This is a genomic window from Plantibacter flavus, from assembly GCF_900177615.1.
Classification (GTDB): Bacteria; Actinomycetota; Actinomycetes; order Actinomycetales; family Microbacteriaceae; genus Plantibacter; species Plantibacter flavus.
Genome location: NZ_FXAP01000001.1, coordinates 183,207 through 296,450, shown reverse-complemented (window position 1 = coordinate 296,450; position 113,244 = coordinate 183,207). Strand labels below are relative to the sequence as shown.

107 protein-coding genes, 1 tRNA gene and 1 riboswitch (2 of these 109 running past the window's edge) are annotated in these 113,244 nt (G+C 69.1%); of the genes, 41 read left to right on the top strand and 67 right to left on the bottom strand.

Translation table 11 applies throughout. The features are described 5' to 3' along the window. Positions 1–402, bottom strand: the 5' end (the start) of a protein-coding gene (gene rlmB / locus B9Y95_RS01395) for a 23S rRNA (guanosine(2251)-2'-O)-methyltransferase RlmB (RefSeq protein WP_085510329.1). Its footprint begins 609 nt before the window's first position; only the first 402 of its 1,011 coding nucleotides appear in the window; the start codon lies at positions 400–402; its stop codon lies off the left edge, out of view. After that, entirely contained in the window at positions 392–1,846 is a 1,455-nt protein-coding gene (gene cysS / locus B9Y95_RS01390) for a cysteine--tRNA ligase (RefSeq protein WP_085510328.1), read from the bottom strand. Before cysS ends, rlmB begins: the two co-directional genes overlap by 11 nt. A gap of 40 nt (positions 1,847–1,886) precedes the next feature. Between cysS and B9Y95_RS01385 the strand changes: the two genes are divergently transcribed. Continuing rightward, positions 1,887–2,999 (top strand): winged helix DNA-binding domain-containing protein, encoded by a 1,113-nt coding sequence (locus tag B9Y95_RS01385; RefSeq protein ID WP_085510327.1) that lies wholly within the window; start codon positions 1,887–1,889, stop codon positions 2,997–2,999. Positions 3,000–3,010: 11 nt separating this feature from the next. On the opposite strand, the gene ispD is transcribed toward B9Y95_RS01385, so the two are convergent. Both ispD and B9Y95_RS01375 read right to left on the bottom strand, forming a co-directional pair. Beyond that, a complete protein-coding gene (gene ispD, locus B9Y95_RS01380; protein WP_085510326.1) occupies positions 3,011–4,255 on the bottom strand; it encodes a 2-C-methyl-D-erythritol 4-phosphate cytidylyltransferase in 1,245 nt (414 codons plus the stop codon). Between the two features lie 46 nt (positions 4,256–4,301). Continuing rightward, entirely contained in the window at positions 4,302–4,784 is a 483-nt protein-coding gene (locus tag B9Y95_RS01375; protein WP_085510325.1) for a CarD family transcriptional regulator, read from the bottom strand. A 211-nt stretch (positions 4,785–4,995) separates the two neighbouring features. Between B9Y95_RS01375 and B9Y95_RS01370 the strand changes: the two genes are divergently transcribed. Next, the gene (locus B9Y95_RS01370; protein WP_200811338.1) at positions 4,996–5,529 is read left to right on the top strand and encodes a hypothetical protein; all 534 of its coding nucleotides are present in this window, start codon (positions 4,996–4,998) and stop codon (positions 5,527–5,529) included. A 76-nt stretch (positions 5,530–5,605) separates the two neighbouring features. Here the strand turns inward: B9Y95_RS01370 and B9Y95_RS01365 are convergent, their stop codons facing one another. Both B9Y95_RS01365 and B9Y95_RS01360 read right to left on the bottom strand, forming a co-directional pair. After that, positions 5,606–6,289 carry a response regulator transcription factor gene (locus B9Y95_RS01365; protein ID WP_064296370.1) on the bottom strand — a complete coding sequence of 228 codons (684 nt, stop codon included), beginning with the start codon at positions 6,287–6,289 and terminating at the stop codon, positions 5,606–5,608. Next, the gene (locus B9Y95_RS01360) at positions 6,286–7,452 is read right to left on the bottom strand and encodes a sensor histidine kinase (protein WP_085510324.1); all 1,167 of its coding nucleotides are present in this window, start codon (positions 7,450–7,452) and stop codon (positions 6,286–6,288) included. The genes B9Y95_RS01365 and B9Y95_RS01360 overlap by 4 nt, the downstream gene beginning before the upstream one ends. Before the next feature lie 166 nt (positions 7,453–7,618). On the opposite strand from B9Y95_RS01360, the gene phoU reads away from it, so the two are divergent. Next, a complete protein-coding gene (gene phoU / locus B9Y95_RS01355; protein ID WP_064296372.1) occupies positions 7,619–8,287 on the top strand; it encodes a phosphate signaling complex protein PhoU in 669 nt (222 codons plus the stop codon). Between the two features lie 76 nt (positions 8,288–8,363). Here phoU and B9Y95_RS20820 read toward each other — a convergent pair whose 3' ends face one another. The 3 genes from B9Y95_RS20820 to B9Y95_RS01335 all read right to left on the bottom strand — a co-directional run bounded on the left by B9Y95_RS20820 (position 8,364) and on the right by B9Y95_RS01335 (position 11,667). After that, entirely contained in the window at positions 8,364–9,779 is a 1,416-nt protein-coding gene (locus B9Y95_RS20820; protein ID WP_170169554.1) for a chaplin family protein, read from the bottom strand. A gap of 110 nt (positions 9,780–9,889) precedes the next feature. Further along, entirely contained in the window at positions 9,890–10,756 is an 867-nt protein-coding gene (locus B9Y95_RS01340) for a hypothetical protein (RefSeq protein ID WP_085510321.1), read from the bottom strand. Positions 10,757–10,917: 161 nt separating this feature from the next. Then, positions 10,918–11,667, bottom strand: a complete 750-nt coding sequence (locus tag B9Y95_RS01335; RefSeq protein WP_079705352.1) for a phosphoglyceromutase — start codon at positions 11,665–11,667, stop codon at positions 10,918–10,920. Between the two features lie 71 nt (positions 11,668–11,738). On the opposite strand from B9Y95_RS01335, the gene B9Y95_RS01330 reads away from it, so the two are divergent. After that, on the top strand, positions 11,739–12,563 hold the full coding sequence (locus B9Y95_RS01330) for a class I SAM-dependent methyltransferase (RefSeq protein WP_085510320.1): 825 nt from the start codon (positions 11,739–11,741) through the stop codon (positions 12,561–12,563). A gap of 19 nt (positions 12,564–12,582) precedes the next feature. On the opposite strand, the gene B9Y95_RS01325 is transcribed toward B9Y95_RS01330, so the two are convergent. The 4 genes from B9Y95_RS01325 to B9Y95_RS01310 all read right to left on the bottom strand — a co-directional run bounded on the left by B9Y95_RS01325 (position 12,583) and on the right by B9Y95_RS01310 (position 16,003). Then, the gene (locus B9Y95_RS01325; RefSeq protein ID WP_234993929.1) at positions 12,583–13,590 is read right to left on the bottom strand and encodes an FUSC family protein; all 1,008 of its coding nucleotides are present in this window, start codon (positions 13,588–13,590) and stop codon (positions 12,583–12,585) included. 122 nt (positions 13,591–13,712) lie between these two features. Further along, positions 13,713–14,873 carry a CAF17-like 4Fe-4S cluster assembly/insertion protein YgfZ gene (gene ygfZ / locus B9Y95_RS01320; RefSeq protein ID WP_412458810.1) on the bottom strand — a complete coding sequence of 387 codons (1,161 nt, stop codon included), beginning with the start codon at positions 14,871–14,873 and terminating at the stop codon, positions 13,713–13,715. A 1-nt stretch (position 14,874) separates the two neighbouring features. After that, a complete protein-coding gene (locus B9Y95_RS01315; protein WP_085510318.1) occupies positions 14,875–15,579 on the bottom strand; it encodes a heme-binding beta-barrel domain-containing protein in 705 nt (234 codons plus the stop codon). Positions 15,580–15,712: 133 nt separating this feature from the next. Further along, entirely contained in the window at positions 15,713–16,003 is a 291-nt protein-coding gene (locus tag B9Y95_RS01310) for a hypothetical protein (protein ID WP_064296602.1), read from the bottom strand. A 110-nt stretch (positions 16,004–16,113) separates the two neighbouring features. On the opposite strand from B9Y95_RS01310, the gene B9Y95_RS01305 reads away from it, so the two are divergent. The 8 genes from B9Y95_RS01305 (at position 16,114) to pstB (ending at position 25,215) form a co-directional block, all read left to right on the top strand. Next, positions 16,114–16,803, top strand: a complete 690-nt coding sequence (locus B9Y95_RS01305; RefSeq protein ID WP_175116223.1) for a response regulator transcription factor — start codon at positions 16,114–16,116, stop codon at positions 16,801–16,803. After that, positions 16,775–17,680 carry a mycothiol synthase gene (gene mshD, locus B9Y95_RS01300; protein WP_085510316.1) on the top strand — a complete coding sequence of 302 codons (906 nt, stop codon included), beginning with the start codon at positions 16,775–16,777 and terminating at the stop codon, positions 17,678–17,680. Before B9Y95_RS01305 ends, mshD begins: the two co-directional genes overlap by 29 nt. A gap of 90 nt (positions 17,681–17,770) precedes the next feature. Continuing rightward, positions 17,771–19,966, top strand: coding sequence for an RNA degradosome polyphosphate kinase (locus B9Y95_RS01295; RefSeq protein ID WP_079705346.1), 2,196 nt, complete (start codon positions 17,771–17,773; stop codon positions 19,964–19,966). 52 nt (positions 19,967–20,018) lie between these two features. Further along, a complete protein-coding gene (locus tag B9Y95_RS01290) occupies positions 20,019–20,957 on the top strand; it encodes an NUDIX hydrolase (protein WP_085510315.1) in 939 nt (312 codons plus the stop codon). Between the two features lie 193 nt (positions 20,958–21,150). Then, a complete protein-coding gene (pstS, locus tag B9Y95_RS01285; RefSeq protein ID WP_085511019.1) occupies positions 21,151–22,242 on the top strand; it encodes a phosphate ABC transporter substrate-binding protein PstS in 1,092 nt (363 codons plus the stop codon). Positions 22,243–22,370: 128 nt separating this feature from the next. After that, complete coding sequence (gene pstC / locus B9Y95_RS01280; RefSeq protein ID WP_079705344.1) at positions 22,371–23,315, top strand: phosphate ABC transporter permease subunit PstC; 945 nt, start codon at positions 22,371–22,373, stop codon at positions 23,313–23,315. Beyond that, on the top strand, positions 23,315–24,415 hold the full coding sequence (gene pstA, locus B9Y95_RS01275) for a phosphate ABC transporter permease PstA (RefSeq protein WP_085510314.1): 1,101 nt from the start codon (positions 23,315–23,317) through the stop codon (positions 24,413–24,415). The genes pstC and pstA overlap by 1 nt, the downstream gene beginning before the upstream one ends. Before the next feature lie 20 nt (positions 24,416–24,435). Beyond that, complete coding sequence (gene pstB / locus B9Y95_RS01270) at positions 24,436–25,215, top strand: phosphate ABC transporter ATP-binding protein PstB (protein ID WP_056007815.1); 780 nt, start codon at positions 24,436–24,438, stop codon at positions 25,213–25,215. 109 nt (positions 25,216–25,324) lie between these two features. On the opposite strand, the gene B9Y95_RS01265 is transcribed toward pstB, so the two are convergent. From B9Y95_RS01265 to B9Y95_RS01255, 3 genes are all read right to left on the bottom strand, one after another. Next, the gene (locus B9Y95_RS01265; RefSeq protein ID WP_085510313.1) at positions 25,325–26,182 is read right to left on the bottom strand and encodes an anti-sigma factor; all 858 of its coding nucleotides are present in this window, start codon (positions 26,180–26,182) and stop codon (positions 25,325–25,327) included. Further along, a complete protein-coding gene (gene sigK, locus B9Y95_RS01260; protein WP_234993928.1) occupies positions 26,179–26,769 on the bottom strand; it encodes an ECF RNA polymerase sigma factor SigK in 591 nt (196 codons plus the stop codon). The genes B9Y95_RS01265 and sigK overlap by 4 nt, the downstream gene beginning before the upstream one ends. 349 nt (positions 26,770–27,118) lie before the next feature. After that, positions 27,119–27,748: a DNA-directed RNA polymerase subunit beta gene (locus B9Y95_RS01255; RefSeq protein ID WP_085510311.1), complete on the bottom strand. Its 630-nt coding sequence runs from the start codon at positions 27,746–27,748 to the stop codon at positions 27,119–27,121. A gap of 129 nt (positions 27,749–27,877) precedes the next feature. On the opposite strand from B9Y95_RS01255, the gene B9Y95_RS01250 reads away from it, so the two are divergent. Then, positions 27,878–27,953, top strand: a tRNA-Lys gene (locus tag B9Y95_RS01250). A 70-nt stretch (positions 27,954–28,023) separates the two neighbouring features. Here the strand turns inward: B9Y95_RS01250 and B9Y95_RS01245 are convergent. From B9Y95_RS01245 to B9Y95_RS01235, 3 genes are all read right to left on the bottom strand, one after another. Continuing rightward, entirely contained in the window at positions 28,024–28,716 is a 693-nt protein-coding gene (locus B9Y95_RS01245; protein WP_085510310.1) for a ScbR family autoregulator-binding transcription factor, read from the bottom strand. Between the two features lie 303 nt (positions 28,717–29,019). Continuing rightward, positions 29,020–29,823 (bottom strand): ParB N-terminal domain-containing protein, encoded by an 804-nt coding sequence (locus tag B9Y95_RS01240; protein WP_085510309.1) that lies wholly within the window; start codon positions 29,821–29,823, stop codon positions 29,020–29,022. A gap of 4 nt (positions 29,824–29,827) precedes the next feature. Continuing rightward, entirely contained in the window at positions 29,828–30,439 is a 612-nt protein-coding gene (locus B9Y95_RS01235) for a TetR/AcrR family transcriptional regulator (RefSeq protein WP_085510308.1), read from the bottom strand. Between the two features lie 106 nt (positions 30,440–30,545). Here B9Y95_RS01235 and B9Y95_RS01230 point away from each other — a divergent pair, with 106 nt between their 5' ends. Beyond that, positions 30,546–32,042 carry an MFS transporter gene (locus B9Y95_RS01230; protein ID WP_085510307.1) on the top strand — a complete coding sequence of 499 codons (1,497 nt, stop codon included), beginning with the start codon at positions 30,546–30,548 and terminating at the stop codon, positions 32,040–32,042. 81 nt (positions 32,043–32,123) lie between these two features. Here B9Y95_RS01230 and B9Y95_RS01225 read toward each other — a convergent pair whose 3' ends face one another. Continuing rightward, a complete protein-coding gene (locus B9Y95_RS01225) occupies positions 32,124–32,480 on the bottom strand; it encodes a DUF2200 domain-containing protein (protein WP_085511018.1) in 357 nt (118 codons plus the stop codon). Positions 32,481–32,597: 117 nt separating this feature from the next. On the opposite strand from B9Y95_RS01225, the gene B9Y95_RS01220 reads away from it, so the two are divergent. Beyond that, positions 32,598–33,701, top strand: coding sequence for a CPBP family intramembrane glutamic endopeptidase (locus B9Y95_RS01220; protein WP_159453311.1), 1,104 nt, complete (start codon positions 32,598–32,600; stop codon positions 33,699–33,701). Here the strand turns inward: B9Y95_RS01220 and B9Y95_RS01215 are convergent. Beyond that, positions 33,643–34,158 (bottom strand): YbaK/EbsC family protein, encoded by a 516-nt coding sequence (locus tag B9Y95_RS01215; RefSeq protein WP_085510305.1) that lies wholly within the window; start codon positions 34,156–34,158, stop codon positions 33,643–33,645. The genes B9Y95_RS01220 and B9Y95_RS01215 overlap by 59 nt on opposite strands. Before the next feature lie 95 nt (positions 34,159–34,253). Continuing rightward, a complete protein-coding gene (locus B9Y95_RS01210; RefSeq protein ID WP_085510304.1) occupies positions 34,254–35,066 on the bottom strand; it encodes a DeoR/GlpR family DNA-binding transcription regulator in 813 nt (270 codons plus the stop codon). Positions 35,067–35,149: 83 nt separating this feature from the next. On the opposite strand from B9Y95_RS01210, the gene galT reads away from it, so the two are divergent. The 3 genes from galT (at position 35,150) to B9Y95_RS01195 (ending at position 38,509) form a co-directional block, all read left to right on the top strand. Next, positions 35,150–36,301 (top strand): galactose-1-phosphate uridylyltransferase, encoded by a 1,152-nt coding sequence (galT, locus tag B9Y95_RS01205; protein ID WP_085510303.1) that lies wholly within the window; start codon positions 35,150–35,152, stop codon positions 36,299–36,301. Beyond that, positions 36,298–37,458: a galactokinase gene (gene galK / locus B9Y95_RS01200; protein WP_085510302.1), complete on the top strand. Its 1,161-nt coding sequence runs from the start codon at positions 36,298–36,300 to the stop codon at positions 37,456–37,458. Before galT ends, galK begins: the two co-directional genes overlap by 4 nt. Positions 37,459–37,591: 133 nt before the next feature. Further along, positions 37,592–38,509, top strand: a complete 918-nt coding sequence (locus B9Y95_RS01195) for a hypothetical protein (protein ID WP_085510301.1) — start codon at positions 37,592–37,594, stop codon at positions 38,507–38,509. A gap of 26 nt (positions 38,510–38,535) precedes the next feature. Here the strand turns inward: B9Y95_RS01195 and B9Y95_RS01190 are convergent, their stop codons facing one another. Beyond that, positions 38,536–39,408: a bifunctional methylenetetrahydrofolate dehydrogenase/methenyltetrahydrofolate cyclohydrolase gene (locus B9Y95_RS01190; RefSeq protein ID WP_085510300.1), complete on the bottom strand. Its 873-nt coding sequence runs from the start codon at positions 39,406–39,408 to the stop codon at positions 38,536–38,538. Between the two features lie 11 nt (positions 39,409–39,419). After that, the gene (gene glyA, locus B9Y95_RS01185) at positions 39,420–40,691 is read right to left on the bottom strand and encodes a serine hydroxymethyltransferase (protein WP_064296623.1); all 1,272 of its coding nucleotides are present in this window, start codon (positions 40,689–40,691) and stop codon (positions 39,420–39,422) included. A 42-nt stretch (positions 40,692–40,733) separates the two neighbouring features. Next, a riboswitch (ZMP/ZTP riboswitch) is annotated at positions 40,734–40,852 on the bottom strand. A gap of 158 nt (positions 40,853–41,010) precedes the next feature. On the opposite strand from glyA, the gene B9Y95_RS01180 reads away from it, so the two are divergent. Together B9Y95_RS01180 and B9Y95_RS01175 are read left to right on the top strand one after the other, a co-directional pair. Then, positions 41,011–42,513 carry a beta-N-acetylhexosaminidase gene (locus B9Y95_RS01180; RefSeq protein ID WP_085510299.1) on the top strand — a complete coding sequence of 501 codons (1,503 nt, stop codon included), beginning with the start codon at positions 41,011–41,013 and terminating at the stop codon, positions 42,511–42,513. A 404-nt stretch (positions 42,514–42,917) separates the two neighbouring features. After that, positions 42,918–45,131 carry a sigma-70 family RNA polymerase sigma factor gene (locus B9Y95_RS01175; protein ID WP_085510298.1) on the top strand — a complete coding sequence of 738 codons (2,214 nt, stop codon included), beginning with the start codon at positions 42,918–42,920 and terminating at the stop codon, positions 45,129–45,131. A 40-nt stretch (positions 45,132–45,171) separates the two neighbouring features. Here B9Y95_RS01175 and B9Y95_RS01170 read toward each other — a convergent pair whose 3' ends face one another. Continuing rightward, positions 45,172–46,401: an MFS transporter gene (locus tag B9Y95_RS01170; protein ID WP_085510297.1), complete on the bottom strand. Its 1,230-nt coding sequence runs from the start codon at positions 46,399–46,401 to the stop codon at positions 45,172–45,174. A 184-nt stretch (positions 46,402–46,585) separates the two neighbouring features. On the opposite strand from B9Y95_RS01170, the gene B9Y95_RS01165 reads away from it, so the two are divergent. Genes B9Y95_RS01165 through B9Y95_RS01145 form a run of 5 tightly spaced genes read left to right on the top strand, consistent with a single transcriptional unit; the run spans position 46,586 to position 50,808 of the window. Beyond that, the gene (locus B9Y95_RS01165) at positions 46,586–46,978 is read left to right on the top strand and encodes a MerR family transcriptional regulator (protein ID WP_159453310.1); all 393 of its coding nucleotides are present in this window, start codon (positions 46,586–46,588) and stop codon (positions 46,976–46,978) included. A gap of 27 nt (positions 46,979–47,005) precedes the next feature. Continuing rightward, positions 47,006–47,902: a formyltetrahydrofolate deformylase gene (gene purU, locus B9Y95_RS01160; RefSeq protein WP_412458809.1), complete on the top strand. Its 897-nt coding sequence runs from the start codon at positions 47,006–47,008 to the stop codon at positions 47,900–47,902. A gap of 40 nt (positions 47,903–47,942) precedes the next feature. Continuing rightward, positions 47,943–48,299 carry a YrdB family protein gene (locus B9Y95_RS01155; protein WP_234993927.1) on the top strand — a complete coding sequence of 119 codons (357 nt, stop codon included), beginning with the start codon at positions 47,943–47,945 and terminating at the stop codon, positions 48,297–48,299. Next, positions 48,296–49,450, top strand: a complete 1,155-nt coding sequence (gene nagA / locus B9Y95_RS01150) for an N-acetylglucosamine-6-phosphate deacetylase (protein WP_085510294.1) — start codon at positions 48,296–48,298, stop codon at positions 49,448–49,450. The genes B9Y95_RS01155 and nagA overlap by 4 nt, the downstream gene beginning before the upstream one ends. Continuing rightward, positions 49,447–50,808 (top strand): FAD-binding oxidoreductase, encoded by a 1,362-nt coding sequence (locus B9Y95_RS01145; protein WP_085510293.1) that lies wholly within the window; start codon positions 49,447–49,449, stop codon positions 50,806–50,808. Before nagA ends, B9Y95_RS01145 begins: the two co-directional genes overlap by 4 nt. 241 nt (positions 50,809–51,049) lie before the next feature. Here B9Y95_RS01145 and B9Y95_RS01140 read toward each other — a convergent pair whose 3' ends face one another. The 6 genes from B9Y95_RS01140 to B9Y95_RS01115 form a co-directional block, all read right to left on the bottom strand. Further along, the gene (locus tag B9Y95_RS01140) at positions 51,050–52,204 is read right to left on the bottom strand and encodes a mannitol-1-phosphate 5-dehydrogenase (RefSeq protein ID WP_079705308.1); all 1,155 of its coding nucleotides are present in this window, start codon (positions 52,202–52,204) and stop codon (positions 51,050–51,052) included. Next, on the bottom strand, positions 52,204–52,638 hold the full coding sequence (locus tag B9Y95_RS01135) for a PTS mannitol transporter subunit IIA (protein WP_064296632.1): 435 nt from the start codon (positions 52,636–52,638) through the stop codon (positions 52,204–52,206). The genes B9Y95_RS01140 and B9Y95_RS01135 overlap by 1 nt, the downstream gene beginning before the upstream one ends. 118 nt (positions 52,639–52,756) lie before the next feature. After that, on the bottom strand, positions 52,757–54,343 hold the full coding sequence (locus tag B9Y95_RS01130; protein WP_085510292.1) for a PTS mannitol transporter subunit IIBC: 1,587 nt from the start codon (positions 54,341–54,343) through the stop codon (positions 52,757–52,759). Then, positions 54,340–56,019: a phosphoenolpyruvate--protein phosphotransferase gene (gene ptsP / locus B9Y95_RS01125; RefSeq protein ID WP_085510291.1), complete on the bottom strand. Its 1,680-nt coding sequence runs from the start codon at positions 56,017–56,019 to the stop codon at positions 54,340–54,342. The genes B9Y95_RS01130 and ptsP overlap by 4 nt, the downstream gene beginning before the upstream one ends. A gap of 4 nt (positions 56,020–56,023) precedes the next feature. After that, positions 56,024–56,299, bottom strand: coding sequence for an HPr family phosphocarrier protein (locus tag B9Y95_RS01120; RefSeq protein WP_064296634.1), 276 nt, complete (start codon positions 56,297–56,299; stop codon positions 56,024–56,026). Positions 56,300–56,302: 3 nt separating this feature from the next. Beyond that, a complete protein-coding gene (locus tag B9Y95_RS01115) occupies positions 56,303–56,626 on the bottom strand; it encodes a PTS sugar transporter subunit IIB (protein WP_085510290.1) in 324 nt (107 codons plus the stop codon). Between the two features lie 187 nt (positions 56,627–56,813). On the opposite strand from B9Y95_RS01115, the gene B9Y95_RS01110 reads away from it, so the two are divergent. Continuing rightward, positions 56,814–58,736, top strand: coding sequence for a BglG family transcription antiterminator (locus tag B9Y95_RS01110; RefSeq protein WP_327083079.1), 1,923 nt, complete (start codon positions 56,814–56,816; stop codon positions 58,734–58,736). 76 nt (positions 58,737–58,812) lie between these two features. On the opposite strand, the gene B9Y95_RS01105 is transcribed toward B9Y95_RS01110, so the two are convergent. Further along, a complete protein-coding gene (locus B9Y95_RS01105) occupies positions 58,813–59,385 on the bottom strand; it encodes a helix-turn-helix domain-containing protein (RefSeq protein ID WP_085511016.1) in 573 nt (190 codons plus the stop codon). Positions 59,386–59,451: 66 nt separating this feature from the next. Here B9Y95_RS01105 and B9Y95_RS01100 point away from each other — a divergent pair, with 66 nt between their 5' ends. Together B9Y95_RS01100 and B9Y95_RS01095 are read left to right on the top strand one after the other, a co-directional pair. Then, positions 59,452–60,141 (top strand): AzlC family ABC transporter permease, encoded by a 690-nt coding sequence (locus B9Y95_RS01100; RefSeq protein WP_200811337.1) that lies wholly within the window; start codon positions 59,452–59,454, stop codon positions 60,139–60,141. Further along, the gene (locus tag B9Y95_RS01095) at positions 60,138–60,461 is read left to right on the top strand and encodes an AzlD domain-containing protein (RefSeq protein ID WP_085510288.1); all 324 of its coding nucleotides are present in this window, start codon (positions 60,138–60,140) and stop codon (positions 60,459–60,461) included. Before B9Y95_RS01100 ends, B9Y95_RS01095 begins: the two co-directional genes overlap by 4 nt. A gap of 4 nt (positions 60,462–60,465) precedes the next feature. Here the strand turns inward: B9Y95_RS01095 and B9Y95_RS01090 are convergent, their stop codons facing one another. Both B9Y95_RS01090 and B9Y95_RS01085 read right to left on the bottom strand, forming a co-directional pair. Beyond that, positions 60,466–61,245: a glucosamine-6-phosphate deaminase gene (locus B9Y95_RS01090; RefSeq protein WP_085510287.1), complete on the bottom strand. Its 780-nt coding sequence runs from the start codon at positions 61,243–61,245 to the stop codon at positions 60,466–60,468. Then, a complete protein-coding gene (locus tag B9Y95_RS01085; RefSeq protein ID WP_085510286.1) occupies positions 61,238–62,149 on the bottom strand; it encodes an ROK family protein in 912 nt (303 codons plus the stop codon). Before B9Y95_RS01085 ends, B9Y95_RS01090 begins: the two co-directional genes overlap by 8 nt. A 260-nt stretch (positions 62,150–62,409) precedes the next feature. Here B9Y95_RS01085 and B9Y95_RS01080 point away from each other — a divergent pair, with 260 nt between their 5' ends. Next, positions 62,410–62,823, top strand: coding sequence for a hypothetical protein (locus tag B9Y95_RS01080; RefSeq protein ID WP_064296639.1), 414 nt, complete (start codon positions 62,410–62,412; stop codon positions 62,821–62,823). A gap of 68 nt (positions 62,824–62,891) precedes the next feature. Here B9Y95_RS01080 and B9Y95_RS01075 read toward each other — a convergent pair whose 3' ends face one another. The 4 genes from B9Y95_RS01075 to B9Y95_RS01060 all read right to left on the bottom strand — a co-directional run bounded on the left by B9Y95_RS01075 (position 62,892) and on the right by B9Y95_RS01060 (position 67,457). Then, complete coding sequence (locus B9Y95_RS01075) at positions 62,892–63,809, bottom strand: carbohydrate ABC transporter permease (RefSeq protein ID WP_085510285.1); 918 nt, start codon at positions 63,807–63,809, stop codon at positions 62,892–62,894. Beyond that, positions 63,806–64,759, bottom strand: a complete 954-nt coding sequence (locus tag B9Y95_RS01070) for a carbohydrate ABC transporter permease (RefSeq protein ID WP_085510284.1) — start codon at positions 64,757–64,759, stop codon at positions 63,806–63,808. Before B9Y95_RS01070 ends, B9Y95_RS01075 begins: the two co-directional genes overlap by 4 nt. Next, entirely contained in the window at positions 64,756–66,093 is a 1,338-nt protein-coding gene (locus B9Y95_RS01065) for an ABC transporter substrate-binding protein (RefSeq protein ID WP_085510283.1), read from the bottom strand. The genes B9Y95_RS01070 and B9Y95_RS01065 overlap by 4 nt, the downstream gene beginning before the upstream one ends. Positions 66,094–66,242: 149 nt before the next feature. Then, a complete protein-coding gene (locus tag B9Y95_RS01060) occupies positions 66,243–67,457 on the bottom strand; it encodes an NADP-dependent isocitrate dehydrogenase (protein ID WP_079705296.1) in 1,215 nt (404 codons plus the stop codon). Positions 67,458–67,738: 281 nt separating this feature from the next. Here B9Y95_RS01060 and B9Y95_RS01055 point away from each other — a divergent pair, with 281 nt between their 5' ends. Both B9Y95_RS01055 and B9Y95_RS01050 read left to right on the top strand, forming a co-directional pair. Further along, on the top strand, positions 67,739–68,191 hold the full coding sequence (locus tag B9Y95_RS01055; RefSeq protein ID WP_085510282.1) for a GNAT family N-acetyltransferase: 453 nt from the start codon (positions 67,739–67,741) through the stop codon (positions 68,189–68,191). Positions 68,192–68,195: 4 nt separating this feature from the next. Then, the gene (locus B9Y95_RS01050) at positions 68,196–68,516 is read left to right on the top strand and encodes an MGMT family protein (RefSeq protein ID WP_234993926.1); all 321 of its coding nucleotides are present in this window, start codon (positions 68,196–68,198) and stop codon (positions 68,514–68,516) included. A 16-nt stretch (positions 68,517–68,532) separates the two neighbouring features. On the opposite strand, the gene B9Y95_RS01045 is transcribed toward B9Y95_RS01050, so the two are convergent. The 13 genes from B9Y95_RS01045 to sucC all read right to left on the bottom strand — a co-directional run bounded on the left by B9Y95_RS01045 (position 68,533) and on the right by sucC (position 82,626). Beyond that, positions 68,533–69,522, bottom strand: a complete 990-nt coding sequence (locus B9Y95_RS01045) for a sensor histidine kinase (RefSeq protein WP_159453309.1) — start codon at positions 69,520–69,522, stop codon at positions 68,533–68,535. Between the two features lie 40 nt (positions 69,523–69,562). After that, on the bottom strand, positions 69,563–70,312 hold the full coding sequence (locus B9Y95_RS20600) for a hypothetical protein (RefSeq protein WP_159453308.1): 750 nt from the start codon (positions 70,310–70,312) through the stop codon (positions 69,563–69,565). Continuing rightward, the gene (locus B9Y95_RS01040; RefSeq protein ID WP_123539688.1) at positions 70,305–70,982 is read right to left on the bottom strand and encodes a LuxR C-terminal-related transcriptional regulator; all 678 of its coding nucleotides are present in this window, start codon (positions 70,980–70,982) and stop codon (positions 70,305–70,307) included. Before B9Y95_RS01040 ends, B9Y95_RS20600 begins: the two co-directional genes overlap by 8 nt. Positions 70,983–71,076: 94 nt before the next feature. Beyond that, complete coding sequence (locus B9Y95_RS01035; RefSeq protein WP_085510279.1) at positions 71,077–72,897, bottom strand: ABC transporter ATP-binding protein; 1,821 nt, start codon at positions 72,895–72,897, stop codon at positions 71,077–71,079. Then, positions 72,894–74,726, bottom strand: a complete 1,833-nt coding sequence (locus tag B9Y95_RS01030) for an ABC transporter ATP-binding protein (protein ID WP_085510278.1) — start codon at positions 74,724–74,726, stop codon at positions 72,894–72,896. The genes B9Y95_RS01035 and B9Y95_RS01030 overlap by 4 nt, the downstream gene beginning before the upstream one ends. A gap of 153 nt (positions 74,727–74,879) precedes the next feature. After that, positions 74,880–75,011 carry a hypothetical protein gene (locus B9Y95_RS21070; protein ID WP_268808491.1) on the bottom strand — a complete coding sequence of 44 codons (132 nt, stop codon included), beginning with the start codon at positions 75,009–75,011 and terminating at the stop codon, positions 74,880–74,882. A 179-nt stretch (positions 75,012–75,190) separates the two neighbouring features. Further along, complete coding sequence (locus B9Y95_RS01025) at positions 75,191–75,505, bottom strand: hypothetical protein (protein ID WP_085511014.1); 315 nt, start codon at positions 75,503–75,505, stop codon at positions 75,191–75,193. A gap of 88 nt (positions 75,506–75,593) precedes the next feature. Next, positions 75,594–76,805, bottom strand: coding sequence for a dimethylargininase (gene ddaH / locus B9Y95_RS01020; protein WP_085510277.1), 1,212 nt, complete (start codon positions 76,803–76,805; stop codon positions 75,594–75,596). A gap of 109 nt (positions 76,806–76,914) precedes the next feature. Next, complete coding sequence (gene purH, locus B9Y95_RS01015) at positions 76,915–78,522, bottom strand: bifunctional phosphoribosylaminoimidazolecarboxamide formyltransferase/IMP cyclohydrolase (protein ID WP_085510276.1); 1,608 nt, start codon at positions 78,520–78,522, stop codon at positions 76,915–76,917. Beyond that, a complete protein-coding gene (gene purN / locus B9Y95_RS01010) occupies positions 78,519–79,145 on the bottom strand; it encodes a phosphoribosylglycinamide formyltransferase (RefSeq protein WP_085510275.1) in 627 nt (208 codons plus the stop codon). Before purN ends, purH begins: the two co-directional genes overlap by 4 nt. Positions 79,146–79,154: 9 nt before the next feature. Further along, the gene (locus B9Y95_RS01005; protein WP_085510274.1) at positions 79,155–80,432 is read right to left on the bottom strand and encodes a cell division protein PerM; all 1,278 of its coding nucleotides are present in this window, start codon (positions 80,430–80,432) and stop codon (positions 79,155–79,157) included. Between the two features lie 125 nt (positions 80,433–80,557). Continuing rightward, complete coding sequence (gene sucD, locus B9Y95_RS01000; RefSeq protein ID WP_064296653.1) at positions 80,558–81,448, bottom strand: succinate--CoA ligase subunit alpha; 891 nt, start codon at positions 81,446–81,448, stop codon at positions 80,558–80,560. 14 nt (positions 81,449–81,462) lie between these two features. Further along, complete coding sequence (gene sucC, locus B9Y95_RS00995; protein ID WP_064296654.1) at positions 81,463–82,626, bottom strand: ADP-forming succinate--CoA ligase subunit beta; 1,164 nt, start codon at positions 82,624–82,626, stop codon at positions 81,463–81,465. Positions 82,627–82,786: 160 nt separating this feature from the next. On the opposite strand from sucC, the gene B9Y95_RS00990 reads away from it, so the two are divergent. Further along, positions 82,787–83,587, top strand: a complete 801-nt coding sequence (locus B9Y95_RS00990; protein WP_085510273.1) for an oxygenase MpaB family protein — start codon at positions 82,787–82,789, stop codon at positions 83,585–83,587. A 104-nt stretch (positions 83,588–83,691) separates the two neighbouring features. Beyond that, positions 83,692–85,266, top strand: a complete 1,575-nt coding sequence (locus tag B9Y95_RS00985; protein ID WP_085510272.1) for a thioester domain-containing protein — start codon at positions 83,692–83,694, stop codon at positions 85,264–85,266. Here B9Y95_RS00985 and B9Y95_RS00980 read toward each other — a convergent pair. From B9Y95_RS00980 to B9Y95_RS00970, 3 genes are all read right to left on the bottom strand, one after another. Continuing rightward, positions 85,193–86,188, bottom strand: coding sequence for an SseB family protein (locus B9Y95_RS00980; RefSeq protein ID WP_085510271.1), 996 nt, complete (start codon positions 86,186–86,188; stop codon positions 85,193–85,195). The genes B9Y95_RS00985 and B9Y95_RS00980 overlap by 74 nt on opposite strands. 70 nt (positions 86,189–86,258) lie before the next feature. Continuing rightward, complete coding sequence (locus B9Y95_RS00975) at positions 86,259–88,727, bottom strand: ATP-dependent helicase (protein ID WP_079705283.1); 2,469 nt, start codon at positions 88,725–88,727, stop codon at positions 86,259–86,261. A 13-nt stretch (positions 88,728–88,740) separates the two neighbouring features. Next, positions 88,741–89,820 carry a glycerophosphodiester phosphodiesterase family protein gene (locus B9Y95_RS00970; RefSeq protein ID WP_123539789.1) on the bottom strand — a complete coding sequence of 360 codons (1,080 nt, stop codon included), beginning with the start codon at positions 89,818–89,820 and terminating at the stop codon, positions 88,741–88,743. Between the two features lie 194 nt (positions 89,821–90,014). Here B9Y95_RS00970 and B9Y95_RS00965 point away from each other — a divergent pair, with 194 nt between their 5' ends. After that, positions 90,015–90,872 carry a Bax inhibitor-1/YccA family protein gene (locus tag B9Y95_RS00965; RefSeq protein WP_064296659.1) on the top strand — a complete coding sequence of 286 codons (858 nt, stop codon included), beginning with the start codon at positions 90,015–90,017 and terminating at the stop codon, positions 90,870–90,872. A gap of 230 nt (positions 90,873–91,102) precedes the next feature. Here the strand turns inward: B9Y95_RS00965 and guaA are convergent, their stop codons facing one another. The 7 genes from guaA to B9Y95_RS00930 form a co-directional block, all read right to left on the bottom strand. Then, positions 91,103–92,707 (bottom strand): glutamine-hydrolyzing GMP synthase, encoded by a 1,605-nt coding sequence (gene guaA, locus B9Y95_RS00960; protein WP_085510270.1) that lies wholly within the window; start codon positions 92,705–92,707, stop codon positions 91,103–91,105. Then, on the bottom strand, positions 92,704–93,147 hold the full coding sequence (locus tag B9Y95_RS00955) for a DUF3817 domain-containing protein (protein WP_056778703.1): 444 nt from the start codon (positions 93,145–93,147) through the stop codon (positions 92,704–92,706). Before B9Y95_RS00955 ends, guaA begins: the two co-directional genes overlap by 4 nt. A gap of 37 nt (positions 93,148–93,184) precedes the next feature. Beyond that, entirely contained in the window at positions 93,185–93,961 is a 777-nt protein-coding gene (locus tag B9Y95_RS00950) for an SURF1 family protein (protein WP_085510269.1), read from the bottom strand. Positions 93,962–94,025: 64 nt separating this feature from the next. After that, positions 94,026–95,402 (bottom strand): cation:proton antiporter, encoded by a 1,377-nt coding sequence (locus tag B9Y95_RS00945; RefSeq protein WP_085510268.1) that lies wholly within the window; start codon positions 95,400–95,402, stop codon positions 94,026–94,028. 2 nt (positions 95,403–95,404) lie between these two features. Further along, complete coding sequence (locus tag B9Y95_RS00940) at positions 95,405–95,932, bottom strand: cation:proton antiporter regulatory subunit (protein ID WP_056008027.1); 528 nt, start codon at positions 95,930–95,932, stop codon at positions 95,405–95,407. Between the two features lie 109 nt (positions 95,933–96,041). Beyond that, the gene (locus B9Y95_RS00935; protein WP_085510267.1) at positions 96,042–97,775 is read right to left on the bottom strand and encodes a glycerol-3-phosphate dehydrogenase/oxidase; all 1,734 of its coding nucleotides are present in this window, start codon (positions 97,773–97,775) and stop codon (positions 96,042–96,044) included. 140 nt (positions 97,776–97,915) lie between these two features. Then, the gene (locus B9Y95_RS00930) at positions 97,916–99,034 is read right to left on the bottom strand and encodes a GuaB3 family IMP dehydrogenase-related protein (protein ID WP_085510266.1); all 1,119 of its coding nucleotides are present in this window, start codon (positions 99,032–99,034) and stop codon (positions 97,916–97,918) included. Between the two features lie 140 nt (positions 99,035–99,174). Here B9Y95_RS00930 and B9Y95_RS00925 point away from each other — a divergent pair, with 140 nt between their 5' ends. Beyond that, complete coding sequence (locus tag B9Y95_RS00925) at positions 99,175–99,720, top strand: hypothetical protein (protein ID WP_133059996.1); 546 nt, start codon at positions 99,175–99,177, stop codon at positions 99,718–99,720. Positions 99,721–99,999: 279 nt separating this feature from the next. Here B9Y95_RS00925 and guaB read toward each other — a convergent pair whose 3' ends face one another. Further along, a complete protein-coding gene (gene guaB / locus B9Y95_RS00920) occupies positions 100,000–101,502 on the bottom strand; it encodes an IMP dehydrogenase (protein WP_085510265.1) in 1,503 nt (500 codons plus the stop codon). Positions 101,503–101,817: 315 nt separating this feature from the next. Between guaB and B9Y95_RS00915 the strand changes: the two genes are divergently transcribed. The 5 genes from B9Y95_RS00915 to B9Y95_RS00895 all read left to right on the top strand — a co-directional run bounded on the left by B9Y95_RS00915 (position 101,818) and on the right by B9Y95_RS00895 (position 107,183). Beyond that, entirely contained in the window at positions 101,818–103,035 is a 1,218-nt protein-coding gene (locus B9Y95_RS00915; protein WP_064296746.1) for a branched-chain amino acid ABC transporter permease, read from the top strand. 10 nt (positions 103,036–103,045) lie between these two features. Continuing rightward, positions 103,046–104,026, top strand: a complete 981-nt coding sequence (locus B9Y95_RS00910) for a branched-chain amino acid ABC transporter permease (protein WP_079705278.1) — start codon at positions 103,046–103,048, stop codon at positions 104,024–104,026. Next, positions 104,016–104,987, top strand: coding sequence for an ABC transporter ATP-binding protein (locus B9Y95_RS00905; RefSeq protein ID WP_064296668.1), 972 nt, complete (start codon positions 104,016–104,018; stop codon positions 104,985–104,987). Before B9Y95_RS00910 ends, B9Y95_RS00905 begins: the two co-directional genes overlap by 11 nt. Beyond that, on the top strand, positions 104,984–105,760 hold the full coding sequence (locus B9Y95_RS00900) for an ABC transporter ATP-binding protein (protein WP_085510264.1): 777 nt from the start codon (positions 104,984–104,986) through the stop codon (positions 105,758–105,760). The genes B9Y95_RS00905 and B9Y95_RS00900 overlap by 4 nt, the downstream gene beginning before the upstream one ends. Before the next feature lie 478 nt (positions 105,761–106,238). Further along, complete coding sequence (locus B9Y95_RS00895) at positions 106,239–107,183, top strand: hypothetical protein (RefSeq protein WP_143736289.1); 945 nt, start codon at positions 106,239–106,241, stop codon at positions 107,181–107,183. 340 nt (positions 107,184–107,523) lie between these two features. Here the strand turns inward: B9Y95_RS00895 and B9Y95_RS00890 are convergent, their stop codons facing one another. The 3 genes from B9Y95_RS00890 to groES all read right to left on the bottom strand — a co-directional run bounded on the left by B9Y95_RS00890 (position 107,524) and on the right by groES (position 110,419). Further along, a complete protein-coding gene (locus B9Y95_RS00890; RefSeq protein WP_079001731.1) occupies positions 107,524–108,801 on the bottom strand; it encodes an ABC transporter substrate-binding protein in 1,278 nt (425 codons plus the stop codon). A gap of 187 nt (positions 108,802–108,988) precedes the next feature. Then, positions 108,989–109,927 (bottom strand): EamA family transporter RarD, encoded by a 939-nt coding sequence (rarD, locus tag B9Y95_RS00885; RefSeq protein WP_085511012.1) that lies wholly within the window; start codon positions 109,925–109,927, stop codon positions 108,989–108,991. Between the two features lie 195 nt (positions 109,928–110,122). Beyond that, positions 110,123–110,419, bottom strand: coding sequence for a co-chaperone GroES (groES, locus tag B9Y95_RS00880; RefSeq protein ID WP_056008047.1), 297 nt, complete (start codon positions 110,417–110,419; stop codon positions 110,123–110,125). A 158-nt stretch (positions 110,420–110,577) separates the two neighbouring features. On the opposite strand from groES, the gene B9Y95_RS00875 reads away from it, so the two are divergent. Further along, positions 110,578–111,783, top strand: coding sequence for a class I SAM-dependent methyltransferase (locus tag B9Y95_RS00875; protein WP_085510262.1), 1,206 nt, complete (start codon positions 110,578–110,580; stop codon positions 111,781–111,783). 38 nt (positions 111,784–111,821) lie between these two features. Here the strand turns inward: B9Y95_RS00875 and B9Y95_RS20210 are convergent, their stop codons facing one another. Both B9Y95_RS20210 and tsaD read right to left on the bottom strand, forming a co-directional pair. Then, positions 111,822–112,697, bottom strand: coding sequence for a DUF4190 domain-containing protein (locus tag B9Y95_RS20210; protein ID WP_123539687.1), 876 nt, complete (start codon positions 112,695–112,697; stop codon positions 111,822–111,824). Between the two features lie 93 nt (positions 112,698–112,790). Next, a protein-coding gene (gene tsaD, locus B9Y95_RS00860) for a tRNA (adenosine(37)-N6)-threonylcarbamoyltransferase complex transferase subunit TsaD (RefSeq protein WP_085510259.1) crosses the window boundary here: on the bottom strand, positions 112,791–113,244 show its end. It continues 605 nt past the right edge of the window; 454 of the gene's 1,059 nt are visible here — the last part of the coding sequence; the start codon falls outside the window, past its right edge; the stop codon is at positions 112,791–112,793.

Below are 113,244 nucleotides of genomic sequence, written 5' to 3'. Positions count from 1 at the left end.
GCGTCGGGTGGCGATGCTGAGCGCCTCCTTCACCCGGTCGTCCATCTCGATGCGGGTCGCGACGTACAGCGTGGTGGCCGGGATCTTCGCGCGGAGCGCTTCGAGGACGGAGTTGCGGCCCGTGACGACCTCGGACTCGTCGCTCGACTTCTGCTTGGTCCGGCCGTTCGTGGACGGGCGTCCGTTCTGGCCGGCCGCCTGCTTCGGCTTGCCGGTGCCGCCGGAGGCCGCGTAGCGCTCCTGCGCGGCCTTCCGCTTGCCGGCCGGGTGCCAGGCGCGGTCCTCGGCCTTGGGGGTCGGTCCACGACCCTCGAGCGCCTTGCGGCCGAGGCCACCGGTGCCCTTGGTGGGACCCTTCTTCGCTTTCTTCGGCCCGGTCGGGCGGGAAGGCTTACTTGCCACTGATACTCCAATGTGCTCCGGACGGGGTGTCTTCGATGGTGATCCCAGCCGCTGTGAGTTCGTCGCGGATCCGGTCGGCCGCTGCGAAATCCTTGGCGACCCTGGCGTCCGCGCGATCGACGAGCAGACGCTCGACGAGTGCGGACAGGGATCGGTGAGTGACGGGGTCGGTGCCCGACGACCACGAGGGGTCGGTCGGGTCGATGCCGAGCACCCGGGTCATGTCGAGGACGGCGACCGCACGCTCGCGGGCTGTCGCCAGGTCGTCGCCGCCATCGAGGGCGGCGTTGCCGACGCGCACGGCGTCATGCAACACGGCGAGCGCGCGGGGGATGTTCAGGTCGTCGTCCATGGCCTCGACGAAGGCGGCCGGGAGCGTCGCTCGACTGGCGGCGGTGGTCGTCTCGGTGAGCAGGTCGGCGCGGGCGGCGCGATCGAGGAAGCCCTCGATGCGTCCGAGTGCGGCTTCGGCCTCGGCGAGTGCGCCCGGATGGAACTCGAGTGTCGATCGGTACTGCGCTGCACCGAGGTAGTAGCGGACGACGAGCGGACGGGCTGCTGCCAGGAGGTCGGCGGCGTAGACGGAGTTGCCGAGGGACTTCGACATCTTCTGCCCGCCCGTGACGGCGACCAGCCCGTTGTGCAACCAGTACCGGGCGAAGGGGTCGCCGGCTGCGCTCGACTGGGCGAGCTCGTTCTCGTGGTGAGGGAACCGGAGGTCGAGTCCGCCGCCGTGGATGTCGAACTCCTCGCCGAGGTACTTGGTCGACATCGCCGAGCACTCGATGTGCCAGCCGGGCCGTCCCTCGCCCCAGGGCGACATCCAGCTCGCCGAGCGAGGCTCCCCAGGCTTGGTGCCCTTCCACAGCGCGAAGTCGCGGGGATCCCGTTTGCCGCGTGGGTCGGCGTCGGTCGCGGCCTCCATGTGCTCGGCGCTCTGCCGGGTGAGTTCGCCGTAGCGGCTCCATGAGGCGGTGTCGAAGTAGACGTCGCCGGAGTCATCGGGAGCCGGGTACGCGTGCCCGGCGTCGATGAGCCGCTCGATGAGCTCCTGCATCTCGGGGATGCTCGCCGTCGCGCGTGGCTCGTAGCTCGGGGGAAGGATGCCCAGGGCACGGTAGGCGGCCGTGAACTCGAGTTCGTACCGGTAGGCGAGCGCCCACCACTCCTCGCCTGGCTCGGCGAACCCGCCCTCGACGCCGGCGGCGGCGTTCGCGAGGATCTTGTCATCGATGTCGGTGACGTTGCGGACGAGCGTGACGCGGACCCCTGAGGCCGTCAACCAGCGTCGCAACTGGTCGTAGACGAGCGCGCTGCGCAGGTGTCCGATGTGCGGAGAGGACTGCACGGTCGGTCCGCAGACGTACAGCCCCGCCTCGGCTTCGCGGAGCGGCACGAAGTCCCGGAGGGACTGCGTTTTCGAATCGTAGAGTCGGAGGGCCACGAGACCAGACTAGCCGCCGCCGTCCGGGCATGATGGTCCCATGACCACGGGACGCGACGACCAGCAGGTTCTCCACGCGCGACTCGCGGCCCAGCTCCTCGCTGGAGCCGATCACCACTCCCCCTCGGGTGTCGTCTCGCGGCTGCTCGCGGTCCAGGCCCAAGACCTGGCTTCGTCGCTGTGGGCGGTCGGCGTCAGGTCGACCGGCACCACGATGGACGAGGTGCTCGCGGCGCTCGAGGACGGCTCGATCGTCCGGTCCTGGCCGATGCGCGGCACCCTGCATCTCGTCGCCGCAGAGGACCTCGGGTGGCTGCTCGGACTCGGTGTCCCGCGGGTCCGCTCGACGATCGCCGCCAGACACCGTCAGCTCGAGCTCGACGCCGAGACCTTCTCGCGCTCCCGTGCGCTCACCGAGGGATTGCTCAGCGGGCATCGGCGCGTGACGAGGGAGGAGTTGTTGACGGCCCACACCGATGCCGGGATCCCGATCGACGGACAACGAGGCTCCCACCTCATCATGGAACTCGCGATGTCGGGCGTGGTCTGCTGGGGACCTCCCGCAGGGAGACAGCAGGCACTCGTCCTGACTGAGGAGTGGATCCGTGCACCGCGGGTCCTCGAGGCGGACGAGGCGCTCGGCGAGTTCGTCGTCCGATATCTCACCGGCCACGGCCCGTCGACGATCGCCGACCTCACCTGGTGGTCGAAGCTCACCGTCGCCCAGGCGAAACGCGGCGTCGAGGTGGCCGCCGGACGGCTGTTCTCCGAATCGCGCGACGGGGCCACCCGCTGGTCGACGGCCGAGGGCATCGAGCCGCCATCTGCTCCACGACCACCGCGGGTGCTCGCGCTTCCCGGATTCGACGAGCTGCTCCTCGGCTACCGCGACCGCGAGTTGACGCTCCCTGCGGCGTTCGCAGACCGCATCGTGCCCGGCGCGAACGGCATCTTCCTCCCGATGATCGCCGTCGACGGGCGCGTCGTCGGCACTTGGCGCCGACGGACGAGCGCGACCGGCGTCATCGTCACCCCGACGCCGTTCCAACCGCTGTCGCAGCGGGTGCAGGCGGGGTTCCGACGGGCCGCTGGCGAATACGGCCGGTTCCTCGGGCTCAGTGCGTCGGTCGACGAGGGCACGTCCGCCGTCTGAGGGTCGACCCGTCAGCGGCGCTCGATGAGGGCTGTGGCGATGGCCGTGACACCCTCGCCACGGCCGGTGAACCCGAGCGCATCCGTAGTCGTCGCCGCGATGCTGACCGGCCCGTGGACCAACCCGCTCAGCACGCCCTCCGCCTCCGTCCGACGCGGCGCGAACCGCGGGCGGTTGCCGACGAGCTGCACCGCGACGTTGACGACGACGAAGCCTGCGGCGTGCAGCCGTTCGACAGCTGCCCGCAGGAAGACCGCGCCACTCGCCCCGGCGAAGCGGGGGTCGTCGGTGCCGAACATGGAGCCGATGTCACCGAGGCCGGCAGCGGACAACACGGCGTCGACGATGGCGTGGGCGACCGCATCCCCGTCGCTGTGTCCGGCCAGCGGGCGTTCCCCCGGCCAGCTGAGGCCGGCGAGGCTCAGCTCGCCGTCGTCGGTGAAGGCGTGGACGTCGATGCCGATGCCGGTCCTGATCGAGGTGGTCGGCCGTGCGCCCACCTCGCGCTCCCGGTCCCGGTCCACCAGGAGTCGCTCCGCACGCTGGGCGTCCCACGGGGTCGTGATCTTGAACGCCGCCTCCGATCCCGCGACCGTGAGGACGGGGTGTCCGGCGTCCGCGTAGAGCGCCGCATCGTCGGTGGCCGCCGCGAGGCGGTCCTCGGCGACGCGGAAGGCCGCGACGAGGCCATCACGCGGGAACGCCTGCGGTGTCTGGACGGCTCTGAGGGCGGCCCGATCAACGGTCTGCTCGACGAGATCGCCCGCGTCGACCCGCTTGATCGTGTCGGTCACCGGGAGACCCGGCACGACCCCCCACCCCGTTCGCGCGGCGGCGTCGATCACCCGTTCGAACTGCTCGGTCGGGGTGAGCGCCCGTGCGGCGTCGTGGACGAGCACCGTGCGGACTCCCGGCCACAGGGCGGCGAGTCCGGCGAGGACGGAGGACTGTCTCGTGTCGCCTCCGACGGCGACACGGAGGTGGTCGGCCGCCTTCCCCGCCGCGCGACGTCCGATCGCCTCCGCCTCACCGACGCGATCCGCTGGGACCACGACGACGACCTGGACCGCGTCGCGCAGGCGGAAGACCGGAGCGAGCGCGTGTTCGAGCACGGTGCTGCCGGCGAGCGACACGAACGCCTTGGGGATCCCGGCACCGAGGCGCGTCCCACTGCCCGCCGCCACGACGATCACGCCGACAGCCGGGCCGTCCAGGGAGGGGTCGGCGGCGGCACCCGGTTCGTCGATCGCAGTCATGCCACGAGCCTACTTCTCGGGCGCCCCGCCTGAACGGACGGTCGACTCAGGAAGCGAGGACCTCGTCGAGGACCGACGACGCCTGTTCCTCGTCGGTCTGCTCCGCCAACGCTAGTTCGGAGACCAGGATCTGGCGGGCCTTCGCGAGCATCCGCTTCTCTCCCGCGGAGAGGCCTCGGTCCTGGTCGCGACGCCACAGGTCGCGGACCACCTCGGAGACCTTGATGACGTCGCCCGAGGCCAGCTTCTCGACGTTCGCCTTGTAGCGGCGGGACCAGTTCGTCGGCTCCTCGGTGAACGGCGCACGGAGCACGTCGAACACGCGGTCGACGCCCTCGCGTCCGATGACGTCGCGCACCCCGACCAGGTCGACGTTCTCGGCCGGGACCTCGATCATGAGGTCGCCCTGGGTGACGCGGAGCTTCAGGTAGAGCTTCTCCTGGCCCTTGATGATCCGGGTCTTCACCTCGGTGATGGTCGCGGCGCCATGGTGCGGGTAGACGACGGTCTCGCCAACTTCGAAGATCATGGGTCTCGGTCCCTTCAGCGTCTCCCAGAATACCACGGGACCCCTGATCAGAGCCGGGTACCGGGTGGCCCGCGGACCGGGTGGTGCACCGGTCGATCACCGGCCGACGACCCGGCCACACCCCTTCGCAGGCGTGGGCTAGACTCGAATCCGGATCCCGGGACACCTGTCACTCGTCTGCGCCCGGGGCCACCACATCTTGGAGGGTTCTGTGAAGGCGCGTCTCATCGCTTCCATCGTCGTCGCGGGTGCTGTCGCACTCGGCATGAGCGGTTGCAACCTCATCGCGCCGCAGGCGACCCTGAAGCAGTACGACGCCTCGGACGGCGTCGGTGTCACCGTCGGCTCGGTGGCCGTCCGCAACGCCATCGTCGTCTCCGACGACGGCGAGACCGGCAACCTCGTCTTCAGCGTCGCGAACCGCGACGACCGCGCCCACACGGTGCTGATCGAGATCGAGGGCAAGGAGGAGCAGTTCCAGGTCCTCGCGGAGCCCGGCCTGACGACGTTCGACGGCTCGGGAGCCAACGACCCGCTGCGCATCGAGTCCCTCGGTGTTCAGCCTGGAGCCGTCCTGGACGTCTTCTTCCAGTACGGCGACGAGACGGGCGCCACGGCGAGCGTTCCGGTCCTCACCGGCCAGCTGCTCGAGTACTCCACGCTCGTCCCGACGCCGCTGCCGACGGATGAGCCCACCGAGATGCCGACGCCGCTCGCGACGCCCACCACGGAGCCGACCGAATAACGCTCCGTCGCCCTACACGACCAAACGCCCCACACCTCTTCAGAGTTGCGGGGCGTTCGTCCGTCCTGGACCTGCGTCAGGCCTCGAAGCGGTAGCCGAGCCCACGAACGGTGACGAGCATCACCGGTTCCGAAGGGTTCGCCTCGATCCGGGAACGGATGCGCTTGATGTGGACGTCGAGCGTCTTGGTGTCGCCGTAGTAGTCGCTCCCCCACACCCGGTCGATCAGCTGACCGCGCGTGAGAACCCGTCCGGCGTTCCGCAGGAGCAGCTCGAGCAGCTCGTACTCCTTGAGCGGCATCGGGATCGGCGCCCCGTTGACCTCGACGACATGACGCTCGGTGTCCATCCGGACCGTGCCCGCCTCGAGCAGCACCTCCTCCTGCGCCTGGTCCGCCTCGACACGGCGTCGCAGCACCGCCCTGATCCGAGCGAGCAGCTCGCGGGTCGAGTAGGGCTTCGTGACGTAGTCGTCGGCGCCCAGCTCGAGCCCGACGACGATGTCGACCTCGGAGTCCTTCGCGGTCAGCATGATGATCGGCGTGCTCGAGACCGCGCGGATCTGACGGCAGACCTCCGTCCCGGGGATGCCGGGGAGCATGAGGTCGAGCAACACGAGGTCCGCGCCGCGAGCCGTGAAGGCCTGGACCGCCGAGGGGCCGTCCTCCGCCACCTCGACCTCGTACCCCTCCCGTTCGAGCAGGTAGCTCAGGGGTTCACTCAGGGACGCTTCGTCTTCGACGAGCAGGATGCGGGTCACGGGGTACTCCTTGCCGTGCCGGTGGAGAGGTCCTCCGGCGGGGTCGTTGCTCTGGGAAGGCGGATGGTGAACGTCGAGCCACGGCCCAGCTGCGACCAGACCTTCACTTCGCCGCCGTGGTTCTGGACGGTGTGCTTGACGATGCTGAGGCCGAGGCCGGTGCCGCCCGTGTGGCGGGACCGCGCCTGGTCGACGCGGAAGAACCGTTCGAAGACCCGGTCGCGGTCCTCTTCGGCGATCCCGACGCCCTGATCGGTGACGGCGATCTCGACGACGTCGTCGACCGCCCGGACACCGACACCCACGTGCGCGCCGGTGGGCGAGTAGTGGATGGCGTTCGAGATGAGGTTGTGCACGGCGACGACGAGCATGGCCTCGTCACCGTACACCTCGATGTTCTTACCGCCTTTGAGGGAGAGCCCCACCCCGGTCGCCTCGGCCGGCACGCGGTTCTGGTCCACCGCCGCGGCGATGACCCGATCGAGGCGGACGAGTTCGGGCTGATGAAGGGCGTCGGCCGCCTGCAACCGCGAGAGGTCGATGATCTCCGCCGTCATCCGGGTGAGTCGCTGTGACTCGGTCGAGAGCCGGCTGGCGAACCGCTTCACCCGTTCCGGGTCGTCGGCCGCCGTGTCGAGTGCTTCCGAGAGGAGCCCGATGGCGCCGATCGGCGTCTTCAACTCGTGGCTGATGTTCGCGATGAAGTCCCGGCGGACCTCGTCGAGTCGACGCGCCTCCGTGTGGTCCTCGGCGAGGAGCAGGATGAACCGCGACCCGAGCGGTGCCGCCCGCACGCGCAGATGCCGGGTTGCCTCACCGAAGCGCCCGAGCGCGAGTTCGAGGTCGCTGGTGACGGCCTCGCCGGTGCGGCGGACCTCGAGCGCGAGGTCGATGAACTCCTGTTTGTCGAGCACGCGGTCGCGCACGAGCCCGAGCGCGAACGCCCCGGGAGAGGCCTTCAGCACGTTGTTGGACGGGTCGACGACGATGCCCGCGCTGTCGAGGGCTTCGAGCACCTGGTCGACCCCGTCGGGGACGACCGGGTTGACGACCGTCGCGGCGCGCTCGCCCCGTCGGAGGGCGAGGGTGATGAGGGCGACGAAACCGCCCCCGACGATGAGGCCGAGTGCCAGGGCGATCAGCACCAACCACATGGTGTCCATGGGTACTACGTTACTCAGTCCGCCGAACGCCGAACTCGCGAATACCCCGCCACTTCGACGACTGTTCACGCTTGGGGCCCCAACTGTTAACCTTGGTTCGGCATCATCGGCGGAGCGGGCATCTGCCTGCCCACCGCCAGGTCACGGAAGGACGGCACCCAGAGCCATGCGCGAGGTATTCCAGCAGTCACTGCGAGAGGTCCAGGATCGCCTGGTCGAGATCGCCGAACTCGTCACGATCTCCATCGAGAAGGCGACGCAGTCCTTCGGCAACTCGGACGTCGCGGTCGCTGAAGAGGTCATCGCCAACGACAACCGCATCGACCAGCTCGCGATCGAACTCGACGAGCTCGCCATCGACATCCTCGCCCGTCAGCAGCCGGTCGCACGCGACCTGCGCATCGTCGTGAGCGCGCTGCGCATCAGCGCGTCGCTCGAGCGGATGGGCGACATGGCCGAGCACATCGCCCAGCTGTCGCGGTACCGCTTCCCCGACAAGGCTGTGCCCAAGGGCCTGCGGACCACCTTCGCCGAGATGGGTCGACTCGACGTCTCGATCGCCCGCAAACTGACGGAGCTGCTGCGCACCCAGGACCCGCGCATCGCCGACGAGATCCGCAACGACGACGACGACGTCGACGAGCTGCACGCCAGCGTCTTCGAGAAGGTCCTCGGCGACACCTGGAAGGGTGAGCCCGTCGCGACCGTCGACGCCACCCTGGCCTCGCGGTACCACGAGCGCTTCGCCGACCACGCCGTCTCCATCGCCAAGAAGGTCCAGTACCTCGCGACGGGCGACTGGATCCCCGAGGCGACCACGCCGGTGCACCACTGACCAGCTGATCCCGGACACCCCGACGAGCGGCGTCGACCCGAGACCGGGTCGGCACCGCTCGTCCGTTCGTGCGGGACTAGCTCATCCGACGACGGGTGATCGCGCCGCCTGCCAGGAGCAGGAGACCGAGGGCCGTGGCGAGGCCGGCGAGCGGCAGGAGCTGACCTGCGGCGCTGCCGGTGTCGGCGAGCGTCGGCTCAGCTGAACGCGCGGCCGAGGCCGTCGTGTTCGAGCCGGTCGCGGACGCCGCCGTCGTGGTGGTGATCACCGTGGCGGGGACCGTCGGCACGACGGGCGTCACCGGGGTGGTGGGGTCCGTCGGGTCGGTCGGGTCCGTCGGGTCGACCGGAGTGGTCGGATCGGTCGTCCCGGGACCTGCGGTCTCGCTGTCTCCGATCACGGAGATCGCGTTGCCGCCGATCGTGATCGGCAGCTCAAGGCCGAGGTCGATCTGGTTCCCACCGCCGAGGCTGTCGTCACCACCGGTGATCGACGGGCCGTTGCCGGACGATGCCGGAGCGGAGGCCGAGGTGCCCGTCGACTCGGAGTCGCCGATCACGCTGACGGCGTTGCCGACCACGGAGATCGGGAGCCCGACGTCGCCGACGACCTGGTTGCCACCGGCGACGCTGTCGTCACCGGTCGTCGTCGACGACGCTGCCGGAACAGCCGCACCACCCGACGTGGCAGGCGCACTCGCCTGCTCACTGCTCGAATCACCGAACAGCGAGACGGCGTTCCCACCGACCGTGACCGGAACGGTCACCGCCGGCGACACCTGGTTCCCACCGGCGACACTGTCGTCACCGGTCGTCGTCGACGACGCTGCCGGAACAGCCGCACCACCCGACGTGGCAGGCGCACCCGCCTGCTCACTGCTCGAATCACCGAACAGCGAGACGGCGTTCCCACCGACCGTGACCGGAACGGTCACCACCGGCGACACCTGGTTCCCACCGGCGACGCTGTCGTCACCGGACGTGGTGGCCTCGTCGGTGACCGGCGAGGCGGACTCCCCCGCCGCCGGTCCGGACGTCGCACCAGACTGCTCGGCATCGCCGATGATCGAGATCGCGTTGTCCTCGACCGTCACCGGGATGGAGACGGGCAGCTGAACCTGGTTCCCACCCGCGACACTGTCGTCACCACTGGTGGTGGCGGCGGCCGGCGCGGGCTCGGGTACCGGTGCAGGCTCCGGTGCTGGTGCTGGTGCTGGCGCCGGCTCCGGTGCGGGCGCGGGTGCCGGCTCAGGCGCGGGCGCCGACTCAGGCGCCGGTGCCGCCTCCGGTGCGGACGTCGCCGACGAGTCGCCGACGACGCTCACCGCGGTGTCGACGATCTCGACGGGGGCCTCGAGGACCACGTCGACGAGGGTTCCGCCGAGGATGCTGTCGTCCCCGGACGTGTCGGCGTTGGCCGCCGTAGCGCCGAGGAACGTGAGTCCCGCGACGAACAGGCCACAGTAGAGGCCTTTCTTGACATACGAATTCATGATTCCTGCTCCTTGCAGAGTGACTGATGTGCTCCCGAGGTCGGGAGGCTTCGGACCGTTGAACCGCCCAGTGGGCGGGTCTCCGCCGCGAACGGCAGAGTGGTCCGGGGTCAGTCAGGAGAGGTATCGGAGGGGAACGTGGGTGAAGCCGGGAGGTCGTCGTTCCGCGCGGGTCCGCGACGGGCGTCGCCGGGCGCAGGGAGGATGACGGAGATCGACTGTTCGGCCGCTGCGGGGCCGCCGACGGCACCACCGGAGCCGGAGGACCCGGAGCCACTCGGCGTGACGGCCCAGCGGCCGTCGGCGTCGGGCAGCAGGGGAAGGTTCGCAGGGGTGGCGGGGAAGCTGGACGATCCGACGACGGCGGCGGGCACGGCCGTGGTGAACGACGTGTCTTCGCGATCCTGGCCGCCCGACACGGTCGTCGAGTCGCCCTGCTGGACGGACGGCGGTCCGAGGACGGTGGCCGGGAGGATCGCGCCGCCGGCGGTCGAGTCAGTGGCCGACACGTCCGCTGCCGGGCGCTGCGGAAGCACTGGGACGACTGGATCGATGATCGGCGTACTGGGGACCGGGACCGCGGCGACGACGTCGGCCACGCCGGTCAACGTCTGGTCGACCGTTTGCACGACCGGATCGACGATCGCGGCGACCGGTGCCGCGCCAACGGTCTCTTCGACCACGTCGTTCACCACCGGTACCGCCGCGACGGTCTCGTCGACGACGTCGACCACCGGTTCGAGCACAGTGGTGTCGACGACGTCGACGACCTCGGCGACAGCAGTGACGGGTTGTTCGAGCGAACCGACGACCTCGGTCACCGCGCCCAGGAGCGACGGATCGGTGGCGCCGTCGTCGGCGTGCGCGGAGGACGGGGACCCGAAGAGGGCCACCGCCGTGAACGCCGCGGCGGCGAAACCACCGAGCGCCAGGGCGCGCCACAGGGGGAAACCGGTGCCGTCGGTCGACTGCTCCATGCGTATCCCCCCAATCGGGTTACAGTGCAGTCACTGTACGCCCAACCCCGAAGCGGTTCAACCCCTTTTTTCGACATGGAAAACCCCGGCCAGGAGCACTTTCGGCGACGATGTCGCCACGCCGCGCTCCCGACCGGGGTGGTGGTTTGGTGGGGTTTCCGCTACTTCTTCCCCTGCGCCGCGACGGCGGCGGCGCCTGCTGCTGCGGCCTCGGGATCGAGGTACCGGGCCGGGGCGACCGGACGGAAGTCCGCGTCGAGCTCGTAGACGAGCGGGATGCCGGTGGGGATGTTCAGCTCGGCGATCTCGTCGTCCGAGATGTCGTCGAGGTGCTTCACGAGTGCGCGGAGCGAGTTGCCGTGCGCCGTCACGAGGACGGTCTTGCCTGCGGCCAGGTCGACCGTGATGTCGGACTCCCAGTAGGGCAACATCCGGTCGATGACGTCCTTCAGGCACTCGGTGCGGGGCAGTTCTCCGTCGATCCCGACATACCGGGGGTCATCGGCCTGCGACCACTCGTTGTCATCGTCGATCGGCGGCGGCGGCACGTCGAAGGAACGACGCCAGGTCTGGAACTGCTCCGGACCGTACTCGGCGAGCGTCTGCGCCTTGTCCTTGCCCTGCAGCGCGCCGTAGTGACGCTCGTTGAGGCGCCAGCTTCGCTTGACCGGGATCCACATGCGGTCGGCGGTCTCGAGGGCGAGGTTCGCCGTCTGGATCGCGCGGGAGAGCACCGAGGTGTACAGCACGTCCGGGGTGATGCCGGAGTCGGCGAGCAGCTCGCCCGCACGCTTGGCCTCCGTGACGCCGAGTTCGCTGAGTCGGACGTCGACCCAACCGGTGAACAGGTTCTTCTGATTCCAGTCGCTGTTGCCGTGGCGCAGCAGGACGAGGGTGTAAGTCTCAGGCATGTCCCCAGCATACCGACGGCGCATGACCGCGAGGTGGACGATGACACCGCTCCGTGAGGGAGAATGGGTCCATGCCCGTCGGATCGATCACCCGCGGGACCACGGGTACGAACCGGCTCCGGCGGGTGGACCGCTGGATCGCGACCCACCCCTCACTCAGACGGACGACGAACCCGTTGGTGGTGGACCTCGGCTACGGCGCGAGCGGCGTCACGGCGTTGGAACTGCACGACCGACTGCTCGCCGTCCGACCCGACGTACGGGTCATCGGATTCGAGATCGAGCCGGGGCGCGTCCGCACCGCTGACGCGCAGCTGCAGCAGGTACGCGCCGGCACGACCCGGTTCACGCCGACGGCTGCGGTCTCGTTCGCGCGCGGCGGGTTCGAGGTGCCGACCGGCGACGACCGTCCCACGGTGATCCGGGCGTTCAACGTGCTCCGGCAGTACGACGAAACCGAGGTCGCGGGGGCCTGGCGGCTCATGGCGTCGCGGCTGCAGCCCGGCGGAATACTCGTCGAGGGGACGTGCGACGAGATCGGACGGGTGTCCAGCTGGATCGCGGTCGACGACCAGGGGCGTGCTGAGTCGTTCTCGATCAGTCTGCGGCTCGCCGACCTCGAGCTGCCGTCCATCGTGGCCGAGCGACTGCCGAAGGCGCTGATCCACCACAACGTCCCGGGAGAACGCGTTCACGCCCTGATGACGGACCTCGACCGCGCGTGGCGCACGCATGCACCCCTGGCGGTCTACAGCCCGGTCCAGCGCTGGTTGGCGACCGTCCGGACGCTCCGGGACAATGGGTGGCCGGTGCTGGCCGGCCGCAGCCGCTGGCGCCTCGGCGAGCTGACGGTGCCGTGGTCGGCTGTCGCCCCGGGCCCTTCCTCGACGGACTGAGTGCCGGGGAGCGCTGCCGTCAGAGCGAGGGCAGCGCCGCCTGGGCGTCGGCCGTTGGCAGGCCCGTGGCCGTGAGCAGGTCGACGAGGTACGGCCGGAGCACGAGCACGAGCGCCTGCTCGGAGACCGAGGCGTCGGGGAGGACGGCGACCGGCTCGAGGTGCTTGGCGATCTCCAGCAGGGACTGCCTCGCGACCGGCTGCTGGGCGATGTCGCCGATCGATTGCGACAGGATGCCGAGCGCGACGGAGGTGCGTGCGAGCAGGTCGGCGAGCTCGGGGCGGCTCGTGGCGTCGCGCGACACGTAGTCGATGCGCCGGGCGATCACCCGGAGGTTGCGGGTTGCGAGGTCCATGCCGTCGAGCATGGTCCGCTGCCGTTCGAGGTCGAACACCGCCTTGCGGAGGAACGGCGAGATGCGCGCGATGGCGAGCCCTGAGTCGAGGGTTCCGCGCCACGCGTCCAGGGCCGGCTGGGTGGCCCTCGCCCGTGCGAGCGCGCGGTCCGCCTCCTCCAGGTCTCCGAGACGGAGGGCGGCGACGAGCGAGGCGAGGGTCCGGACGTGTTCGTCGATGAGCCGCTGTCCGTCCCGGCGAGCGCTCCGGCGTGGGTCGCGTGGGATGAGCGCGGTCGCGAGCAGGGCGAAGACCCCGCCGATCAGTCCGTCGAGGGTGCGCACGAACGGGCCGCCGTCAGGCACGGGCAGGAGCATGACGAGGACGGACTGCACCGCCGCCGCGATCGCGAACGATGCCGCCGGCGACAGGAACCGGGCCACGAGCAATGTGAGCACGAGCGCGACCGCGAGTTGCCACGTCCCCTGACCGAAGCCGAGGAGCAGGATCTCGGCCAGCGCGATCCCCACGCTCATGCCCACCGCCGTCTCGAGGACCCGGATCGGGCGGGCGTCGCGAACGAACCCGAGACTCGAGATCGTGACGGTCAAGGCGAGGAGTGGTACGGCATGGCCGAGGACGTAGTGCGCGAACGCGTAGGCACCGATCGCCGTGATGCTGACCTGCAGCACCGCCGGAACGGATCCGACGAGACGATGCCAGGCGTCGCCGAGTGCGATGCGGCGACGAACCGCAGCGGTCCAGCGGTCGACTCGTACCCCCCGGTCCGAGGCGTCGTCGCTCCCCACCGCGGTCAGCGCCGGACGGCGCCGAGTCGCGGCAGCCGCGGCACGTTCGCCGTGGCCCCGGCATCCGCCGGCACGACGATCTCCTGCGACGCCGCGACGTCGATGCCGTCGGCCTCCACCGTCAGCACGGCCGCCGGATCAGCGGAGCGCTTGACGATCGCCAACGCCACCGGACCCAACTCGTGGTGGATCCCGCTCGAGGTGATGCGTCCGACGGGTTTCCGGGCCGCGTCGTCGCCGACGAGCACCACGTTCGAACCGGCCGGTGGCAGGACCGCATCGGAGCCGTCGAGGAGGAGCATGACGAGGCGACGCGGCGGGTGCCCGAGGTTGTGCACCTTGGCGACCGTCTCCTGACCGCGATAGCAGCCCTTGTTCAGGTGGACGGCCGAGCGCAGCCAGTCGAGCTCGTGCGGGATACTCCGCTCGTCGACCTCGGACTGCAACCGCGGGCGCCAGGCGGCGATCCGCAGGGCCTCGGCGGCCAGCGAACCCGCGGCGGAGAACGTCCCGGCACGGACCTGCTGCACGAGCGACTCGAGCTGCTCGCGCGCGACGATCGTCTCGGTCCACGTCCACGCTGCACCCGGGTGCTCACCCGTCGCGTACTGATGCCCGCCGACCGCGACCTCGGACCACGGATCGTTCCAGACGAGCGGCATGCCGTTCGGCTGGGCGGCCTCGACCGCGAGACCCGCCGCCGCACCGATCACGGCGTACTGCTCGGTCGCGACGGCCACCTCGACGCGCAGCATGAACCGCATCCGGTCGAGCCAGGCGTGGAGGGGCGCAGCATCGTCGGCTTCAGTGACGAGCCACGTGGTCGTGCCGTCGTCGAGCAGCTTGACCGCGTGCTCGATCCGGCCGCTCTGGTCGAGGAAGAGGGTCTCCGTCGAGATGCCGGCCGACAGCGACCGCAGCTCCTGGCTCGTGATGGAGTTGAGCCAGCTCAGCCGATCGGGGCCGGTGACCGTCACGATGCCACGGTTCGACAGGTCGACGATCGCCTTGCCGCCGGCGATGAGGCGCTGCTCGATGTTCGGGCTGCCGTAATGGGAGGGGACGCCGTGGTCGACGGCGTCCGCCTGTTCGACGGCACCCGGCAGCGTGAGGAAGGGCGAGCCCGGAATCGTTTCCGGTGTGACCGCTCCGTTGGGAATGGTCACGTCAGTCGGCTTTGGCCAGGCGCGCCGAGGCGTGCGTCCGGAGGTCCTGTCCCAGGGCGGCGATGTCCCAGGCCCAGAGCAGGTGGTTCTCGACGAGACCGTACAGGCGGGTCGCGGCGGCGTACTCCTTGGCTCCAGCGGTCCGGACGACGGCGTCGGTCGCGAGGTCGATCCGCGGGCCGTCGATCTGGCCGAGGTAGAGCTCGCTCACACCGTTCGGGTGGACGATCGAGACCTGCAACGGGAAGGCGCCGGTCGACGTGCGCAGGGTCTCGACCGATTGCGCGGTGCCGAACGGGCGGGGGCCCTGCCCTGGGAGCATGCCCGGGCCTGGGTCGCCCTCGATCAGCGGGCGTTCGAGGCGCCAGTAACCCGTCTCGGTGACGAGCGGCTCGGGCACACCGGGCTCGTCCGCCGAGGCTCCCTCAGGCGCGACGTCCGCAGCGGTGTCGTCCGACAGGGCGTCCTCGTCCGTGGACGAGGCCCCCTCGGCGTCGCGCGGGGGCTGCTCGGGCAGGAGCCAGGTGTAGGAGTTGTAGTTCAAGTACGGCAGGCCGTCGTGGCTGAAGCTCACGCGCTGACCGAACTCGCGGGTCACGGTCTCGTCGCCGACCTGGTAGTCGATGACGCCGGTGCCCTCCCAGACGCCGATGAGCCACGACAGCGGGACCAGTTCGCTCGGCAGGCCGCTCGGGATCTCGATCATCGAGGGACCCGGACTAGCGCTGACCGCGGTACAGGTTCTTCAGCACGACCACCGCGGTGAACGCGATGGCGAGGCTGGCGAGGACGAGCAAGCCGATGAAGAAGATTTCGAGAGCGAGCAGCATAGGGAAAGTCTAACCCGAGGCCAGGGCGATGAGGCCATACACGGCACCGCCGATGGCGAGGATGAGCACGGCGCCGGTGACGCTCGTCGACATCCGATCGACGAATCCCACCTTCTGTCGCGTCAACAGCTGTGCCGAGAACGCGGCCAGGGTACAGAGGCCGAGCGTCGCCGACAGCCCAAAGAAGGTCTCCCCCGGGCTCCAAAGCAAGCCGGACACGACGACGCCGACGAGCGCGAGCGCCCAGATGGAGACGACACTGATCCAGCGCAGCCGTGGGGAGAGAGTGGTTTCGCTCACGGACCCATTGTCACAGAGCGGACGCCATCGGACCACCAGCGGGCGCCCGGTGCGACGTGGGGTGCGGTCGTTCGCCTAATATGGTTCCAAACTCAGTCGGGAGGATGCGCGTGGCGCAAATTTTGGTCTTGACCTCCATGGTCGGCACCGAGGTCCTCCCATCCCTCGGACTCCTGAGCCACCGCACCCGGCAGATCCCAGCCGACCCCGCACAACTCGTGAACGCTCCGAGTTCGGACCTCGTCCTCGTCGACGCCCGCCAGGACCTCGCGAGTGCCAAGTCGCTCTGCAAGATCCTCGGTGCGTCCGGACTGTCGGTCCCACTCCTCCTCATCCTGACCGAGGGCGGCCTCACCGCCGTCAGCGCCGACTGGGGCGTGAACGACGTCATCCTCGAATCCGCCGGGCCGGCCGAGGTCGACGCACGGATCCGGCTGGCGATCGGCCGCGCCTCCCAGGAGCACTCGGCGAGCAAGATCCAGGCGTCGGGTGTCGTCATCGACGAGGCCAGTTACTCCGCGAAGGTCCACGGCAAGCCACTCGACCTCACCTTCAAGGAGTTCGAGCTGCTCCGCTTCTTCGCGACCCACCCCTCCCGCGTGTTCACGCGCGAGCAGCTGCTGAGCGAGGTGTGGGGCTACGACTACTTCGGCGGCACGCGAACCGTCGACGTCCACGTCCGCCGATTGCGCGCCAAGCTCGGCGACCTCGAGCAGCTCATCGGCACCGTGCGCAACGTCGGCTACCGCTTCAACGTCTACGAGGACGATCATGCCCCGGCTGACGCTGTCGGTTCGTAACGTCGACGACGCCCGCACCCGGGATGCGCTCGAGCGCGTCGTGCGCACGGCGTCGCTCGTCGACGGCCAGCCGCCGTTCAGCGACCAGTCGCTCATCGACGCCGCGTCCGGCGCACGGACGCTGATCCTCGCCGTCGAACCGCAGGACCCGCCGGTCGACCCCGACGACTTCGCCGTCGTGGGTGCGGCCGTCCTGGGCCATGGCGAACTCGAGTTCGTCGTCGAGCCCGAGTGGCGGGGTCACGGCTACGGTCGCGCCGCACTGCGCGGCGTCCTCGCCAACTGTCCCCCGCAGGTGCGCATCTGGGCACACGGCGACCACCCCGCCTCCCGGGTGCTCGCACAGGAGTTCGGCTTCTCGCCGGTCAGGACGCTGCTGCAGCTCCGCCTGACCAAGGCACCGGCGAGCCGCGCACGACCGGCCACCGCAGGGCACGCGGATGTCACGGTCGGCACGTTCCGGCCGGGAGTCGACGAGGCGGAGTGGCTCGAGGTCAACGCGCTCGCCTTCGCCGACCACCCCGAGCAGGGACGCATGACCCTCGACGATCTCCGCGCCCGGGAGGCCGAGTCCTGGTTCGACGCCGACGACTTCCTGCTCGTACGAGGCTCCGACGGCGACCTCCTCGGGTTCATCTGGTTGAAGGTCGAGGACACGGTCGGCGAGGTCTACGCGGTTGGCGTGCACCCTGCGGCCAGTGGCCGAGGGCTCGGGCGACTCCTGATGGAGGCCGGCCTGGCCCGACTGCGGGATCGACGCGTCGAGGCGGTCACGCTCTACGTCGAAGCCGACAACCTCCCTGCGGTGTCGCTGTACCGCTCACTCGGATTCACCGACCACACCATCGACGTGCAGTACGCGAGAACCGACGCCTGATCCCCTCCACAGCGGCGCGGCGCTGCGGCATTTACACAGTGTTCACCGCAGTCGTCGCGACCACCCCCGCCACGGTGTCATGATGAAGACATGCCAGCAGACCCAACCGTGCTCGATGTCGGCCTCGATGGAGACGAAGAGGACTTCGACCCCGCCTTCGAGCGGAACGATCCCGCGCTGCCCGAACACCGCTACCTCGACCGCGAACTCAGCTGGCTCGCCTTCAACCAGCGCGTCCTCGAGCTCGCCGAAGACCCGGCGCTGCCCGTCCTCGAACGCGCCAACTTCCTCGCGATCTTCGCCTCGAACCTCGACGAGTTCTTCATGGTGCGGGTCGCCGGCCTGAAGCGCCGCATCCTCACGGGCCTGGCTGTCCCGACCAACGTCGGCAACGCTCCGGCCGACGTCCTGTCCGAGATCTCCCAGCAGGCCCACGTCCTGCAGGAACGGCACGCCCGCGCCTGGCACGACCTCGTCCGTCCCGACCTCGCCGAACGCGGCGTCACGGTCGTCACCTGGGACTCACTCGACGCAGCCGACCGCGAGTACCTCAGCGAATACTTCAGCAACCAGGTCTTCCCGGTGCTCATGCCGCTCGCGGTCGACCCGGCCCACCCGTTCCCCTACATCTCCGGCCTCTCGTTGAACCTCGCGGTCCGAGTCCGGAACACCCGCACCGGTCGCGAGGAGTTCGCCCGGCTCAAGGTCCCGCAGATGATGCCGCGCTTCGTCCGCGTCGGTCCGGCGGAACGCCGTTCCGCGTCGCTGGACACCGCTCCCAGCGTGCGCTACATCGCCCTCGAGGAGGTCATCGCCAACCACCTCGGCCATCTCTTCCCCGGCATGGAGATCGTCGACCACCACGTCTTCCGCGTCACGCGCAACGAGGACATGGTGATCGAGGAGGACGAGACCGAGAACCTCATCCAGGCCCTCGAGAAGGAGCTGCTGCGCCGCCGGTTCGGGCCGCCCATCCGGCTCGAGATCACCGACGACATGGACGACGTCACGCTCGGACTCCTCGTCCGCGAACTCGACATCACCGAGCAGGAGGTCTACCGCCTGCCGTCGCCGCTCGACCTCGGCGGCCTCTTCAGCCTCGCCGGCATCGACCGCCCGGACCTCCAGTACCCGAAACGCGTGCCGACCACGGCGCTGCAGTTCCAGCCGGACGAGCCCAACGGCAAGCCCGACCTCTTCCGGTCGATCGCCCGTGAGGACGTCCTGGTCCACCACCCGTACGAGTCCTTCGCCACGAGCGTGCAGGCGTTCATCGAGCAGGCCGCCGCCGACCCGCACGTGCTCGCGATCAAGCAGACCCTGTACCGGACCTCGGGCGACAGCCCCATCGTCGAAGCACTCATCGACGCGGCGGAGGCCGGCAAGCAGGTCCTGGCGCTGGTCGAGATCAAGGCCCGGTTCGACGAGCAGAACAACATCTCCTGGGCCAGGAAGCTCGAGAAGGCCGGCGTCCACGTCGTCTACGGGCTCGTCGGGTTGAAGACGCACTGCAAGCTCGCGCTCGTCGTGCGGCAGGAGCGCGGCGTCCTGCGCCACTACAGCCACATCGGCACGGGCAACTACAACCCGAAGACGAGCCGCATCTACGAGGACCTCGGTCTGTTCACGGCCGACGACCAGGTCGGCAAAGACCTCACCCGCCTCTTCAACGAGCTGTCCGGGTACGCGATCGAGAAGAAGTTCAAGCGACTCCTGGTCGCGCCGCGCCACCTGCGCAAGGGCCTCCTCAAGCACATCGAGCAGGAGCGCACGAACGCCGAGGAGGGCAAGCCCTCCGGCATCCGCATCAAGGTCAACTCGATGGTGGACGAGTCGATCATCGACGCGCTCTACCGGGCCAGCCAGGCGGGGGTCCCGGTCGACCTGTGGGTTCGCGGGATCTGCGCGCTGAAGCCCGGCCAGCCGGGGATGAGCGAGACGATCCGCGTGCGCTCCATCCTCGGGCGGTACCTCGAGCACTCCCGCATCTTCTCGTTCCACAACGACGGCGACCCGCACGTGTTCATCGGCAGCGCCGACATGATGCACCGCAACCTCGACCGCCGCGTCGAGGCGCTCGTCAGGCTCACCGACCCGAAGCACCTCGAGGCGACCGCCGCGATGTTCGAGCAGGCCCTCGACGAGCAGACGTCGTCGTGGTGGCTCGACGCCGACGGCGTCTGGACGCGCCACGCGGTCGACGCTGACGGACGACCGCTCACGGATCTGCAAGACTCCCTCATGCTCGAGACCGCGGCCCGCCGCCGGCCGAGGAACCGTCGCTGACGACTTCGCACCGCGACCCACCCGAGCACCACGACACGACGAGGCAGTGACTATGACGACGACGGCAATCTACGCAGCCGGTGCCGTGTGCTGGCGTCTCATCGACGGCAAGGTCCACCTCCTCGTCATCCACCGCACGGTGTACGGCGACGTCACCATCCCCAAGGGCAAGGTCGATCCCGGAGAGACGCTTGCGCAGACGGCCGTGCGGGAGATCAAGGAGGAGACCGGCCTGAGCGTCCACCTCGGTGTGCCGCTCGGTGTCTCCACGTACCCCTTGTCGAGCGGTCGCGAGAAGATCGTCCACTACTGGTCCGCCGAGGTCACCGACCAGGCCGTCCGCGAGAGCACGTTCATCCCGAACGGCGAGGTCGCCGCCCTGGAATGGGTGACCATCAAGCGGGCACGGAGCTACCTCAGCTACGAGCGCGACGTGGAGATCCTCGACGCCTTCGCCGCACTGGTCGACGAGGGCGTCACCGCGACCTTCGCCCTCATCGCGATGCGCCATGGGAAGGCCACGTCGCCCTCCGAATGGTCCGGCGAGGACGCGACCAGGCCGCTGGCACCACGCGGCGTCAAGCAGGCCGCAGGGAACGTCCCGACCCTGCTCGCCTTCGGCCCTCGCAAGATCGTGACGAGCACGGCCGTGCGTTGCGTCAGCACCGTCAGCCCGATCGCCGCGGCCGCGGGCATCGAGCCGAAACGCTCCGACCTCATCAGCCAGGACGCCTACGAGCGGGGCGAATCGGACGTCCGCCGGGTCGTCGGCCGCCGCGTCCGGGCGCTCAAGACGGCGATCCTCTGCAGCCACGGGCCGGTGCTCCCCGAGATCCTGCACGAGATCGCGCTCGCCACCGGGTCCACCCGAGGCTCCTACCTCGGGAGTGCCGCCGCACTCGAGACCGGGGCGTTCTCCATCGTGCACCTCTCCCGGACGAACCCGAGCTCCGGCATCATCGCGATCGAAACGCACGAACCGCGCGTCTGACCCATCCGCGTGAACCCCCTGAACAGGGGCCGTTCGTGGTGCATTCGTGGCGTCGCCACGTCAGCCGCCATGAAGCCGTCGATATCCGTTCACCCGTTGTTTACCATCACGGGGGATGCTCGTCATGCCACGTGGTTAGCGTCACTGACGAGCCAGCACCGGCTCGCACCCACACCAATGAATGGACATCCCTGTGAAGTTCTCACGTTTCGGCCGCGTCGCGGTCGTAGCAGCAGTCGCAGCCGTCGCACTGACCTCCTGTGCGGCCAACGAAGGCGGCGCCACCGCCACGAGCGCAGCCGCCAGCGACCTCAAGGGCAGCCTGGCCGGTAGCGGCGCTTCGTCGCAGGGCAGCGCCCAGGAAGCCTGGGTCGCCGCCTTCCAGACGGCCAACCCGGACGTCACCATCAACTACTCCCCCGACGGCTCCGGCGCCGGCCGCAAGGCGTTCATCGCCGGCGGCGTGCAGTTCGCCGGTTCGGACTCGGCTCTCTCCGACGAAGAGCTCTCGAGCACCTTCGCCGCATGTGCAGCCGACACCAAGGCGATCGACCTCCCCGTCTACATCTCCCCGATCGCGGTCATCTTCAACGTCGAGGGCGTCGACGAGCTCAACCTCGACGCAGCGACCATCGCGAAGATCTTCGCCGGTCAGATCACCAGCTGGGACGACCCGGCGATCGTCGCACTGAACCCCGAGGCCAAGCTCCCCTCGACCCCCATCACCGCCGTCCACCGCTCGGACGACTCGGGAACGACGAAGAACTTCGCCGACTACCTGAACAAGAACGCTCCGGACGTCTGGACCGCTGAGCCGGCCGACACCTTCCCGTTCCAGTCGGGTGAGGGCGCCAAGGGCACCTCCGGCGTCGTCGACACCGTCAAGGGTGGCACCGGCACCATCGGCTACGCCGACGCATCGAAGGCCGGCGACCTCGGTGTCGCGAAGATCAAGGTCGGCGAGGAGTTCGTCGAGTACAGCGCCGAGGGTGCTGCCGCCGTCGTCGAGGGCTCGCCGCTCGTCGAAGGCCGCGAGGCGAACGACATCGCGATCAAGCTCGACCGCGAGACCACGGACGCGACCCACTACCCGATCGTGCTCGTGAGCTACCTCATCGCTTGCCAGGAGTACGCCGACCCGAAGGTCGCCGACCTCGTCAAGGCCTACGCCGGTTACATCGCCAGCGACGCTGGCCAGGAAGAGGCTGCGAAGTCGGCCGGTGCTGCGCCGCTCTCCGCAGACCTCGCCAAGAAGGTCCAGGACGCGATCGCGTCCATCAAGTAATCCAACGGTCGAGCGTGCCGGGTCCTGCCCGGCACGCTCGACCTGCGTCACCAGCGCTGAACACCCGCAGTACCCGCTCCCCGAGTCTGTCGAGGGGCACCACCATCGCATCGAGAGAACGGGAACCCATGGCTGTCGAGGCCCTAGCTGCGAGACCCAAAGCCAAGCAACGAGTCGGCGACCGCGTCTTCTCGACGCTCTCCGTCGTCTCCGGATCGCTCATCCTCGTCATCCTGGCGGCGGTCGCGATCTTCCTCATCGTCCAGGCGTTCCCGGCCCTCACGGCCGACTCCTCGTCGTTCACCGGTGCTCCGACGAGCTTCTGGGCCTACGTCGGCCCGTTCGTCTTCGGCACCATCTGGGCGGCCATCCTCGCCCTCGCGATCGCCGTGCCGCTCTCGCTCGGGATCGCCCTCTTCATCACCCACTACGCGCCGCGCCGGCTCGCGGTCGCCCTCGGCTACGTCATCGACCTCCTGGCCGCCGTGCCCTCGGTCGTCTACGGCCTCTGGGGCGCGCTCGTCCTCGCGCCGTTCGTCCAGCCCTTCTTCGCCTGGCTGTCCGAGAACCTCGGCTGGATCCCGCTCTTCGGCGGCACGGTGTCCGGCACCGGTCGCACGATCCTCACCGTCGCCCTCGTGCTCGCGGTCATGATCATCCCGATCATCACAGCCATCTCCAGGGAGATCTTCCTCCAGACCCCGAAGCTCCACGAGGAGGCCGCACTCGCGCTCGGCGCCACGCGCTGGGAGATGATCCAGATGGCGGTCCTGCCGTTCGGACGCCCGGGCATCGTGTCCGCCTCCATGCTCGGCCTCGGACGAGCGCTCGGCGAGACGATGGCCGTCGCGCTCGTGCTCTCCCCCGCCGCCGTCTACTCGTTCTTCCTGCTCACCTCGAGCAACCCGAACACCATCGCGGCGAACATCGCCCTCAACTTCCCCGAGTCCTTCGGCATCGACGTGAACAAGCTCATCGCCACCGGCCTGATCCTGTTCATCATCACCTTCGTGGTGAACTTCATCGCCAGACTCATCGTCAACCGTCGTAAAGAATTCTCGGGAGCGAACTGATGACCGCCACGACCGACCGCCGCCAGGCGTCCATCGCCACGCCGTTCTCCAACTCGCTCACCGCGGGCAAGCTGCCGAAGTTCGCGCCGCTCACGATCCTCGCGGGCAGCCTCATCGTCAGCGGCGTCATCTTCCTGCTGCTGCAGCAGTCGACGACCGACAAGAGCTACAACGTCCCCGGAGCCGTCGTGCTCGGTGCCGCGCTCTACGCGGTGACGGTCTACGTCTCGTCGCTCATGGTGGAGGGACGCCGGAAGGCCAAGGACCGCCTGCTCACCACCCTGGTGACCGCGGCCTTCGTCGTCGCCCTCCTGCCGCTCGTCTCGGTCGCCATCACGGTGATCTCGGCCGGCGCCGCCCGCTTCGACATCGAGTTCTTCTCCCTGTCGATGCGGAACGTCGTCGGTGAGGGCGGTGGTGCACTGCACGCCATCACCGGAACGCTCCTCATCACCCTGGCCACGTCGGTCATCTCCATCCCGATCGGGATCCTGACGGCGATCTACCTCGTCGAGTACGGTCGCGGCAAGCTCTCCCAGGGCATCACCTTCCTGGTCGACGTGATGACCGGTATCCCGTCCATCGTCGCGGGACTGTTCGCGTTCGCCCTGCTGGCGATCTTCTTCGGCCCGGGCGTCCGGCTCGGCATCGGCGGTGCCATCGCTCTGTCGCTGCTCATGATCCCCGTCGTGGTCCGCTCCAGCGAGGAGATGCTGAAGCTCGTGCCGAACGAGCTGCGTGAGGCTTCCTACGCCCTCGGTGTGCCGAAGTGGCTGACCATCCTCAAGATCGTCCTCCCCACCTCGATCGCCGGCATCATCACCGGCGTGACGCTCGCCGTCGCCCGCGTCATCGGTGAGACCGCGCCCCTCCTGATCATCGCCGGCTTCACCCAGAGCATGAACTACAACCTGTTCGACGGCCCGATGATGACCCTCCCCGTCTTCGTGTACACCCAATACGCGAACCAGGGCACCGACGGGGCCGCCTACGTGGACCGCGCCTGGACCGGCGCCCTCGTCCTCATCCTCATCGTCATGGCGCTGAACCTCATCGCCCGACTCATCGCCAAGATCTTCGCCCCCAAGTTCGGCCGCTAGGCCGCGAGCAAAGGAACCCCGTGTCCAAGAGCATCGAAGTCAACGACCTCAACGTCTTCTACGGCAGCTTCATGGCTGTCGAGGGCGTCTCCCTCCAGATCCAGCCCCGCACGGTCACCGCCTTCATCGGCCCTTCCGGCTGCGGCAAGTCCACCTTCCTCCGCACGCTGAACCGCATGCACGAGGTCATCCCCGGCGCACGCGTCGAGGGCGAGGTCCTCATCGACGGCAACAACCTCTACGGCCCGGGCGTCGACCCGGTCCTCGTCCGCCGTCAGGTCGGCATGGTCTTCCAGCGCCCGAACCCGTTCCCGACGATGAGCATCAAGGAGAACGTCCTCGCGGGCGTCAAGCTCAACAACCGGAAGATGTCGAAGTCCGACCAGGACGCGCTCGTCGAGCGTTCGCTCCAGGGCGCCAACCTCTGGAACGAGGTGAAGGACCGCCTCGACAAGCCGGGCTCCGGCCTCTCCGGTGGTCAGCAGCAGCGTCTCTGCATCGCCCGCGCCATCGCCGTCTCCCCCGACGTCGTGCTGATGGACGAGCCCTGCTCGGCCCTCGACCCGATCTCCACGCTCGCCATCGAAGACCTCATCGAGGAACTCAAGCAGGAGTACACGATCGTGATCGTGACGCACAACATGCAGCAAGCGAGCCGCGTCAGCGACAAGACCGCGTTCTTCAACATCGCGGGCACCGGCAAGCCGGGCAAGCTCATCGAGTACGACGACACCACGACGATGTTCTCGAAGCCGTCCGTCCAGGCGACCGAGGACTACGTCTCGGGTCGCTTCGGTTGATCTGACGCCGGCATCACGACAGCCCCGCCCGGGAATCCCGGGCGGGGCTGTCGTCGTCTGCAGCAGAGTCCGAGAGCCCGTCGACAGGCTCAGGACCGGAGGGGACGGACTACGCCGTCTCGATGACCATGATCGGGTCGGTGGTGGGCTGCTTGGAGCCACCCTGCGGCTCGACCGTCACGCCGACCTTGTCGCCCGCGCTCATGGCGCCGTCGAGGACCCGCCAGGTGGTGCCGTTGGCTGCCGAGAAGGTGCCAGCCGAGACCGGGCCTCCCTCGCCGATGTACCAGAGTTCGTAGACCTTGTCTGACGGCAGGGAGCCGAGTCCGTCGACGAGCAGGGCGGACTTGCCGAGCTCACCCGACCAGACGAGGGTCGCCGTCGCATCGTCCATGGACACCTTCGCGCGCTGGACGTCGGACGCCGCGTTGATCTCCGCGAGCGCGACCGTCTGGGTGAGGGATCCGCCACCGAAGGTGTTCGCGAGTCCGACACCGCCGAAGATGAGGCCGACCGCTGCTGCGGCGCCGACGACCATGCCGACGGCGCTGCGACGCCACCGTGAGGCGGCCTTGCGCTCCGCTGCACCGGCCACCGGGGCTGCCGGGGTGGTCGCTGCTGCTGGGGCCGGCGTGGCGATCGGTGTCGACACCAGCGTCTCGTCGACGTCTGGAACCACGGTCGGAAGCGCCTGTACCTCGGCGACAGGAGCGTCGACGGGGGCGTCAGCGGGCAGCTGCGGCAGGTTCTGGATCGCGGCCATGAGCGAGTTCTTGAGCGCTGCCGACGGCTGCACGGGAGGTGCTGCGAGGTCGAGCATGGCGACGGTCTCCTCGAATTCCGCCGCTTCCTCGCGGACGGACTCGTGTTCGGCGTGCAGGCGGTCGAACCGCTCCTGCTCGCGCGGGGTCAGGGTGTGCAGCGCGTTTCCGGCTGCCAGGTCTGTTGCATCGTCTCGCTCGGTCATGTACGCACCCCCAACTCGTCTCGAAGTCTGATCATTCCGTCTCGCAACCTGGTCTTCACCGTACCGATCGGCACGCCGAGCAGGTTCGAGATCTCGCTGTGACTGTAGCCGCCGTAGTAGGCGAGCGAAACAGCTTCGCGTTGCAGCTCGCTCAACCGGACGAAGGCCCGCTTGACGCGTTCGTGCTCGATCCGGATCTCGACCGTCTCCTGCACGTTGTCGACACGCTCGTCGAAGTCGCGGATGCCGATCTTGAGGTCGCGGTCACGTCCGGCCTGTGAGGCCCGCACGCGGTCGATCGCACGACGGTGGGCCATGGTGAGCACCCAGGTCGTGGCTGTGCCTTTGCCCGCCTCGAACTTCTGGGCGTTCTGCCAGACCTCGAGGAACACCTCCTGGGTGACCTCTTCGGACTGCGCGTGGTCGACGAGCACCCGCTTGACGAGTCCGAGGACCCGCGGCGCGATGTGGTCGTACAGCTCGCTGAACGCGTTCTGGTCGCCGCCGGCCACGCGGATGAGGAGCGCGTCGAGCACGTTCGCCAAAGACACCTGCGGTGCAGCGTCGGCTTCCGATCCCGTGGTCACAAGTCTTAGCTTCTCACGGACACCGGCGGTTTGCGCGACGCCCACCCGAGGTCGGGTCTGCGTGTACAGTGCGGCGGTCATACACGGAGTTCGGTGCCGACCCGGGATCCGATTGGAGGAATCGACGCGATTCGACACCCCAGTTCCGGTGTCATCACGGAACGGGGCGGCAGGCGGCTGCAGACCTCCGCACAAAGTAAGTGCCAGGCCGCAGGAACGCCTCTCGGCGCAAGGCCGCTCGAAGCGGCGATTTTTGGAGCCCGGGGTTACTGCGGCCCGGCTAGAACAGTGTAGCAAGGGATCACCTGTGGACATTCCCAGGTCGAAGGCCTTGACCAGGGCGCCTCGATCAGTCGAGGGAGTCGGTGCGCCACAGTCGGGCGCAGCCGGCGAGCTCCTCGGCGATGGTGCTGAACCGTGCGGCCTTCGTGGTGAGTCTCGCGGCATCGGCAGGGTCGACCGCGTCCCGGTCGTTCGCGAGGGAGGTGCAGCCGACCGCGTTGATCCGGCAGAAGGACGCCGCCCGCTCGAGGGCGATCGCGAAGTCGCCGGCGTACAGCCCACGGAGGATCTGGTCGGCGAGGACGATGATCTCCTCCGGCCCGGTCGGCTCGGCCGCGCCGGCGATCACGGGGTCGACGGTGGTGATGAGCTCGGTGCCCCGCTGGAAGCTGAAGCTCGTCCCCACCGGGTCCTGCCTGATGAGCAGGCGCAGGAGGTAGATCCGCCAGAGGGCTCCTGGGAGACTCCGCGGGCTGGCGTGCGACCAGAGTTCGGCGATCGCGTCGATCCCGTGCTCGTCCGTGTACGTCACGAGGCGATCGACCACGGCAGGATCCGGATCCGCCCGCACCCGGGTGAGGAGCGCGACGGCCGTTTCATGGGTGATCCTCGACACGGCCTCCGGATCGAGCCCGCCCTGGATCGCTTCGAGCATCGACGGCGGGAGCTTCGTCGGACGATGGAATCCCTCGGTCATGCCAGCCCCTCCCTGCGACGCGCTTCGCGCACCCGACAACGGTACTCGCCCCGGCGCGCGATCCTCCCCTATGGCCCCGACCCGCGCGTCAACGGGTGCCGTCGAAATCTCGTAGAGTAGAGCGCGTATGGGCCTGTAGCTCAGTTGGCAGAGCATCGGACTTTTAATCCGCGGGTCGTGGGTTCGAGCCCCACCGGGCCCACCACAGACGCGGTAGTCGAACGCGTCACGCCGGGATGCGTGGTCGTCGCCCGTCCATCGCCCAGCGTGGATCGCTACATCGATGCGGCGGGTCGTGTCGGGCGCACATCGCCCGGAGCGCCGAAGGCGTCCTCCCGGACCCGCGTCGCCGCTGCCCGCAGCGTCTCGGGGACGATGGCGTCGATCGCGAGGCGCCACATGCGGTCCACCGACGCCGCGATGTCCGAGCGTCCGGCCGTCGCCTGGGCAGTGAGCTGGACACCGGTGAAGAACCCGATCAGCGTGCGGGCCAGGTCCGGTGCCGACATCGAACTCACCAAGTCCCCGGCTTGCAGCGCGACGTCGAGCTGAGCGGCCGTCCCCGAGATCCATTCCTCGTAGAACGCGCCGGCCGGTTGGCTCAGCGAACCCTCATCGAGCGTGAGTCTGATCCCGGCACGGACCACCGGGTCGTTCTCGAGTTGGTCGACGATGGCGCGCGAAACCCGGATGAGCCGTTCGAGGACCCCGCCGTACTGTTCCGACACCCGTGCCATCAGTGGCATCGACCGATCGTGCTGCTCGTGGATGACCGCGAGGGCGATCTGCTCCTTCGACTTGAAGTGGAAGTACATTGACCCCTGCGAGATCCCGGACGCCTCCGCGATCATCGACAGACTCGCGTTCCCGTAGCCGATGCGGTCGAAGACGGTCGCGGCGCCCTCGACGATCGCGTCCTGCGTCACCTGTCCACGCTCCTGGGTGGGCGTTCGCCGTGTCCCCGGCATCCTGACCTCCTCGGGCAGCCTGTGTTCCGGCTCCGATCCATCGGCGCCGTATCCGTCGACCGTGGGGCCGGTCGGGGCCTCAGCCTAGGGGCTCGGAGCTCACACAGCCGACCTCTTCTCGATAACTGGTACGAACGACTTATTCGTGTCACACTGGTGGAGGTGATGCCGCCGCAGTCCACGCCTCAGTGGACTGCGTGTTCGCGACGGGGGTTTGCGACGCTCACCGCCTCGACCGGTGGGTCACGCAGGGATCGGGGGATCCAGCGCTGCGTGATCCACCCGGTCACGCACCCGACGTGATCAGCGCGCGAGCAGCTCCGGGAGGCCGGTCACCGTCGCCTCGTCCGCGAGGCTCGCGTCGATCGAGACGAACGACAGGACCATGACGGGGACACCGAGGCGTGCGGCCGCCTGCAACTTGTGGTGACCGTCGAGCACGAAGTGGACGAGACCCGTGTGGGCGTCGACGCTGTCGAACGGCTGCGTCCGGTCCAGCACGGAGACCGCGAGCACGGTCGCCGCTCCCCCGGTCCGAAGCCGTCCCTCGTACGAGGCCACGCGCTCGCGGTCGTTCCGACCGGGCGGCACCATCGGCACCAGGAATTCGAAAAGGGTCTCGTGCTCGCCGGTCGTCCGGGTCGGGCCGCGGTAGTAGCCGGTCGCCGGGTCCTCCGGCGCCCCAAGCGTGGGGTCGATCCCGCGGTGCGCGACCTGCTCCCGCGAGAAGTAGTCGTGATCGTCACCCGGTGCGACGAGGACGGGCTCGATGGACAGCAGGAGCGGCAGGTAGGCCCCCTCGGGGAGGAACGTCGACACGAGGTCGCGCAACGATGGACCGTCGATCGCGGGCACGCCCTCGTCGAGGTGATCGTGCAGTGCGTCTGCGGCGAGCGCCCGAGCGCCCTCGCCCAGACGACGGAACAGCAGCGCGCAGCTTCCGCACGGGAAGCTCAACTCGAACGCCTCCGCGCCATCGATGATGAGATGGCGTCCGCCCGGCTCACGGAAGCCGGAGAAGCGCAGTGCGGCGTCGGGCGTCCCGAGGCGGACCGGCGCCGCGTGATCGAGCAGCCCGGTTCGAGATCGGGCGGGTCCGTCGGTCATCGGGCTACCTCCGGACGGCCGGGATGATGACGCCGTCGATCACCGACACGAGGAAGTCACGCGTCACCGGCTCCCGCAGCATGAGCACGCGATAGCTCACCATCGCCTGACTGATCAGCGCAAGCGTCTCCACATCGGCGTCCGCGCGGATCTCACCGCGGTCGATCGCGCGCTGCAACAGGAAGCGGTTGACCGCCATGCGCGGCTCCACGATCGCCGCGTGGATGGACTCCGTGAGCTCCGGGGCATCCGAGATCATCGACATCACGCCGGCGAACACGCGCATCTTGCGCTCGCCCTCGGCGATGGACGGTGCCTTGATCATCGCGACGAGGTCGCCGCGGAGTGAGCCGGTGTCGGGCAGCTTCGAGAAGTCGGGATCGATCTGCTTCATGCAGGCGACCGCGTCGATCACGAGTTCGGACTTCGACGCCCATCGGCGGTAGAGCGTCGCCTTGCCGGCCTTCGCCCGCGCGGCGACCATGTCGACCGTCATCCCGGCGTAGCCCGTATCGGCGAGGACGTCGAGCGCGGCGTCGAGGATCTCGGCGTCCCGGGTGTGATCGCGCTTCCGGCCGAGCTTCGGCGCTGCGGGTGGGGTCTCGAGCTGCGTCATCGCGGCTCACCTCCCTTTCATCTCCCGGAACAGCATAGTTCAGGAACTCCAACGTTCTGGAACTATTCGGTTCCGAAACTGCCCAGTTCCGTATAGAGTCCTCAGCATGACTTCGAACCTCGCCGCCGGAACCCCGGCAGTCTCCTCACGCCGCTGGTGGACGCTCGTCACCGTCGGCCTCGCGCAACTCATGGTCGTGCTCGACGCCACCGTCGTGAACATCGCGATGCCCGCCGCCCAGGCCGACCTCGGATTCTCCGACGGCGACCGCCAGTGGATCGTCACCGCCTACTCCCTCGCCTTCGGCAGCCTGCTGCTGCTCGGCGGACGCCTGTCCGACCTCATGGGCCGGAAGCGGGCGTTCATCATCGGGCTCGTCGGGTTCGCGATCGCCTCGGCCCTCGGAGGTGCTGCCGACTCGTTCGGCACCCTCGTCGCCGCGCGGGCGCTCCAGGGCGTCTTCGCCGCCCTCCTCGCACCGACCGCGCTCGCGATGCTCACGACCACCTTCACGATCCCGAAGGAGCGCGCCCGCGCGTTCGGCGTCTTCGGCGCGATCGCCGGCGCAGGTGGCGCGGTCGGTCTCCTCCTCGGCGGATTCCTCACCGAGCAGTTCGACTGGCGCTGGAACCTGTACATCAACGTCGTGATCGCCGTGGTCGCCATCGTCGGGGCGGTCCTCTTCATCACCACCCCGAAGACGACCGGCCCTCGCCCCAAGCTCGACGTTCCGGGCACCGTCCTCGTCTCGGGTGCGTTGTTCAGCCTCGTGTACGGCTTCGCCAATGCCGAGACCGACGGCTGGGACTCGCCGCTCAGCTGGGCCTTCCTGGCCGCAGCAGCCGTGCTCCTCGTCGTGTTCGTCCTCTGGCAGCGTCGGGCCGCACACCCGCTCCTCCCGTTGTCGATCATCCTCGACCGCAACCGCGGTGCCGCGTTCATCTCGGTCATGATCGCCGGAGCCGGGATGTTCGGCATCTTCCTCTTCGTGACCTATTACCTGCAGGCCTCGCTCGGGTACTCACCGCAGCAGACGGGCTTCGCCTTCCTCCCGATGATCGCGATGCTCGTGCTCGCCGCACAGCTGGGGACCAACCTCCTCGTCCCCCGCTTCGGGCCGAAGGTCATGGTGCCGTTCGGGATGACGCTCGGTGCGATCGGCATGCTCCTCCTCACCCGACTCGACCTCGACAGCTCCTACGTCGGCAACGTCATGCCCGCGCTCATGGTGCTCGGCTTCGCGATGGGATCGATCATGCCCGCCTCGATGCAGACCGCGACGCTCGGTGTCGACCGGGCGTTCGCCGGGGTCGCCTCGGCGACGGTCAACACGAGCCAGCAGGTCGGAGGGTCGATCGGTGTGGCGCTGCTCAACACCCTCGCGGCGAGCGCCGCCACGGCCTACGTGACCGACAACGCGCCGCCCACCCCCGAGGTGCTGGCGCAAGCTGCGATCCAGAGCTATCAGACCGCCTACTTCTGGGGTGCCGGGTTCTTCACGGTCGGCGCGGTGACGGCGGCACTGCTGTTCCGCCGACGCAACCAGGGACTCGCCCTGCACCACGCCCCGGAGGCGTCCGCAGAACCGGTGCTCGCGCACTGATCCAACCAGGTCCCGAGCACACGGCCGTCGCGCACTCGCGCGGCGGCCGTGTGCGTCATCGAAGGGACACGCGGTCGGCGGTCAGGCGGAGGTGCGGAGGATCGAGGTCATCTTCTTCCCCTTCGCGACCTCATCCACGAGCTTGTCCAGCTGACGGACGCGCTGCATGAGGGGATCCTCGATCTCCTCGACGCGGATGCCGCAGATGAGGCCCGTGATGAGCGATGCGTTGGGGTGCATCGCCGGTGCTTCGGCGAAGAAGGTCTCGAAGTCGGTACCGTCGGAGAGCACCCGTTCGATCGCGGCGTCGTCGTAGCCCGTGAGCCAGGTGATGACCTGGTCCACCTCGTCCTTCGTGTGGCCCTTCCGCTCCGCCTTCGCGACGTAGAGCGGGTACACGCTGGCGAAGCTCGTCGTGAAGATGCGATGTCCGGCCATACCGGTCAGTCTCCCACCGTCGAGCGCTCGGGACCAGGCCGATCACGGCCTATCCGTCGCTCGTCGTCCATCGCTCGGGGGACGCGTCCGGCCGCGACGGCTGCCTACCCTGGCAGCATGACGGATCCTGGACAGCACCCGCAGAAGCCTTCGCCATTCCCCTCGACGAAACCGGCGTCGATGCCGGCCTCGACGCCCGTCGATCCAGCCGTGCCCCAGCGGCAGCTCGCGACGTACGACCACGCCCTCCGCGCCGCACCGGCCTGGTGGCGTGGCGCGCTCGCGCTCCTCCTGCTCGTCGTGGGGTTCCTGATCCTCTCGATCGTGCTCGGCGGCATCGCGCTCATCGTGGACGTGGCCACCGGGGCCTACACACTCGACGACGTCGCGAACGGCCTCATGACGCTGACGCCGGTGACGATGCTCGCGAACAACCTGTCGCTCGCCGCGCTCATCCCGGTGTCGATGCTCATCCAGTGGGCGATCTTCGGCGTCCGTCCACGGTGGCTGTCCTCGGTGGAGGGGCGCTTCCGTTGGCGCTGGCTCGGGCGCCTGGCGCTCATCATCGTCCCGGTGTGGATCGTGTACGTCGGCGCGTCCGTCCTGCTCTCCCCGCTCGAGCCCATCGTGGTCGACGGCACCATGATCGCGATGCTCGCCGTCGTGATCCTCACGACGCCGCTGCAGTCGGCCGGCGAGGAGTACGGGGCGCGCGGCCTCATCCAGCGTTCCGTCGGATCCTGGTTCAGCCGACCGATCACCGCGTTCCTCGTCGGTACGGTCGTCTCCGGCGCGGTCTTCGCCTCGGTCCACTTCGCGGGTGACCCATGGCTCATCGCCTACTACTTCGTGTTCGGCGCCTCGATGTCGTTCGCCGCCCGCGGGACCGGCGGTCTCGAGGCTCCGGTGCTCATCCACGCGACGAACAACGTCCTCCTCCTGGTGCCTACGGCGCTCATGTCGCAGACCGATCAGGTCTTCGAACGAGGCGAGGGCGCCGGCGGACCGTTCATGCTCATCCCGATGGCGCTCTGCGTGACCGCAGCCGTCGCGAGCACCTGGTGGGGCCGCAGGAACGGCGTGACCGTGACGGCTCCACTGCCGCCGAGCCGGGTCACGAAGCAGCAGGGAATGCCGCCGGCCGCCATGGCCGCTCCGGTGGCTACACCGACGCAGCTGCCGACGACCCCGCAGGATCCTTCGGCGGCTCCACCGCGATGACCTGCCCGCCGGTCACCCGCACGAGCTCCTCGAAGGTCGTCGGGAACACCGTGTGCGCATGGCCGGCTGCGGCCCAGACCTCCGGGTAGGCGGCGAGCGCCTCGTCCACGTAGGTGCGGATCGGTTCCGGGTGACCGACGGGCGCGACACCACCGATCACCTGCCCCGTCGCCGCCTTGACGACCTCGGCGTCAGCACGCTTCAGCCGTCCACCGAGCCGCTCGCCGACCCAGGCGGTGTCCACACGGTGGGCGCCGCTCGTGAGGATCAGCGTCGGCTCGCCGTCGAGCGTGAACACGAGGGAGTTCGCGATCGCCCCGACCTCGATACCCAATGCCTCCGCTGCGAGCGCGGCCGTGCGCGCAGCGTCGTCGAGCCAGGTGATCTCGCCCTGAGCCCCGCGATCACGCAGCGTCTGCTCGACGATGGACACGGCCGGATGCGCTCGATCAGTCATGCGATCATGCTGCCGCATCGGGCAGTCGGCGCGCGAGTGCTGGGACGCGGCGAGGGACAGCGGGATGGCGGGGCGGGACGGGACGCGGCGCGAGGTCAGTCGCCGAGTGGGACGAGCGTCACCGCGAGTCCCGCTTCCCGGAGGAGCGCGATGGTCTCGGGCGCGGCCCCGTCGTCGGTCAGGAGGGCGTCGAAGGCCTCCAGCCCGGCGATCCGGCCGAGCTGCCGCACCCCGAGCTTCGAGGCGTCGGCGACCACGACCACCCGCTCGGCGGCGCGAACCATCCTGGCCTTCACCTCGGCCTCGGGCAGGTTGACGTTGGTCACGCCATGGCCGGCGTCGACACCGTTGCACCCGATGAACGCGAGATCGGCGTGGACCTGGCCGAGCAGCGACCCGGCGAGCGGATCGACGAGCGAATGCTGCAGCGGTCGGAGCGACCCGCCCGTGACGATCACCGAGAACCTCGGGATCTCCGACTCGAGTTCGAGCGCGATGGTCAGGCCGTTCGTGATGACCACGACGTCGGCGAGGTCGCGGCGAGCCTTGAGCGCGCGGGCGAGGGCGAGGCCGGTGCTGCCGACGTCGACGATTACACTCTGACCGGAGCGCACCATCGCGGCCGCCGCCTCACCGATCCGCTGCTTCGCATGGGCCGAGGTCGCGGTCGCGAGTTCGATCGGCGACTCCACGGCGTCGCGTCCCTGCACGGGCATCGCGCCACCGTGCACGCGGACGGCATCGCCCTGGTCGACGAGGGTGTCGAGGTCTGTTCGGGCGGTCACCCGGGAGACGCCGAAGTCGTCGGAGATGTCGGCCACGCGAACGAAGCCGCGCTCGTCGAGGAGCTCACGGATGCGGTCGCGTCGCAGTGGGGCGGGCAACTGCATCGGCTCGTCGTCGGACATGCATGAATCTTCGCGGACTTGCCTATACTTTTCAAGGCGAAACGTTGTACGTTTCCTTTCGACAACCCGTTCTGAGGATCCCCATGCCCCCACTCGACGACACCTTCGTCATCGACCCGGCGATCGCGAGCTCGACTCAGCGCCTCGCCGACGGTCGCGAGCTCATCTACTTCGACGACGTCGACACGACGCTGCCCGCGGAGCGACTGCCCGACGCACGCGAACTCGCCCCACGACCGCCGACCGCGTCCATGCGCCAGGACCCGCTGACGGGTGAGTGGATCTCGATCGCCGCCGCCCGCCAGAACCGCGTGATGCTGCCACCCGCGAACCTCGACCCGCTCGCACCCGCGAGCCCGTCCAATCCCTCCGAGATCCCCGACCAGTACGACGTCGCGGTCTTCGAGAACAAGTCGCCGTCCTTCGGGCCGCTCCTGGAAGACGCGAACGCACCGGTCGATCTCGCTGACCTCAAGACGATCGGGATCGGCCGGACGCGCACTTCGGTCGGCCGATGCGAGGTCGTGAGCTTCAGTCCGTCGAGCACCGGCTCCTTCGGTTCGCTGTCCCGCACCCGGGCGCGCACGGTGATCGAAGCGTGGGCCCGCCGCACGCACGCGCTGTCGCAGATCGACTCGATCCAGCAGGTGTTCCCCTTCGAGAACCGTGGGGAGCAGATCGGTGTCACCCTCCACCACCCGCACGGACAGATCTACTCCTACCCCTATGTGACCCCGCGCACCCAGCGTCTCATCGCCGCGAGCGAGGCCTACGGTCCCGGCCTCTTCGCCGACATCCTCGCCGCGGAGCAGGCTGACGAGCGCGTCGTCCTCGCCGGCGAGCACTGGACGGCGTTCATCCCGTTCGCGGCGCGCTGGCCCGTCGAGGTGCACCTCCTCCCCCACCGGCACGTGCCCGACTTCGCCGCCACCTCGCTCGAGGAACGGGACGAACTCGCCGTCCTCTACCTGCGGCTGCTGCGCGGCGTCGACGCCCTGTACGACACCCCGACCCCGTACATCGCCGCCTGGCACCAGGCCCCGACCCGTGTCCACCGCGACGAGCTCCGACTCCACCTGCAGCTCACCTCCCCGCGTCGTGGAGCCGACCGCTTGAAGTACCTGGCCGGCTCCGAGGCCGCCATGGGCGCCTGGATCGGCGACGTCCCGCCGGAGACCACCGCCACCGCCCTGCGCGCCGCGATCGCCGCAGCCGACGAGGAGAACCCCGTATGACCGACCTGCAGCGCACCGCCACGAGCGGATTCGAGAACGCCTTCGGCAGCGAGCCGCACGGCCTCTGGACCGCGCCCGGCCGCGTGAACATCATCGGCGAGCACACCGACTACAACGACGGCTTCGTGTTCCCGATGGCGATCGACCGCCGCACCGTCGCAGCCGTCCGGCGTCGCGACGACGACCGCATCCGCGTGTCGAGCAGCTTCTCACCCGAGATCGTCGAGGTCTCGGTGCGCGCGCTCGATCCCGATGCCTTGCACGGCTGGTCCGCCTACCCGCTCGGCGTCGCGTGGGCGCTCGGCCAGTTCGGGGCCCCCTTACAGGAGGTGCCCGGGGTCGACATCTACATCGACTCCGACGTCCCGGTCGGGGCCGGTCTCTCCTCCTCCGCGGCCATCGAGGCCTCGGTCGCCGTCGCACTCACCGAGATCTGGCACCTCGACCACGACCGCCGGACGCTCGCGAAGATCTGCCAGCTCGCCGAGAACCGGGCGGTCGGCGCTCCGACCGGCATCATGGACCAGTCGGCGTCGCTCCTCGGCCAGCGTGACTGCGGCGTCTTCCTCGACTGCCGCTCGCTCGAGACCGACGTCATCCCCCTCGGCTTCGAAGAGCACGACCTCGAGCTGCTCGTCATCGACACGCGCGTCGAGCACGCCCACGTCTCCGGCGGGTACGCGGCACGTCGGGCGTCCTGCGAGGCGGGGGCCGCAGCACTCGGCGCCGACTCACTCCGCGACGTCACGGTCGGCGACCTCGACCGCGCTCGTGAGCTGCTCGACGACGAGACCTTCCGTCGCGTCCGTCACGTCGTGACGGAGAACCAGCGGGTCCTCGACACCGTCCGGACCCTGCGCGAGCACGGCCCGACGTCGATCGGCGAGCTGCTCGTGGCCTCGCACGCGTCGATGCGTGACGATTTCGAGATCTCGGTGCCGGAGCTCGACCTGGCCGTCGAGACGTCGATGGCCGCGGGTGCGATCGGGTCGCGCATGACCGGTGGCGGGTTCGGCGGCGCGGCGATCGCCCTGGTCCCCGTCGCCCTGGCGTCGTCCGTGTCCGAGGCGGTCACGGCGGCCTTCGCCGAGGCATCCTTCACCGCCCCGACCATCTTCCCCGTCCGCCCCGCCGCCGGCGCTACCCGAGAATCCTGACCTCCCCCTCCCCTGCCCGCGAACTGTCACTTCCGGCTAGTCCCGACGGCTCGGACTAGCGTCGAGTGACAGTTCGCGGGCAGGGTGTGGAGAACTTCCGACGCCGAAGCGCCACAGTCGGCACCGTGGTGGGATGGTCCTCCGACGCCCCCTCCCCCTCGAACTCGACAAGCAGCCGTTCTCCATGGCCGACGCCGACGAACTCGGCGTGCCTCGATCGCGGCTACGAGCGAGCGACCTCGCCACGCCGCACCGAGGCGTCCGGGCACCGCTCGACCAGCCCACGGACATCCCCGGACGCTGTCACGCCTATGCCCCGCTCCTGCACGACGGGCAGTTCTTCAGCCACGTGAGCGCGGCGGCCCTGCACGGCCTCCCCGTGCCCACCTGGGAACACGAGGCACCACTCGATGTCGCCTCCATCGCGCCGGCACGCGCGCCTCGAGGAGCGGGCGTGCGCGGGCATCAACTCGACGGGGACCACTGGGAAGTCGTCGCCGTCGAAGGACTGCCGGTACTGACCGCCGTCGACGCCTGGTGTCAGCTCGGAACCCGGCTCCCCTTGGACGACCTGGTGATCGCCGGCGACGTGCTGCTCCGCCGCAAGCGACCACTGGCCTCGGAGCAGCAGATCGTCCGCGGGCTGGCACGGATGAACGGCCGTCGCGGCGCGAAACGGCTGCGGCTCGCGTTCTCGATGATGCGGCCTCGGACGGATTCGCCGATGGAGACCGCCTTGCGCCTGCTGATCGTCCGCGCGGGCCTTCCGGAACCGCTGGTCAACGAGGTGATCACGGACGCCCACGGACGGTTTCTGGCTTTGGGCGACCTGGTGTATCCCGAACAGCGGGTCCTCGTCGAATACGACGGCGGCACCCACTTCACGGATGAACGGCAGATCTTCCACGACATCGATCGCCTCGACCGCGTCATGGCAGCGGGCTGGCGGGTCATCCGGGTGAATCGCTCGCACCTGACGGACCCGTCGCCCATCCTCACTGCACTGGCTCGCGAACTGTCACTTCCGGCTAGTCGCGGGGCGCCGGACTAGCGTCGAGTGACAGTTCGCGGGCTGGGTCAGGGGGTGGCCATGCGGACGACGTTGGCGAGGAGACCGACGCGGGTCATAGGGCCGACACCACCGGGGTTCGGGCTGATCCATGAGGCGACCTCGGCCACGTCCGGGGCGACGTCGCCGACGACCCGGGACTTGCCGGTCTCGGGGTCGGTCTCGCGGCTCACCCCGACGTCGAGGACGATCACGCCGGGCTTCACGGCATCGCGCGTGACGATCCCGGGGACGCCCGCCGCAGCGACGATCACGTCGGCGGTGCGGAGGATGTCGTCGAGTCCGACCGTTCCGGTGTGCGTCAGCGTGACCGTCGCGTTGTATTCGCGACGGGTGAGCAGCGGGCCGATCGCGCGACCGACGGTTACCCCGCGGCCCACGACGACGACGTGCTTGCCCGCCCAGCTGATCCCGTGACGTTCCACCAGCTCGATGACGCCCTTCGGCGTGCACGGCAGCGGCGTGTGGATCGGACGGTTCACGTTGAGCACGAGACGCCCGAGGTTGGTCGGGTGGAGCCCGTCGGCGTCCTTCTCGGGATCGATGCGCTCGAGGATCGCGTCGGTGTCGATGTGCTTCGGCAACGGCAGCTGCACGATGTAGCCGGTGCAGCTCTCATCGGCGTTGAGCTCGTCGAGGACGGCCTCGAGCTCCTCCTGCGAGACCGTCTCGGGCAGGTCGCGTCGGATCGACTCCATGCCGACCTCGGCACAGTCGCGGTGCTTCCCGGCGACGTACCACTGCGAACCCGGGTCGGACCCGACGAGGACGGTGCCCAGCCCGACCGAGATGCCGCGCTCCTTGAGCGCGGCCACCTCGATCGCGAGTTCGGACTTGATGGCGGTGGCCGTGGCCTTACCGTCGAGGATCTGTGCGGTCATGCGCCCGCGCCCTACTGCTGGAGGCCGGGGTAGAGCGGGAAGCGCTCGGCGAGCGCCGTGACGCGCTCCCGGAGGGCTCCGGCCTCGGCACCGTTGCGGAGCGCAAGGGCGATGATGTCGGCGACCTCGGCGAACTCGGTGTCGCCGAAGCCGCGCGTCGCGAGTGCCGGGGTACCGATCCGCAGACCGGAGGTGACCATCGGCGGGCGCGGGTCGAACGGCACCGAGTTGCGGTTGACCGTGATGCCGACCTCGTGGAGGAGGTCTTCGGCCTGCTGGCCGTCGAGCTCGGAGGTGCGGAGGTCGGCGAGCACGAGGTGCACGTCGGTGCCGCCGGTGAGGACGTCGATGCCGGCGGCCTTCGACGCCTCGGAGGTGAGCGCCTCGGCGAGGAGCTTGGCACCGCGGAGCGTGCGCTCCTGGCGGTCCTTGAACTCCGCCGTGGCGGCGAGCTTGAACGCCGTCGCCTTGGCGGCGATGACGTGCATGAGCGGTCCGCCCTGCTGGCCGGGGAACACGTTCGAGTTGAGCTTCTTGGCGAGCTCCATGTCGCGGCTCACGATGAAGCCGGAGCGCGGGCCGCCGATGGTCTTGTGCACGGTGGAGGACACGACGTCGGCGAACGGCACGGGCGACGGGTGGACGCCTGCGGCGACGAGGCCGGCGAAGTGCGCCATGTCGACCCAGAGCTTCGCGCCGACCTCGTCGGCGATCGCGCGGAACGCGGCGAAGTCGAGCTGGCGCGGGTAGGCGGACCAACCGGCGATGATGACCTGCGGCTTGTGCTCGAGTGCCTTGTCGCGGACGACGTCCATGTCGACGAGGAAGGTCTCGGGGTCGACGCCGTAGGAGACGGCGTTGTAGAGCTTGCCGGAGAAGTTGAGCTTCATGCCGTGGGTGAGGTGACCACCGTGGGCGAGCTCGAGACCGAGGATGGTGTCGCCGGGGGTGGCGATCGCCGAGAGGACCGCGGCGTTGGCCGTGGCGCCGGAGTGCGGCTGGACGTTCGCGTACGCGGCACCGAAGAGGCTCTTGGCCCGCTCGATCGCGAGGGACTCGGCGATGTCGACGAACTCGCAGCCGCCGTAGTAGCGACGACCCGGGTAGCCCTCGGCGTACTTGTTGGTGAGGACGCTGCCCTGCGACTGCAGGACGGAGACGGGCACGAAGTTCTCGCTCGCGATCATTTCGAGGGTGTTGCGCTGGCGACCGAGCTCCTGCTCGAGGACCGCTGCGATCTCGGGATCGACCTCGGAGAGTGGCGCGTTGAAGGTGTCGGACAAGACTGGCTCCCTTTTGTGACAGAACGGATGTCGGTGATGTGCCGTTTCGGCCCAGGCGTGCGGCCGAATCCGCCCTTGTCTTCAAGGTGCAGGGTCGCTCCCCGATGGTGGACCATCTGAGGCGGAGCGGAACTCCGTCTATACGCCAGTTGCGACTGCTAGCAGCATAGCAACGGGACGCCCGACGCGCACCGTCCTGTGGAGAGGTCGGGCAGCGGTGGGGGCCGGTGTGTCAGGATGGCCCGAAGCTTGTTCACCCTCCGAACAAAACCCGATCCAGCCCCACGATCCCGCGTCGCCGACGCCGAAGGAACCGCGCATGAGCCTGCTGCCCCGCCCCGTCTCGCAGACCACGGACGCTTCCGCTCCCCCGTTCCGGTTGTCGGCGCATTCGGTGATCCGTACCGACCCGTCGGCGGCGACCACGGCCCGGATCCTCGCCGAGGCCCTGCGCGCCTCGACGGGGTTCGCCCTCCCGGTCGAGCCCATCGGCACAGAGGAGGTCGTGGACTCCGTGGGCACGGACATCACGCTGTCGATCGACCCCAGCCTGTCGACGACGAGCGGCGCCTACCGATTGACCGCCGCGGCCTCCGGTGTCGAGATCGTCGGTGCGGACGCCGACGGGGTCCACCACGGCACGCAGACGCTCCGGCAGCTCCTCCCGCCGGACAACTGGGCACCGATGGCCGGCGCACAGGACTGGATCATCACCGCGACCGTCGTCGACGACGCTCCGCGCTTCGCCTACCGCGGCGCGATGCTCGACGTCGCGAGGCACTTCTTCACGGTCGCGCAGGTGCAGCGGTTCATCGACCAGATCGCCGCGCTCAAGCTCAACCACCTGCACCTGCACCTCACCGACGACCAGGGGTGGCGCCTCGAGATCGCCGGGTGGCCGGAGCTCACCAGGATCGGTGCGGCGACCGCGGTCGGTGGTGGTGAGGGCGGCTCGTACAGCGCCGACGACTACCGGGCGATCATCGAGTACGCCACCGCCCGCCGCGTCACGATCGTCCCCGAGATCGACGTCCCCGGCCACACGAACGCGGTCCTCGCGGCGTATCCGGAGCTCAACCCGGACGGCGTCGCCCGCGAGCCGTACACCGGCACGGAGGTCGGCTTCTCGAGCCTCGACATCCATGCCGAGTCCACCTACGAGTTCCTCGACGACGTGTTCACCCAGCTCGCCGCGATGACCCCGGGCCCCTACCTCCACCTCGGCGGCGACGAAGCGCTCGCCACCCCTGAGGCGGACTTCCTCCACTTCGCCCGTCGGGTCTCCGAGCTGGTCGCCACGACCGGGAAGACCGCCATCGCCTGGCACGAGTTCGGCGCGTCACGCGAGCTCGCGTCCGGCACCATCGGCCAGTACTGGAACTACGTCTCCCCCGAGCACGGTCACGCCGACAAGCTGCGCTCGTTCGTCGATCAGGGCGGGCAGGTCGTCATGTCCCCGGCGGACGCCGCCTACCTCGACATGCAGTACCCCGACATCGCGACGGCCGGCCTCACCTGGGCGGACGGCCCCACGAGTGTCGAACGCTCTGCCGTCTGGGAGCCGACCGACATCGTCGAAGGGGTCGGTGAGCAGGACATCCTCGGCGTCGAAGCCCCGCTCTGGACGGAGACCGTGCCAGACGTGCAGACCCTCGAGTTCCTCGTCTTCCCACGAATCGCGTCCATCGCGGAGATCGGCTGGTCGGAGCGACGCGCGCCGGACTGGAGCGACTTCCGGGTCCGACTGGCCGAGCTTGCCCAGAGCTGGTCGGCCGCGGGCATCGCCTTCCACCGCTCCCCCGAGGTCAGCTGGCTCGACTGATCCGAGCGACGCACGGGAAGGCGGCCGGGAGTGATGCTCGCCCCCGAGCACCACTCCCGGCCTGTCGACGGGTACGCACGGAGGCGCCCCCTCCCGTCGAGATCTGCAACGTTTCGGGTCCGTTGCCCGACGCGCACCGGCCGTGGCGCGCATCGTGGCCGTCCGAGGACGACCCAGCAGGGTCCCCGTCGCCGGGAATCCTGCTGTTCATCCTGAGAGAGTGCACCCCTCGAAGGTCATGACGCGGTTTCCCAGAACTATCGAAACGGATCTTCCTCGGCTCCAGCGGCGGTCCGCGAGACACGTCGTGCCAAGATGAGGAATCGGCGTCATGATCCCGCTTCACCCGACTCTCTTGAGCGGGCACGGTGCCCGGTAGTGCGAAGCTCGCAGACGGAGGCATCATGAGCCTGGACACATCCCCGGCTTCACCGCTCACCGAGCGATCGGATGCCGAGCTCATCGAGCACACCCGCACGGGGTCGCAGGACGCCTATGCGGAGCTGTGGCGACGGCATTCGAACGCCGGACGGACCGTCGCCCGGTCCGTCACCTCGAGCCTCGATCCCGACGACCTCGTCTCGGAATCCTTCGCCCGCATCTATCAGGCGGTCCGCCGCGGGAAGGGCCCCACCGGCGCCTTCCGCCCCTACCTGTTCACGACCATCCGGAACACGGCTGCCGCTTGGGGCCGATCGCGTCGGGAGACGTCGCTCGACACCCTGGACTCCTTCGAGGACCCGGACACGAACGAGGCGTCCTCGATCGACGCCCTCGACCGCAGCCTGAGTGCCCGAGCGTTCCGAAGCCTGCCGACCCGATGGCAGGAGGTGCTCTGGTACACGGAGATCGAGGCGATGACGCCCGCGGAGGTCGCGCCGCTCCTCGGGATGAAGGCCAACTCGGTGTCCGCGCTCGCCTACCGAGCACGCGAGGGGCTGCGCGAAGCGTGGATCCAGGCGCATCTGCGGTCCGTCGACGACGACTCGGAGCACGCCTTCACGATCAGCAGGCTCGGATCGTATGCGCGCGGGAACCTCTCCGCCCGTGACACTGCCAAGGTCGAGTCACACCTGGACGCCTGTCAGCGGTGCACCATCGTGGCCGCTGAGGCGAAGGAGGTCGGCTCGCGTATGGCGCTCGTCCTCCTCCCCCTCGTCGCAGGCGCCGCCGGTGCGGCCGGCTACACCGCGTGGTTGCAGACCAACGGCCCGTCGGCGACCGTGGTCGCCGCGATGCCGGCCGGCGTCACCGGCGGTGTCGCACTGACCGCGCACCTGAGTGCCTCGGTGGCGGCCGGCGGCGGAGTAGCGGCTTCCGGTGTAGCCGGTTCCAGTGGCGCCGCGTCGGGTGCCGGTGTCGCGTCGGGTGCGGGTCTCGCGGGTGCTGCGACGGCGGGTCTCTCCGGCGGGATCATCGCCGCGATCGGCGTCGGCGTCGTCGCGGCGGTGACCGCCGGCGCGCTCGTCCTGGGTCCGATGGTGTTCTCGCCGGGCGCCGACGCGCCGACCTCCGACACGGCTGCGGGGTCCACCGATCCGTCCGCCGCCCCGTCGCCGAGTGCGGCCCCGATCGCCGGCCCGACGCCGACACCCCCATCCCCGGCGCCGAGTCCGAGTCCGAGTCCGAACGAGGACGGGGCGCCGGATCCCGTCGTGGTCTCCCCGCAGGTTCCGACACCCACTGCCCCACCGGTCGCTCCGCCCGTCGCCCCGGCCGATCCCGTCGACCCGACCGAACCCACAGCGCTCCCAGCACCGACCATGGTCGCCGACTCCGGCGGCGGGTACCTGTGGCCCACATTCAGCGGCACCGGAGCGGCCGGAGCCACCATCGACGTCCTCGACGGAGACGTCGTCGTCGCTTCAACGGTCGTGCCGGGGGCCGCGCAGCGGTCATCGGTCGCCGCAGCTCCCGAGACCGGGACCTGGTCGACCGGACCGGTCGTCCTCGACCGGACTGGGACCTTCGCCCTGACCGTGCGACAGACCCTCGGTGACCAGGTCGCCGTGTCCGCCGAGCCGGCGAGTATGACGATCACGGGCCCCGCGATCACCGGATTCCAAACGATCCTGTCGCTCCAGGTCTTCGAACCTGACGCACCGATCGTGATCACCGGCGCCCCGAACGGCGCAGTCGGGTACACCCTCGACGGTGGTGACGAGCAGCGCGTCGTGCTCGACGCCGACGGTCGAGCGACGCTCACCGGCGCCGCCGTTGCCGTCGGGTTCCACGAGCTCAGCGTCTGGAGCATCGACCCGTCCGACCCATCGCGCGTGGGTCCTGCGACCTCCGTCGAGTACCTCTCGCTGACCGGACTCCTGAGTACCCAGGCCGCCGTCGATCCGGTGACCGCGCCGCTTCCGGAAGCGGTTCTGGACACAGCAGCGGAGGCGGTTCCCGCTCCGGCCCCGGTTCAGGCCGTCGTCGACCCGATCGCGGAGCAGACGCCGGCGGAAGCGGCTCCCGCGACGGAGACGGACGCGCCGAGTCCGACCGAACCGGCTCTGACGACGGAGACGGAGACTCCGGTGGAGACCGCGCCCGACGTCACAACGCCGACCGATGGTGCAGACGCCTCACCGGCGCCGACGACGGACGAACCGGCTGTACCGTAAGCCGGTCCCGCTCAGCGCGTCCGCAACGGCTCGTGCTCGATCAGACGGACTCGCGCCTGCGGGTGCGCAGCACGTCCGCGGCGAGGAGCGAGGTCGCGACCACGGCCAGGCACACGTACACCCACGGCAGCACGCCGAGACCGATCTCGGCGAGGAGCAACGCGCCGAGCGCCGAGCCGCCACCGATACCCGTGTTGAACGCCGTCGTGTAGAACGCGTTCGCGGTGTCGCGGATGCGCGGGCTCGCCGCGTGCAGGAGGCGCGTCTGCATGAGCGGCGGCAGCATACCGAAGGCCGTCCCCCAGAGGAAGAACGCGACGAGTGCGCCCGGAAGCCAGCCTGCCGAGAGGGCGAGGACGCTCACCATGGCCGCCGACACGGTCAGGGCGACGAACAGGCCCGTGGTCGCACGCCTCGCGAAGACGCTGCCGGTGAGGATGAGGCCGATCGCGCCCGCGACGCCGTAGACGAGGAGGAGGATGCTGAGCTGGCCGGCCGGGACGCCGACCTCGCCGATGAGGAACGGCGCGATGTAGGTGTAGAACGCGTAGTGGCCAGCCATGATGACGCCGACCGCGATGCAGACGATCGCGACCGGGACGATGCTCGGATCACGGCCCGTGGCACCCGAGGCGGCCGCGTGCGACTCCTCCCGACCGACGGGCGGCAGCTTCCACCACACGACGACGGCGCCGAGGAGCATGGCCGCGGCGAGCACGCCGAACGCGAGTCGCCAGCCGAGCGCGTGCCCGAGCGCGGTGCTGAGCGGGACGCCGAGGACGAAGGCGAGCGTGCCTCCGGCGATCGTCACGGACACGGCGCGGGCGAGCTGCTCCTTCGGGACCAGGTGACCGGCGTACGCGCCGACGACCGCCCAGAAGACGCCGTGGGCGAGCCCGCCGAGCACCCGGGTGGCGACGAGGAGCTCGTAGTTCGGTGCGAGCGCGCCGAGACCGGTGCTCACGCCGAGGACCACGATGACGGCCACGAGCAGCGCGTGTCGCGGGACACGCCTGGTGAGGTGGATGAGCGCGGTGCTCGACAGCACGACCGTGAAGGCGAACACGCTGACGAGGAGCCCGATCTGTGACTCGGTGACGCCGAGCGAGGTGCTCATCTCCGGGAGGAGCCCGGTCGGGATCATCTCGCCGGTGACGGAGAGGAAGGTGCCCGCCGCGAGCGCGATCAGGCCGACCCAGGGGAACGGCGGCGGTGACGAGGGCTTGGCGGGTTCGGCGGCGCGCGCCGAGGATGGCGAAGAGGAGGTCATCGGATTGCTCCAACGATGGCGTTCACTCGTCGGCTGACGTGGCGGACGAGTTCGTCTACGCGCTGATGTGCGCGCCCAGGGTCAACCGACATCCGGCGACCGCGGACGAGTCTACCCGAGGGCGGGAATGCGGAGGGCTCGATCCGACGTTGCAGCTGACGTGAAGGTGACAGAGAGGCCGCTCATGCGCATTGCAGAACTCGCTGAACGAACGGGTGTCCCGGCCACCCGGCTCCGCTCCTACGAGGAGGAGGGACTCTTGGTGGCCGTGCGTGCGTCGCACGCGCCCGACGAATACGAACCGTCCGCGATCGACCACGTCGTCACGGTCGACAACCTGTTCGACGCGGGGCTCACGACCCGTCTCGTGCGCGTGGTCCTCGATCTCGATGAGACACGCGCCTCGCGTGCCGTGCCCGACTGCTCCCGCGCGACGGCCGAGTCGCTCCACGCGCAGATCGCCTCGATCGACGCCCGCATCGACTGCCTGCGGCAGAGCCGCGAGACGGTGCGGTCGTACCTGCGGCAGTCCTCCCATGCCGACCTCGTCGACGAGCGGTCCGTCCCTGCGGCTTGAGCGGTCGGGTCCCGGTAACCTGAGTCGGTGACGAACTCGACCGATCCCTCTGCTGTGCCATCGACCACGCACGAGCGCTCCGTCCACTGGGTGCTCTCGATCATCTGCGAGGACCGGCCTGGCATCGTGCACGCGATCAGCGGTGCGATCGTCGAGGCCGACGGCAACATCACCGAGAGCCAGCAGTTCTCGAGCGATGACACCGGGCGGTTCTTCATGCGGCTCCAGGTCGAGGCGGCGGTCTCGCGCGAGCGGTTCGAGGGGGCCATCGCACCGGTCGTCGAGCGGTACGCCCTCCAGTGGCGGCTCGACGTCGTCGGTCGTCCGCTCCGGACGCTCGTCCTGGCCTCGACGGCGGCACACTGCGTCAACGACCTCCTCTTCCGTCAACGGGCCGGCCAGCTCCCGGTCGAGATCCCCCTCGTGCTCAGCAACCACGGTTCGCTCCGCGATCTCGCCTCCTTCTACGGCGTGCCCTTCGAGGCGCTGCCCGTGACGGACGCGGCCTCGAAGGCGGCGTTCGAGGCCAGGGTCGTCGAGGCCGTCGAGGAGCACGACATCGAGCTCGTCGTCCTCGCCAGGTACATGCAGATCCTCTCCCCCGAACTCTGCGAGCGACTCGCCGGTCGCGCCATCAACATCCACCACTCCTTCCTGCCCGGTTTCAAGGGCGCGAACCCGTACAAGCAGGCGCATGCGCGCGGCGTCAAGCTCATCGGTGCGACGGCGCACTTCGTGACGAGCGACCTCGACGAGGGACCGATCATCGAGCAGAACGTCGTCCGCGTGGACCACTCCCGCTCCCCCGCGGAGCTCGTCGCCATCGGTCAGGACGAGGAGAGTCGCACCCTCACCCAGGCGGTGAAGTGGTTCGCCGAGGACCGCGTCCTCCTCGATGGTGCGCGGACGATCATCTTCCGCTGACCCGGAGCGGGCTCGCGGCCACGCGCCGTAGAATCGTGTGGTGTCTGAACGAACTCCCGCCGACGTGAAGATCGGCCCCAACGAGATCCTGCGGTTCTTCCTCGAACTCTTCGCCTTCTTCTCGCTCGGCTTCTGGGGCGTCGCGGTGTGGCCGTTCCCCCTGAACGTGGTCGTCGGGATCGCCGCGCCGGTCGTGGCGATCATCCTCTGGGCGCTGTTCCTCTCGCCGCGCGCCGTGATCCGCATCGACCTCTACGGCCAGGCGGTCGTCGAGCTCCTCATCTTCGCGGCGGCGGCGCTCGCCTGGTTGCACCTCGGGCAGCCGATCATCGCGACCGTCTTCGCCGTGGTCGCCGTCGCAAGTGGTGTCGTCCGCGGACGGAAGCAGCTCGCATGACCGAGCTCCTGATCCACTCAGCCACCAAGGTCGACGTCGACGGCCACCAGGACGCCTTCTGGCTGCACGCGGTCGACGGCGTCATCCGCTCCACCGGAACCGGCGACGACTGGCGGTCCGTCCCCGTCGGCGACGACGCATCCGTCCTCGACGCACACGGCGGCCACCTCACGCCGGGGTTCATCGACCTCCACGTCCACGGCGGCGGCGGGTCGTCGTTCGACGACGGACGCGACGCCATCGGACGCGCGCTCGCGGTGCACCGGGCGCACGGGACCACGAGGACGCTCATCAGTCTCGTCTCGAACCCGGTCGACGCCCTCGTCGCGAGTCTCGAGGGGATCGCCGACCTCGTCGCCGAGGATCCCCTGGTCCTCGGAGCCCACCTCGAAGGTCCGTTCCTCTCACCGGCCAAGAAGGGCGCACACGACCCCGGTGCCCTCATCGACCCGAGCCCGGCGGTCGTCGAACGCCTCATCGACGCGAGCCGAGGCACGCTGCGGCAGATCACGATCGCCCCGGAGCTGCCGAACGCCCTCGAGGCGATCCAGGTCCTCGTCGAGGCCGGCGTCATCGTCGCCGTGGGGCACACCGACGCCGACGAGGCACTGACGAAGACGGCGTTCGATCTCGGCGCCCGGCTCGTCACCCACGTGTTCAACGCGATGAACGGGATCCACCACCGCGCGCCCGGACCGATCATCGCCTCCTTCGCCGACGAGCGGGTCACGGTCGAGCTCATCCTCGACGGCGAACACGTGCACCCCGACGTCGCCAAGCTCGCCTTCGAGCAGGCCCCGGGCCGCGTCGCACTCATCACCGACGCGATGGCCGCAGCCGGTTCTTCCGATGGCCGTTACCTCCTGGGAGCGCTCGCGGTCCAGGTGACGGACGGCCTGGCGCGCCTCGTGGAAGGCGACTCGATCGCCGGCTCCACGCTGACGCTCGACCGGGCGCTCCGACTCGCCGTAGCGAGCGGTGTGGCGACGGATGCGGCGGTCGGTGCCCTCACGAGCACCCCGGCCCGTGTCCTCGGCCTCGACGACCGTTTCGGACGACTGGCCCCGGGATACGCCGCGGACGCCGTCCTGCTCGACCACCAGTGGAACGTCCAGGCGGTCTGGGCCGACGGATCAGTCCTGCCGCGATGACGACGCCGACCGTCCTCGACGCCCTCCGTGACGCCCTCGGCGACGCGGTCTCGACGACGGACGCCGTCCTCGCGGACGCACGGTCCGACAAGTCGGGTCACGTCTCCGACGCCCCACCGATCGCCGTGGTCTCCGCGCGTTCCATCGAAGACGTCCAGACGGTGATGCGCATCGCCACCGCGACCGGGACGCCGGTCGTGACGCGCGGCGCCGGTACCGGTCTGGCCGGCGGCGCGCTCGGCGGCGCGGGCGAGATCGTCCTGTCGACGCTCGAGATGCAGCGCGTCCTGGAGATCAACGAACCCGACCTCCTCGCGGTGGTCGAACCGGGCATCATCAACGGCGCCTTCAACGACCTCCTGCTCGCCAGAGGGCTCTGGTTCGCGCCCGACCCGGCGAGCCGCGCGATCTCGACCGTCGGTGGGAACATCGCGACCGGTGCCGGCGGCCTGCTGTGTGCCAAGTACGGCGTGACGCGCGACGCCGTCCTCGCCCTCAAGGTGGTGCTGGCCGACGGACGACTCATCAGCGTCGGGCACCGGAGCGTGAAGGGGGTCACCGGCCTCGACCTCACGAGTCTCATGGTCGGCTCCGAGGGCGTCCTCGGCGTCATCGTCGAGGCGACCGTCCGCATCCGACGCGTGACGCCGGGCACCGTCGCGACAATCGCCGGGTACTTCCCGAGCGTGGTCTCGGCAGCGGAGGCCACCGCCGCCGTCACCGCGTCCGGTGTCCAGCCGTCGATCATGGAACTGCTCGACCCCGTCGCACTCGTCGCCGTGCACCGCTACCTGCAGCTGCCGACCCCGACCAGCGGCGAGGCGCACGTCGTGATCCAGACCGACGGCCCGAACGCCGAGGCGGAGGCCGCCGCGATCCTCGATGTGCTCCACGCCGGCGGCGGGCGTGCCGAGATGTCCACCGACCACGCGACGGGTGAGCATCTGTTGGCCGTCCGCCGCGCCCTGCATCCCTCGCTGGAGCAGTTCGGCACCCCGCTCATCGAGGACGTGTCGGTCCCCCGCAGCCAGTTGGCGGCGATGTTCACGGCGATCGGCGAGATCGAGCGCCGGTACGGCATCTCCATCCCCACGGTCGCGCACGCGGGCGACGGCAACCTCCACCCGAACTTCGTCTTCGAGGGAGTCGAGGTACCAGACCTCATCTGGCAGGCCGCCGACGACCTCTTCACCACCGCACTGCGGCTCGGCGGTACCCTCACCGGCGAGCACGGCATCGGCCTGCTCAAGAAGCGCTGGCTCGGCGACGAGCTCGGCGAGGATCAGCTCGCGCTCCAGCACGGGATCAAGCGGCTCTTCGACCCGGAGAACCTCCTCAACCCGGGCAAGATGTTCTGAGGCCCTTCGACAGGCTCAGGGACCGGAATGAGGGACGCCCAGAGACCGGAATGAGGGGCGCCCAGGGACCGGAATGGGGCGCGCTCAGAGACCGGAATGAGGGGCGCCCAGAAACCGGAATGGGGCGCGCTCAGGGGCCGAAGACGGCGGCCGGAGGCGGACCCGGGGACCGGAGACCGGCCGGGAACGGCGACAGGCCCAGGGTCCGGACGGATCCGGTCCCTGAGCCTGTCGAAGGGCGTTACGCGAGCGATGCCTGTCGGGCGACGACCTGCGCGAGCACCGCGGGAGCCAGCGGGTGCTCGGGAGCCAGGCCGGTGACCTCCTCGACGAAGGTGCCCGGCGCGAGCTCGTGGAGCTTCGCCTGCAGGTGGACACTCTGCTCGTCATCGGCGACGTCGAACTCGAGTGCGGCACCGATGGCCGAGACGAGTGCGTCGTGGGCCATGCCGCGCTCCGCCAGCTCTGCGGCGGGCCCGATGAACCGCTCGGTCCGGCTCAGCTTGCGCAGCGGCTGCCGACCGACGCGCTCCACGGTGTCGGGCAGGTGGACGTTCGCGAAGCGACGGAGGATCGTCTCGCGGTACTCGCGTTGCGCGTCGACGTCGAGCCCGTGCTTGGCCACGAGCAGCGCGGAGGTCTCCTCCAGCACCGCACCGACGGCGACGGCGATGGACGGCTCGGCGAGTGCTTCGGCGATGGTCCCGATACCGGCGCGCGCACCGAAGTAGGCGACGGAGGCGTGGCCGGTGTTCACGGTGAAGAGCTTCCGCTCGATGTACGGCGCGAGCTCCTCGACGAAGTGGGCACCGGGGATCGACGGCAGCGAGCCGTTGAACGCCGGGGTCTCGATGGCCCATTCGTAGAAGGTCTCGACGGTCACGTCGATGCCCTGCCCGGCGGGCTGGCCCGGGACGATGCGGTCCACGGCCGTGTTCGCGAACACGGCCCGGGTCGACAGCGACGCCCAGGCCTCGTCGCCGACCGCCTGGCGCACCTCGGTGGCGAGGAGGTCGGTGGCGTTGATCGCGTTCTCGCAGGCCATGACGGCGAGCGGAGCGGCGTCGGCCGGACGGGCGGCGATCCCACGCGCGATGACCGGAGCGACGAAGCGCAGGATCGTCGGCCCGACGGCGGTGGTCACCACGTCGGCGGCGGCGATCTCCTGGACGAGAGCTTCCTCGTCGGTGGCGCTGTTGATCGCACGGAACCCGGTGACGACCGTGTCCTTCGCGCCGTCGCCCACCTCGTGCACCGTGTAGCTGTCGGCCGCGGCGATCGCATCGATGAGCTCGGCGTTGACGTCCGCGAAGACGACCTCGTAGCCGCCCTCATGGAGGAGCAGGCCGACGAAGCCGCGCCCGATGTTGCCGGCGCCGAAGTGGACGGCTCGCATCACTCGTTGACCTCGCTCAGGAGCGCGTAGAGCTCCTCAGGCGTCTCGGCTGCGAGCAGCTTGGCGACCTCGTCGTCCTCGGAGAAGATGATCGCGATCTTGGAGAGGATCTCCATGTGCCCGCCGTCCTTGCCGGCGATGCCGACGACGAAGCGGACCTCGTCGCCATCCCAGTCGATTGGGGTCTCGTAGCGGGTGAACGACAGGGCGGAATCGCGGACCGCCTCCTTCGCGTCGTTCGTCCCGTGCGGGATCGCGAGGAGGTTGCCCATGTAGGTCGACACGGACTGCTCGCGGGCGAGCATGGCCTCGAAGTACTCGTCGGTCACGGCGCCGGCCGCTTCGAGGGCGTCGGCAGCGCGGCGGATGGCCTCCTCCTGCGTCACCGTCCCGGTGACGATGGTGATCCGATCCTGGGTCAGTACCTGCGACATGTCTTCCTCTGCATTCGTCGTGCGGGGCTCCGCCGGTGCGGTCCGGAGCCGGATGAAGGGCGGTGGATGGAGCCCCGGGGCGCACGCCCTTCGCGTGCGCCCCGGGATCGTTCCGTTGCTAGTGTGCTCCCTCTCCGCGGAGCAACTCCACCACTTCGTCGTACTTCGGAGAGTTCATGAAGTTGTCGACCGACATGTGCACGGCACTCGGGGTCTTCTCCTTCGCCCGCTCCGTCAGCTCGCGCTGGGTGATGACGAGGTCGACGTCGTCGGCGAGGTTCGCGATCGCCTTGTTGGTGACGGTGATCTCGTCGATGCCGGCCTTCTTGATCTTGTTGCGGAGCACCGAGGCGCCCATCGCACTCGAACCCATACCGGCGTCGCAGGCGAAGACGATGTTGCGGATCGGGCCGCGCTCGAGCGTCGTGACGACGCCCTCGTCGACGACGTCCGCACCGGCTGCGGCGCTTCCGGCGGAGAGGTTGCCGAGCACGCTCGACTTCTTGCCCTTGGCGGCTTCGGTCGCGGCGACGGCGGCCGAGAGGTCACCGGCGTTCTCGTTCTCGAGGTCGCGCTTCCGGCTGGCCCGCAGGATGATCGCGGAGATCCCGAACGAGACGGCTGCTGCGACGATGACCGACAGGATCACGCCGAAGTAGCTGTCGGGTGCCGTCTGGATGAGCACGGCGATGATGCTGCCGGGCGAAGCCGGGGCGCGGAGACCCGTGTTGAACGCGACGTTCGTCGCCACACCGGCCATACCGCCACCGATCGCGGCCAGGACCAGCATCGGCTTCATGAGCACGTACGGGAAGTAGATCTCGTGGATGCCACCGAAGAACTGGATGATGACCGCCCCGGGAGCCGACGCCTTCGCGAGACCGATGCCGAAGAAGCAGAACGCGAGCAGGATGCCGAGGCCCGGACCGGGGTTCGCCTCGAGGAGGAACAGGATCGACTTGCCGGTCTCCTCGGACTGCTGGACACCGAGCGGGGTCAGCACACCGTGGTTGATCGCGTTGTTGAGGAAGAGGATCTTGCCGGGCTCGATGAAGATGCTCGCGATCGGCAGGAGCGAGTTGGCGACGAGCCAGTCGACGATGCCCTCGAGGAAGCTGCTGAGCGCGGTGACGATCGGTGCGATACCGAAGAAGCCGCCGATGGCGAGGAGGGCTCCGAGGATACCCGCGGAGAAGTTGTTGACCAGCATCTCGAAGCCGGCCTTGATCTTGCCGTCCCAGATCCGGTCCACCTGCTTCATGAGCCACGCGGCGAGCGGGCCCATGATCATCGCACCGATGAACATCGGGATCGCGCTGCCGACGATGACACCCATGGTCGCGATGGACGCGACGACGCCGCCGCGCTCACCGTAGATCATGCGGCCACCGGTGTTCGCGATGAGCAGCGGGAGCAGGTACGTGATCATCGGGCCGACGAGGCCGACGTACTGCGGGAAGGTCGTGCCGTCGTCGGCCTGGGCGAGCGCCGTCGCGGCACCCTGCCAGCCGATGAGGTCGGCGTTGCCGAAACCGCCGAGGATCCCGTTCGGGAACCAGCCGGTCGCGATGAAGAACGCGGTGATGAGGCCCCAGGCGATGAAGGCCGCGATGTTCGGCATGACCATGCCGGAGAGGAAGGTGCCGAATCGCTGAACGCCGACTCGTGCACCTCCCGGCTTCTTGGGAGTAGACGTCGTTGTCATGATGATGTTGCCTCTTTCATTTCGGGAGTCGTTGCAGCGGTGGCCGCTGCCCTGGCTTCGGCCGCGCCGTCGGCGGCCAGTGCTGCTGCTGCGATGCGTCGGGCGTCGTCGAGCGTGTACTGCTGGAGGGAGTGACGGACGTCGGCGAGCGCCGACGGCGACATGGACAGGGTGGTGGCGCCGAGTCCGACGAGGACGACGGCGAGGAGCGGGTCGGCGGCTGCTTCGCCGCAGATGCCGACCGGCTTGCCGTGGTGCTGGCCGGCTTCGCCGACGAGCTGCACGAGGCGGAGGACCGCCGGGTGCCACGGGTCCTGGAACGCGCCGACGGAACCGAGCAGGCGGTCCGCGGCGAGCGTGTACTGCGTGAGGTCGTTGGTCCCGATCGACGCGAATCCGGCGTGGGCGAGGACGCGGTCGGCGAGGAGGGCGCTCGACGGCACCTCCACCATGACGCCGGGCGTCTTCAGGCCGTACTCGGCGGCGATCGCCATGAAGTACTTCGTCTCCTCGACGGTCGACACCATCGGGGCCATGACCCAGAGGTCGGCGTCCGTCGCCGCGTCGGCCTGGGCGAGCGCCGTGAGCTGCTCGCGCAGGATGTCCTCGCTCGCCCGCAGCGCACGGAGGCCACGGAGTCCGAGCGCCGGGTTGTCCTCGTGCGCGTCGTTCAGGAACGCCAACGGCTTGTCGGCACCGGCGTCGAGGACGCGAACCACGACCTTCTGGCCGGGGAAGGCGTTCAGGAGCTTCTCGTAGTGCGCACGCTGCTGCTCGACCGTCGGCGCGAGCGCCTGGTCGAGGAAGAGGAACTCGGTACGGAAGAGGCCGACGCCCTCGGCGCCGAGCTCTGCGGCGGCGTCGGCGTGCTCGGCCGAGCCCAGGTTCGCGAGCAGCGGCACGGGGGTGCCGTCGGCCAGCGCACCGGGGACGACCGGTGCGTTCACGAGCGCGAGGCGGTCGGCGATGCGCTGCTCCGTGGCGGCGACGAGCTCGGGGGTCGGATCGACCGTGACCTCACCGGTTGCCGCGTCGACGACGAGCGTCGTGCCGTCGGTCAGCTCGGCTGCTCCGACGACGCCGACGATCGCGACGATCGACTTCTCGCGGGCGAGGATGGCCGTGTGCGAGGTCGGGCCGCCGTCGCTCGTGACGAGGCCGAGGACCAGGTCGAGGTCGAGCAGTGCGGTGTCGGCCGGAGCGAGGTCGCGGGCGACGAGGATGAACGGGTGGCCGGGCGAGGGGACGCCGGGGGCCGGCACGCCCATGAGGTCGGCGATGACCCGCTGCGACACGTCGTCGAGGTCGGCGGCGCGCTCCCCGAGGTAGCCGCCCATCGCGGCGAGCTGGTCGCGGAACGAGGCGAAAGCCGCGTGGACGGCCCACTCGGCGGTCTTGCCGTCCGCGAGCCGCGTGGCGATCTCCTCGGCGAGGGTCGGGTCCTCCGCCATCATCGCCTGGGCCTCGAGGACGTCACGAGCGGCACCACCGGCGGCGGCGCCACGGGCCTCGAGCTCGCGGGCGACCGCGGCGAGGGAGGTGTTCGCGCGCTCGGTCTCGGTCGCGAGGTCGAGGGTGCTGGCGACGTCGGCGGGCGCGGGGAGCGGGTCGGCCATGCGGGCCACCGGGCCGACGGCGACGCCCTGGCCGATGCCGATGCCCTGGAACGCGGTCATCGGACTACTGCTCGTCATGGTCGGTCACCAGGAGCTCGGAGAGCGTGTCGAGGGTGCCCTCGGCTGCGGCGCCCTCGCCGTCGACGGAGAGGGTCACGTAGTCGCCGTGCTCGACGGCGAGCGCGATCACGCCGAGGATGCTCGCGGCGTTGACGGGCTTGCCGCTGCCCTTCGCGATCGTCACCGGGACCCCGGCGTCCTTCGCAGCCTGCGTGAACAGCTTCGCGGGCCTGGCATGCAGGCCGTGCGACGAGCCGATGCGGACGGTTCGAGTTGCCATGGGTTACCTCCTGGTTGGTGAGTGGATCGAGAGGACGAGTTCGAGGGCTCGCGCGCCACCCTCGACGCCGAAGACGTCGCCGGGCAGGACGGCGACCGCGGCGCCGGTGGGCTCGGCCGCAGCGCGCAGCGCGGCCTCGTGGTCGGCGAGGTGGGCGCCGACGAGCAGGACGTCGACACCGTCGAGGGTGATCGTGCCGCCGAGGACCTGTGATTCGGCACCGGCTGCGACGGAGACGTCGATCGATCGGTCGGCTGCTGCGCGACGCAGGCGTTGGGCCATGAACGTGCTCGACGCACCCGCGCCGCAAATCACCAGGATCTTCATCGAACCTTCTCCAGAACCGCCGATTGCCTACCAACCCATCATTCCGTCACGCCCCTCGCGGCTCCACCAGAAGCTCTTCCGCCGGGGCGGAAAGGTCGTCGAACGCGCGGAAGCGGCTGGGAAGGTGGTTGACTCGGTGGAGCGGTTCGCCCGGACCGCGCGACGGCCGACCGACGGAGAGGGCATCGTGGCACGCGAGAAACACGACCGCATGCTCGGCTACCTCGCGGGACGGGACGGCTGGACGACGGCCACGGAGGTCGCGGAGGTGCTCGGCGTCACACCGCGCAGCGTCCGCAGCTACGTCACGGCGGTCAACACCCGCACCGCGCCGCACGATGTCGTCGAGTCCGGGCCGAACGGGTATCGATTGAACGCCGACGGCTATGCGGTCTACCGACGCCGAGCCGCATCGGCGTTCGAATCGGAGACGCCTCGGGATCGGCTGTACGGGCTCGTCCGGCTGCTCATCAGCGCCCCCTCGGGAATCGACGTGCACGAGACGGCACAGCGGCTCCACGTCAGCGAGTCGACCGTCGAGGGCGACCTGGGCCGGGTCCGCGCCATGCTCGCCGACACCGCCCTCACGCTCGACCGTTCGGGGTCGACGGTGACGATGGCGGGCGGTGAGACCGAGCGACGGCGCCTCCTCAGCCGGATGTTCCGCGACGAGACCGATCGCGGCATCGTCGAACTCGAGGCGCTCCAGCGCGCGTTCGCGCCGAACGAGTTCAGCCCGTTCAAGGGCGAGTTGCTCGAAGCGTTGACCGCGCGTGGGTACTACGTGAACGAGTACGGCATCGCGAACGTGCTGCTCCACATCGCGATCGCCATCGACCGTGTCACGAAGGACCGTCCGGCGGAGCCCACAGACCATGCTCCGCGCACCCCGGAGGTCGAGGCGGTCGCGGAGGATCTGGCGCGGCTCGTCGACGCCCACTTCCACGTCGCGCTCGGCGAGGGCGACCTCGTGTACCTCAGCTACCTGCTCGTGACACGGGTGGTGACGCCGGGCAGTGGGGCTCCCGCCGAGGTCCTCGTCGACGACTACGTCAACCAGGACGACCTCGCCGCCGTCCGTCAGGCCGTGGACCGCGCCGGCCGCGAGTACCTCGTCGACCTCTCCGACGAGGACTTCATCGTCCGGCTCACCCTCCACGTCCAGAACCTCATCCGTCGTGCGCAGGACCAGTCCTACTCACGCAATCCGCTGACCCGCTCGATCAAGACCTCGTACCCGATGATCTACGAGCTCGCGGTCTTCATCGCCAGCCAACTGCAGCGGCACGGCTCGATCATCATCAACGACGACGAGATCGCCTACATCGCGATGCACGTCGGCGCCCAGCTCGAGCAGAAGGCCCGCAAGGAGGCCCTCCTCGGCTCCACGATCGTCTCCGCCGGCTACTACGACATGCACGAGGTGCTGCGCCGGCGCGTCGAATCGCAGCTGGGCGACGTCCTCGACGTCCGATCCGTCATCACCCGCACCGACGTCGACTGGGCCGCCATCGACACCGACCTCGTCCTCACGACGATCGAGCCACCGGCCCCTGCCGACGGCATCGTCGTCATCCAACCGTTCCTCACCGCGGCCGACGTGGAGCGCGTCCGCACCGCGGTCAGCCGCGTCCGTCGATCGTCCCGCCTGTCGGAGATCACCGACGAACTGCTGCAGTACTTCCACCCGGACCTCTTCCTCCGGAACGCACATGCCGAGGACGAGGAGGGCATGATCCGCTTGCTCGGCGAGCGCATGATCGCCCGGGGGATCATCGACGAGAGCTACCTCACCGCGGCGATCGAGCGGGAGCGCATGTCGTCGACGGCGTTCACCGACACCTTGGCCGTGCCGCACGCCATGGCGATGACCGCGCACTCGACGGCCATCGCGATCGCCGTGAACGAGACGCCGATGGAGTGGGGCGGCGCCCGCGTGAGCGTCGTCGCACTCGTGGCGTTCAGCGAATCGGGTCGCGCCGCGTTCCAGACGGTGTTCGACCAGTTCGTCGAGGTGTTCTCGGAGCGCTCGAGCGTCGCCCGGATCATCCGCCGTTCCGAGGACTTCGCGGGCTTCATCGACGAGCTCGTGCACGTCATCGACGGCTGAGCACCCGTCGCGCCGTCCCGGTCACCGAGCGGTCCCGGTCACCGAGCGGTCCCGGTCACCGAGCTTGTCGAGGTGCTCACACGTGTTCGGTGACCACCACGGCGGTCGTGCCAGGCTCGAGCGCCTCGAAGACGTGGGGCACGTCCCCGGCGTGGGCGAGGTAGTCCCCCGGGCCGAGTTCGACCTCCTCGCCGACGGGTCCGACGGACGCGCGGCCAGTGCTGAGGATCCAATGCTCGACCACGCCCGGCATGTGCGGCTCCGAGCGCCTCGGCTCGCCCGGTTCGACGACGATGCGGTAGATGTCACGTCGGGCGTTCGGCGGGCTGGCCGACAGCACCGTCGCGACGTAGTCCGCCCCGGACGCGGCGAGGGTCGGTCCCTCACCGGCACGGATGACCTGGACCGGCCGTCGCACCGGCTCGACCAGGCGGGCGAACGGCACGTCGAGGGTGACGCTGAGTGCCCAGAGGGTCTCGAGACTCGGGTTCCCGAGCCCCGCCTCCAGCTGCGAGAGGGTCGACTTCGCGATCCCGGCTCGACGGGCCACCTCGGCGAGTGACAACCCGGTGCGCTGCCGCTCGCGGGTCAGTGCCGCCGCGACCGCGGCATGCGGTGCTCCGTCGTCGGACGGTTCGAGCTGCGTCATGCGTTCGCTCCAGAGTGTTACGCGTTCGATTTGACGAACGCTCGATCGGCGTTCAATATAGTGTACGTGCGTTCGATATGGAGTCATCTCGGTCGGCCGACCACGCGGTCCATCGCGCTGGTCTGCATCGCCGACGGGCTGGTCGGCATCTCCTACGGAGCCGTCGCCGTGCACTCGGGCATCCAGCCCTGGGTCGTGCTGGCGCTCGCACTGCTCGTCCTCGCCGGCGCATCGGAGATCCTGTTCGTCGGGATCGTCGCAGCCGGCGGGAGTCCGCTGACCGCCGCCCTGGCAGGGCTGCTCGTGAACGCCCGTCACCTGCCGTTCGGCCTCGCGATCCACGAGGTCGTCGGTACGGGCTGGCGTCGCGTGCTCGGGACGCACCTCCTCAACGACGAGTCCGTCGTCTTCGCGCTCGATCAGGACACCCTGGAGCGGAAGCGCGCCGCGTTCTGGGCGTGCGGCCTCGGCATCCTCCTCTGCTGGCCGGCGGGCGCCGCACTCGGAGCCTTCGCCGGCACCGTGATCGAGGACACCGACGCCTTCGGACTCGACGTGATGTTCCCCGCCGTCCTCCTCGCCCTCATCTTCCCCGCCCTCCGCGAGCGCCGGACGCGCCGAGCCGCGCTCGTCGGCGCGGTCGTCGCCGTCGCCGCGACGCCGTTCCTCCCGGCGGGGATCCCTGTCCTGTTGTCGCTCGTCGGTCTCCTGTTCGGCTTCGGCCGGAAGCAGCCGAAGCAGGAGGTAACCGTATGAACCAGTCGATGCTCGTGCTGGTCGGGATCGTGATCCTCGCGGGGGGCACCTACACGTTCCGCCTGGCCGGGCCACTCCTGCGGACCCGCACCGAGGTCTCGGAACGGGTCGAGACGCTGCTCGCGGACGCCGCCATCGTCCTGCTCATGGCGGTCCTCACGACCACGGCCCTGACCCAGGATCAGCAGTTCGCGGGATTCGCGAGGCTCTCGGGCGTCCTGGTCGCTGGCATCCTCGCCTGGAGGAACGCACCATTCGTCGTCATCGTCCTCGCGGCAGCCCTCACCACGGCGCTCCTCCGCCTGGCGGGCGTCGCCTGAGCCGTCAGATGCCCTGCCAGGCGGGCTTGTTGGCATACGCGTAGCGGTAGTAGTCGGCGTGCTGCAACTCGGACGCCGCCGCTTCGTCGAGGACCACCGTGGCGCGCGGGTGCAGTTGCACCGCTGAACCGGGGAGGTTCGCGGACAGCGGTCCCTCGAGCGCGGCGGCGATCGCAGCAGCCTTGCCCGCACCGAAGGCGAGGAGGACGAGGTGTCTCGCGCGGAGGATGGTGCCGAGTCCCTGGGTGATGCAGTGCATGGGTACGTCGTCGATCGAGTCGAAGAACCGTGCGTTGTCCCGGCGGGTCTGCTCCGTCAGGGTCTTCACGCGGGTGAGCGAGGCGAACGACGAGCCCGGCTCGTTGAACCCGATGTGGCCGTCGGTCCCGATGCCGAGGATCTGCAGGTCGACGCCACCGGCGGCCTGGATCGCCGCTTCGTAGTCGGCGCCGGCGTGCTGGATGGTCTCGGCCGCACCGTTCGGCACCTGGATGCGCTCGGGCACGAGGCCGAGCGGCTCGACGACCTCACGCGTGATGACGGAACGGTACGACTCGGGGTGCCCGGCCGGCAGGCCGACGTACTCGTCGAGGGCGAACCCGCGCACCCGCGAGAGGTCGAGGCCCTGAGAGCGCGCGGCGAGCGCCTCGTAGACGGGGAGCGGTGTCGAACCCGTCGCCAGTCCGAGGACGGCGTCTGGACGCTCCTCGATGAGGGAGACGATCGCCTCCGCGACGAGGGTGCCTGCGGCACCGCTGTCCCCCACGATCACGACTTCAGCCATGCGACGATTCTCCTCTTCCCACGAGTGCTGCGCCGATCGCCGCGACGGGGGATCCCGTCGGCACGAGGCGCACGCGCTGTTCCAACTGCAATGATGCGACGAATCGAGACCCGGCGGCGGATTCGGCCAGAGCCTCGCGGATGACGGCGAGCAGTCGCTCGCCGAGAGCGGTGAGCCCTCCTCCGAGGACGATGTCGTCGGCGTCGACGGTGAGGGTCAGGATGCGGACGGCCGCGGCCGCGCCGTGGCCGAGGCGTGCGCGGAGCGCGATGGCCCGCGGGTCCCCGGCATCGGCATGGTCGAAGAGGTCGAGCACCGGCAGCGCCACGTCGGCTCCCCAGGCGGCGGAGACCGCACCGCCGGCGGCCATGGTCTCGACGCACCCGCGCTGTCCGCACCCGCAGCGGTCGCCGAGCGGGTCGACCGACAGATGTCCGACCTCGCCGGCGACCCCGCTCGAGCCCTGCCAGAGCCGGCCGTCCGTGACGATGCCGGCGGCGACGCCCGTGCCGAGGTTGAGGTAGGCCATCGTGCCGGAACCGTCGAGCAGCTGCCAGGCGCCGAGGGCGGCCGCCTTCACATCGTTCTCCACGGCGACGGGGACCCCGAGGCGCTGGGCGAGGATCGCGCCGAGTTCGAGTTCCTCCACGTCGAGGTTGACGGCGTGGGTCACGCGGCCGGTGCCCGGGACGATGAGGCCGGGGATACCGACGCCGACCGACGTGAACGCGTCGATCGGACGCGCGACGGCGTCGGAGAGCCGACTGACGGCCTCGACGGCGGTTTCGACGACCGCATCCGGGCCGCGTCCGGTGACCAGTCTGAGCCGATGCAGGAGCGCACCGTCATCCGTCACGACGACGGCATCGGTCTTCGTGCCGCCGATGTCGAGTCCCACCCTCACGCGGTTCGTCTCCGGAGGGCGTCGTGGCGCGTCTGCATGCTGTGGTTCCTTCGATCCGTGGTGCGACCCGCTCGCACCACCGGTTTGTTCGCCAAGCTTACAAATAAACCGGGCTCACGTCCATGTCGGCGGCGACTGCGCTCCATGAGCGCCAGCACTTTGTCCATCAGATGTCGGGTTCTACCGGGTACCCTGGAGGCCGACCCGCAGCGCGCGGGCGGGCCCGTCACGGGTACCGAACACGGGGGAATCACACCACCATGAAGAAGAACGCAGCAGCATTCCTCGGCGCGATCGCCGTCTCGGGCCTGCTCCTCACCGGCTGCGCCGGCGGCGCCCAGAGCAAAGAGGATGCGTGCAAGCTCATCCAGTCCGAGGTGACGGAGTCGGCTTCGCAGCTGCAGTCGGGCCTGAGCTCGCTCTCCTCCGACCCCGAGGCGGCCGTCACCCAGCTCGACGACTTCTCCGGAACGTTCAAGGCGGCGGCCGACAAGGTCACCAACGACGAGGTGAAGACCGCGGCGAACGACTCGGTGAAGGCGCTCAACGACTTCATCGACGTCGCGAAGACGGCTGTCGACGACCCGCAGAACGTCGACCAGACCGGGCTCACCGATTCACTCACGAAGCTCCAGGACGAGTTCACGACGCTCGGTAACACCTGCAGCCTCTAGCTCGACACGACTGACGACGGGCTCCGGATCGGCTGATCCGGGGCCCGTCGCCGTCTCCGGGCCGACGGCTACTTCACGGATCCCTCGGTGAGCCCGCCACGCCAGAAGCGTTGCAGCACGATCATCGCGATCGCCAACGGGATGATCGACAACAGCGCGCCGCCGGTCGTCAGCTCGTAGAACTCCGGCAGGCGGTCGACCTGGCTCCGCCAGTTGTTGAGGCCCAGGGTGATCGGGTACAGCGTGCTGTCGGACAGCATGACGAGCGGCAGGAAGTAGTTGTTCCAGATGCCGACCAGCTGGAAGAGGAAGACGGTCACGAGCGCGGGCGTGAGGACCTTCAGCCCCACGGTGTGGAAGATCCGCAGCTCGCTCGCGCCGTCGATCCGTGCCGCCTCGATGAGCGAGTCGTCGATCGTCGCGTCGGCGTAGATCCGGCAGAGGAACAACCCGAACGGCGAGACGAGCGACGGCAGGAGCACCGACCAGTAGGTGTTCGCGAGCCCCATCTGACTGAAGAGCAGGAACAGCGGGAGCGCGGTGGCCGTCCCGGGCACGAGGACCCCGCCGAGGATGGTGCCGAAGACGAGGTCACGTCCGCGGAACCGGTACTTCGCGAGCGCGTACCCACCTGCGGCGGCGAGGTACGTCGCGATGAGTGCTCCCACGCCCGCATAGAGCACCGAGTTGCCGAACCAGCGGACGAAGATGCCGCCGTCGTAGGTGAGCACCTCGTGGAGGTTCGACCACAACGAGAACTCGGAGCCGAGGAGGAAGCCGTTGCTGCCGAACAGATCCTCGGTGCTCTTGGTCGCAGCGATCACCACCCAGTACACCGGCACCAGGAAGTAGACCGCGACGACGACGAGGATGCCCGTCACGAGCACTCGCATCCCCCTGGATCCACCCGGTCGTCCCTGCTGATCGCTCAGCCGCTGGGCTCGCTTCGACGAGGTCGCGGTCGTGATGCTCCGGGTCTCGCTCATGATGCCCTCCTCGACGTCAGACGCAGGAAGATGAACGACAGCGCGAACGCGACCACGGCGATGAGCACCGCCTGCGCTGCGGCGACGTTGTAGTCGTTGTAGGCGAACGCGGTCGTGTAAGCGCTGAGGTTCGGCGTGTACTCGTTGTCGATCGCGGGCGACACGGTCTGCAGCACCTGGGGCTCGGCGAAGAGCTGGAGCGTGCCGATGATGGAGAACACGGTCGTGAGGATGAGCGCTGGCCGGATGAGCGGGAGCTGGATGCTCATCGCGACGCGGAACGGCCCGGCACCGTCGACCTTCGCGGCCTCGTACACCTCGCCGGGGATGGCCTTCAACTGGGCGACCACGATCATCATGTTGTAGCCGGTGTAGGTCCACGTCACGATGTTGGCGATGGACCAGAGCACGGTGCCTGCGCCGAGGAAGTCGAGCTCGATCCCCATCGCGCCGGCGATGTCGATGATCGGGCTGAGTCCCGGGACATAGAGGAACGACCAGAGGATCGTCGCGATCACGCCGGGGATGCCGTAGGGCAGGAAGTACACGGCCCGGAAGAACCCTGGCCACTTCGCGGAGGCGGACTCGAGGAGGAGCGCCAGCAGGGTGCACAGGGCGATCATGACCGTGACCTGCACGACGCCGAAGAGGAGCATCCGGCCGATCGAGGCGATGAAGTTGCCGTTCTCCAGGGCCTGGGCGTAGTTGGAGAACCACGCGAACTCGGTCGTGACACCTTCCTCGCCGAAGACGCCCTTCCGTGAGACCCGGAGGAAGCTGCTGCCGATCGCGACGATGATCGGCAGGATGAAGGTGAGGACGAAGAGCGCCAGGAACGGTCCGAGGAGGACCCACGGAGCCGCGACCGAGGTCCGGCGTCGGCGTTGCGCTCCCGACCGCGACGGGTCGTCCGCCACACCGCGCGCCGGGCGTTCCGTGACGGCGCTCACGACGCTGCCTCGATCCGGAGGCCCTTGTTGCGGAAGGCGGTGATGACGTCGCGCTGTCCCTGGACCACGGCGTCCACGAGGGTGCCGCCCGAGGCCTTGGCCCGGAACCCGTCGGCGAGGATGTTGAACGTCTGCTGGGTCAGCGGCCACCACTGCCACTCGTTGTTCTGTTCCTTGGCCGCCGGCACGAAGACCTCCTCGTTGTAGTTCTGACCACCGAAGAATTCGCTCGGCTGTTGCCGGCGGGCACCGATGTAGGCGTCGTTCGGCGACCACCCGATGCCTGAGTGCTCGATCATGGCGTCGATACCGGCGTCGCTCGTGGTCATCCACACGGCGAACTCGAGCGCCTCCCTCGGGTGGGCGCTGTTCGCCAGGACGGCAGCCGTGGACCCGCCCTGGAAGGTCGAGCCGTACCCCTCGCTCCCCCACCGGGGCAACGGCGCGACCCGCCACTTACCCTCGGCCCCCGAGACGCCCTGCAGGAGGGCGTCTCCCCAGCTGGCTCCGGCGAGCGACGCGATCGAGTCCTTCGCCGCAGCGGCGAACCAGGCCGGTGAGAACTGGCTGTAGGAGGTGGTCATGACGCCCTCGTCGATGGCCCGGTCGAAGAATCTGGCCGTCTCCAGGGTCGCGTCGTCCGTCATGTCCACGATCCACCGGTCGCCGTCGACACGGAACCAGGACGCGCCTGCCTGGGTCGCCATGGCCGCGAACCACGAGGCGTCGTCGAGGGCGAAGCAATCCAGGTACATGTCGGCCTCGCGTACCGCCCCCGCCACCTGGAACCACTCGTCCCAGGTGGCCGGGGGCTTCGCGCCCACCCGGTCGAGCAGGTCCGGGCGGTAGTAGAGCGCCATCGGACCGGAGTCCTGCGGGATCCCGTAGACCCCGTCAACGTAGGAGACCTGGTTCCAGAGGGTCTCGTTGTACCGCGACGCGACCTCGTCCGCGCCGTAGCGCCGGAGGTCGACCAACCCGTTCACGAGCAGGAACTCGGGGAGCGTCCGCATCTCGACCTGCGCGAGGTCCGGACCACCGCCCGCGGCGAGCGCCGAGTACAGCTTCTGATACCCGCCGTCGTTGCCTCCGGGGATCCAGACCGCCTCGACCTGCACGTTCGGGTGGTCGGCGTTCCAGACGTCCGCGACCCTCTGGAGGTCCTTCAGCCAGGCCCAGTAGGTGAGCGTGATCCGTTCGCCGGCGGCGGCCGGGGCGATCGTCGGACCGGTGTTCGGCGACACCGTCCCCGGGGTGGAACAGCCCGACAGGAGCGCGGTCGCACCACCCGCTGCAGCCCAGGCGAGCAGCTGTCTTCTCGTCATCGGTGACATCGATGGTCCTCACTTCGTCGTCGAGGTGGTCCATCGACGCTAACACGACCGTTGGCACCGGCGTCGAGACCCGAACGGCGGACGGGGCCCGGGAGCGTGTGCTCCCGGACCCCGTCCGTGTGGTGCTGGCGCCGGTCAGGCCGACGTCATCAGGCCAGGCGAGCCTTGAGGTTCGCCGAGATGGTCTCGAGGAACTCCTCGGTCGTCTGGTAGGCCTGGTCGGGGCCGACGAGGAGCGCGAGGTCCTTCGTCATGGCACCGGACTCGACCGTCTTGATGACGACGTCCTCGAGGGTCGCCGCGAACTCGATGAGCTCCTGGTTGCCGTCGAGCACGCCTCGGTGCTGCAGGCCACGGGTCCACGCGAAGATCGAGGCGATCGGGTTCGTCGACGTGGGCTTGCCCTGCTGGTGCTGGCGGTAGTGGCGCGTGACGGTGCCGTGTGCGGCCTCCGCCTCCACGATCTTGCCGTCGGGCGTGGCCAGCACGCTCGTCATGAGGCCGAGCGAGCCGAAGCCCTGCGCCACGGTGTCGGACTGCACGTCGCCGTCGTAGTTCTTGCAGGCCCAGACGTAACCGCCCTCCCACTTCATGGCCGAGGCGACCATGTCGTCGATGAGTCGGTGCTCGTAGGTGATGCCGGCAGCCTCGAACTGCTCCTTGAACTCCGCGTCGAAGATCTCCTGGAAGATGTCCTTGAACCGGCCGTCGTAGGCCTTGAGGATGGTGTTCTTCGTGGAGAGGTACACCGGGTAGTTGCGGTTCAGGCCGTAGTTGAGGCTCGCACGCGCGAAGTCGCGGATCGACGCGTCGAGGTTGTACTGCACCTGTGCGATGCCGTCGCCGGGCGATTGGAAGACCTCGAACTTCTGCGGCTCCGAGCCGTCGTCGGGCGTGAACTCGACCGTGAGCTTGCCCTCACCCTTGAACAGGAAGTCGGTCGCGCGGTACTGGTCGCCGAACGCGTGGCGGCCGATGATGATCGGCTTGTTCCACCCGGGCACGAGACGCGGGATGTTCGAGATGATGATGGGCTCGCGGAAGATGACGCCGCCGAGGATGTTGCGGATGGTACCGTTCGGGCTCCGCCACATCTTCTTGAGACCGAACTCCTCGACACGGGCCTCGTCGGGGGTGATGGTCGCGCACTTGACGCCGACGCCGTGCTTCTGGATGGCGTGTGCGGCGTCGATCGTGATCTGGTCGTCCGTCTCGTCACGCTTCTCGATGCCGAGGTCGTAGTACTCGAGGTTCACATCGAGGTAGGGGTGGATGAGCGAGTCCTTGATGAACTGCCAGATGATGCGAGTCATCTCATCGCCGTCGAGTTCGACGACGGTGCCTTCGACCTTGATCTTCGACACTGGTTGTCCTTTCTGATGCCGCCCTGAGCCGAGCGGCCTACGGAGGTGCGCACGCGGTGGAGTGCTCCGCATGGCATGGAGGAGACCGCATCCGAAAGGTGGACGGCACGGCCATGCCCTAGCTTACAAGACCCGCCAGGTCTCTTGACATCGAGACAGTTGCGGATGGCCTGGTTCCGTCCCAGACCTCAGCTGTGGGTCGGCCGTGGAAGTCGACGGTCACCGCGTGTCGCCCCGGGGCCGGACTATCCGCGGTCGGCTCGACCGGTTAGCCTAAGGACATGGCTGAGCTGCGTCTGGAAGAACTGTCCGCATCGACGATCGTGGCGGTCAACGCGCTCACCATGAAACCCGGGCAGGAGCAGTTCATCGCCCCGGTGTCCTACGCGGTGGCGGCCGCGGTCGTGAACCCCGCCACCTCCTGGCAGCGTGTCATCCTCGACGGCGACGAGGTCGTCGGCTTCATCTCCGCCAACTTCGACCACGAGTCGACGCAGGAGGAGTTCCGCTCCGCCCTGTGGCGCATCAACGTCGACGCCGACGACCAGGGCCGCGGCGTCGGCCGGTTCGCGGTGGCCTCGCTCATCGAGGAAGCCAAGCGGCGCGATTTCGATCACGTCAATGTCATCTACGAGCCCGGCGACCTCGGACCCGAGGCGTTCTTCCTCCGTGTCGGCTTCACCCCCGTCGGTGAGACGCAGTATGGCGAGACCATCGGCAGCATCAGCCTCTGAGGCCGTGAACGGATCGTCACGGACGGACTCGGCTGAGGCGTTCGCCGAGGCCGTGCTGGCCGTCGTCGCCGACATCCCCGAGGGTTGCGCCCTGAGCTACGGCCAGGTCGCGTCGATCCTGGGGTCGAAGTCCGCGCGCGGCGTCGGTCGCGTGATGGCGCAGTACGGCCACGCCGTGCCCTGGTGGCGCGTCGTCCGGTCGGGCGGTCTCCCTCCGACGGGGCACGAGGATCGCGCACTGGAGCACTACGAAGCCGAAGGCACACCGATCGTCCCGATGAGCGGCGGGCGGTACCGTCTGGGCCGTGAGGCGCTGCTGTACTGACGGGCTTCGAGCCCGATCAGCCGGGAAGGTGGATCGCGACGACCGTCCCGGCACCGACCGGGCTCTCGACGCGCATCGTCCCGCCGACGGCGTCGACGCGGTCCGCGAGGCCGCGCAGTCCACTCCCCCGCGCAGGATCGGCACCGCCGACCCCGTCGTCAGCCACGACGACCCTGATCCCGCCGTCGGGGTCGTCGGAGACGACCACCTCGCAGCTGGACGCCCCGGAGTACTTCGTGACGTTGGCCAGGCACTCCGAGACGACGTAGTAGACGGTCGCCTCGATGAGCTGCCCAGGGCGCTCGCGCAGCTCGACGGTGACCTTGGTGACGACGGTGCACCGGCGCCCGAGTTCGGCGATCGCCGGCACCAGTCCGCCCTCGGCCAGGAGCGCCGGATGCAGTCCTCGGGCGAGTTCGCGGAGCTCCTTGATGGCGCTCGCGAGCTGGTCGATGGTGGTCTCGAGGCCGTCGGCCAGGACGACTTGGCCGTCGGCGCGTGCCGCGTCGCTCGCCATCCGGAGCCGCAGCGCGACGGAGAACAGCTGCTGCTGCGAGCCGTCGTGCAGGTCGCGTTCCGCGCGCCGGCGCGCTTCGTCGGCCGCCTGCACGATGCGCAACCGCGACCGGCTCACCTCCCGTAACGAGTGGCGGAGTTCAGCAGTGAGTCGTTCGTTGTCGATCATGATGCGCAGCGACGCCGACACCGACCGGAGCAACTGCGGATTGTCGAGCAGAGCCGCGTCGTGCTCGATGTACACGAGCGGCGCGTCCGCGTCGCCGACGCTCGACATGGCGCGCCCACGTGCGTCCCGGTCGGTCGTCCGCTGCGATCCCGGCCAGACGAGCCGGGCGGTGCGGTCGCCGAGGACGGTCTTCACCGCACCGTCCCAGCGGTCGTGGCCGGTCTCGCTCAGCTGTCCGGTCTGCACGAGGTCGACGGCCCTGGAGCGGATCGTCCGCATCCGGATGAGACCCGTCGCGTACGCGGCAGGAACGAGCACCACCGAGAACGCGTTGAGGTCCTCGACGACGAGCCGGAGGTGCTCAGGCCAACCCCCCCAGGCGGACGAGGGACCACACCACGCCGATGACGAGCCACAACACGAACGCGACCGGCATGATGAAGGCCACCTGTCTGGCCGCTCCGCTGCTCCGTGCCCACCGCAGGAGCACGACACCCGCGACCACGACCGCGAAGGCCCCCATGACTCCCGCATGGACCCGACCGAGCACGTCGGCCACGTCTCCGGCGGCGAGGACGGCGTACCGACTCCGCTCGTGGCTGGCGTCGAGCACGTGGGTCGGCGTCACCAGGAGCGTCACGATCGCATAGGTGACGAGGTACACCGACGCGGTGATGACGAGCCGCCGATCGAAGCCGCGCCGCAGCCGCCCGGCGGGGAAGGCCAGCGCCAGCCATACCAGCGCGACGCCCGGGAGAACGGAGATCGACATGAGGAGCGGCCAGAGCCAGCCCGCGTCGACGCCGTATGCCCACATGTAGGCCGTCTCGGCCAGCGCGTACCCGACGATCACCCAGCCAGGAGTGGCCGTCGGAGCGAGCCACCAGATCAGCCCGGCCGCCACCAGCGCCGCGAGGTGGCCCACCAACCAGGGCAGACCGTTGCCGTCGGCGACGCCCGGCTGGACGACGCCGAACACGACCGACAGGACGCACGCGAGCGCAGCGGCGAGTAGGATGCCGAGTCGCAGCGGCCACGGCAGTCGACCGCGGCCGGCAGGTGCCGGGATCGGCAGCGACGTCGCCCGTCCGTGTGGGCGACCGTCAGCCATCCGTGTGTTCCAGCCATCGCACGACCGCGAGGACGCGGCGGTGGTCCGCCGGTGAGTCCTCGAGTCCGAGCTTGGCCAGGATGCGGCTGATGTGTGCTTCGACGGTCTTGAGACTGACGACCAGCGCCTTCGCGATGCCGGAGTTCGACCGTCCCTCGGCCATGAGTGTGAGGACTTCGCGTTCCCGCTCCGTGAGGTGGTCGAGCCCGTCGGACCGGGTCCGCTCCGCGACGAGCAGGGAGACGACCTCGGGATCCACGACGGACTCACCTGCCGCCACGCGCTCCACGGCGTCGACGAGCGTTCCGGAGTCGGCGACGCGATCCTTCAGCAGGTAACCGGTACCGCCACCGGAGCCGAGCGCGCGGACCGCGTAGGACGGCACGGCGTAGGTGCTCAGCAGGAGCACCCCGGCGGCGAAGCCCGACGCCCGCAACTGCTCGAGGGCGACGATGCCCTCGTCGGTGTGGGTGGGCGGCATCCGGATGTCGAGCACGACGGCGTCGAGCTGGAGCCCCGCATCGATGCGATCGACCAGGTCGACCGCCGAGCCGAACGATCCGACCACGTCGTGACCACCCGCCTTGAGGATCTGCGCGACACCCTCGCGGAGGAGCACCGCATCGTCCGCGACGGCGACTCGCAGCGAACGCGGTTCCAGACTGGTCATCCGCTCATTGTGGCAGGTCGACGAGACGAGGTGTAGTGCCCACGGGGTCACTCCGTCACCGGAGGACCCCGTGGACACGCCAACGTGGTGCGGGTCAGCCGACCGAGGACCGCCAGGCCGCGTGCATCGCAGCGAACCGCCCCGTCCCGCCGATGAGCTCCGCGGGCGCGCCGTCCTCGATCACCCGGCCGTGCTCCATCACGAGCACCCGGTCGGCGATCGCGACGGTCGACAACCGGTGCGCGATGATGATCGCGGTGCGGTCCGCGAGCAGGGTCTGCAGCGCCTCCTGGACGAGTCGCTCGCTCGGGATGTCGAGCGAGGCGGTCGCTTCGTCGAGGATCAGCACGGCCGGATCCGCGAGGAAGGCCCGTGCGAACGACAAGAGCTGCCGCTGGCCGGCCGAGACCCGACCACCGCGCTTGTTCACGTCGGTGTCGTAGCCGTTCGGCAACGCCTCGATGAAGGTGTGCGCGCCGACGGCCTTCGCGGCAGCCGTGATCTCCTCGATCGTCGCGTCGGGCTTCCCCAACGCGATGTTGTCGGCGACCGAGCCGGAGAACAGGTAGGCCTCCTGCGTCACCATGACGATCGCCCGACGGAGGTCCTTCGGGTGCAGGTCGCGCAGGTCGATGCCGTCGAGGCGCACCGCACCGTCGGTCGGGTCGTAGAACCGACTGATGAGCTTCGCGAGCGTGGACTTGCCCGCGCCGGTCGTACCGACGAGCGCGATGGTCTGCCCGGCCGGGATCTCGAGGTCGAACTTCGGGAGCACCACCCGATCGGCGGCGTACGCGAACGTCACATCGTCGAAGGTGATGCGCCCCTGTGACGTCCACAGGTCGACCGGCGCCACCGGGTCTGGCACCCCGGGACGCTCCTCCAGCACGCCGGAGATCTTCTCGAGCGCCGCAGCGGCCGACTGGTAGGAGTTGTAGAACATCGCCATCTCCTCCATCGGGTCGAAGAATCGACGCGTGTAGAGGAGCGCCGCGAGCAGCGCTCCGATCGCGAGCTGTCCATCCGCGACCCGGAACCCGCCGACGAGGAGCACCACGGCGACGGAGACGTTGCCGATGAACACCAGTCCGGGATCGAACACCCCGAACAGCTGGATGACCCGGGCGTTGGTGTCGCGGTACTGCTCCACGAGCTCGCCGAACGCGCGCTCGTTCCGCCGCTCCTTCCGGAACGCCTTCACGGCACGGATGCCGGTCATCGCCTCCACGAAGAACACGATGAGCTTCGCCGAACGGACCCGCGACTCGCGGAACATCCGCTGCGAGCGGAGCTGGAACCAGCGGGTGAGCACGAACAGCGGGATGAGCGAACCGAGCAGCACCAGACCGCTGACCCAGTCCACCAGGACGAGGGCCACGGCGGTGAACCCCATGTACAGCACGCCGGACACGAGCTGGTTGATGCCGGAGTCGAGCAGCTCACGGATGGAGTCGAGGTCGCTCGTCTGCCGGGAGATGATGCGACCCGAGGTGTAGCTCTCGTGGAAGTCGAGGCTGAGCCGCTGCGTCTGCAGGAACACGCGCTTCCGGAGGTCGATCAGGATCGCCTGGCTGATCCGTGCCGCGAGCACGGTGTACCAGGAGATGAGCGTCGCTCCGAGCGCACCGGTCAGCAGGTACGCGCCGACCACGAGGAAGGCCGGCATCCAGTCGGCGCGTTCCAGGACGGCCGGGAGGGCGCGGTCGATGCCGAGGGCGATCAGCGCGGGCCCGGCGACCTGGGCGGCGGTCGACACCACGACGATGGTCATCGCGGCGATGACGCGCAGCCGCAGGGGCGCGAGCAGCGATCCGAGCAGACGCAGCGAGCGTCGCCGGATGTGCGCGGACTCGTCACTGGTGAGGTCGTCGCGCTCCTCACCCTCCACTCCGTGGACGGTCGTCGGCGGGGTCACAGGTTCACCTCCTGGCGGTTGGTCTCTCGTTCGTCGTCTTCCAGACTCGAGATCACGTAGCGGTAATGGGCGTTGTGCTGCAGCAGCTCGGTGTGGCGACCGACCGCGGTGATGCGACCGTCCTCCAGGAGGGCGACGCGGTCCGCGAGGGTGACGGTGCTCGGTCGGTGGGCGACGATCAGGGCCGTGGTCGAGGCGAGCACTCGGCGGAGCGCCGCCTCGACGAGCGCCTCGGTGTCGACGTCGAGCGCCGACAACGGGTCGTCCAGCACCAGCACCTCCGGCCGGGCGGCCACCGCGCGGGCGAGTGCGAGCCGCTGACGCTGCCCACCGGACAGGCTGAGTCCCTCCTCACCCACCATCGTCTCGACGCCGTTCGGCAGTTCGTCGACGAACCCGGCCTGGGCGATGTCGAGCGCCTCACGCAGGATCCGATCGGCCTCCACGGACTCGAGGTCGATGTCGTCCCGCCCGAGGAGGACGTTCTCCTTGACGCTCGCCGAGAAGAGGGTCGCATCCTCGAACGCCATCGCGATGTGCCGGCGCAGGTCCTCCCGGGTGAGCGCCCGGATGTCGACCCCGTCGAGCAGGATCCGCCCACCCGTGACGTCGTACAGGCGGGTGGTCAGTGCCGTGATGGTCGACTTCCCGGACCCTGTCAGACCGACGAGTGCCATGGTCTCCCCCGGCTCGAGCCGGAGGTCGACGCCGTTCACCACGTCCGCATAGCGGTCGGGTGCGTCCTGGTAGCGGAAGTGCACGTCCTCGAACACGAGCTCACCGCGCGGCTCACGGATGTGCTCCGGGTGCTCGGGGTCGGTGATCGTGTTGACCGAGTCGATGACCTCGAAATACCGGTCGGTCGCCGTGCGGGTGTCGAAGGTCATCGCGAGTAGGAAGCCGATCGACTCGATCGGGAACCGCAGGATCGTGGCCGTCGCGAAGAAGGCGAACAGCTGACCGACGGTGAGTTCGCCGATCGACGCGAGCCAGACCCCCGCCAACAGGCAGAGCGCGAAGGCGACGTCCGGCAACAGGACGAGCCAGAACCAGATCCCCGCGATGGCCTTGGCCTTCTCGATCTCGGTGCCCCGTAGGTCTTCGGCGCGCGACGCGAAGCTCCGCAGGGCGTGCTTGCCTCGACCGAACGCCTTGAGCACCCGGATGCCGTGGACGGACTCCTCGACGGCGGTCGCCAGGTCGCCGGCCTGGTCCTGGCTGCGCCGGGCGATCACCGAGTACCGCCCCTCGAAGGTGAACCCGAACACCCACACGGGGATGGCGAGCGCGATGAAGATGAGCCCGAGCAGCCAGTTCCAGGTGAACAGGATGACGGCACCGATGACGATCGTGACGCCGTTGACGATCAGGAGCACGAAGCCGAACGAGATCCAGCGGCGGATGAGTCCGAGGTCGCTGACGGCGCGGGAGAGCAGCTGCCCGCTCTGCCAGCGGTCGTGGAAGGTCACGGGGAGGTCCTGCAGCTTGGCGAACAGCGCATTGCGCATCCGCGCCTCGACGTGCGTCCCAGGAGTCAGGACGAACCAGCGGCGCAGCGCGATCATGACCGCCTCGAGGACGCCGAGCGCGAGGACCACGAGCACCGCCGGCCAGATCTGCGAGGAGTCGCCGGTCGAGAGCGGACCGTCGACGAGGGCCTGCAGCACGAGCGGGATCGCGAGGGCCACCAGGCCGGCGACGAGCGCGGCGACCATGCCGAGCACGATCCGCGGCATGGCCGTCTTCGCGAACGGGTAGATCCGCATCAGGGCACGGAAGGTGCTCTGACGCGGTTGGACAGGACGGCGTTCATCGCCGAGCGGAGTCATTGCGGGGATTCCTTGCGAGAGTGTCGGTGACGTCGATCACCGACGGAATGATGGTCGTGGAACAGCCGGAGGGCGAGGTCGCAGTGCGAGGTCGCAGCATCCGGTGACGGGCCCGGACGAGGCCGGACGGATGGAGAGGTGGACTGCCTGGCGCTAGTGCGATGCGTCGGCGTCCGCTGCGGCGGCGCGTCCGGCTGGCGGCGGGACGGCCACAGGGCGGCGGCTCGAGGCGGAGCGGGCACGATCGACCGTCGGCGCGAGCGCGGTGTGGTTCGAGAGCGTCATGGCATCCTCCTCATCCTGTGGGGCGAGAGCCGCGGGCCGGGTGCACAGGTCGCACTCGAACGCGGACGGCGACCGATCACGGTGAACGAGGTTCGGCGCAGCAGACCAGACTATGGGAATCGGCCGTCAGGCTGCAAGGGATCCATGCGGTTGCACGCACCGGCCGAATGGACTCGTCGTCAGGAGGTCGGTTCGTCGACGATGCCGACGAAGGCCCCGATCCCGTCGACCTCGCGCCGACGGGCGCCCTCAGGCACCGGAGGCAGCTCGTCCGCGCCGTGCCACGAGCAGCTCACCATCGAGAACTCCGGCCACCACTTCTTCGGGCGGAGCGTCTCACGGGTGCCGCAGATCGTGCACTGCAACTCCACCCAGACCGGCCGTTTCCCGGTCCGGTTCGCGCGGGACTGCACGTACCAGGCCGGCGGGTCGGCCAGGAACGCCGCCAACTGGTCCGCCGACCAGAACGGCGGGATCCCGTGGTGTCTGGCCATCTCGAGCGGGATGTCCAATCGCTGTGCGACGGTCCTCCGGCTCAGATCCCGACCGCCGCGCGCTCCAGCCTGCTGCTCCACGATCGGCTCAGCTGACCCGCACGGACAGGCAGGTCACGCAGCCCTCGAGCTTCTCGAACTCGCTGATGTCCACCTGGACCACGGTGTAGCCGCGGTCCTCGAGCAGCGCGGCCGTCTGGGGAGCGGCTGCGGAGATGAGCACGGTGTCCTCCGCGAGTTCGACCACAGCGACGCCCTCACGCTCGGGCACGACGAGGTGGCGACCGAAGAAGGACGGGTCCTCGACGAGGTCGGGGTGGACGAGCACGGTCCCGTCGGGAAGCGCGGTGACCGTCGACTTCAGGTGGAGGGCCGTCGTGACGGGGACCGCCACGACGTCGAACCCGAGCGGCGCGAGGATGGCTCGGAGCTGCCGGACGCCTTCGGCGTTGGTGCGGCCGCTGCGACCGACGTAGACGGTCGTGCCGACCCGGAGGACGTCGCCACCCTCGAGGGTGCCTTCGCCGTCGATCCGGTGGATCCGGAGGCCGAGCTCACGGGCGGTGGTCTCGGCGGCGACGACCTCGGGGCGACGGCTCTCGGCGCCCGGACGGGTCACCACGGCGACGTCGCCGATCACGATGACGGCGTCCTCGATGAAGACGGAGTCGGCGAGCTGGTCGGCCCAGGAGACCTCGGTGGTGTCCCAGCCGGCGGCGTCGAACGCTGCGACGTACGCGTCCCACTGCTTGTCGGCGAGTTCGGTGTCGATCGGCGTGCGCTCCAGGTGCGTCACGAGGCCTTCAGCGAGGTTGGAGGCGGGCATCCGCACGAGTGCGATCCGGCGTCCGTCGTCGAGCACGGCGTCCTGCGTGCGGACGACCATCCAGTACACGGGGTATCCGATGAAGGCAGCGGAGAGCGCGACGACGACCACGAAGACGAGGTTGAGGCTGATGAGCGTCGCGACGATGCTGCCGAGCACGGTGCTGTCGATGGGCTGCCCCGTCGTCGCCACCTGGACGATGAGTCCGAGGAGCGCTCCGATGACGGCGAGGGCGGCGCCGCCCAACAGGGCGAGGAGTCGGTACCGGTAGAGGCCGACGACGCCCACGATCAGCAGCAGCACGAACGTGATGATCGTGCTCTCGAAGAAGTACGGGCTCGCCTGGGCGAAGATCGTCCCGGCGAACTGGTAGCCGACGAACGTGACGAACATGACCCCCAGGAAGCCCACGACGATGGTCGCGACGGCGGCGGCGGCGGATGCGATGAGCTTGCGGCTCCAGGTGGCGGTCATCAGACAACCGTAGCTCAACGAAACAGCGGCGTCAGGCCACGAGGGCCCGACGCCGCTGGGAGATCACCACGAGCCTGCCCAGAACCCCCACAGGGGCGGACGGCACGGCCTAGTGGAAGAAGTGACGCTCCCCCGTGAAGTACATGGTCACGCCGGCCGCTTCGGCCGCAGCGATGACCTCTTCGTCGCGGACGGAACCTCCGGGCTGCACGACCGCGCGCACGCCGGCGTCGAGCAGGACCTGCAGGCCGTCGGCGAACGGGAAGAAGGCGTCCGAGGCCGCGACGGAACCCGCGGCGCGGTCACCGGCTCGGCTCACGGCGAGGTGGCAGGAGTCGACGCGGTTGACCTGACCCATGCCGACACCCACGCTCGCACTGCCCTTCGCGAGCAGGATGCCGTTCGACTTCACCGAGCGGCACGCCTTCCACGCGAAGATGAGGTCGAGCAGGGTGTCGTCGTCGGCCGGTTCGCCCGTGACGAGCGTCCAGCCCTTGGCGGTGTCCTGCGGGTCGTCGGCGAAGCGGTCCGCGTCCTGGAAGAGCAGGCCACCCGAGATCTGCCGGACCTCGCGGTCCTCGCGCACGAAGTCCTCCGGCAGCTGCAGGAGCCGCAGGTTCTTCTTCGTCTTGAGCACCTCGAGCGCGGCGTCCTCGAAGCCCGGGGCGACGAGCACCTCGGTGAAGATCTCCTTGACCGTCTCGGCCATGCCGAGGGTCACGACGCGGTTGGCGGCGATGACGCCACCGAAGGCGGAGACCGGGTCGCACTCGTGCGCCCGACGGTGGGCCGAGGCGATCGGGTCGGGTGCTTTCGGGTTCGCGAAGGCGATACCGCACGGGTTCGCGTGCTTGATGATCGCGACGGCGGGGTTGGCGAAGTCGTAGGCCGCGCGGACCGCCGCGTCGGCGTCGACGTAGTTGTTGTACGACATCTCCTTGCCGTGCAACTGCGTCGCCTGGGCGATCCCGGCACCACCCGGACGGACGTACAGCGCCGCGGCCTGGTGCGAGTTCTCGCCGTAGCGCAGCACCGCCTCGCGACGACCGGTGACGGTCAGCGTGCTGGGGAAGGCGTCCGCCTCGGTCGTCTCCGTGCTCGCGAACCACGCGGACACCGCCGCGTCGTACGAGGCGGTGTGGTCGAAGGCCTGCGCGGCGAGCGAGCGACGCTGAGCGAGCGTGGTGCCGCCGGCGGCGACGGCCTCGGTGATCAGCCCATAGCGCTCGGGCGAGACGACGATCGCGACGTTGGCGTGGTTCTTCGCCGAGGCGCGCACCATCGCCGGTCCACCGATGTCGATCTGCTCGACGACGTCGTCACCGGCGGCACCGCTCGCGACCGTCTCGACGAAGGGGTACAGGTTCACGACGACGAGCTGGAACGGCTCGATACCGAGCTCGGCGAGCTGGGCTTCGTGGGACTCGAGCCGCAGGTCGGCGAGGAGTCCCGCGTGCACCGAGGGGTGCAGGGTCTTGACGCGACCGTCGAGCGACTCGGGGAAGCCGGTGACCTCGGCCACGTCGGTCACCGTGTGGCCCGCACCGCGGATGGTCGCCGCGGTGGATCCGGTGGAGACGATCTCGACGCCCGCTGCGGCGAGTGCGCCGGCGAGCTCGAGCAGCCCGGTCTTGTCGCTGACCGAGATCAGCGCCCGGCGGACGGGGACGAGGTCGCGTTCGCGGTAGAGGCTGTGGTCGTGGCTGGGACCGCTCATGACTGGGGTGCTCCTTCTGCTGGCGGGCGGGACGCCGTGGAGAGCGCCTCGAGGTCGATGGTTCCGGTGGCGAGGTCGCGGACGGCCTGGACGAGGAGTCGACGCTCCACCGGCTTGATCCGCTCGTGGAGGCTGTGCTCCGTGTCTTCGGGCAGGACGGGGACGCGCTCCTGCGAGATGATCGGTCCCGCGTCGACGCCGTTGTCGACGACGATGATCGATGCCCCGGTCTGCGAGGCGCCTGCCGCCAGCGCGTCCCGGACGCCGTGCGCTCCCGGGAACTCGGGGAGGTACGCGGGGTGCGTGTTGATGATGCGCGGCGAGAGGGCGTCGACGACGACGGGCGGGAGGAGGCGCATGAGGCCACTGAGGACGAGGACGTCCGGGTTCCAGACCCGGATCTGTTCGAGGAGCGCCGCGCCCCATTCCGCCCGCGAGTCGAAGGACGAGTAGGGGACGGTGAACGACGGGATGCCGAACTCCTCGGCGTGAGCGAGGCCGTCAGCCTCCCGATCGGCACCGACGGCGATGACGCGAGCGGGGAAATCCGCGTCGCGTGAGGCTTCGAGGAGGGCGCGGAGGTTGGATCCGCCACCGGAGATCAGCACGACGAGTGACAGCACCAGAGCATCCTATCGGTCGCGGGCACCCCGGCCGCTCGGCTGGGCGTGCAGCTCCGGGAGGCGGTCCTCCTCGGCGAGATGCGTCGGACCGGCCGCCATGCCGACCACGGCCGCGATCCCGACCGTCAGCGTGGTCCACAGGCCCGTCGCCCAACCGTTCGGGCCGACCTCGATGAGACGACCTGGGCCTGCCGCGCCCGCCGAGAGGGCGGCGAGGACACCGACGATGATGCCCGCGGTGACCCCGACGCCGAGACCGACGACCGCTAGCCGTGCGAGCCCGCCACGCCCGTCGAGGTCGACGAGCAGACGACGGCGCAGCACCACGGCAGCGGCGAATCCGATGACGACGGGGACCACGAGGACCGCGAACCCGAGCGGGCTCTCCCCCGTCGGGATGGCACCGAGGACCGGCACGGCCGGCACGGGCCCGACGAGCGTGCCGATCGGCGAGATCGCTGTGCCGCTCCCGATGGCGAAGCCCGCGCCGGTGATCCAGCTCACGGCCCAGATCACGAGGTTCGGGAGGTACAGGAGTTCGGCGCCGGTGACGATGGCACCACCCAGGACTCCGAACTGCGCGCTCTCGTGCAGGGAGATGATGGCGCCGTAGCCGACGGCGATGAGGACGGCGGTCAGGACCGCGGAGACCGCCACGAGTCCGGTGGCGGCGAGTGCTCCACCACGAAGGGCCGCGACGACCATCGCCCAGGTCCCGTCCGGCATCCGGTCTCGCATCGCGCGGAGTCCGTCGAGGATCGGATCGGCCGCGTCCTGCTCACGGAACCGGACCCACAGCGCGGCGACCACGACCCCGCCTGCGAAGCGCACGGTCGGCGCGAGGGTCCCCTGGACGATCGAGGGACGCACCGCCGGGTGGAGGGCGGTGAGGGTCACGAGGAAGGACAGCAGGGCGAACACGAGCACCGACAGCACGACGGCCCCCTGCCACCAGGTGCTGCGCGCCGCGCGGGCTCCGGTACGCAGGCCGAACAGGACCGTGCCGATCGTGAAGGCGAGGGGCGCCAGGGAGACGAGGAACGGCTCCATCCCGGCGGGCAGCCCGAGCTGGGTGACGAGGGCCGTGTCGAGGGTGATGCGCATGCTCGAGCCGTTGCCGAGCGCCCAGATGTCGACGGCCCCACGCCAGAGCGCGGCCGGGTCGACGTCCAACTGGAAGTGCAGGGCCCACAGGGCGAGGAGTGGGACGAGTGCGACACCGATGCCGATGGCCACGGCGAGGGTGGCATCGAGGGCGGCGAGGAGGGCGACGGTCAGACGGTTCATGCGTCTTCGACCCTACCTGGAGCCGCGCGCGCGGACGGTCAGGCACACGGCGTGCGTGGGCCGAAACGCCACGACGCGACGCCCGATCCGGGCGCCGCGTCGTGGTCGCAGTCGAGCTGCAGGTGTTACAGCGAGGCGATGATCTCGCGCATGAGGTCGGCGGTCTCGCTCGGCGTCTTGCCGACCTTGACGCCGGCGGCCTCGAGGGCCTCCTTCTTCGCCTGCGCGGTGCCCGCGGAGCCCGAGACGATCGCGCCGGCGTGGCCCATCGTCTTGCCCTCGGGCGCGGTGAAGCCCGCGACGTAGCCGACGACCGGCTTCGTGACGTTCGCCTTGATGAAGTCGGCCGCGCGCTCCTCGGCGTCGCCACCGATCTCACCGATCATGACGATGGCCTTGGTCTCGGGGTCTGCCTCGAACGCGGCGAGCGCGTCGATGTGCGTCGTGCCGATGATCGGGTCGCCGCCGATGCCGATCGCCGTCGAGAAACCGATCTCGCGCAGCTCGTACATCATCTGGTACGTGAGGGTTCCCGACTTCGACACGAGGCCGATGGGGCCCTTGCCGGCGATGTTCGCCGGCGTGATGCCGACGAGGGATTCGCCAGGCGTGATGATGCCGGGGCAGTTGGGGCCGATGATGCGGGTCTTCGAGCCCTTCGACTGGGCGTAGGCCCAGAACTCCGCGGAGTCGCCGACCGGCACACCCTCGGTGATGATGACGAGCAGCGGGATCTCGGCGTCGATGGCCTCGATCACCGCGTCCTTCGTGAATGCCGGGGGCACGAAGGCGATCGACACGTCTGCGCCGGTCTCCTTGATGGCCTCGGCGACCGTGCCGAACACGGGAAGCTCGACGCCGCCGTCGTGGGTGACGGTCGTGCCGGCCTTGCGAGCGTTGACGCCACCGACGACCTGGGTGCCGGCCTTCAGCATGAGCGCCGTGTGCTTGGTGCCCTCGCCGCCGGTGATGCCCTGGACGATGACCTTGGAGTCCTTGTTGAGGAAGATTGACATGCTTGTGCGATCCCTTACTTCGAAGCCAGCTCGGCGGCCTTGTCGGCGCCTTCGTCCATGGTTGCGGCGAGCGTGATGAGCGGGTGCGCGGCGGCGGCGAGGATCTCGCGGCCTTCCGCGACCTTGTTGCCGTCGAGGCGGACCACGAGCGGCTTCGTCGCTGCGTCACCGAGGATCTCGAGCGCCTTCACGATGCCGTTCGCGACCGCGTCGCAGGCCGTGATACCGCCGAAGACGTTGACGAACACGCTCTTCACCTGGGCGTCGCCGAGGATGACGTCGAGGCCAGCGGCCATGACCTCGGCCGAGGCGCCGCCGCCGATGTCGAGGAAGTTGGCCGGCTTCACGCCGCCGTGCTGCTCGCCCGCGTAGGCGACGACGTCGAGCGTCGACATGACGAGCCCAGCGCCGTTGCCGATGATGCCGACCTCGCCGTCGAGCTTGACGTAGTTGAGGTCGTTCTCCTTGGCCTTGAGCTCCAGGGGGTCCTCGGCTGCGGTGTCTTCGAGTTCGGCGTGGTTCGGGTGGCGGAAGGCGGCGTTCTCGTCGAGCGAGACCTTGCCGTCGAGGGCGACGATGCGCCCCTCCTCCGTGAGGACGAGCGGGTTGACCTCGACGAGCGTCGCGTCCTCACCCTTGTAGACGTCGTAGAGCTTCACGAAGACGTCGGAGACCTGGTCGACGAGCTCCTCGGGGAAGTTCGCAGCCTTCGCGATCTCGACCGCGGCCGCCTTGTCGACACCGGTGAGCGGGTTCACCTCGATGCGCGCGAGCGCCTCGGGCTTCTCGACCGCGAGCTGCTCGATCTCCATGCCGCCCTCGACGCTCGTGAGCGACAGGTAGGACCGGTTGGCGCGGTCGAGCAGCACCGAGAAGTAGAACTCCTGGGCGATGCGTGCGCCGGCCGCGACCATCACGCGCTTGACGACGTGACCCTTGATGTCGAGTCCGAGGATGGACTTCGCCGCCTCGTAGGCCTCGTCGGGGGTCTTGGCGACCTTGACGCCGCCGGCCTTGCCGCGGCCTCCGACCTTCACCTGCGCCTTCACGACGACCACGCCGCCGAGACGCTCGGCCGCGGCCCGCACCTCGTCCGGGGTGTCGGCGATGATGCCGGCGAGGACCGGCACCTCGTACTGCTCGAACAGGTCTCGTGCCTGATACTCGTAAAGATCCACGTGTCATTCCCATCCGCGCTTCGCGCGTTCTGCTGTGATTGTCGTGGCGATTTTCGGCCGCGCGTTATCTCGGCGGCGAGAGAAAAAGGGCCAGTGACGACTCTACCCCCAGCGCTGCGCCGCAACCGGACGTTCACAGTGAACGACTAAGGTCGGGTCCATGACCGGCATGGCGGACCTCGCTCGCGAGGGCATCCTCGTCGCTGGCGCCGGACGGGCCATCCTGCTCCAGATCGCGGACCCCTCGGTCGCCGCCGGGGTGGCGCGGCACAGCGACTTCGGTTCCCGTCCGCTCGACCGGCTGCACGCCACCCTCACCTTCGTCTACGCGCTCGCCCTCGGCACGCCGGACGAGCAGCGCAGCGCGGCCCGGCGGGTGAACCACGCCCATGCGCCGGTCCGTGCGTTGCCGGGCGAGGCCGCTCCCGGGTACTCGGCGTTCGACCACGACGCGCAACTCTGGGTCGCGGCCACGCTGTACGACACCGCCGTCCAGGTCTACGAGCTCGTGTCCGGTCCGCTCGACGAGGAGTCGCGGGAGCGCCTGCACCGTGAGTACGCGATCGTGGGGACGAGCCTGCAGCTCCCGCCCGACCGTTGGCCTCCGACCCGGGCCGCGTTCGACGAGTACTTCGTAGCCCGGGTCGCGGGACTCCACGTCACCGCGGAGGCGCGCCGCGTCTCGGTCGAACTCCTGACCGCGCGCGCGGCACCGTTCCCCGTCCGGTGCCTGCTCCCGCTCGTCCGGCTCGTGACGGCGGGACTGCTGCCCGGCGGCTTGCGGAGCGCCTACGGGTTCCGCTGGACGCCGCGGCAGCAGCGTCGCTTCGCGCGGCGGGTCGCCGTCGCGCGGGCCGTCTGGCCGCGTCTTCCGCATCGACTCCGTGCGGCACCCTCCGCCTGGTACCTCCGGGCGATGCGAGAGCGGGATCGCGCGGAGGCGGCCCGCCACCTCGGCTGACGTCGTTCCAGCACCACCCTCCACAGCCCGCTGGCGAAGCCGTCCCGTCCACATTCGGATCCTCGCCCGGCTGTTCGAGGTGCCGCGGTTCGCACGATGGGGGCATGACAACACACCACCTCCCCCAGACCGGCCGCCTCCACGGCGGCAGACCGCGGATCCTCCGGCTCCTGGCGGCCGTCCCGATCCTGCTGACGCTCGCCCTCGGCATCGTCCTCGGCGACGCCACCGCATCCTCCGCACTGACCGCGACCGGCGCCGCGTACGGCCACCGCGACGCATCGAACGGCCGCTGGCTCGGCTCGTGGGCCTTCGACGACGGGACGGTCGGATTCTGCATCAACCTCGACCTCCCGATCCCGCCGGGTCACGCCTACGAGCACGTCGACGGATCATCGCTCGGATGGTTCACCCCGGAGGACGCCGCCCGCCTGGCCTACCTCTCGCGGCACTGGGGCGCCAGCCAGGACGCCGACGAGGCGGCCGCGGGCCAGCTCGCCACCTGGATCATCACCGGCCTGAACGGATGGACGCCGGCGCAGATCGCCGCTCGGGCAGGAGCGAGCGCCGACCGCGTGCTCTCCCTGGCCCATCAGATGCTCGCCGAGGCCGACGGACCCGGCGGTGCGAGTCGGGGAGCGAGCGCGACCATGACCATCGAACGCGGCGAGGACGGATTCGACCTCGTCCGAACGGAACTCGCCGTCGACTTCATCTCCTCCGGCGTCACCACCCTGCCGCCGGGCACCCACACCGGCATGGTCACCCTCGACGGCGCGACCTTCGAGGACGGCAGGTCCGAACGGGCCGTCGGGAACGGTGAGAGCCTGCGGATCCTGCCGAGCACCGATGCCGCGGTCGTGGCCTTCTCAGCGAACGCCACCTTCGGCGAGCTGCCTTACGGGGCCGGCCTCACGATCGCTCGAAGCGCGGCCAACGTGCAGAGTGTCCTCATCGCCCGCCCCATCACGGTCGCCGCCGGGGCGAGCGCCGACCGCGAGCGCCCCACACCACTCCCCTTCCAACCGGTCGTCGTCACCACCACATCGCATGCGACGGCGACACCGGGAACCGAGATCAGCGACCGGCTGTCCGTCGGCATCGCGACCGGCACCGGGCTCGCCGCGGAATGGGGCCTGATCGGGCCGGAGGGTGGACCGTACACGCCGATCCCGGTGACCGTCCGCAGCCAGCTGCTCGGTCCGTTCGCGGAGCGCCCGGTCGAGGCACCGGAGGTCCCGCTCGGAGCACCGGTGGTCTGCGAGGTCGAGACGCTCGTTGATGCCGGCCCCGGCGAGTACACGACGCCGTCCTGCGTCCTCCCCGAGGACGGCTACTTCGTCTGGGTCGAGCGCATCGAGCCGAGCGACACCCTGCCGGAGAACGGCGGGACGATGATCCGCCCCTGGCGATCCGCCTTCGGGGTCGCGTCGGAGATCACACTCGCCTCGACGCCGACCGTGCCCGAAGCACGCCTCGCCGAGACCGGCGCCGACGACCGCTCCCTGCTCCTGGCCGGCTCTGCGGCGATCGGAGCGCTCACGCTCGGCGGCATCCTGCTCGCCCTCCGCGGGCGGATCACTCCGAGTGGTGCGGGTGCGGCGCTCAGCGCACGCCGAGGAGGGGTCCGAGCTGGGCGCGGTCGACGTCCAGCCACGGCGCCGCAGGGTTCACGATGATCCCGGTGATGCCCTCGTCGCTGCGGAGCGCGGCCGCGAGTTCCGCTGCGGTGACCGGGTACGCGTCATCCCCTCGTCCCAGTGCGGCGATCTCGATGGGCGAGGTGAAGACCTCCAGCAGTCGACGGTCGCCGAGGCGGGTCTCCGCGATGCCGACGGTCTTGCGAGTGCCGTCCTCGTCGACCTCGGCGCGACCGGCTACGAACCCACCGTGCGCGGCGAGTGCCGCCACCAGCTGCTGGAGGGCGTCGGCGTCGCGAGGCTGGGCGAGCGCCTGCTTGGCGAGGTCGTTGTTCCGGCCATCCCCGAACAGACGCACGATCAGCGTCTTCGGGACGACCGCACTCGCCTTGCCGTCGGCGGGGTTCAGGACGATGCCGGCGTACCCGTCGCCGGTCGCCTGACGCAGCGCCCACACCGCGTCCACCGCGACCCCGGAGACGGGGCCCTCGGCAGTCCGCGTCTTCTCGAGCTCGCGAGGCGAGGTGAAGGCGAGAAGGTAGACGGCACCCTCCGGGTCGCGGTGGACGCCGAGCGGGACGCGTCCCGCGGCCTTGTCCTCCTCTGAGACACCGTCAAGGCTCGTGGACAGCAGGAGCTTGCCCTGGATGCTCTGGCGCAGGACGTGCATCATCGCGCGCTCGTCACCGCCTTCGGCCAGCGCCGTGAGCGCCTGCGCGAGGTCGACGTTGGAATCAGGCTCGACAGGCGCAGGCGCCGGGGCCGGCGCCGCAGCAGGCACGGAGACAGGCGCCTCCGGCGTCCGAGCGGCTGCGTTGACCGTCGTGACCGAGATCGACACCTGCGGCACGGTTTCCGGGGCTTCGGCGGCCGGATCCACCTCATCCTCAGGCGCCGAAGTCTCGGCCTCCACGGCTGCAGATCGGGCATCGGACGCGTTGCGCTTGGAGAACAGACCCATGATGCATCAGCCTAGATGCTGGATTCCGCTCAGGGAACCGGCCGGACCGACGGTGCGCGCCCCAGCGCAGTCAGTCGAGCTTCTCGATGGGTGCGATCTTGATCAGCAGCTTCTTCGCTCCGGCTGACTCGAACTGGACATGGGCGATGCGCTTCGCGCCTTCACCGGTCACCGCGTTCACCCGACCTGGTCCGAAGTCCGCGTGGGAGATGCGGTCGCCGGGGACGAGCTCGAGGTCGCCGTTGTCGCGGACCTTCGCCGTGATGCGGTTGGCCCAGGCCGTCTCCGGCTTGCTCGAACCGCCGGAGAACCGAGTATCGCCCGCGGAGGCGCCCTCAGGGAGCGAGCGGACCGACCAGCGGTCGCTCGAGGGGGCACGGCGGGCGTTCAGGGCGCGCGACTGCGTGCCACCACGACCGTTGACGTTGCCAGGCGACTGACGCCACTCGATCAGTTCCGCCGGGATCTCCTGCAGGTAGCGGCTGGGCATGGCGACGGCCGTCTCGCCGTACTGGGCACGCGTCATCGCCAGCGAGAGGTACAGACGCTTGCGGGCACGGGTGATGCCGACGTAGAACAGGCGTCGCTCCTCGGCCGGGCCGCCAGGCTCGTTCGCCGACATCCGGTGCGGGAGCAGGTCCTCCTCGATGCCCGTCAGGAAGACCGCGTCGTACTCGAGGCCCTTCGCCGTGTGCAGGGTCATGAGCGACACGCTGCCCGTCGCGTCGTCGAGGTCGTCGGCCGCGGCGACGAGCGAGACCTCGGTCAGGAAGTCGACGATGCCGCCGTCGGGGTTGTTCTTGGCGAACTCCTTGGTGACGGCGATGAGCTCGTCGACGTTCTCGGCGCGTGCCTCATCCTGCGGGTCACGGCTGTTGCGCAGCGAGTCGAGATAGCCGCTCTTCGTCATGAGGAGCGACAGGACGTCGCCGACCGCGGTGGCGGACGCCGTCGGGCGGTCGGCCGCAGCCGCATCGTCGAGCGCGGCCTGCGCTTCGTCGAGGAGCGCCGACAGCTGCAGGATCGCGCTCGTGACCTTCGGCCCGAGCCCGAGGGCGTCGGCGCGCCGCATGGCCTCGCGGAAGGTGACGCCGTTGTTCTCGGCGAAGCTCGCGAGCGCCGTCTCCGTCGCCGGTCCGATGCCACGCTTGGGCGTGTTCAGGATGCGTCGCAGCGCCATGATGTCGGCCGGGTTCGCGACCGACACGAGGTAGGCGAGGGCGTCCTTGATCTCGGCGCGTTCGTAGAACTTGGTGCCGCCCATGATCCGGTATGGCAGGGCCGCACGGATGAAGATCTCTTCGAGCGCACGCGTCTGGGCGTTCGTCCGGTAGAACACCGCGATGTCGCTGTAGGCAGTGCCCGCGTTCCGGAGCTTCTCGATCTCGTCGGCGATGAACTGCGCCTCATCGTGGCCGGAGTACCCCGTGAAGCCGACGATCTTCTCCCCGTCGCCGACGGCCGTCCAGAGCTTCTTGTCCTTGCGGTCGAAGTTGTTGGAGATGACCGCGTTCGCCGCCGAGAGGATGTTCTGCGTGGAGCGGTAGTTCTGCTCGAGCAGCACCACCTTGGCACCCGGGAAGTCGCGCTCGAACTCGGTGATGTTCCGGATGTCGGCCCCGCGGAAGGCGTAGATCGACTGGTCCGAGTCGCCGACGACGGTGAGCGAGGCACCCTCGGTGCGAGTGGTGGCGAGCTGATCCGTGCCGGCCTCAGGCGCGCGGGTGAGCTCCCGGATGAGCGAGTACTGGGCGTGGTTGGTGTCCTGGTACTCGTCGACGAGGATGTGGCGGAACCGCTGCTGGTACTGCGCGGCGACATGCGGGAACGCCCGGAAGAGGAACACCGTCTGGCTGATGAGGTCGTCGAAGTCGAAGGCGTTCGCGTCGGCCAGTGCGCGCGTGTACTTCCGGAAGACCTGCAGGAACACGAGTTCCTGCGGGTCGTTCGTGTTGATCGTGCGGGAGTACGACTCGACGTCCGACAGCTCGTTCTTGAGCTTCGAGATCTTCGCCGAGGTGTTCGACGGCGTGAAGCCGTATGCGTCGGCCTCGAGCTCCTTGATGATCCGCTTCAACAGGGCACGTTGGTCGCCGCTGTCGTAGATCGTGAAGTTCTTGGTGAAGCCGAAGTGCTCGGCCTCGCGGCGGAGGATGCGGACGCAGGCGGAGTGGAAGGTGGAGATCCACATGCCCTGCGCGGCCTGGCCGACGAGCGCCTGCACCCGCTCGCGCATCTCGGCGGCGGCCTTGTTGGTGAACGTGATCGCCAGGATCTGGCTCGGCCAGGCCTCCCGCTGCTCGAGCAGCAGCGCAACGCGGCGGGTGAGCACACTCGTCTTGCCGGACCCGGCACCGGCGACGATGAGCAGGGCCTGGCCCCGGTACTCCACCGCGATCCGTTGCTGGGGGTTGAGCCCCTCCAGCAGCCGGCTCCCGCCGGCACGCTCGTCGGAGGACGACTCGGGAACGGTTGCCGTGGGCCAGCCGACGATCACCGGTTGCACGGCGTCGGCGTTCGAAGAAGGAGAGCTCGCCATATCGCCTGCAAGTCTAGGCGCTGCCTCCGACATCGCTCGGCCGAGCAGCGCCGTCGCGGTGATCCGCACGGTCGCCGGCCGCCGACCGTGCGGCGACGCCGAGGTCGGCCTGGTCGACGAAGCAGCCGTCGACCCCCGAGGAGAGCACCAGGACGAACTCCTCGAGCCATCGACCGACCGCCGCTGGATCAGCCCCGTCCCGGAAGGGTGGCGCGAGGAACCGGTTCTCAGGGCGGAGGGTCCAGGTGTAGACGCGCAGGCCCGCCGCGTGGGCGCGCTCCACGAGGTCCGTCGGCCGGGCGCCGCCGTCGTCGCCCAGGTCGATGAGCATCGCCTTGTCCACGCTGATGGCGTCGACCTCGAGGGCGAGCGCAGCAAGTCCGGCATCGGTCATCGCATCGGCGTAGGACGGGGCCGCATCCCCCAGCCGGGCGACGAGATCGCTCGGCCTGCCGGACCGCTCGATGAGGTACACGAACTCCGCCTGCACCCGACGGGCCTGCAACGCCGTGAGGACCGACTGCTCGAACGATTCGATGATGAGCGGTTCGGCATCGGGTTCGGTGCCGAAGCCCAGGGCGGCGAGCTCCTCGGCCAGGAGCCGGTCGAGCGGGAGGCCGATCGACGCGAAGTAGTCGGCGTGCTTCACCTCGGCCACGATGCCGACGGGTCGTCGGTGCGCTCCGGCCGCGCTGCGCACGACCGCGACGAGGTCGGCGAACCGCAGGATGCCCTCGGTGCCGTCGAATCCCGCACTCACCATCCGTACCTCGGGGATCCGCTCACGTGCAGTCAGGGTCGACAGCTCGGCCCAGGTGAAGTCCTCGGTGAACCACCCGGTCAGCTCGTGGCCGTCGACGCGCTTCGTCGTCCGTCGGTCGGCGAACTCCGGTCGGGCGGCGACGTCGGTCGTCCCGGAGATCTCGTTCTCGTGTCGGACCACGAGGACGCCGTCTTTCGACGCCACGAGATCGGGCTCGACGGCGTCCGCTCCCAGCGCGACGGCCAGGCGATAGGAGGACTCGGTGTGTTCCGGGCGGTAACCGGGAGCCCCGCGGTGTCCGATGACGAGCGGGTTGGGCAGGGAGTCGATGCGCACGCCATCAGCCTAGGACGACGCTCCGACGTGCGCGCAGGGTGCCGGCTGTCAGCCCGCCGCGAACATCCGCGGTGGTTCCGGCTTTTCCACGCGCGACCCGGCGGATTCAAAGGGAACTCGGATACTCTGGGTGTCAGCAGCGCCGCTTGGCGCGACACAGCCTCCACGACTGAGAGTAGGAATCAGCCATGGCCCTCGACAATCCCGCGTTCTCGAAGAACCCGGCATTCGCGAAGCAGGGAGGCGGGACGCTGCAGGCAGCTCAAGCAGCGAACCCCTCGCTGACCGCCGAACAGCTCCGCAAGATGTACGAACAGCCCACCGCACCGGCGGGCGTCGGCACCGCCGACCGCATGACGATCGAGAACACGCTCGTCAAGACGCTCGGCTCGTTCGCCGTCCTCGTCGTGTTCGCCGTCATCTCCTGGATGTGGACGACCTCTCTCCTGCAGGCAGGCAGCGGCTACGCCCTCCCCATGATCATCGGCATGATCGGTGGCCTCGGCCTCGGTCTCGTCAACTCCTTCAAGAAGGAGCCGGTCCCGGCGCTCATCCTCGGGTACGCCGTCTTCCAGGGACTCTTCGTCGGCGGCATCTCGCGCGTCTTCGAGGCGAACCCGGCCTGGTCGGGCGTCGTCGTCCAGGCGGTCCTCGCGACCCTCGCCGTCGTCGGCGTGACACTCGCGCTCTTCGCGAGCGGCAAGGTCCGTGCCTCCAAGAAGCTGACGAAGGTCTTCCTCGTCGCCATCATCGGCTACGGCGTCTTCCAGCTCCTCAACCTCGTGCTCATGTTCACGGGCGTGCTGAACAACCCGTTCGGCCTCTACGGCGCGACGATCTTCGGCATCCCGCTCGGGATCGTCATCGGTATCTTCGCGGTGCTGATGGGTGCGTACTCGCTGGTGCTCGACTTCGACTTCATCCAGCGCGGCGTGCAGAACCGCGCACCCGCCAAGTACGGCTGGACCGGCGCCTTCGGCATCATGGTCACGGTCATCTGGATCTACGTCGAGATCCTGCGTCTGCTGGCCATCTCCCGCAACTAGGAGCCCACGCACTGCAAGGCCCGTCCCGTTCGCGGGGCGGGCCTTCGTCGTTCGAGGGACCGTCCGGTCGAGGCACTCCCCTTCGACAGGCTCAGGGACCGAACCCCTCGCACGCGGGCACCATCCCCGGTCCCTGATTCACCCACCGCGGTCCCTGAGCTTGTCGAAGGGCGCGGACGACGAAAGGCCGCCCCGCGAACGGGACGGCCTTCCGATGACTCAGGGAGCGATCACTCCCACTCGATGGTCCCCGGTGGCTTCGACGTGACGTCGAGCACGACGCGGTTGACGTCCTTCACCTCGTTGGTGATGCGGTTGCTGATGCGCGCGAGGACGTCGTACGGCAGGCGGGTCCAGTCGGCGGTCATGGCGTCTTCGGACGACACCGGTCGCAGCACGATCGGGTGGCCGTAGGTGCGGCCGTCGCCTTGGACGCCCACGGAACGGACGTCCGCCAGCAGGACCACGGGGCACTGCCAGATCTCCTGGTCGAGCCCCGCAGCGGTCAATTCCTCGCGGACGATCGCGTCGGCGTCGCGGAGGAGGTCGAGACGCTCGGCCGTGACCTCACCGACGATGCGGATACCGAGTCCGGGACCGGGGAACGGCTGACGGCCGACGATCTCCTCCGGGAGGCCCAGCTCGCGGCCGATCGCCCGGACCTCGTCCTTGAACAGGGTGCGAAGGGGCTCGACGAGTTCGAACTGGAGGTCTTCCGGCAGGCCGCCGACGTTGTGGTGGCTCTTGATGTTGGCCGTACCGGATCCGCCACCGGACTCGACGACGTCGGGGTACAGCGTGCCCTGGACGAGGAAGCGGATGGGCTCACCCTCGCTCTGGGCCTCCTTGACGAGGTCGATCTCGGCCTGTTCGAAGGACCGGATGAACTCGCGGCCGATGATCTTGCGCTTCTGCTCCGGGTCGCTGACGCCGGCGAGCGCAGACATGAACTGCTCGCGGGCGTCGACCGTGACCAGCCGTACGCCGGTCGAGGCGACGAAGTCCTCCTCGACCTGGCGTCGCTCGTCCTTCCGGAGCAGGCCGTGGTCGACGAAGATGCAGACGAGCTGGTCGCCGACGGCCTTGTGCACGAGCGCCGCGGCGACGGCCGAGTCGACTCCGCCGGAGAGGCCACAGATGACCTTGGCGTCGCCCACCTGGGCGCGGATGCGGTCGACCTGTTCGGCGATGACGTTGCCGCTGTTCCAGTCGGCCGGGATACCCGCCGCCCGGTGGAGGAAGTTCTCGAGCACCTGCTGACCGTAAGCGGAGTGCTTGACCTCAGGGTGCCACTGGACGCCGTAGAGGCCGCGTTCCGCGTTCGCGAAGGCGGCGACCGGGGTCGAGGCGGTCGAGGCGAGGACCTCGAAGCCCTCGGGGGCCTTCGAGACGGAGTCGCCGTGGCTCATCCAGACGTTCTGCTCGGTCGGGACGCCGTGCAGGAGGGTTCCCGGGACGTCGACGACACTGGTCGCGTCGGTGGCGCCGTACTCCCGGAGACCGGTGTGCGCGACTTCTCCACCGAGCTGCTTGGCCATGACCTGGAAGCCGTAGCAGATGCCGAACGTCGGGACGCCGAGCTCGAGGATGCCCTCGTCGAGCGACGGAGCGCCCGGCTCGTACACGCTGGACGGACCACCGGACAGCACGATCCCGACGGGGTTCTTGGCGGCGACCTCGGCGGCGGACACGGTGTGCGGCACGATCTCGGAGTACACGCCGGCTTCGCGGACGCGACGCGCGATCAGCTGCGCGTACTGCGCACCGAAGTCGACGACGAGGACCGGTCGGGCGGCGGTCTGCTCCGCTGCGGCGGCGGGGGTGGTTTCACTCACTGCATGGACTCCACGGGTTCGGCGGCCGCTGCTGCTTCGCGGCCGGAGAGGTAGCCCTTCACTTCCCGCGGGATGCGGCTCTCGAAGAAGAAGGACAGGAACGGGATGATGCCGCCGAGCGCGAGCCAGAGCAGACGCAGGACGTTCCACCGCATGAGGCTCCAGAGCCGGAACGCGGCGAACAGGTACACGACGTAGAACCAGCCGTGGATGATGAGGATGCCCGTGCTGAGGTTGACCGCGGTGGCGGTGCCGGAGGGCACGAAGGCGAGGAAGCCGTAAGCACCGCCGAGCTCGAGCTCGAGGCCGAACGCGTACTTCATGAGCATCTCGGCGCAGAGCGACAGGAGCAGCACACCGGTGATGGGGGCGGCCACCTGGTAGAACTTCAGCGCGCCTCGGATCGCGGGAAACGTCGACGGTTTCGGCTGGAGGGGCATGCCCCCATCTTACCCGCGGCCGCCAGGCGACCGGACATCACGGACGGAGCGCTGCGGCCTCCTCCTCGGCGTCCTCGAGCTCCTCGATCTCGCGCTCCCAGGCGTCCTTGGCGAGCCGGAACCAGAGGAACACGGCGAAGCACGCGAAGACGACCCACTCGGCCGCGTAGAAGATGTTCAACCAGTTGAGCTGGATCTCCTGGCTGGGCGCGGGTGACGAGATGGGCTCGAGTCCGTCGACGGCCACGTCGTCCACGACGAAGGCGCTGAACACCCGCAGGCCGTCGGCGTCGTTCCACCGGTTCAGCAGTGCGGCGACCGACATGTTGTCGAGGTCGGTCGGTGCCGCGTCCGCTGCCGGCTCCTCCGGGCCCTCCGGCGGGTTCAGTCGCCCTTCGAGCTCGACGGCGCCGGTGGGGGCGTCCGCGTTCAGGGCCTCCGCGACGCGGTCGGCGGTCTCGCGGTCCTTCGTCCAGCCGAGCGCGACGGCGAGACCGGCCTGGTCCGGGCGGTCGGTCGCCAGGTGGCCCGTCACCCAGTACCCGAGCGTGCCGTCGTTCACCCGGTCGCCCACCACGAGGTAGTCCTCCGGCACCCACATGCCCGAGACGCTCACCCGCTGGCCGGCGTCCGCCTCCCGGATGCCGACACCCGGCTCGAGGACGTCCGCGAGCGGCCGGACCGACTCGGTCTCGGTCGGCACCACCTGCCCGGATTCGATGGCGCGTGCGAGCTGCCACTGCCCCAGCGCGGCGAACGCGCCGGCGACGGCGAGACAGAGGACGAGGACGCCGATCCACCGGGGACGCAACATGACGGAGCGGAGCGTCGGACGGACCTGTCCGTGGTTGTCGGGGCCTGGTGCCGACGGGGCGGTGCTAGTAATCGGGCTCTCGCTTTCGTGCTGGTGGTTCCTGGTCGTTCATCGCCTGTTCGACGAGTCGGTCGATGGCCGCTTGATCGGTGTCGACGGGCGTCGTGTCCTGGTCGTCGCCCGCACCCTCGACGAGCGCGATGGCCTCCTCCGCCGTCGTGTCGACCTGCTCCACTCGACGCGCCTTCCGGCGACGCGGACGCAGGATGACGGCACCGATCTGCTCGGACCGACCGGCGACGATCGGGCCCATCACAGCCATGATGAGCACGTATAGCCCGGCGAACGGTTGGATGAGCGGATTGAGACCGGCGCTCAGCGAGAGCGTCGCGAGGATGAGGGCGAACTCGCCGCGATTCTGCAGGATGACCGCGGCGTTGATCCCTGCCTGCGGCCCGAGTCCGTTGAGCCAGGCGACGAACTGACCCGCCAGGACGTTGAGGACCACCGTCATGAGGACGGCGAGGAGCACCGGGACGAGGACGCTGCCGAACTTCGTCGCGTCGAGCGCGAGGCCGAAGTTCAGGAAGAAGAACGCACCGAACACATCGCGGAGCGGGATCGCGATCTGCTCGATCTTGTTGCGGAACCGAGTGGCTCCGAGGACCAGACCGATGAGGAACGCGCCGATCGCGTCCGTGACCCCGAGGAGCTCGCCGATACCGCCGAACGCGACCGCGAGACCGAAGAACAGGATCGTGAAGAGCTCGTCGTCCTTGGTGCGGAACAGCCGCGACACGAACCGCCCGCCGAACCGCGCGATCGCGAACATCACGAGGATGAACGTGAAGGCGATCGCGAGCTTGCCGATGACCGGCCACACCTCGGTCTCGCCGCTCAGGACGACACCGACGATGGCGAGGTAGATCGCGATGAAGATGTCCTCCACCACGGTGACGCCCAGGATCATCGGCGTCTCGTCGTTCGTCAGCCGCTTGAGCTCGATGAGGAGCTTCGTGACGATGGCGCTCGAGCTCGTCGCCGTGATACCGGCGATGATGAGCGCCTCCCGCGTGCCCCACCCGACCAGGAACCCGAACACCAGCCCGGCGGCCATGTTGACGAGGATGTAGGAGCCGCCGGAAACGATGAGCTTTCCGGCGTTACCGAAGAACTCGTCCTGATCGAACTCCAGGCCGAGGTTGAACAGCAGGAGCACGAGGCCGAAGACGGCGATGAGTTCGATCTGCGCGCTGGCGAAGTCGAGCGGGAACCAGCCCGTGTACGGACTCGCGAGCAGGCCGACGAGCATGTAGACGGGGATCGACGGGAGACCGATCAGCTTGCCGAGGCGGCCGAGGATGTAGGCGATGACGAACAGGACGCCGAGGATGAGCAGATCCTGGCCGAGATGGGGGTTGTCGGTCGCGGCGTGCAGCATGCCTACCCTCCGGGCGGAGCGTCGACGGCGACCTTCTTGACGGCGCCCGAACGGAAGTAGGCGAAGGCCTTGGCGACCTTCTCGGGGCTGCCCGCGACGACGAGGGTGTCTCCCGGGAAGACCCGGAAGTCCGCCGCAGGGGCCGGGTTGGCGGAGTCGCCGCGCACGACGGCGACGACGGTCAGCCCGACCATGCCCTTCTCGGCGGGGTTGCCGAGCGGCTGCCCGGCGATGTGGTCTTCGTAGTCGACGGTGAACCAGTCGATGCTGAGGCCGGGGATCTGATCGAGCGCGCTGAGCGACTCGGTGATCTGCGTGCCACCGAGGAGTTCGGCCAGCGTGTGCGCCTCGTCCTCGTTGAGCCGGAGCGACACCTTACCGGCATCGGCGCCGTCCTCGTGGTCGGCGAAGGTGATGAGGTCGCTGTGGCCGGACCGGTGGGCGATGACGCCGACCTTGCCGCCGTCGTCCGTGACGAAGGTGTGGAGCACACCGACCCCGGGAAGTTTGACCCGCCGAACATCCACCATGGCTGTACTCCTCAGGCTTGTTGTGGCAGTCCTCCTAGTCTATCCGCCACATCTGGCCCGCCCGCCCGAGGCGCCCGCAGCCGTTCCGCTGCGGGCGATCACCGCCGGTTCAGGCCCCTGGAACGATGTCCGGGGCCTCCAGGCGCACGCGGTCGGCGGCCTCGTCGTTCGGCTGCTCCTGCGAAGCCCGCTCCGCGGCGACGCGCTTCAGGTAGTAGGAGACCTCCTTCTCGATGCGCTCTTCGTCCCACCCGAGGACCCCACCCATGAGCTTCGCCGCGACCGGGGCGGCCGAGACACCGCGGTCCCAGGCCTCGATGGAGATGCGGGTCCGACGGGCGAGGACGTCGTCGAGGTGGAGGGCACCCTCGTGGGAGGCCGCGTAGACGACCTCCGCCCCGATGTAGTCGTCCGCCCCCGGCAGCGCTTCGGCGAGCGTCGGGTCCTCCTTGATGAGGTCGAGCAGTTCGTCCGTCAGCACGCCGTAGCGGTTCAGCAGGTGCTCGATGCGAGCCGTGTGCACCCCGAAGGCCCGCGCGATCTTGCCACGCTTGTTCCAGGCCGCCTGGTATCCCTCGGCTCCGAGCAGTGCGATGTTCTCCGTCGCGCTGGCCGGGATCTTGCCGTCGAGTGCGTCCACCGCGGCGTCGATCGCGTCCTTCGCCATGACCCGGTAGGTCGTCCACTTGCCGCCGGCGATGACCACGAGACCGGGCACGGAGTGTGCGACCAGGTGCTCGCGAGAGAGCTTCGACGTCTGCTCCGACTCGCCGGCCAGCAGCGGACGGAGGCCGGCGTAGACGCCCTCGACGTCCTCCCGGGTCAGCGGCACGGCCAGGATCGTGTTGACGTGGTCGAGCAGGTAGTCGATGTCGGCCGCCGTCGCCGCCGGGTGCGCCTTGTCGAGGTGCCAGTCCGTGTCGGTCGTGCCGATGAGCCAGTGCCGGCCCCACGGGATGACGAAGAGGACGCTCTTCTCCGTGCGGAGCAGGAGGCCCATGTTCGACTGGAAGCGGTCGCGCGGGACGACGAGGTGGATGCCCTTCGACGCCCGGACCTTGAACTGGCCCCGCTCCCCCACCATCGACTGCGTGTCGTCGGTCCACACCCCGGTCGCGTTGACGACCTGCTTGGCGCGGATCTCGAAGCGCTCGTCGGTCTGCAGGTCGTGCGCCTTGACGCCCACGACGCGCTGGCCGACCTTGACGAACCCCTCGACCCGTACGCGGCTCGCGACGTGCGCGCCGTAGGCCGACGCCGTCCGCGCGAGTGACGAGACGTACCGGGCGTCGTCGACCTGGGCGTCGTAGTAGGTGAGTCCGCCGACGAACGCGTCGGACTTCAGGCTCGGGATCGAGGTCAGGACCTGACGCTTGGACAGGTGGCGGTGGTGCGGGACGCCGGGTGGACGGCCACCGCTCCAGCTGAAGAGGTCGTAGAGCAGCATGCCGGCGCCGATGTAGAGGCGCTCGAAGACCGGCTTGTTGAGCGGGTACAGGAACCGGACCGGCTTCACCAGGTGCGGCGCGATGCGCTGCAGCAGCAACCCGCGCTCGATGAGCGCCTCCCGGACGAGTCGGAAGTCGAGTTGTTCGAGGTAGCGGATACCGCCGTGCACGAGCTTCGAGGACCGGCTCGAGGTGCCGCTCGCCCAGTCACGCGCCTCGAGCAGACCGGTGCTCAGACCGCGCGTGACGGCGTCGAGCGCAGCACCGGTGCCCACGATCCCACCACCGACGACGAGGATGTCGAGTTCTTTCGACTTCAACGCTTCGATCGCGGCGTCGCGCTCCTCCATCCCCAGCTTGGTGGAACGTGACACGTTGTTGTGGGTGGTGGCCATCGTCGAACTCCGCTCGCTGGAACCGCCCTCGCGATGATCCTGCCGGAGGCAGGTGCTCGTCCGCGAGGCTCTGCCTCAGAGGCTAGTCGGCCCGATGCGACCCGACAACCGCTTGCGGAAGCGGCTCGCTTCCGGCAGGGCTAGGCGCCCTGGTACGGCGCGACGACGACCTCGACCCGCTGGAACTCCTTGAGGTCGGAGTAGCCGGTGGTGGCCATCGAGCGACGGAGCGCGCCGATGAGGTTGGCCGTGCCGTCCGACTTCGGCGACGGGCCGTAGAGGATCTCCTCGAGGGTCGCGACGGTGCCGACCTCGACCCGGCGACCGCGCGGCAGGTGCAGGTGGTGCGCCTCGGCACCCCAGTGCCAGCCACCGCCGGGTGCGTCCGTCGCGCGAGCCAATGCGGTCCCGAGCATGACGGCGTCGGCACCCATCGCGACGGCCTTGACGATGTCGCCCGAGGTCCCGAGACCGCCGTCGGCGATGACGTGCACATAGCGGCCGCCGGACTCGTCGAGGTAGTCGCGACGCGCACCGGCGACGTCGGCCACGGCGGTCGCCATCGGGGCGTGGATGCCGAGCGAGGCCCGCGTGGTGGAGGCGGCACCGCCGCCGAAGCCGACGAGGACGCCGGCAGCCCCGGTCCGCATGAGGTGCAGGGCCGCGGTGTAGGTGGCCGCGCCGCCGACGATCACGGGGACGTCGAGTTCGTAGATGAACTTCTTGAGGTTGAGCGGCTCCTGGTTCTTGGAGACGTGCTCGGCGGACACGGTGGTGCCGCGGATGACGAAGAGGTCGACCCCTGCGGCGACGACCGTCTCGTAGAGCTCCTGCGTGCGCTGCGGCGAGAGGGCGGCGGCGACGGTGACACCGGCCGCGCGGATCTCGGCGAGCCGGGCCGTGACGAGTTCGGGTTTGATGGGCTCGGAGTAGATCTCCTGCATGCGCACGGTCGCGCGGCCGACCGGCAACGACCGGATCTCGGCGAGCAGCGGCTCGGGGTCTTCGTACCGCGTCCAGAGGCCCTCGAGGTCGAGGACGCCGACGCCGCCGAGCTGGCCCATCATGATCGCGGTCGTCGGCGAGACGACGGAGTCCATCGGTGCCGCGAGCACCGGGATCTCGAACTGGTAGGCGTCGATCGACCAGGACACCGAGACGTCCTGTGGGTCGCGGGTCCGCCGCGACGGGACGACGGCGATGTCGTCGAACGCGTAGGCGCGCCGTGCGCGCTTTGACCGGCCGATCTCAATATCCATGCTCACCGCACCAGCCTACCGGTCGCTTGGTGGACGAACACCGGATCCCGTCAACACTCTGGACGTTTGATTCTAAAATATCTATATTAACGACCAGGTTCGCACCGCGGCGCACCAATCAGAGAAGGGGATACCAAGTCATGCTCACCACTTCACGGGCCTTCAGTCTCGGAACAATCCTGGCGGTCGTCGTCGCTCTCGCTGCGCCGGCAACAGCCAACGCTGCTCCTCCACCTGTTACCGCGACGCCCCTGAGCACATCAGCTCAGCCCGAGATCACTCCCGAACAGCTTCGACTGGCCGTCGAGGAGTTGAAGGCAGCACAAGTCCCGTTCACCACACAGCAGGTAGGTGAGGACACGATCGAGACATTCGTATTCGAGAACGGGTTCAGCTTCTCGGTGGGACAAGGCCCTTCCGACACGCGTCTCGGCGGAGGGCAGGACTCCGGTGGGATCTATGTCCTGTTCAATGCCTTCGACCAAGGCCTCATCATCGGTGGAGGCGCGATGGCCCTTCAAGGAGCGTTGTGCCTCCTCCCAGGGGTCGGCGCCGCGCTGTGCGTCGTCTTCGGAGCCATCCTCTTGGTCGCATCCACCGCTCTCGCGACGAACGGCATCTGCCAAGGAGGACGAGAGATGAAGATCTACATCGGCGGCAACCAAGGCCGCTGCGTCTACGTATGAGCCCTGAGACCCACAACGTTCCTCCTAAGCGACCTCTACGCGTCCGCCAATCAGTCCTCGCCAGCACCATTGTCGGGATCGTCATCTGTGGCACGACGGCGGTCCGTTTGGGATTCGGCCTCGATGGCTACCTGCTATACGCCCTGTGGATCGGAGGCTTCGCCCTAGTCATGTGGGTGACGCTAACCGCTCTGAACAAGCGTCGGATGCGCTGACCACACCTACGCCGACGATCCGGCAGGCGGAAGCCTGCCGGACCGTCGGTGTTCGTGCGGGTGCCTACTTGCGGTAGTTGGGCGCCTCGACGACGATCTGCACGTCGTGGGGGTGCGACTCCTTGAGGCCCGCCGAGGTGATGCGGACGAACTTGCCCTTGGCCTTCAGCTCGCCGATGTTGCGCGCGCCGACGTAGAACATCGACTGACGCAGCCCGCCGATGAGCTGGTACGCGACGGCCGACACCGGGCCACGGTAGGGCACCTGGCCCTCGATGCCCTCGGGGATCAGCTTGTCGTCGCTCGGGACGTCGGCCTGGAAGTAGCGGTCCTTCGAGTACGAGGTCTTCTCGCCACGCGTCTGCATGGCTCCGAGCGATCCCATACCGCGGTAGTTCTTGAACTGCTTGCCACCCACGAACACGAGGTCGCCGGGGCTCTCGTCGGTGCCGGCGAGGAGCGAGCCGAGCATGACGGTGTCGGCACCCGCGACGAGTGCCTTCGCGATGTCGCCCGAGTACTGCAGACCGCCATCGGCGATGACCGGGACGTTCGCCTCGCGCGCCGCGAGCGACGCTTCGTAGACCGCGGTGACCTGCGGGACACCGACACCCGCGACGACGCGCGTGGTGCAGATGGAACCCGGACCGACGCCGACCTTGATCGCGTCCGCGCCGGCCTCGATGAGCGCCTGCGCGCCGGAGCGGGTCGCGACGTTGCCGCCGATGACGTCGACACCGGCGAACGCCGGGTCGGCCTTGAGCTTGCGGATGATGTCGAGCACACCGGCGCTCTCACCGTTGGCCGTGTCGACCACGATGACGTCGACACCGGCGTCGAGCAGCTGGCCCGCACGGGACCAGGCGTCGCCGAAGAAGCCGATGGCCGCACCGACCCGCAGACGACCGGTGTCGTCCTTCGTGGCCAGCGGGTACTTCTCGCTCTTGTCGAAGTCCTTGACGGTGATGAGGCCCTTGAGCTTGCCCGCCTCGTCGATGAGGGGCAGCTTCTCGATGCGGTGCTGTGCGAGGAGCGCCATCACCGCGTTGCGGTCGGTGCCGACGGGAGCGGTCACGAGACCGGTGCTCGTCATGACCTCGCTGACGCGGGTCGTGGCCTTCTCGAACGGAGACACGAAGCGCATGTCGCGGTTCGTGATGATGCCGACGAGCACACCCTTGTCGTCGACGACCGGGAGGCCCGAGATGCGGAACTGGCCGCACAGCTCGTCGACCTCGGCGACGGTGGCGTCGGCCGTGGTGGTGATCGGGTTCGTGATCATGCCCGACTCGCTCCGCTTCACGCGGTCGACCTGTTCGGCCTGGTCGGAGATCGACAGGTTGCGGTGCAGGACCCCGATGCCGCCCTCACGAGCCATCGCGATCGCCATGCGGGCCTCGGTCACGGTGTCCATCGCGCTCGACAGCAGCGGCGTGTTCACGGTGATCCGCTTCGTCAGGCGGGACGAGGTCTCCGCCTCGCTCGGGATGACGTCGGTGTGCCCGGGCAGCAGCAGCACATCGTCATACGTGAGTCCTACGAATCCGAACGGATCAGGCTGGTCCATTTATCCCTCTCATAGCCACGAACACACCGGAGAAACGCAGACCTGCCGGTATCACCATCGTAACCGAGCAGGGCCTACCCCTATTCCACGATCCCGACAAATCGATGCGGAGAAATACGCATGGGCGAAACATGTAGGCAATAATCAGGTTCTATCGTCGAACAGCGTTGTCCGACGCAGGAGAACGGTCCACGGAAGTGGCCCGGCACTGGAGGTGCAGTGAAGTTCGCTGGAACGACCCGAAACCCGAGACTGGCACGGAGATTCGTGCTCCTCATCGCCCTGTTGTTCGGGGCCATCACCCTCACGTCCGTCATGAGCGCCGTCCCGGCTCATGCTGACGAGGTGGGCGAGGAGTACGACTTCTACTTCGCTGGGAACGTCAAGTACGACGACAAACCACTCGAAGGCGTGAACATCACGGTCGACGGCAACGGCTACAAGGCCGATGTCGACACCGACGCCGACGGCAAGTGGAAGATCGGCGTCCCCGAGAAAGGTACGTACAAGGTAACGCTCGACGAGGAGACCCTCCCGAAGGGCGTCATCGTCGCCGAGGGCGGCTCGACCATCGAGGCCGAGTTCGGTCTCACCCAATCGAAGTCCGTGAACTTCTTCCTCGGCGAGGGCGTCCGCGTCACCGTCAGCTTCTGGGACCAACTCGCCGAACGACTCGTCAACGGCCTGAACTTCGGCCTCATGCTGGCCCTCGCCGCCATCGGAGCCTCCCTCGTGTTCGGCACCACCGGACTCAGCAACTTCGCCCACGCGGAGATGGTGACCTTCGGCGCGATCATGGCGCTCGTGTTCGGGGTGTTCCTGCAATGGCCGATCTGGCTGGCCATCATCATCGCCCTCGCCCTGAGCGCCGCGTTCGGCTTCGCGCTCGACGCGGGCATCTGGAGACCCTTGAGACGCAAGGGCGTCGGCATCGTGCAGGTCATGATCGTCTCGATCGGCCTGTCGCTGGCGCTCCGCTACGTGTTCCTCTACTTCATCGGCGGCGGGACGTTCCAGCTGCCCGGTTCCGGAGAGGAGAACATCAAGCTGTTCGGCACGGTCTCACTCAGCGTCACCGACATGATCAGCATGGCGGTCAGCGTCGTGGTGCTCCTCGGCGTGGCCTGGTGGCTCATCAAGACGAAGACCGGCAAGGCGACACGAGCCATCTCGGACAACCCGAGCCTCGCCGCGGCCAGCGGTATCGACGTCGACCGAGTGGTCCGCATCGTCTGGATCCTCGCAGCGACCCTCGCCGGCCTCTCCGGCATCCTGTGGGCGTACTTCCGACCGGGAATCAAGTGGGACATGGGAGCGCAGCTGCTCCTGCTCATCTTCGCGGCCATCACCCTCGGCGGGCTCGGAACCGCCTTCGGCGCCATGGTCGGCGCCCTCATCATCGGCATCCTCGTCGAGGTCTCGACGCTCTGGATCCCGTCTGACATCAAGTACGTCGGCGCCCTCGTGGTGCTCATCGCGGTGCTCCTCGTGAGACCGCAGGGCATCCTCGGACGTCGCGAGAGAATCGGTTAGGGGCACGCGCATGGACTGGGGAAGCATTCTCTCGAACACGCTCGCTTGGGTCATCAGCCCGGAGACGATCGCGTACGCGCTCGCAGCACTCGGCTTGGCCGTGCACTTCGGCTACGGCGGTCTGTTGAACTTCGGTATGGCGGGGTTCATGGCACTCGGCGCCTACGGCTACGCCATCTCGATCCTGAGCTTCGACCTCCCGTGGTGGGCGGGCATCATCGTCGGCTGTCTGGCCTCGGTGGTCTTCGCCTTCATCCTCGGCATCCCGACCCTGCGACTGCGGGCGGACTATCTGGCCATCGTCACCATCGCGGCGGCCGAGATCGTCCGACTCCTCTTCACCACGCAGGTCTTCGACGAGTTCACCAACTCGGCGGACGGACTCGGCAACTACCACGCCGGGTTCCGGGCCGCGAACCCGATCCCGGAGGGCATCTACGGCTTCGGCCCGTGGGAGCTCAACGCGAACCAGTGGTGGGTCCGCATCTTCGGCATCCTGCTGCTCGCCGTCGCCGCACTCCTCGTGTTCCTCCTCATGCGCAGCCCGTGGGGCCGCGTGCTGAAGGGCATCCGCGAGGACGAGGACGCCGTGCGCGCCCTCGGCAAGAACGTGTTCGCCTACAAGATGCAGGCGCTCGTCGTCGGTGGTGTCTTCGGCGCACTCGGCGGGGTGGTGCTGGCACTCCCCTCCGCGGTCGTGCCGAGCGTGTACGTCACGAGTCTCACGTTCTTCATCTGGACGATCCTCCTCCTCGGAGGGGCCGCGACGGTCTTCGGGCCGCTGCTCGGTTCGGTGATCTTCTGGGTGATCATGGCGTTCCTCTCGAACGTCCTCCCGGCGCTCGTGAAGGCGGACGTCCTGCCGTTCATGAGCTCGACGCAGGCGTCGACGCTCCGCTACGTGCTGGTCGGTGTCGCGCTCATGCTGATCGTCATCTTCAGGCCGCAAGGCATCCTCGGAAACAAGAAGGAGCTGACCTTTGTCAAGTAACAGCTCACCCACCTCGCGACCGGTCAAGACCACCGGCCTCCACGTCGGCGAGATCGTCCCGGGCGTCAAGAAGGTCGACCCGATCCTCATCGCGGACCAGGTCACCCGGACCTTCGGCGGCCTGCAGGCGGTGAACGTGGAGCACCTGGAGGTGCCACGCAACGCGATCACCGCCCTCATCGGCCCGAACGGTGCCGGTAAGACCACGCTGTTCAACCTGCTGACGGGCTTCGACAAGCCGAACACCGGGACATGGAACTTCGACGGCAAGAGCCTCGGGGGCGTCCCGGCGTTCAAGGTCGCCCGCATGGGTCAGGTCCGGACCTTCCAGTTGACGAAGGCGCTCGGCCTGCTCACGGTGCTCGAGAACATGAAGCTCGGCGCGACCGGCCAGACCGGCGAGGGCATCTTCTCCAGCCTGGTGAAGCCGCTCTGGCGGAAGCAGGAGGAGGACCTCGAGGTCAAGGCGATGGACCTCCTGCGCCGCTTCAAGCTCGACACGAAGCGTGACGACTACGCCGCCAGCCTCTCCGGTGGGCAGCGGAAGCTCCTCGAGATGGCGCGGGCGCTCATGAGCGACCCGAAGCTCGTCATGCTCGACGAGCCGATGGCCGGCGTCAACCCGGCGCTCACGCAGTCCCTGCTCGACCACATCCTGGCGTTGAAGGACGAGGGCATGACCGTGCTGTTCGTCGAGCACGACATGCAGATGGTCCGGCACATCGCCGACTGGGTGGTCGTCATGGCCGAGGGTCGCGTCGTCGCCGAGGGTCCGCCCGACACCGTCATGGAGGACCCCGCCGTCATCGACGCCTACCTCGGGAGCCACCAGGACGTCGACCTCGGGGTCGTGACCGGCAGGATCGCCGGAGAGGACAGCGCTGCGGCCGAGGAGCTGCTCGCCGAGATCGAGGACGAACGGCTCGCGGCTGGTGCCGAGCCCGAGGAGGAGCGGAAATGAGCGACGTGAAGGGTGTGCCGGTCGGCGGCACCGCGGTCAAGACCGCCGAGATGGTCGTGGAGGTCACCGATCTGACCGCCGGGTACCTCCCCGGCGTGAACATCCTGAACAGTGCCAACCTGACCGCCCGGAAGGGCGAGCTCATCGGCATCATCGGACCGAACGGTGCGGGGAAGTCGACGCTGTTGAAAGCGATCTTCGGACAGGTGAAGGTTCGCAGCGGGCAGGTGCTGCTGAACGGCGAGGACATCACGGGGCTCCGGGCGAACAAGCTCGTGGCGCGCGGCGTCGGGTTCGTCCCGCAGACGAACAACGTGTTCCCGAGCCTCTCCATCGAGGACAACCTCAAGATGGGACTGTTCCAGAAGCCGAAGCAGTACAACGAACGCCTCGAGTTCGTCACCGGGATCTTCAGCGAACTCGGCAAGCGGCTCAAGCAGCGCGCCGGTTCGTTGTCGGGTGGTGAGCGCCAGATGGTCGCGATGTCGCGGGCCCTCATGATGGATCCGCACGTGCTGCTCCTCGACGAGCCGTCCGCGGGATTGTCGCCCGTGCGTCAGGACGACGCGTTCATCCGGGTCTCGGACATCAACAAGGCCGGCGTCACCACGATCATGGTGGAGCAGAACGCACGTCGCTGTCTGCAGATCTGCGACCGCGGGTACGTGCTCGACCAGGGTCGTGACGCCTACACCGGGACGGGCCGCGAGCTCCTCTCGGATGACAAGGTGATCGGCCTCTACCTGGGCACGCTCGGCCAGGACGAGGATTGATCAGGGCGATCCCCACTCGCGGGTCGGCGGGTACTTCGGTACCCTCGAACATGCCTGTCCCGGCTGTGTGCCGAGCGACGGGCCAGAAGCCACCGGATCCCGACCGGTGAACGAACCACAACTCCTCCCTCCCCCGAGGGGCACCGTCGTACCAAGACGGCCTCCTGAGACGGGGACGGAGGAGTTGTGCATTTCTCCCTCCTCCTTTCGCCAGCGCGGTGCGCTGACGCGGGCGCGGTCCTGGCGCGTGAGCGCGGGCCTCCGGAGGCGCGCGCTCACGCGCTGGAGCCGCGCTCACGCCGATTCCCCGCCCTCGCGGCACAGCGACCCTCGCTGAGGCCGACGACCCGCGCTGGCGTCAGCGCACCGCGCTGGGTGCCACTCCACCCTCGCTCCACCGCAGGCTGGACGGGCGCAGTTCTCCACATCCTCTCCACGACACGAGGTGACGGCGGAGGCGAACGGGCACGGTGAGGCGATGGAATCCTTCGATCTCAACCTGCTCCTCCGCCCGAACGGACTCCTCCTCGTCCGCGACGCACGTCGGGTCGGAGCCGAACGTCTGGTGAGCGCCGCCCACCGCGACGGCGACCTGGTGCGTCTGCGGAAGGGCATCTACGTCCCTGAACCGATATGGAGTTCGCTGTCCCCCGATGACCGCTACCGGGTCCGGATCGATGCGGCGGCCGTCGCGCTCCGGAAGGACGCATTGTTCAGCCACTATTCGGCGGCGCGGTTGTGGGGACTCCCGATCGTGGGTCCGTGGCCTCCCGAGGTGCACACGCTGACGAGCGGCGATCGCGGAGGGCGTTCGGCACCCGGCATCATCCGTCACACGACACAGGGCTCGGTCGCTCGACGGATGCGGCACGGGCTCGCGGTCACGGACCCGGCTCGGACCGTTGTCGATCTCGCTCGGATCGCCCGCCTCGAGGACGCCGTCGCCGTCGCTGACGCTGCCCTCCGGCTCAAGCTCACCGACGAGACGGCGCTCCGCTCGCTCGCACGAGATCTGCCGGGCCGTCGGGGAGGGCGCCAGGTGCGCTTTGCGATCGAGTTCGCGGACCCACTCGCCGCGAACGGTGGCGAATCGAAGATGCGGGTCGTGATCGCGCAGCTCGGCTTCGCCCTGCCGGTGCTGCAGCAGGCCTTCTCCGACGCGGACGGACCAGTCGGTGTGGTCGATGCGGTCTGGCCGGACGAGCGCATCATCCTCGAACTCGACGGCCGCCAGAAGTATGTGCGGGAGGAGTTCACGCAGGGACGGGACGTGGCCGACATCGTCCTGGCGGAGAAGCATCGGGAGGACCGACTACGCGCGCTCGGGTACACCGTCGTCCGCGCCACCTGGGAGGACCTCATCCATCCGAGCCGGCTCGCCGCGAAGCTCGAGCGCGCGGGGCTGCAACGCGCGTTCCGTTGACCCGGGCGCCCAACTGGTCGCTGTCAGCGCGGTGCGCCGACGTGACCGCACCGCACCCTCCGTCAGCGCGGTGCGCTGGCAGGAGCCCCTCCCGTCGCCAGCGCGGTGCGCCGGCGTGAGCGCGCCCCGCTGTGCCGCCTGGGCTCGGAATCGGCGTGAGCGCGACCCAGGCGCGTGGGCGCGGGTCTCCGGAGACCCGCGCCCACGCGCTGGGCCCGCGCTCGCGTCAGCGCACCGCGCTGGCGTCACCACACACGGCACACCACCCGCGGGGTGCATCTGCGGCCGGGCACGACGAAGGCCCCGGATCACTCCGGGGCCTCGTCAGTCGCATGGGCGACTAGTTGGTGCGGGTGTACTTGTTGTCGTCACCGTACTGGTAGATACCGATGGTCGCCTCGGTCGGGTCACCGTTCTCGTCGAACGTGATCGGACCGGAGTTGCCGTCGTAGTCGATCTTCTTGCCGTCGGCGATGGCCTTCGCACCCTCTTCGAAGGTGGTCACCTTCTCGCCCTTGTCCTTACCACCGGACACGGACTGGAGCTCGGCTGCCATGTCGGCACCCTCGGTCGAACCGGCCTGCAGCGCCGCGAGGGCGAGCAGGATGACGGCGTCGTAGGATTCAGCCGCGTAGCTGTAGTCCTTCAGCGGCTCGCCGCCCTCGTCCTTCACGAACGCCTGGAGGCGGTCGGTGAAGTCACCGAGCTTCGCGGTGTCGAGACCGGGCAGCGTGCCCTTGGCGCCCGTCAGGGTGCCCGGAGCGAAGTCCGCGCTGTAGTCGGCGAGGTTGCCGTCCACGAAGTAGAGCTTGTCCGACGGGAAGCCCGCGAGACCGGGGACGATCGTCTTGGTCTCCTCGAACGCGATGATCGCGATCGCGTCGGGGTTCTCCGCCTTGACCGCGCTGATCTGCGCGTCGAACGAGGTGTCGCCGGTGTTGTACGACTGCTCGGCGACCACTTCACCACCGGCGCTCTCGAACGCTTCCTTGGTGAACTTCGCGAGACCGGTGCCGTACGAGTCGTTCAGGTAGATGATGCCGAGGGTGGCGTTGCCGTCCTCCGCGATCAGGTTCCCGAGGACCTCGCCCTGCAGCACGTCGGACGGCGCCGTCCGCCAGTAGAGACCGTTGTCGTCCCACGTCGTGAAGTCCGCGGAGGTGTTCGCCGGGGAGAACTGGATGACGCCTGCGCCGGTGACCTCGTCGATGAAGAGCTTCGACACACCCGAGGACGCTGCACCGATGATGGCCGTGACGCCCTCGGAGAGGAGACGGGGGACCTCGGTCGCGTACGCCTTGTTGTCGGAGTCACCGGAGTCGCCGAGCGTCAGGTCGATCTTGATGCCGAGGTCGGCGTCGTTGACCTCCTTGACCGCGAGACCGACACCGGCCTCCTCGGGCGGGCCGAGGAACGCGAGGTTACCGGTCTGCGGCAACGCCGTGCCGAGCTTCAGGGTCAGGTCGCCAGCAGGCTTGCTGCTGCTGCCGCTGTCGCCGCTACCACTTGAGGCGCAACCGCTCAGAACCAGCGCGCTGGCTCCGATCAGTGCGATACCACCGAGAACGATGGAACGTGGGCGGGAGCGAGCGGCCGTGGCCTTCGAAAAGACGCTCATGGTACTCCTTGCTTGTCAGAAGAGTGGCAGCTCCAGGGGCTGCCGTTGAGTCAAGTTATCCGCTGCACGTGCGCTGGACAATGTCGTTGACGTTACAAGCGTGTAACACGACCAAATCGTTACCTCAGGAGGGCCTGTTTCGCGTTTTTCCTGCAGTGGTCGCGCGATCAGCGCTGGAATCCGCTGTTCAGACCCTCGTCGAGCGGCGCCGTTCGGCCCCGGCGGCCCGGCGACCCCGGGTGGAGGCGACGAGCATGTCGACGGTGAGGATCGCGAGCGCCAGCCACACGAGACCGAAGCCCAACCAGCGCTCCGGCGGCATCGCCTCGTGCAGGACCGCGACACCCACGACGAACTGGATGATCGGTGCGAAGTACTGGATGAACCCCATCCAGGTGAGCGGGAGGCGGCGGGCCGCCGCCGCGAACAGCAGGAGTGGGACGGCGGTGATGACACCGGCGCCGACGAGCAGCAGGGCGTGCCCGACGCCCACGGTGCCGATGGTCAGCCCACCGGTCACGCCGACCGCGATGAGCTGGGCGACCGCGACCGGCATCAACCACACGGTCTCGAGCGTCAACCCGGACACGGCGTCGACCGAACCGCCCACGAGTTTCTTGATGTAGCCGTAGAGGCCGAACGAGAAAGCCAGGATGAGGGCGATCCAGGGGACGCTGCCGTGCCCGATCGCGAGGACCAGGACCGCGATCACGCTCACGACCACCGCGGCCCACTGAGCCGGACGCAACCGCTCACGGAGGAAGAAGACGCCGAGGAAGACGGTCACGATCGGGTTGATGAAGTACCCGAGCGACGCCTCGACCACCTGACCGTTGAGCGCACCGTAGACGTAGGTCTGCCAGTTGACGTAGATGAGCGCCCCGGCGAGGCCCATCGTCAGGACGATGCGGCGCTGGCGGAGGATGCCGAACAGCCGGCGCCAGGAACGGGTCGCCAGGATGAGGACGGCACAGAAGACGAGGGAGAAGAGGATCCGCCATGCCACCACCTCGAAGGCCCCGGCCGGCGCGAGGGCGATGAAGTAGAGCGGGAGCGCTCCCCAGAGGCAGTAGGCGGCGACCGCCGAGAGCAGTCCAGACCGGCTCCCCTGCTGGGGTACGGCCACACTCGCACGTCGATCCCCGCCGCCGTCGACGGTGACGGGGTGGAGGTCGACGTCGGCTGGATCGCTGGGGTTCTGCACTGGTCCAGGCTAGACCCGCGACTCCCCGCGACACCCTCCGGAAACGGACACAGCCCGAACGGCGAATGCCATTCGGGCTGTTGAGCGGCCTGGGCCGCCGGATCCGTGCGCTGGTGACTAGCGGACGACGACTGCGAGGACGTCGCGCGCGGACAGGACGAGGTAGTCCTCGCCGGCGTACTTGACCTCGGTGCCACCGTACTTGGAGTAGATCACCTTGTCGCCGACGGCGACGTCGAGCGGGACGCGGTTGCCGTTGTCGTCGATGCGACCGGGTCCGACCGCCACGACCTCGCCCTCCTGGGGCTTCTCCTTGGCGGTGTCGGGGATGACCAGACCGGAAGCGGTGGTCTGCTCTGCCTCGACCTGCTTGATGACGATGCGATCCTCGAGCGGCTTGATGGAGACCGACACGGTTGACCTCTTTCTTGAAACGAAGACGTGGTTAGCACTCACACTGCGAGAGTGCTGATTCCAGTGTAGGCATCTTCTGGCACTCATGCAATGCGAGTGCCAATCAGCGACTGCTACCGTTGCCGGATGCATCCAGCTCCGCCCGAGGCCCGCTGACCATGGACCGTTCGGAACTCGTCGAACTCCTCACGGCAGACGGCCTCAGGCTCCTCGACTCCCTGCCGCCCTACCCGACGAAGGACGATGCCGTCCGACTGGTCGGGCGCCTGCGCAAGGAGGGCCACTCCCCCGAGCTGGTCGCGGCGGTCCTCACGCAGTCGCGGCTCAGGCAGAAGGCCGTCGCGAAGTTCGGACCGTTCGCCGGCCGCATGCTGTTCACCGACGCCGGGCTCGAACAGGCCACGCGCCTTCCCGTCGCCGCATTGCACGCCGGGCGGTTCGCCCGGGCCGGCCTCACGCGGATCGCCGACCTCGGCAGCGGCATCGGCGCCGACTCGATGGCCATGGCCTCGCTCGACCTGGAGGTCACGGCGGTCGACATCGACGAGGTCACCGCCGCCATCGCCAGCTACAACCTCGCTCCGTTCCCCACGGCGACCGTGCGGAACGCCGCCGCCGAGGAGGTCTCCCTCGACGACTTCGACGCGGTCTGGTTCGATCCCGCGCGGCGCACCGCAGGACACGCCGACACCTCGCGGCTGTCGAGTGCCGCCGACTACACCCCGTCCCTCGACCTGGTCTTCGGTGCGGCGGCCCGCCTGCCCACAGGCGTCAAGCTCGGGCCCGGATTCGACCGCTCCCTCATCCCCGACGACGCCGAGGCGCAGTGGGTGTCGGTCGACGGACAGCTCGTCGAGATGGCGCTCTGGCTCGGCCCGCTGGCCCGTCCGGACGTCCGACGGTCCGCACTCCTCCTTGCAGACGGCGTCCACCACGAGTTGCACGCCGAGGCCGACGCCGACGACGCCCCCGTGCGGGAGCTCGGCGACTACGTGCACGAACCCGACGGATCCGTGATCCGGGCCCGACTCATCGGCGACCTCGCCATCCGGTTGGAGGCCGGCATGCTCGGCCAGGGCATCGCCTACCTGACCTCCGACACGGCGACGAGCTCGCCGTTCGCCACGACCTTCCGGGTGCTCGAACGGCTGCCGATGGACGAGAAGGTCCTCAAACGCACGATGCGTGATCGTGGGATCGGCGTCCTCGAGATCAAGAAACGCGGCGTCGACGTCGACCCCGCGGCGTTCCGGAAGCGCCTCTCGCTCAAGGGCGACGGCTCAGCGACGATCATCCTCACGAGGATCGCCGGCAAGCACAGTGCGCTGCTCGTCGAACGGGTGACGCCGGCCGCCGACGCCTGACCCGACGGCGTCCGCCGGGCCGCAGCGCCCGCAGAGGGTCAGGTGGAGACGTACCCGATGATCACGACGACGCTGTAGGCGAGCCAGCCGACCGAGCAAGCGAGGCCGATGAAGCCGGTCACGAGGCCGGTGAGGGCGCGCCCTCGGCCCTGCGGCTCGCGACGCCTGGCGCCGAACCCGAGCACGATCGCGGCGATCGAGAGGGGGAAACCCCAGCCGACGAAGACCGACACGACGAGCCCGACGACACCGGTGATGAGCGACCAGGTGCTCCGCGAGGTCCCGGTCGAAGCGGCAGGGGCCTGCGTCTGGGACTGCTGGTACGCGGCGTAGCCTCCCTGGCTCGGTGCCTGGTAGACCGCCGTCGGCACCGTCTGGAGATAGGTCGCGTGATCGCCCTGCCAGCCCGCCGGAGGCGCCGAGGGGGACGACCCCTGCTGGGCAGGGCGCGTCGGCGGTGTGACGGGTGCGCCGGAGCCGCTCTGCCAGTCCGTGGGCGGCGGGGAGGCCTGACCCTGGGGCTGGTACGGCTGTTGGCCCTGCAGCTGGGGCTGGTAGGGCTGCTGCTGGCCCTGGCCCTGCGGCTGGGGCTGGTGGGGCTGCTGCTGCCCCTGGCCCTGCGGCTGGGGCTGGTAGGGCTGCGGCTGGCCCTGGCCCTGCGGCTGGTACGGCTGCTGGCCCTGCGGCTGGGGTGGGTACGGCTGCTGCGGGCCTTGCGGCGCGACACCGGCCTGCGGAGACGGCTGTGGCGGCTGGTACGGCGACCAGGGCTGCGGGGCCAGGGGCTGGGGCTGCTGCCCCCACGGCTGCTGCGGCTGCCCGTTCGGCTGCTCGGCCTGCGGCGGGCGTGACTGCCCGTCCGCCGCACCGTCCAGGTGCGGAGGTCGTCCGTCGGGGTGCTCGTGCTGATCCATCGCCGCTCCTTCGATCCGTGACCGGGTACCGGCCCATCCTATGCGCCGACGTCCGCGCACCCGGTCGAGGGCCGGACACGGCTGGTCGAGCGGTCAGTGCACCTGGATCTCGGTGACCGGCAGGGTCGAGTCGGCGCCGAAGTCGAGCGAGGACGGCTCGTGTCCGGCGGCGATGAGCTGTGCGGCGAGCGCGGCGATCATCGCGCCGTTGTCGGTACACAGCTGCAACGGCGGGATGCGGAGTTCGATCCCGGCCGAGGCGGTGCGTTCGGCGGCCACCTCGCGGAGCCGCGCGTTCGCGATGACGCCGCCGCCCAGCAGCAGGCGGGGCACGCCGAGCTCGGTGCACGCCTTGACCGCCTTCGAGACGAGCACGTCGACGACGGCCTCGCGGAAGCTGGCGGCGACGTCCGCGACGGGGACCGGCTCGCCCGCGTCCTGCTTCGCCTCGACCCAGCGTGCCACGGCCGTCTTCAGGCCGGAGAAGGAGAAGTCGTAGCGATGCCGCTCCATGTCCTTCGGCAGGCTGAGTCCGCGGGGGAAGCGG

Bases quoted from the DNA above. Each gene is read 5' to 3' on its own strand.
- B9Y95_RS01385 (WP_085510327.1), top strand. From the start codon at position 1,887: ATGACCACGGGACGCGACGACCAGCAGGTTCTCCACGCGCGACTCGCG.
- ispD (WP_085510326.1), bottom strand. From the start codon at position 4,255: ATGACTGCGATCGACGAACCGGGTGCCGCCGCCGACCCCTCCCTGGAC.
- B9Y95_RS01375 (WP_085510325.1), bottom strand. From the start codon at position 4,784: ATGATCTTCGAAGTTGGCGAGACCGTCGTCTACCCGCACCATGGCGCC.
- B9Y95_RS01360 (WP_085510324.1), bottom strand. From the start codon at position 7,452: ATGGACACCATGTGGTTGGTGCTGATCGCCCTGGCACTCGGCCTCATC.
- phoU (WP_064296372.1), top strand. From the start codon at position 7,619: ATGCGCGAGGTATTCCAGCAGTCACTGCGAGAGGTCCAGGATCGCCTG.
- B9Y95_RS20820 (WP_170169554.1), bottom strand. From the start codon at position 9,779: ATGAATTCGTATGTCAAGAAAGGCCTCTACTGTGGCCTGTTCGTCGCG.
- B9Y95_RS01340 (WP_085510321.1), bottom strand. From the start codon at position 10,756: ATGGAGCAGTCGACCGACGGCACCGGTTTCCCCCTGTGGCGCGCCCTG.
- B9Y95_RS01335 (WP_079705352.1), bottom strand. From the start codon at position 11,667: ATGCCTGAGACTTACACCCTCGTCCTGCTGCGCCACGGCAACAGCGAC.
- B9Y95_RS01330 (WP_085510320.1), top strand. From the start codon at position 11,739: ATGCCCGTCGGATCGATCACCCGCGGGACCACGGGTACGAACCGGCTC.
- B9Y95_RS01315 (WP_085510318.1), bottom strand. From the start codon at position 15,579: ATGATCGAGATCCCGAGCGGCCTGCCGAGCGAACTGGTCCCGCTGTCG.
- mshD (WP_085510316.1), top strand. From the start codon at position 16,775: ATGCCCCGGCTGACGCTGTCGGTTCGTAACGTCGACGACGCCCGCACC.
- B9Y95_RS01295 (WP_079705346.1), top strand. From the start codon at position 17,771: ATGCCAGCAGACCCAACCGTGCTCGATGTCGGCCTCGATGGAGACGAA.
- B9Y95_RS01290 (WP_085510315.1), top strand. From the start codon at position 20,019: ATGACGACGACGGCAATCTACGCAGCCGGTGCCGTGTGCTGGCGTCTC.
- pstC (WP_079705344.1), top strand. From the start codon at position 22,371: ATGGCTGTCGAGGCCCTAGCTGCGAGACCCAAAGCCAAGCAACGAGTC.
- pstA (WP_085510314.1), top strand. From the start codon at position 23,315: ATGACCGCCACGACCGACCGCCGCCAGGCGTCCATCGCCACGCCGTTC.
- B9Y95_RS01265 (WP_085510313.1), bottom strand. From the start codon at position 26,182: ATGACCGAGCGAGACGATGCAACAGACCTGGCAGCCGGAAACGCGCTG.
- B9Y95_RS01255 (WP_085510311.1), bottom strand. From the start codon at position 27,748: ATGACCGAGGGATTCCATCGTCCGACGAAGCTCCCGCCGTCGATGCTC.
- B9Y95_RS01245 (WP_085510310.1), bottom strand. From the start codon at position 28,716: ATGCCGGGGACACGGCGAACGCCCACCCAGGAGCGTGGACAGGTGACG.
- B9Y95_RS01240 (WP_085510309.1), bottom strand. From the start codon at position 29,823: ATGACCGACGGACCCGCCCGATCTCGAACCGGGCTGCTCGATCACGCG.
- B9Y95_RS01235 (WP_085510308.1), bottom strand. From the start codon at position 30,439: ATGACGCAGCTCGAGACCCCACCCGCAGCGCCGAAGCTCGGCCGGAAG.
- B9Y95_RS01230 (WP_085510307.1), top strand. From the start codon at position 30,546: ATGACTTCGAACCTCGCCGCCGGAACCCCGGCAGTCTCCTCACGCCGC.
- B9Y95_RS01225 (WP_085511018.1), bottom strand. From the start codon at position 32,480: ATGGCCGGACATCGCATCTTCACGACGAGCTTCGCCAGCGTGTACCCG.
- B9Y95_RS01220 (WP_159453311.1), top strand. From the start codon at position 32,598: ATGACGGATCCTGGACAGCACCCGCAGAAGCCTTCGCCATTCCCCTCG.
- B9Y95_RS01215 (WP_085510305.1), bottom strand. From the start codon at position 34,158: ATGACTGATCGAGCGCATCCGGCCGTGTCCATCGTCGAGCAGACGCTG.
- B9Y95_RS01210 (WP_085510304.1), bottom strand. From the start codon at position 35,066: ATGTCCGACGACGAGCCGATGCAGTTGCCCGCCCCACTGCGACGCGAC.
- galT (WP_085510303.1), top strand. From the start codon at position 35,150: ATGCCCCCACTCGACGACACCTTCGTCATCGACCCGGCGATCGCGAGC.
- galK (WP_085510302.1), top strand. From the start codon at position 36,298: ATGACCGACCTGCAGCGCACCGCCACGAGCGGATTCGAGAACGCCTTC.
- B9Y95_RS01195 (WP_085510301.1), top strand. From the start codon at position 37,592: ATGGTCCTCCGACGCCCCCTCCCCCTCGAACTCGACAAGCAGCCGTTC.
- B9Y95_RS01190 (WP_085510300.1), bottom strand. From the start codon at position 39,408: ATGACCGCACAGATCCTCGACGGTAAGGCCACGGCCACCGCCATCAAG.
- B9Y95_RS01180 (WP_085510299.1), top strand. From the start codon at position 41,011: ATGAGCCTGCTGCCCCGCCCCGTCTCGCAGACCACGGACGCTTCCGCT.
- B9Y95_RS01175 (WP_085510298.1), top strand. From the start codon at position 42,918: ATGAGCCTGGACACATCCCCGGCTTCACCGCTCACCGAGCGATCGGAT.
- B9Y95_RS01170 (WP_085510297.1), bottom strand. From the start codon at position 46,401: ATGACCTCCTCTTCGCCATCCTCGGCGCGCGCCGCCGAACCCGCCAAG.
- B9Y95_RS01165 (WP_159453310.1), top strand. From the start codon at position 46,586: ATGCGCATTGCAGAACTCGCTGAACGAACGGGTGTCCCGGCCACCCGG.
- nagA (WP_085510294.1), top strand. From the start codon at position 48,296: ATGACCGAGCTCCTGATCCACTCAGCCACCAAGGTCGACGTCGACGGC.
- B9Y95_RS01145 (WP_085510293.1), top strand. From the start codon at position 49,447: ATGACGACGCCGACCGTCCTCGACGCCCTCCGTGACGCCCTCGGCGAC.
- B9Y95_RS01140 (WP_079705308.1), bottom strand. From the start codon at position 52,204: ATGCGAGCCGTCCACTTCGGCGCCGGCAACATCGGGCGCGGCTTCGTC.
- B9Y95_RS01135 (WP_064296632.1), bottom strand. From the start codon at position 52,638: ATGTCGCAGGTACTGACCCAGGATCGGATCACCATCGTCACCGGGACG.
- B9Y95_RS01130 (WP_085510292.1), bottom strand. From the start codon at position 54,343: ATGACAACGACGTCTACTCCCAAGAAGCCGGGAGGTGCACGAGTCGGC.
- ptsP (WP_085510291.1), bottom strand. From the start codon at position 56,019: ATGACCGCGTTCCAGGGCATCGGCATCGGCCAGGGCGTCGCCGTCGGC.
- B9Y95_RS01120 (WP_064296634.1), bottom strand. From the start codon at position 56,299: ATGGCAACTCGAACCGTCCGCATCGGCTCGTCGCACGGCCTGCATGCC.
- B9Y95_RS01115 (WP_085510290.1), bottom strand. From the start codon at position 56,626: ATGAAGATCCTGGTGATTTGCGGCGCGGGTGCGTCGAGCACGTTCATG.
- B9Y95_RS01105 (WP_085511016.1), bottom strand. From the start codon at position 59,385: ATGACGCAGCTCGAACCGTCCGACGACGGAGCACCGCATGCCGCGGTC.
- B9Y95_RS01095 (WP_085510288.1), top strand. From the start codon at position 60,138: ATGAACCAGTCGATGCTCGTGCTGGTCGGGATCGTGATCCTCGCGGGG.
- B9Y95_RS01090 (WP_085510287.1), bottom strand. From the start codon at position 61,245: ATGGCTGAAGTCGTGATCGTGGGGGACAGCGGTGCCGCAGGCACCCTC.
- B9Y95_RS01080 (WP_064296639.1), top strand. From the start codon at position 62,410: ATGAAGAAGAACGCAGCAGCATTCCTCGGCGCGATCGCCGTCTCGGGC.
- B9Y95_RS01075 (WP_085510285.1), bottom strand. From the start codon at position 63,809: ATGAGCGAGACCCGGAGCATCACGACCGCGACCTCGTCGAAGCGAGCC.
- B9Y95_RS01065 (WP_085510283.1), bottom strand. From the start codon at position 66,093: ATGTCACCGATGACGAGAAGACAGCTGCTCGCCTGGGCTGCAGCGGGT.
- B9Y95_RS01055 (WP_085510282.1), top strand. From the start codon at position 67,739: ATGGCTGAGCTGCGTCTGGAAGAACTGTCCGCATCGACGATCGTGGCG.
- B9Y95_RS20600 (WP_159453308.1), bottom strand. From the start codon at position 70,312: ATGGCTGACGGTCGCCCACACGGACGGGCGACGTCGCTGCCGATCCCG.
- B9Y95_RS01040 (WP_123539688.1), bottom strand. From the start codon at position 70,982: ATGACCAGTCTGGAACCGCGTTCGCTGCGAGTCGCCGTCGCGGACGAT.
- B9Y95_RS01030 (WP_085510278.1), bottom strand. From the start codon at position 74,726: ATGACTCCGCTCGGCGATGAACGCCGTCCTGTCCAACCGCGTCAGAGC.
- B9Y95_RS21070 (WP_268808491.1), bottom strand. From the start codon at position 75,011: ATGACGCTCTCGAACCACACCGCGCTCGCGCCGACGGTCGATCGTGCC.
- B9Y95_RS01025 (WP_085511014.1), bottom strand. From the start codon at position 75,505: ATGGCCAGACACCACGGGATCCCGCCGTTCTGGTCGGCGGACCAGTTG.
- ddaH (WP_085510277.1), bottom strand. From the start codon at position 76,805: ATGACCGCCACCTGGAGCCGCAAGCTCATCGCATCCGCCGCCGCCGCC.
- purH (WP_085510276.1), bottom strand. From the start codon at position 78,522: ATGAGCGGTCCCAGCCACGACCACAGCCTCTACCGCGAACGCGACCTC.
- B9Y95_RS01005 (WP_085510274.1), bottom strand. From the start codon at position 80,432: ATGAACCGTCTGACCGTCGCCCTCCTCGCCGCCCTCGATGCCACCCTC.
- sucD (WP_064296653.1), bottom strand. From the start codon at position 81,448: ATGTCAATCTTCCTCAACAAGGACTCCAAGGTCATCGTCCAGGGCATC.
- B9Y95_RS00990 (WP_085510273.1), top strand. From the start codon at position 82,787: ATGACCGGCATGGCGGACCTCGCTCGCGAGGGCATCCTCGTCGCTGGC.
- B9Y95_RS00985 (WP_085510272.1), top strand. From the start codon at position 83,692: ATGACAACACACCACCTCCCCCAGACCGGCCGCCTCCACGGCGGCAGA.
- B9Y95_RS00980 (WP_085510271.1), bottom strand. From the start codon at position 86,188: ATGGGTCTGTTCTCCAAGCGCAACGCGTCCGATGCCCGATCTGCAGCC.
- B9Y95_RS00975 (WP_079705283.1), bottom strand. From the start codon at position 88,727: ATGGCGAGCTCTCCTTCTTCGAACGCCGACGCCGTGCAACCGGTGATC.
- B9Y95_RS00965 (WP_064296659.1), top strand. From the start codon at position 90,015: ATGGCCCTCGACAATCCCGCGTTCTCGAAGAACCCGGCATTCGCGAAG.
- B9Y95_RS00955 (WP_056778703.1), bottom strand. From the start codon at position 93,147: ATGCCCCTCCAGCCGAAACCGTCGACGTTTCCCGCGATCCGAGGCGCG.
- B9Y95_RS00950 (WP_085510269.1), bottom strand. From the start codon at position 93,961: ATGTTGCGTCCCCGGTGGATCGGCGTCCTCGTCCTCTGTCTCGCCGTC.
- B9Y95_RS00945 (WP_085510268.1), bottom strand. From the start codon at position 95,402: ATGCTGCACGCCGCGACCGACAACCCCCATCTCGGCCAGGATCTGCTC.
- B9Y95_RS00940 (WP_056008027.1), bottom strand. From the start codon at position 95,932: ATGGTGGATGTTCGGCGGGTCAAACTTCCCGGGGTCGGTGTGCTCCAC.
- B9Y95_RS00935 (WP_085510267.1), bottom strand. From the start codon at position 97,775: ATGGCCACCACCCACAACAACGTGTCACGTTCCACCAAGCTGGGGATG.
- B9Y95_RS00930 (WP_085510266.1), bottom strand. From the start codon at position 99,034: ATGGATATTGAGATCGGCCGGTCAAAGCGCGCACGGCGCGCCTACGCG.
- B9Y95_RS00925 (WP_133059996.1), top strand. From the start codon at position 99,175: ATGCTCACCACTTCACGGGCCTTCAGTCTCGGAACAATCCTGGCGGTC.
- guaB (WP_085510265.1), bottom strand. From the start codon at position 101,502: ATGGACCAGCCTGATCCGTTCGGATTCGTAGGACTCACGTATGACGAT.
- B9Y95_RS00915 (WP_064296746.1), top strand. From the start codon at position 101,818: ATGAGCGCCGTCCCGGCTCATGCTGACGAGGTGGGCGAGGAGTACGAC.
- B9Y95_RS00910 (WP_079705278.1), top strand. From the start codon at position 103,046: ATGGACTGGGGAAGCATTCTCTCGAACACGCTCGCTTGGGTCATCAGC.
- B9Y95_RS00900 (WP_085510264.1), top strand. From the start codon at position 104,984: ATGAGCGACGTGAAGGGTGTGCCGGTCGGCGGCACCGCGGTCAAGACC.
- B9Y95_RS00895 (WP_143736289.1), top strand. From the start codon at position 106,239: ATGGAATCCTTCGATCTCAACCTGCTCCTCCGCCCGAACGGACTCCTC.
- B9Y95_RS00890 (WP_079001731.1), bottom strand. From the start codon at position 108,801: ATGAGCGTCTTTTCGAAGGCCACGGCCGCTCGCTCCCGCCCACGTTCC.
- B9Y95_RS00875 (WP_085510262.1), top strand. From the start codon at position 110,578: ATGGACCGTTCGGAACTCGTCGAACTCCTCACGGCAGACGGCCTCAGG.
- B9Y95_RS20210 (WP_123539687.1), bottom strand. From the start codon at position 112,697: ATGGATCAGCACGAGCACCCCGACGGACGACCTCCGCACCTGGACGGT.